Below are 115,343 nucleotides of genomic sequence, written 5' to 3'. Positions count from 1 at the left end.
AAATCCACCAAGCCCAGTAGAACACGGTCCACAGGCCCAGCCAGCGCTCGGACTTGCCGGCTTCGCCTTCATACACATAGAGGTCGAAGGTTTTCAGCACGATGCCGTTCAGGTAGTCGCCGACGTTCTGCACGAAGCCGTTGAGCAGGTGCAGGGTTTCGCCGCCCAGCAGGACGAAGATCAACAGGCCGCTGAACAACATGATGTTCAGGTTGGACAGGCGGCGGATGCCGTTTTCCACGCCCGATACCGCTGCCACGGTGGCCACGCCGGCCATGACCAGGATCACCATCAGCAGATTGGTCTTGCTGTGGTCCATGCCGAACAGGTATTCCAGGCCAGACGACACCTGCATCGCGCCAATGCCCAGGTTGGTCACCAGGCCCAGCAGGGTGACGAACATGCCGAAGATGTCCACGGCATTGCCTGCTGCCCCTTTTACCCAACGCTCACCGACCAATGGGTACAGCGCCGAGCGCAGTGCCAGTGGCTGGTTGTGGCGGTAGGCAAAGTAACCCACCGCGAGGCCCACCAGGGCATAGATCGCCCAGCCGTGCAGGCCCCAGTGCAGGAAGGTCAGCTGCAGGCCCTGGCGCGCGGCCTCGAGGCTGGCAGGGGTGCCCTCCGGGGGGTTGAAGTAGTGGTCCAGCGGCTCGGATGCGCCGAAGTACAGCAGCGAGATACCGATACCCGAGGAGAACAGCATGCCCGCCCATGCGCCGTAGCTGAAGTCTGGCTGGTCGTCCTTGCCACCCAGCTTCAGGCTGCCGTAGTCGGAGAAGGCCAGGTAGACGACGAACAGCAGATAACCGCAGATCACCAGCATGTAGTACCAGCCAAAGGTGCGCGTCAGCCACTTCTGGGCCACGCCCAGCACTTGGCCGGCGGTTTCGGGTACAGCGATAAGCAAGGCAGTCAGAACAAGGATCATCAGCGCCGAGGTGAAGAACACCACGCGGTTGACCCGTACCCTCTCGGCGGGGGGCTTGGTTAGTGAGGCAGAACTCATTGCACGAATGCTCCGGGCAGTGCGGCTGTGGAGGCTAATCAGTCTTTCCCGAGCAATTGGTGGAATATCCCCACTGCGTCAGGTGTTATAAAAGCACCCTGGAAACCGTGATCCCGAATCGATACGTTGCAAAAAAACAGACAGGTGGCCTGTTGAAAATGCCATACCTCAGCTGAGGTGCGCGCATTCGTCACAGATCACCCCGCCCGCTCCAAGGGCCTGTCGCAGGGCCAGAAGCCGCACGGCAGAATCTGCATTTCGCATCGCTCATGCCCGTCAACGCCTTGTATTACGGGGGTTACGCGATTTCCTGGGGTGTCAATCCGTGCATCGATCAACGCTTGAAAGAGTGTCAATGGCACAAATTGTCGCAGAGCTTATTCTTTATTGATTGAACGTTCAATCAAAACAAAATAGACTGGTCTTCGCCGAGTCAGCCGCTTGTCGTCTGCTCGCAGGCCTGAGGAGATAGCAAGATGCCCAAGGTCGGTATGCAACCCATCCGCCGCCAGCAGTTGATCGAAGCCACGTTGCAGGCGGTCGATCAGGTCGGTCTGGGGGACGCCAGCATTGCGCTGATTGCCCGTTTGGCCGGTGTGTCGAACGGCATCATCAGTCATTACTTTCGGGACAAGAACGGCCTGATCGCGGCGACGATGGGTTACATCATGAACATGCTCAACGAAGGTGTTCGAGCACGTCGCCAGGCCCTGACGGACGACAGCCCGCGCGCCCACCTGAAAGTGATCATCGAGGGCAACTTCGATGCCAGCCAGGTGAACGGCCCGGCAATGAAAACCTGGTTGGCCTTCTGGGCTTCCAGCATGCACCAGCCCGATTTGCACAGGTTGCAGCGGATCAACGACCACCGCTTGTACTCCAACCTGTGCTGCCAGTTCCGCCGCGCCCTGCCGCTCTACCATGCGCGCAAGGCAGCCCGCGGCCTGGCAGCCCTGATCGACGGTCTGTGGCTGCGTGGCGCCCTGTCGGGTGATGCATTCGACACCGACCAGGCAATACGGATTGCTTACGAATACATGGATCTACAACTGGCTAAGCAGCACACCCTGGGCACCAACGACCAGGCCGCTGAACAAGCGCGCACGGCACTTGCCAACCCGGCAGGAGCGTGACGCGCAAGCCAAACCACACACTGCACTTGCGAGGACACTATGGCCCGTTTCGGAACGCAAAAACTCTACATTGATGGCGCTTACGTCGACGCTGGCAGCGATGCCACTTTCGAAGCCATCAACCCGGCTACCGGCGAAGTCCTCGCCCACGTGCAACGTGCTACCGAGGCTGACGTCGAGAAAGCCGTCGAAAGCGCCGAGCGTGGCCAGAAAGTCTGGGCGGCGATGACTGCCATGCAGCGTTCGCGCATCCTGCGCCGCGCCGTCGACATCCTGCGCGAGCGCAACGACGAGCTGGCCATGCTGGAAACCCTGGACACTGGCAAGTCGTACTCGGAAACCCGTTACGTCGACATCGTCACCGGCGCCGACGTACTGGAGTACTACGCTGGCCTGGTACCGGCCATCGAGGGTGAACAGATCCCACTGCGCGAATCGTCCTTCGTCTACACCCGCCGCGAGCCGCTGGGCGTGACCGTGGGTATCGGTGCCTGGAACTACCCGATCCAGATCGCCCTGTGGAAGTCCGCCCCGGCCCTGGCCGCTGGCAACGCGATGATCTTCAAGCCATCGGAGGTCACCTCGCTGACCACCCTGAAACTGGCCGAGATCTACACCGAAGCCGGCCTGCCGAATGGCGTGTTCAACGTCCTGACCGGCAGCGGCCGCGAAGTCGGCACCTGGCTGACCGAGCACCCACGCATCGAAAAGGTTTCGTTCACCGGCGGCACCACCACCGGCAAGAAGGTCATGGCCAGCGCCTCGAGCTCGTCGCTCAAGGAAGTCACCATGGAACTGGGCGGCAAGTCGCCACTGATCATCTGCGCCGACGCCGACCTGGACAAGGCCGCCGACATCGCCATGATGGCCAACTTCTACAGCTCGGGCCAGGTCTGCACCAACGGCACCCGCGTGTTCATCCCGGCTGACATGAAGGCTGCCTTCGAAGCCAAGATCGCCGAGCGCGTTGCCCGCATCCGCGTTGGCAACCCGGAAGACGAGAACACCAACTTCGGTCCGCTGGTCAGCTTCCAGCACATGGAAAGCGTGCTGGGCTACATCGCCAAGGGCAAGGAAGAAGGTGCCCGCGCGCTGTGCGGTGGCGAGCGCCTGACTACCGGTGACTTCGCCAAAGGTGCCTTCGTTGCGCCGACCGTGTTCACCGACTGCACCGACGACATGACCATCGTCAAGGAAGAGATCTTCGGCCCGGTGATGAGCATCCTCACCTACGAAACCGAGGAAGAAGTGATCCGCCGTGCCAACGACACCGACTACGGCCTGGCTGCCGGTGTCTGCACCAACGATATCACCCGGGCCCACCGGATCATCCACAAGCTCGAAGCCGGCATCTGCTGGATCAACGCCTGGGGTGAGTCGCCGGCCGAAATGCCGGTAGGTGGCTACAAGCAGTCGGGCGTCGGCCGCGAAAACGGCGTCAGCTCGCTGGCTCAATACACTCGCATCAAGTCGGTCCAGGTCGAGCTGGGCGGCTACAACTCGGTTTTCTAAAACCGGTCTAGCCACGCCCGTGCTGCCTTGCACGGGCGTTTCCGCTCCCTGATCACCGCCAACACGAGGGTACTTTCATGTCCCAAGAATTCGATTACATCATCGTCGGTGCCGGTTCGGCCGGTAACACCCTGGCTACCCGCCTGACCGAAGACGCCGGCGTCACCGTACTGCTGCTGGAGGCCGGTGGCCCCGACTACCGCTTCGACTTCCGTACCCAGATGCCAGCCGCTCTGGCCTTCCCGCTGCAGGGCCGCCGCTACAACTGGGCCTACGAGACCGACCCAGAGCCGCACATGGACGGCCGTCGCATGGAATGTGGCCGCGGCAAGGGCCTGGGTGGCTCGTCGCTGATCAACGGCATGTGCTACATCCGCGGCAACGCCATGGACTTCGACGGCTGGGCAGAACTGCCAGGCCTGGAAGACTGGACCTACCTCGACTGCCTGCCGTACTTCCGTAAAGCCGAAACCCGTGACATCGGCCCTAACGACTACCATGGCGGCGAAGGCCCGGTCAGCGTTGCCACGCCGAAGGCTGGCAACAACCCGCTGTTCCACGCCATGGTCGAGGCCGGCGTTCAAGCCGGTTACCCGCGTACCGAAGACCTCAACGGCTACCAGCAGGAAGGTTTCGGCCCGATGGACCGCTCGGTGACCAAGAACGGTCGCCGCTCCAGCACCGCCCGCGGCTACCTGGACCAGGCCAAGAAGCGCCCGAACCTGACCATCGTCACCCATGCCCTGAGCGACCGCGTGCTGTTCGACGGCAAGCGCGCCGTCGGCGTGACCTACCTGGTCGGCGACAGCGAAGAGCGCGTCGAAGCCCGTGCACGCAAGGAAGTGATCGTCAGCTCCGGCGCCATCGCTTCGCCACAGCTGCTGCAGCGCTCCGGCGTGGGCCCGCGCGCCCTGCTGGAAAGCCTCGACATCCCGGTTGTGCACGACCTGCCGGGCGTGGGTGAAAACCTGCAGGACCACCTGGAACTGTACCTGCAGTACGCCTGCACCCAGCCGGTATCGCTGTACCCATCCCTGCTGTGGTGGAACCAGCCGGCCATCGGTGCGGAGTGGTTGTTCAACGGCACCGGCATCGGCGCCAGCAACCAGTTCGAGGCTGGCGGCTTCATCCGTACCCGCCCTGAATTCAAGTGGCCGAACATTCAGTACCACTTCCTGCCGGTGGCCATTAACTACAACGGCTCCAACGGCGTGAAGGAGCATGGCTTCCAGGCGCACATGGGTTCCATGCGCTCGCCTGCCCGTGGGCGTATCCAGGCCAAGTCGAAAGACCCGCGCCAGCACCCGAGCATCCTGTTCAACTACATGTCCACCGAGCAGGACTGGCAGGAATTCCGTGACGGCATCCGCCTGACTCGCGAAATCATGGCCCAGCCAGCGCTGGACCCGTACCGTGGCCGCGAAATCAGCCCGGGCGCCGACGTGCAAACCGACGAACAGCTGGACAAGTTCATCCGCGAGCACGCCGAAACTGCCTTCCACCCGTCCTGCTCGTGCAAGATGGGCACCGACGACATGGCAGTGGTCGACGGCGAAGGCCGCGTGCACGGCATGAAGGGCCTGCGTGTGGTCGATGCCTCGATCATGCCGCTGATCATCACCGGTAACCTCAATGCCACCACGATCATGATCGCCGAAAAGATTTCGGACAAGATTCGTGGTCGCAAGCCACTGCCGCGCAGCACTGCCAAGTACTACGTGGCGGGCGATGCGCCAGTGAAAGGCAAGCCGCTGCGTGAAGTGAAGCAGGGCTGAGGCCTTGATCAGGGGCCGCTCAGCGGCCCCTTTCACGTGTGCTCAGGAAGGCAGCGCAAAGAATGTGCGCATCAACGAATCATCCTCCTTGCCCAGCCGCATCGCCAGCGCCTGGCGATCGAAAAGCTTGCCTGTACGCATGTCACGCACGGCCGTCCCGCCGGGCGCCTGCGCCAGTGCCTTCAGGCACACCTCGGTAAAGCGATAATCATGCCCTTGAACCGCCGTCACCTTCTGCACTTGCAGGTAGCGCCCGGGCATCATCAAAGACTCAGCCTCATCAGGTCGCCTTGAAAAGGGCCCGATGGGCGTCGCCTGCATGTCCTCGCCCGGCTCCAGCACATAAACCAGCGCGTTCTCATCAAAGGCACTCCGGCCACTGACCTGAGCCTGAGGGTCGTTGAAAACCTCCCAGAGGGCATAGGGGTTTTCCGTGAATGACGTGAAGTCGGTGGTCACCAGCACGTCCCCCACTTCGATGGCACCCTCACCCAATGCCTGAAAACCCGTCCCCCGCAAGCCGGAGGCAGCCCGGTACAGCCTCACTTGATTAGTCACACCGATTTGCCCAAGTGCGTGGGCAAGCGCATGGCTGCGCTGGATATGCGCGGCGCGCGTGCCCTCTAGCGGCATACCCCGCCACAGGTTGTTGTAACGCTCCGGCGAGCTGGTGTACTCGGCAATGGCGGGCGAGCCAAAGCCGTGCTCATCGCGATAGACGGGGTAGGGTTCACTGAAGGCATCCAGGTACTCGCCATTGGGCCCCAAGGCATCGAGATCAGCCCACGGTACCGCACCCAACAGAGCTTCCTGGCGGGCCAGCGCCTGATCCGACACAGCCAGCAATTCATCTGCCGCCGGGGCCATGTAAAGCCCCCAGTCGACCTTGGCGGCAGAGGCTTGCGCCTGACCCGCCACCCGCGGTGGGACGTGGCCATCGGTAAACAGCTCGCTGGCTCGCAGCATGGCTATATCAAGCAGGATGAACAGGATATCCGTCAGTACTGACCACCATGCGGCTGTGCGCCAGCCCTGCTTGCCATTGATTGCCCGGTCCAGATGCAGCACCAGGCTGGCGGTGCCCAGACCGAGCGATGCCAATATCACCGGCCAGCCAAACGGCGCCATCGGTGCTATCACGAAGCTCGCAGCCTGCACGCCCGCCAGCCAATCGGCCTTTCGCAGCTGGGCGTTGGTGGTCAGCCGTTCGTGAGCGTCGCTGGTCAGATCATCCATCACCGCATCGCGTAGACGAACGAACAGGTCCCCTTCAATGGGCTGCCCCAAGATGGCGGTGTCACCTCGCGATTGTGCGAGCAACTTGAAGTAATTGCGTAGTCGCGGGCGTAGCGCCTGCGCCAGTACCCCGTCCCCGACGAACAGCCTGACCAGCCGCTCTCGCCCCACCGTCGTGGCGGCCTGGTCAGCCATCCACTCCTGAAACGCATGGCGAGCGTCGAACACCTGCACCACAGCCTGAACATCGGCAAGATAGAGGCACAACCTGCCAGTCTTCAGCTTGCGCAAGAACATCAGCTTGGCGCTGATACCGCCGATGACAAGAGCGTTCCACCCCGATTGAGTACTCGCTTCCCGGGCCAGTCGCAAAGCGTGTACGGTAGTCGGCAGTGCGGGTGCAGCGAGCGTCACCGCCATTAGCTCGTGGCGCTCAGGTTCGCTCAACCCAGCTTGGCCCACAGCAGCGATGAAGCGGGCGCGGGCCAGCACACAGTAGTCTTCGCCATGCCGTGCCCGAAACGTGCTCAGCATCTCGGTATAGCGCCCCGCAAAATCCAAGCGCCAGAACGCCTTCAGTACATGCTGTGGGTCGAGCCGCACTTCATTGCGCTCGTCATACACTGCGTGGCTGGCATCTACCCGGTAGAAGCCACCGTAGGTACTCAACTCGTCAGCACTGGCCTGCTGCTGTGGGCTGTATCGCTGGATGACCAGTTCGGTAAAGGTCAGAGACCGCCGTGGTGGCCCGCTGTGGCGCCAGCCGGTGAAGCTCAACGAACTGCTGGTCGCCGACTGGAACTCGTGCCAATAAAGCCCGTCCGGATCCAGCCAGTACCCCAGTTGGCGGCGAAGCACATGGCCCGCTGCCTGGCGTGCCAATCCATGCAAGTCGGGAAACTGCCCCAGCAGGCGCTGGGCCACCTGGGCGAGGGAAAGCGTTTCATGATCGTTCATCGTACCGGGCTGCCTGAAAGTGGGCGCATCACTACAACGGCAAGCCGCGGCAGCGATGCGGTATCGCTTTACAGCCCGCATCGGCCTCAGGTTAGAATCGATTGGCACGCGACCTGCTAGCAACATGCTATCGAGTCCTTTTTCCCCCGCGCTGTCCCGGAGTACCTGCCTTTGGATGCAAGCACCATCAACAGCCTGTTCTTGATCGGCGCATTGCTGGTGGGCGCAAGTATCCTGGTCAGTTCGCTATCGTCGCGGCTGGGCATCCCTATTCTGGTCATCATCCTCGCCGTCGGCATGGTCGCCGGTGTCGATGGTGGCGGCATCATCTTCAACAACTACCCGACCGCCTACCTGGTGGGCAACCTGGCATTGGCCGTGATCCTGCTCGACGGTGGCCTGCGCACGCGAGTGGCAAGCTTCCGCGTGGCGTTGTGGCCGGCGCTGTCGCTGGCCACGGTCGGGGTGATGATCACCACTGCCCTCACCGGCCTGGTTGCCGCCTGGCTGTTCAACCTGAGCCTGATCCAGGGCCTGCTGATCGGTGCCATCGTTGGCTCCACCGATGCCGCTGCGGTGTTCTCGCTGCTGGGCGGCAAAGGCCTGAACGAGCGGGTTACCGCCACCCTGGAGATCGAGTCGGGCAGCAACGACCCGATGGCCGTGTTCCTCACAGTCACCCTGATCGACATGATCGCCAGCGGCCAGACCGGCCTGCACTGGAGCCTGCTGGGTCACTTGCTGCGCGAATTCGGCATCGGCGGGCTGATCGGCCTGGGTGGCGGCTGGCTGATGCTGCAATTGGTCAACCGCATCAACCTGGCCGGTGGCCTGTATCCGATTCTGGTGGTGGCCGGCGGCCTGGTGGTGTTCTCGCTGACCAACGCCCTGCACGGCAGTGGCTTCCTCGCCGTGTACCTGTGCGGCCTGGTGCTCGGCAACAAGCCTATCCGCAGCCGCCACGGCATCCTGCACATGCTCGACGGCATGGCCTGGCTGGCGCAGATCGGCATGTTCCTGGTGCTCGGGCTGCTGGTCACACCGCACGATTTGCTGCCCATCGCCCTGCCTGCGCTGGGCCTGGCGCTGTGGATGATTCTGGTGGCGCGGCCGCTGTCGGTGGTTGCCGCCCTGCTGCCGTTCAAGGCCTTCCACGGTCGCGAGAAAGGCTTCATTTCCTGGGTCGGGCTGCGTGGCGCGGTACCGATCATTCTGGCAGTGTTCCCGCTGATGGCCGGCCTGCCAGACGCCCAGCTGTTCTTCAACCTGGCGTTCTTCATCGTGCTGGTGTCACTGCTGGTGCAAGGCACCAGCCTGCCGTGGATGGCCAAGCTGCTGAAAGTGACCGTACCGCCAGACCCGGCGCCAATTTCCCGCTCTGCCCTGGAGGTGCATATCACCAGCGAGTGGGAAATGTTCGTCTACCGCCTGGGCGCCGAAAAGTGGTGCATCGGCGCCGCCCTGCGCGAGCTGAAAATGCCCGAAGGCACGCGGATTGCCGCCCTGTTCCGTGGCGAGCAACTGCTTCACCCGTCTGGCAGCACCGTGCTGGAAGTGGGCGACATGCTCTGCGTGATCGGCCACGAGCACAACCTGCCGGCCCTCGGCAAGTTGTTCAGCCAGGCGCCACAGCGTGGCCTGGACCTGCGTTTCTTCGGCGACTTCGTGCTCGAAGGCGATGCCGAACTGGGTGCTGTGGCAGCGTTGTATGGCCTGAAACTGGATGGTCTGGACGCGAAAATGCCGCTGGCACAGTTCATCCGACAGAAGGTCGGAGGCGCTCCAGTAGTAGGTGACCAGGTCGACTGGCATGGCACGATCTGGACCGTGGCGACCATGGACGGGAACAAGATCCAGAAAGTAGGCGTCAGATTCCCCGAAGGAACGCGACCCGGACCAGGATTGTTCCTCTAAACTTCGTTTCTGCCGGATCCACAAGTAGTCTGCCTATGTCCCTGCGCGTGTACCTTCGCACAGCCCTGCTCGGGCTGTGTCTGTCCCTTCCTTTTGCCGCCAACGCGGCAGAAGCCCCGAGCACCGCCAGCATCCAGAACAGCCTCGACAAGATCGCCGAGCGCAAGCTGCCCGAAGCTGACCAGAAGGCCTTGCAGCAAGTGCTCGAACAAACGTTGAGCCTGCTGGCCAGCAAGGAAGACAACGAGAAGAAGCTTGCCGCGCTGAAGCAGCAACTGGCCGGCGCCCCCAAGGAAACCAGCGACAGCCAGAAAGAACTCGCCAGGCTCAAGGAAAGCAAGGCGCAACCCGTGCCGCAGCGCTACGCCAACCTCAGCGTGCCGCAGCTGGAACAGATGCTCAGCGAGCGCAACACCCAGCAGGGTGAGCTACAGAAAGCGCTGTCCGAAGCCAACAGCCTGATCATCAACTCGCAAACCCGCCCCGAGCGCGCCCAGGCCGAGATCAGCAGCAGCCAGACCCGCACCCAGCAGATCAACAACATCCTCAAGACCGGTAAGGACGGCGGTAAATCGATCAACGCCGACCAGCGCAACCAGCTGAACGCCGAACTGGCCTCGCTCAACGCGCTTACCCTGCTGCGCCGCCAGGAACTGGCCGGCAACAGCCTGCTGCAAGACCTGGGCAATGCCCGTCACGACCTGCTGATCGAGCGTGCCGCGCGCCTGGAGCAGGAAATCCAGGACCTGCAGACGCTGATCAACGACAAACGCCTGGCCCAGTCGCAAGAGGCGGTCACCCAGCAATCGATCGAGGCCCAGAAAGCCGGAGGCAGCAGCCTGCTGGCCAGCGAGAGCGCGGCCAACCTCAAGCTCTCCGACTACCTGCTCAAAAGCACCGACCGCCTTAACGAGCTGACCCAACAGAACTTGCGCACCAAGCAGCAACTCGACAGCCTGACCCAGGCCGATCAGGCGCTGGACGAGCAGATCAGCGTCCTCAAGGGCAGCCTGCTGCTGTCGAAGATCCTCTACAAACAGAAGCAGGCGTTGCCGCACCTCAAGCTCGACCGTGACCTGGCCGATCAGATCGCCGATATCCGCCTGTATCAGTTCGAGATCAACCAGCAACGCGAACAGATGAGCAGCCCGGTCACCTACGTCGACAAACTGCTGGCCAGCCAGCCGCAGGCAGACGTCACCCCAGCCTTGCGCAAAGCCCTGCTGGAGGTGGCGATCACCCGCAGCGATCTGCTCGAGCGCCTGAACCGCGAACTGTCGGCACTGCTCAACGAGTCGATCACCCTGCAACTCAACCAGAAGCAACTGCTTGGCACCGCACAGGGTTTGCGCACCACCCTCGACGAGCAGATGTTCTGGATACCAAGCAACAAGCCGCTGGACTGGGACTGGTTGACCTATGTTCCAGAGCGCTTGGCCAAACAGGTTGCCGACCTGCCATGGGGCTCCGGCCTGAAAGAGCTGGCCGACGGCCTGAGCCAGCGTCCTTTGCTGTTTCTGCCCCTGCTGCTGGTTATCGGCGCGCTGCTGTGGCGCCGCAAATACCTGTATGAGCGGCTAAGCAAGGTACATCAGGATATCGGCCACTTCCGCCGTGACAGCCAGTGGCACACGCCGCAGGCGATCCTCATCAACATCCTGCTGGCCATGCCGGTCAGCCTGGGCCTGGCCTTGTGCAGCTACGCGTTGCAGATCGACGCGCGCGGGCAGAACGCCAACCTGGGCGCCGCGCTCTGGCAACTGGCCCAAGCCTGGCTGGTGTTCTACACCGCCTACCGCATCCTCGCCCCCGGCGGGGTAGCAGAAATCCATTTCCGCTGGCACAAGCCGCAAGTCGAGTTCCTGCGCGGCTGGGTGCGTCGCCTGGGCACCGTGGTGCTGGCATTGGTCGGTGTGGTGGCGGTTGCCGAGCACCAGCCTTCAGCACTGGCCGATGACGTGCTGGGGATCGGCGTGGTGCTGACCTGTTACGCGTTGATGGCCTGGCTGCTCAGCCGCCTGCTGCTGAGCAGCCCGGCGCACCGCGACACCTCGCTGTTCCGCAAGGCCGTAGGCGTGGCCTTCACCGCATTGCCAATCGCCTTGTTCGTGGCGGTGTGCTTCGGCTATTACTACACCGCACTGAAACTCACCGACCGGCTGATCTACACCCTGTATCTGCTGCTGTTCTGGCTGGTAATCGAAGCTGCGTTCGTGCGCGGCCTGTCGGTAGCGGCGCGGCGGCTGGCCTACCAGCGCGCGCTGAGCAAGCGGGCGGCGGCCAAGGAAGGGCTGGACGGCGAGGTCATCACCGAAGAGCCGACCCTGGACATCGAACAGGTCAACCAGCAGTCGCTGCGCCTGATCCGCCTGGCCCTGCTCGGCGGTTTCATTGCCGGCCTGTACTGGGTGTGGTCCGACCTGATATCGGTGTTCGCCTACCTCAACAATTTCGTCCTCTACGAATACACCAGCGGCACCGGCGCCGCCGCCAGCATGGTGCCGATCAGCCTTGGCGACCTGCTGGGCGCGCTGGTGATCGTCGGCATCACCTTCGCCCTCGCCGGCAACTTGCCGGGCCTGCTGGAAGTGCTGGTGCTGTCGCGCCTGAACCTGGCCCAGGGCAGCGCGTACGCCACCACCACGCTGCTTTCGTACACCATCGTCGGCATCGGCATCGTCAGCACCCTGTCGACCCTCGGGGTGAGCTGGGACAAGCTGCAATGGCTGGTGGCCGCGCTGTCGGTGGGCCTGGGCTTCGGCATGCAGGAGATCTTCGCCAACTTCATCTCCGGCATCATGATCCTGTTCGAGCGCCCGGTGCGCATCGGCGACACCATCACCATCGGCAACCTGTCGGGCACGGTAAGCAAGATCCGCATCCGCGCCACCACCATCACCGACTTCGACCGCAAGGACATCATCGTCCCCAACAAGACCTTCATCACCGGCCAGCTGATCAACTGGTCGCTGACCGACACGGTCACGCGGGTGACGCTGAAGCTGGGCATCGACTACGGCTCCGACCTTGACCTGGTGCGTGACCTGCTGCTCAAAGGCGCGCATGAAAACCCACGGGTGCTCAAGGACCCGGAGCCAATCGTGTACTTCCTCAACTTCGGCGAAAGCTCGCTGGACCATGAGCTGCGCATGCATGTACGCGACCTGGGCGACCGCAACCCGACGCTGGACGAGCTCAACCGCTACATCAGCCGTGAATTCAAGGCGCATGACATCAAGATCTCGGTGCGCCAGGTCGAGGTGTTCTTGATAGACCCCAAAGGCGGCAAGCAGCAGTTGATTCCCGTGGAGCAGCCGAAACCCGATGGCACTGCTTCGGCCTGAGTGGGTTCGAATACTTTATTCTGTGCAGACCCCCTGCGAGGGCTTCGCCCTCGTTCGCGTCGGGACGCCGAACCGCCGCGAAGGGCCGCCAAGCGGCCCCAGCCAATCAATCTCAGGAGCCGGCTCGTGAAAACCCTCGACCAACTCACCTTCGACAACCGCTTCGCCCGCCTGGGCGATGTGTTCTCCACCCAGGTGCTGCCCGAACCCATCGCAGACCCGCGCCTGGTGGTAGCGAGCGAATCGGCCATGGCCCTGCTTGACCTCGACCCGGCCCAGGCCGAGCAGCCGGTATTCGCCGAGCTTTTCAGCGGCCATAAGCTGTGGGAAGAAGCCGACCCACGGGCAATGGTGTATTCCGGCCACCAGTTCGGCTCGTACAACCCACGGCTGGGTGATGGCCGCGGCCTGCTGCTGGCCGAAGTGCTGAACGACGCTGGCGAACACTGGGACCTGCACCTCAAGGGCGCCGGCCAGACCCCGTACTCGCGCATGGGCGACGGCCGCGCCGTGCTACGCTCGTCGATCCGCGAATTTCTCGCCTCCGAAGCCCTGCATGCCCTGGGCATCGCTACCAGCCGGGCACTGTGCGTCATCGGCTCAAGCACTCCGGTGTGGCGCGAAACCCGCGAGAGCGCCGCCATGCTCACACGCCTGGCGCAGAGCCACGTGCGCTTCGGCCATTTCGAGTATTTCTACTACACCAAGCAGCCGGAACAGCAACGTGTTCTGATCGACCACGTGCTACAGCAGCACTACCCCGAATGCCGCGATGCCGAACAACCCTACCTGGCCATGTTCCGCACCATCGTCGAGCGCAATGCCGAGCTGATCGCCCGCTGGCAAGCTTATGGCTTCTGCCACGGAGTGATGAACACTGACAACATGTCGATCCTCGGCATCACTTTCGATTTCGGTCCGTACGCCTTCCTCGACGACTTCGACGCCAACTTCATCTGCAACCACTCCGACGACCGTGGCCGTTACAGCTACGCCAACCAGGTGCCCATCGCCCACTGGAACCTCAGCGCGCTGGCCCAGGCACTGACCACGGTGATCGAGGTTGAGCCGCTCAAGGAGGCGCTGGGGCTGTTCCTGCCGCTGTACCAGGCCCATTACCTGGACCTGATGCGCCGGCGTCTGGGCCTGACCACTGCCGAGGATGACGACATGGCGCTGGTCGAGCGCCTGCTGCAGTGCATGCAGCGTGGTGGCGTGGACTACAGCCTGTTCTTCCGCAAGCTGGGTGAGCAGCCGGTGACCGAGGCCCTGAAGGTGGTGCGCGATGACTTCATCGACCTGGCCGGCTTCGATGCCTGGGGCGCAGATTACCTGGCCCGCTGTGAGCGCGAACCCGGCAATGCCGAAGGCCGCCGTGAACGGATGCAGGCGGTGAACCCGCTGTATGTGCTGCGCAACTACCTGGCGCAGAAAGCCATCGAAGCGGCCGAGGCAGGGGATTACAGTGAAGTACGCCGATTGCATCAGGTACTGACCAGCCCCTTCGAGGAACAGCCCGGCATGCAGGCCTACGCCGAGCGACCGCCGGAGTGGGGCAAGCACTTGGAAATCAGTTGCTCTTCCTGAGTAACGCCGCGTCTACAAGAAATTTAGGGGGTACGCGTGACCGGGTTGGGGCGACCACGCGTACGCCTTGAGGGGGGTGCGCCTGTGAGACCGAGCGCCGCCCGCGCGGCGCTCGATCTCATAAGCGAAGAAAATCCCCCGCCAACCGCCCGGGGCTATTCAACCGTTCTCTTCGAGCAACGAATGCAACTCGACGAACTGCTGGGTCAGCTTGTGCTTGGGCTCCAGGTGAATCAGCGGCAGGCTGGCGTGGTGCGATTCGCGCATTTTCACCGAGCTGCCCAAGTACACCGGTAGCACCGGGAGCCCTTCTGCCAGCAGTTCGTCGAGCATCTGCTGCGGCAGGCTGGCACGTGACTGGAACTGGTTGACCACGATGCCCTCGACCAGCAGGTCTTCGTTATGGTCTTCCTTGAGGTCTTCGATCTCGGCCAGCAGGCCATACAGGGCCTGGCGCGAGAAGCTGTCGCAGTCGAAAGGAATCAGCACGCGATCGGCAGCAATCAGCGCCGAAACCGCATAGAAGTTGAGCGCTGGCGGGGTATCAATGTAAATCCGCTCGTAATCCTCATCCAGCTCATCGAGCAACTTACGCAGCTTGTTGATCTTATGCTTGGCCTCGAGCTTGGGTTGCAGGTCGGCCAGCTCTGGGGTGGCGGTAACCACGTGCAGGTTGTCGAACGGGGTTTCGTAGATGTCGACCTTGTTCTTCTTGCTGAATGGCCCGCTGGACAGGCTTTGCTTGAAGAAGTCAGCAATGCCCATGGGGATGTCTTCACCCGTGAGTCCGGTGAGGTACTGGGTTGAGTTGGCCTGGGCATCCAGGTCGATCAACAGGGTCCGATAGCCTTCATTGGCACTGACCGCCGCCAGGTTGCAGGCGATGCTCGACTTGCCTACGCCACCTTTCTGATTGAACACCACGCGCCGCATGATTGACCTCCGTGTTTCAACGAATGCCCGAGTATGTGGCGCTGCCGCAGCAATGGCCAGTGCCATTTGCCGGGTATGGATGGACCTGCTCCTCAGCCATAGGCCTGGCCGATGACCAGCTCGGCAAACGCCTTGGCCATGGCCGAGCCGCCACGCTCGCGTTGCACCAACCATACCGCTGACATCGCCCCCTCATCGAGCAGGGTGCGATACACCACTCCTTCAATGCGCATGCGCTGGAACGAGGCCGGCAGCACCGATACCCCGAGCCCCGCCGATACCAGGCCGATAATGGTCATCGCCTCCCCTGCCTCCTGGGCAAAATGCGGGCTGAAGCCCGCCTGCCGCGCCAGGCTCAGCAACTGCGCATGCAACCCGCTGCCGTAACTGCGCGGGAAGAACACGAACGGCTCATGGGCCAGCGCCGCCATATGCACCCCCTCCTCCGTGCCTTCAGCCAGTGGATGCGAAGCGTTGATTACCGCCACCAGTGGCTCACGGAACAGTTCGGTGGCCAGCAGCCCCTCAGGCAACGGCATCGGCCGCATCAGGCCCACTTCGATGGTTTCGTCAAACACCCCCTCGGCGACATCCCGGCTGCTCATTTCCTGGAGGTTCAGATGCACCGCCGGAAAGCGCTGGCGGAAGGCGTGGATGGCCTTGGGTATCTTCGAGGTGAAAGGTGCCGAAGAAGTAAAACCAATCTTCATTTCGCCCAGCTCGCCCAGCTGTGCACGCCGAGCGACATCCGCGGCCTTCTCGACCTGCGCCAGCACCTGGCGTGCCTCTTCAAGGAACAGCCTGCCCGCCTCGCTCAGTTCGACCCGACGATTGGTACGCTCGAACAGACGTGCGCCCAGTTCCTGCTCCAGCGCCTGGATCTGCTGGCTCAGGGGTGGCTGCGAAATGCCCAGCTGCTGGGCGGCGCGGCCAAAGTGCAATTCTTCGGCAACAGCGATGAAATAACGCAGATGGCGCAGTTCCATGATCGGCTCCAAACAAGTCGCAGTACGTCTTAAATAGGTCGAACAATATATTGGATCTAATCATTAGCTAGCTATATGCTTTTTTCATTGCGCCAGAGGTACCCACCGTGAAAACTGCTGTAGCCCCCCTTCCTGTCGAGCCAGAGCCTGCTCCCCTGAACGAAATGTGGATCGAAAAAGGCACCCCCGCCTTCATGAAGACCGTGCTGGCCCTGTTCAGCGGCGGTTTTGCCACCTTCGCCCTGCTGTATTGCGTGCAGCCGATGATGCCGCTGCTGTCGAAGGAGTTTTCCATCAACGCGGCGCAGAGCAGCCTGGTGTTGTCGGTAGCAACTGCCATGCTGGCGTTCGGCCTGTTGATAACCGGGCCCGTCTCTGACCGCATCGGGCGCAAGCCGGTGATGGTGTTCGCCCTGGTCTGCGCCGCACTGTCCACACTGGCCAGCGCAGTGATGCCGAGCTGGGAGCTGGTGCTGGCCACACGTGCGCTGGTGGGCCTGTCGCTGAGCGGCCTGGCGGCAGTGGCAATGACCTATTTGAGCGAGGAAATCCACCCACAGCACATCGGCCTGGCCATGGGCCTGTACATTGGTGGCAACGCGATTGGCGGCATGAGCGGGCGGCTGATAACCGGCGTATTGATCGACTTCGTGAGCTGGCATACCGCGATGCTGACCATTGGCGGCCTCGCCCTGGTGGCTGCGCTGGTGTTCTGGAAGGTGCTGCCGGAATCACGTAACTTCCGCCCACAGACGATGAACCCGCGCAACCTGCTGAATGGTTTTGTCATGCACTTCAAGGATGCCGGCCTGCCTTGGCTTTTCCTGGAAGCCTTCCTGCTGATGGGCGCTTTCGTCACCCTGTTCAACTACATCGGCTACCGCCTGCTGGCCGAGCCCTACCACATGAACCAGGCGCTCGTCGGTTTGCTGTCGGTAGTGTACCTGTCCGGTATCTACAGCTCGGCGCAAGTCGGTGCCCTGGCGGACAAGCTGGGCCGGCGCAAGGTGTTCTGGGCCAGTATCGTGGTGATGGCGGGTGGCTTGCTGATGACCCTGGCCAGCCCGCTGGCGATCGTGATCGTGGGCATGCTGGTGTTCACCTTTGGCTTCTTTGGCGCGCACTCGGTGGCCAGCAGCTGGATCGGCCGCCGGGCGCTGAAAGCCAAAGGGCAGGCATCGTCGCTGTACCTGTTCAGCTATTACGCAGGGTCCAGCGTGGCCGGTACGGCGGGCGGGGTGTTCTGGCACCAGTGGGGCTGGAACGGCATAGGGCTGTTCATTGGCAGCTTGCTGGCCGTGGCGTTGCTGGTGGCGTTGCACTTGAGCAAGTTACCACCCAAATCGATGTGAGGCGTTCGCGGGCATGCCCGCGAACGGGCCCTTGGATCAGTTGATGATCTCAACCATATCCACATCGACCTCCCGGCTCATCAGATGTTTCTCCACCTCACCGGTCAGCTTGACCTTGGTCTTTTCGTTGAACGGAGTCGGCGGCAAGTCTTCATCATCAATTTCTACGCTGAGGGTGCCGGTGTTGTCCTTGAATTCGTACTTGTCGTCGTTGTTGATCTTCTTGGTCACGAAGCCCTGCAGCACCACCGGGGTGTCATCAGCGGCATCGTTGGCCGCGGCAACGGTGGTAACCGGCTGGGCACCGGGGCCGGTGTAGCCCGCAGCCAAGGCGGCAGTGCTGAACAGCGGGGCAAGGATCAGGGCGAGGTAGCGAGCTTTCATGGTGGCAGGTCCTGTTTCGTTTTCGATGGGAACAGCCTACCCAAGCTGGCTGAAGCGAATCTTAATTGGCTCAGGCTCCGTCCAGCTCCAGTACCAGCTGCGCTTGTAACTGTTCGCCGGTCACCTGCAACTGCAAACTGCGGAACTGCACGCCATCACCTTCCAGCGCGTGCAGCCAAACCAGCAGTTTCGCAGGTTCGCCCTCCAGGCTGACGTCCACCTGAGCGACACGCGTCTGCAGCCCGGTGATTCGCAGTCCAGCAGCCAGCGCTCGCGCGTTCAGCCCGGCGGGCGTCAGTGCCTGCACAGCTTCCAGGGCCATGGCCGGGCCTGCCGCAACCCTCTGCAGGTGCCCGGCCAGCTCCAGGGCTCGCGCATGGTCACGCTCGGCCTGCTGCAAGCGCTGCTTGCCGGGGCTCCAGGCAACTTGCCAGAGAACGACCAAGGCCAGGCTCCAGAGAGTGGCCACTATCACTCCCCGCCGCGCGCCGGGTATCGATTGCCATTGGCGCAGCCAGGCCTGCCCAAACCACCGCATCATAGAGCACCCTGCCACGTCAGGGTCGCCCGCACGCCTTGCCCGGCCTGGCGCGCCTGGTCCATCAGCACCGCAGGCGCCCGCTGACGCAAGCGCTCAAGGTCAGCGAACCCCTGCGCTACCACTTCCATGCGCCACCCTTCGGTGGGGCTGGACACAGCCCGTTCAACGGTGATGTTCCCGGCTTCAACCAACCGCTCGCTGAATGCTGCCAGTTCCTCGACAGTGGTCATTGCCCGGGGGCGGAACTCCAGCGCCCTGACCTGCGCAACCAGGTCGCCAGTGACAGGCTGCCCTGGCGCCCAGCGCTGAAATGCCTGAACGTTCTCGGCATCCAGCTGTGTCGTGCGGTGCGTCAACCACGCGATACGCAGATGATCCGCCAGGCACACCATTGCCAATGCCAGCAGCACCCCTCCCGCCAAGGCGGACCAAGGCAAGGCCGATCCGCGTCGCCGGAATGCCCCCTGGCGCAGGTCCAGGGCCGTGGCTCGCCCTTGCACCAGGGTGTGGACGGCGCTATCGACTGTTTGGTTGCAGAGCGCCTCCCCTGCATGAGCAGGTTCGGCCTGCCATGCCATCGACGGCAACTGCTGCGCCAGGACCTCGGCGGCCTGCGGACTGGCGACCAGACAGGGGCCATTCGTGCCGCCCAGCAGCCAGCGGCCCTCGAACCACAATGCGCAGGGCTGCCCGGCCCCCAGCAGGTCGGCATCGGCGTAGATGCCAAGCGGGTCGATACCCTGTGCTTGCAGCAGGGCCATCAGGTTGGCCATGACCTGAAGCTCTATCACCAACGCGCGGCGATGCCCTTGCGCACAGGGCGGGCCAAACACCAAGTGCAAGGTTTCCAGCGGCGCTGCCAACTGATCCTCGGCGGCGTACGCCAGTGTTTCCGATTTAGGCCGTTTACCCGGTACCGGGCCGATCTCACAGCTGCCCAGCATTTCCATGGGCACCACCACGATCACTGGGCCGGACAGGGTCGAGGCAAGCTCACCCAGGCGCGCCGTGCTCAGGTTGCCGTCCGCCGTACGCAACCACACCGGCCACTGCCCATCAGCGGCCGCAATGCCTTCGGGCAACAGGTACAACCAGTTCTCACTCATCTGCACTTCGCTCCCGCCTTGCCGAAAACACACGCCGCACCACACGAACCTGATGCGTGTTCAAATCGATCTCCAGATCGCTGTACAAGTACATGCGCCGGCCTGCCAGCTCCGCCTGTACCTCCAGGCGAAACCAGCGGCTGCTCACTGCCAGCCCACGCCTGTCCAGGCCCTGGCCCTCCAGCTGGGGCTGGGCAAGAAAGCGCTCCACGGTGGGGTATCCCGCTTCGGGGCGCGCCCTTGCCAGCTCCGCGGCCACCGTCGGTGACAGCTCGGCGAACGCCGCCAGCAAGCGCGGCGGGGCCGTATTGATGTTGAGCCGCGCCTCCTTGGGCAGTACCACCACCCACGGTCGCAACCGCGTCATCACCTCGGCGGTGACCCCAGGCAATGCGCGCAACTGGGTTGGGTCGAGCATTGGCTGGCCAACGAGCCCGTCCAATGCCGGTGGCTCCAGCTGCAATGAATGGCACAGGCGTTCCCAGCGCTCGAGCAGCAACGGGTCGGGCGCCTTTCCGGTAATCAGGGCTCCCAGGTTCAGCCGACCCGAAAGGTCTTCCAACTGCAGGGTTACCTGCCCTTGATCGAGGTTCAACGCCCGGGGCCGGGCCCAGGCTTGCCGATCATGGGTGACCTGCAAGACCTCGCTCAGCTCGCGGCGCAGGCTCACCAGACCCTGCTGCTCGCCTGCATGGGCCAGGCGCAATAAACGCGTACCCTCGATCTGCCGGGTAACCCCGCCAACCAATAGTTGATGGCTGTGCAACATGCCGGCTACCAGCATCGTGAGCAGCGCCATGACCAGCAGCACGGTAACCAACGCGAGCCCCCTTTGCCGTTGCCCCCTCACTGGCTGGCGCCCCCCAGTGGCAGTACCCGCCGAACCTGCTCAAAGCGCTTGGTCGACAGCGTTACCTCCAGCGCCTGTGGGGGCACCGGCCGCCGCTGGGCCATGGGCCAGCTCGCCTGCCAGCCGCTTCCGGGCACATGTACACGCCAATGCAGCTCGCGTACACCTTCGAGCAAGCGCTGCGGCCGAGGCTGGTCTTGCCCCTGCGTGCGCCGTTGACGCCACAGCACGCCTTCCTCGAGCCAATACTCGACAACCCTCAACTCGCTGCGTTTAAGCGCCTGGTTGTCTTGCTCCCTGGCCAACCAATGCGCCCGCGCGCCGTGCAGCAGTACACCGTAACCGCCCTTGCCGAGACTCGCAGGCTGGTAACCCAGCAGGGCATCGCGTTGCATCAGGCTCATGGCCCTGGCCAACGCTCGCAGCTCATTGGCCTGCATCTGCCGTGCGCTTTCGGCACGCATGAACACATCGAGCACGCGCGCGCTGCCCACCGCCAGCGAGGCAAAGATGGCGATCGCCAGCAGCAGCTCGATCAAGGTGAAGCCCCGCTGCCCGGACAACCTGCCTGGCCTAGCGTGGCGCATCGAACAGCCCCAACCACCCCGTGGCCTGGTGCAGTACTTGGCGGTCCGAAGCAAGGCCTACCCGTACGTGTACTTCCAGCAGGGCACTCTCACCCAGACGGCGGCGGGTTTCCTCCAAGGTCCAGCGACGCTGGCCGAACATGACATCCAGGGTGCGCTCGCCAGGACCCGGTGCAGGTTGCAGGCGCATCTCCATCAAGTGGTTGTCAGCGACCCAGCTGGCGAGCAAGCGCTTCTCAAGCCCCTGCGATTGCACCAGCACATGCTGGCTGGCCGAGGTAACCGCCACGGCCAGTACCGCGAAGATCACCAACGCCACCAACACTTCCAACAAGGTGAAGCCGCGTTCAGCGCAGGAAACTGGGGTCATTGATGCCATCGCTCGACACAGAAACAAGGCGTACATCGTTCACCCCGAAATGAAGGGCAAACGGCGTGTGCTCGTCGTTGCCGTACATCACCAGTTGCGGTGCCCTCCCAGGCACACCGGGAGGCACCGGAACCCCATCGATCTCCACGTGCAGGTCCAGGTCGATATCTCGATGCTTGCCCGCAATCTCCCAGCGGTGCCCGGCGGCTTTAAGCAGTTGATAGCCCCGGGCATCAATGCGAATACCCACCGCCAATCCTTCCAGCACCGCCTGTTGCCGCGCGTGCTGCACCAACTGGAAGAAAAGGCTGGCTTCCTGGTTAGCCATACGTTGCGGGTCGCGCCCGAACATGAACCCTGCCATGCTCATCACGATGCCCAGCAGCAGCATGACCAGCAGCAGCTCCAGCAGCGTAAAGCCTTGAGAACAGCGCTGTTTCATTCGGGCCAGTTACCGATATCGGCATCCATCGCCTCACCACCCGGCTGACCATCGGCCCCCAGGGAGTAAAGGTCATAGCCTTGGGCCGAACGGGTGCCCGGGCTTGCGAACTGGTAAGGCGAGCCCCAGGGGTCGATGGGTGTACTCTTGAGATAGCCTTGGGCACTCCATTGACGCGGCAGGGGCGCTACAGTTGATCGCGTCACCAAGGCTTCCAGGCCTTGCGAGGTGGTCGGGTAGCGGCCGTTATCCAGGCGGTAGATTTCCAACGCGGTGGAGATCGACTGGATATCGGTACGGGCTGCGGTCAGCTTGGCATGGTCAGGACGGCTCATCACGTTGGGCAGCACCAGCGCGCCAAGCACCCCCAGGATGATGACCACCACCATGATTTCGATGAGGGTGAAGCCGCGTTGCGCGCGGCGTGCTGAACGTATGGACATATCAGTTGACCAGTTGGTTGAGGTTGAGAATCGGCAGCAAGATGGCAAGCACGATGAACAGCACGATGCCGCCCATCACCAGCAACATCAGTGGCTCGCACAGGCTCACCAGCAACGAGATGCGCCCCGCCAGTTGCCTGGCCTGAAGGTCTGCGGCACGTTCAAGCATGGTGTCCAGCTCACCGGCGCGTTCGCCACTGGCGATCATGTGCAGCATCAGTGGCGGTAAGGTGTCGCTGCGTGCCAGGCAATTGGCCAGCGAGCTGCCCTCGCCCAGTTCGCGAGCGGCCTGCAACAAACGCTCGCGCAGGATCAGGTTGCCGATCACCGCTGCGCCGATGTTCATTGCCTCGACCAGGGCTACCCCGCTGCGCCCCAGGATGGCCAAGGTACCGATGAAGCGTGCCGCTTCACTGGCGCGGACAAACTCGCCATAGCCCGGCAGGCGCAGTGAAAAGCCATGCCATTGCCTGCGCAGTGCCGGTTGGCGAAGTGCCCAGGCAACCAGCGCAGCAGCTACCACCAACAGCGCCAGCGCTGCCAAGCCGTAATGTTGGGTGGCATCGCTCAGGGCGATCAGCACTTGCGTTGCCAGCGGCAGCTGCGCCTGGTCGCGCGAAAAGGCCTGCACCACATCGGGCACCACATAACCGAGCAGAAACCCCACCACCAGTAACGAAACAACCAGCAGGATCACCGGATAAACCATGGCCAATTGTACTTTCTGGCGCAGGGCCTGCTGGTTCTCGCCATGCTCGGCCAAGCGCTCGAGTACGCCCGCCAGGTGGCCGGAGCGTTCGGCGGCGGCCACGGTCGCCCGGTAAACCATGGGGAACGCCTGAGGGTAGTGCGCCAGGGCCTGGGCCAGCGCGAGGCCTTCGGCAACCCGCTCAACCACGCCCCCCAGCACCAGCCTTACCTGGCGCTGGGTGCTCTGGCCGGCAACTGCCTGCAAGGCCTCGGTCAACGGCACCCCGGCATGCAGCAGCGTCGCCAGCTGGCGGGTGAGCAACGAGCGTTGGGCCAGGCTCATGCCTTTACCTGTGCGCCAGGCAGCCATTGGCGATGCCCCTACCGGGGCCAGCTTCAGCACCAGCAAGCCTTGCTCGCGCAAGGTTTGCCGGGCCTGGCGTGCCCCCGGTGCTTCCAGCGTTCCTCGCTGGCGCGCCCCCTGCGCATCCTGAGCCTGGTAGCGGAACACCGGCATGTCAGCCCTGCCCCGTCACACGCAGCAGCTCTGCCACGCTGGTCTGCCCCAGGCAGACTCGCTGGACGCCATGCTGGAACAGGCTCAGTGTGGCCCCGCGGATCACTGCGGACATGTCAGCCAGGGACGCCCGGGCGTGGATCGCCTGGGCCAAGGCAGGCGTCACCACCACCATCTCGTGCAAGGCCAGGCGCCCGCTGTAACCCTGCAGGCATTCGCTACAGCCCTGCGCTTCGTAGAGCTGCGACGGCAACCCGGCGGGGTGGCCCAAAGCGCTGGCGGTGGCCTCGTCCACCTCATAGACGACCTTGCAGTGGTCGCAAAGCCGCCGCACCAGCCGCTGGGCCATCACCCCGGCCAGCGATGAGGCAAGTAAACAGGTATCGATGCCCATGTCGGCAAGGCGCGTGATGGCCCCCAGCGCACTGTTGGTATGCAGGGTGGACAGCACCAGGTGGCCGGTCAGCGAGGCCTGCACCGCGATGTCCGCAGTCTCCCGGTCACGGATTTCGCCCACCATGACCACGTCCGGGTCCTGGCGCAGAATGGCCCGCAGGCCACGGGCGAAGGTCATGTCGACCTTGGTGTTCACCTGGGTCTGGCCGATGCCGGGCAGGTGATACTCGATCGGGTCCTCGACGGTGAGGATATTGCGGGATACCTGGTTTAGGTATGACAGCGCGGTGTACAGCGTCGTGGTCTTGCCGGACCCGGTGGGCCCGGTGACCAGAAAAATGCCGTGCGGTTTTTCCAGCATGTGCATGAAGCCAGCTCGCACCGAGCTGTGCATCTGCATGTGGTCGATGTCCAGGCGTACTGCCTGCTTGTCCAGCAAGCGCAACACCACCCGCTCGCCATGGGCGGCAGGCAAGGTCGACACCCGCACATCCACTTCATGGCCGGCAAGACGCAGGCTGATCCGGCCATCCTGGGGCACGCGCTTTTCGGCGATGTCCAGGCGCGCCATGACCTTGATGCGCGAAACCAGCAGGGCAGACAGTTCCCGGGGCGGCGTCAGTACTTCGCGCATGACGCCGTCGATGCGCATGCGCACGCGCAGCTGCTGCTCGAAGGTTTCCAGGTGGATATCCGAGGCCCGCGATCTCACCGCCTCGCTGAACAAGGCGTTGAGCAGGCGAATGATCGGCGCGTCGTCTTGTTGCTCAAGCAGGTCGCAGGTCTGCGGCAAGGCTTCGGCCAACCGCGACAGGTCGATTTCCTGGTCGAGGCCCTGAACCACCGCCTGCGCGGCATCCTGGCCTGGGCCGTAGCATTGGGCCAGGCGCTCGGCAAAGTGGGCGTCGCTCACGCGACGCAGAGGCCAGGTACTGCCCACTAGCCTGCAGGCCTCGGCCATGGCGGCCAGTGAAGCGCCTTCACGCATCAGCAAAGCAGGCTTGGCTGCCTGGCGGTCGAGCAGGATGCCGTGACGTCGGGCAAAGCTGAACGGCAGGGCGATGCTCATGGGCGCGCCCGGAGCGCGTCGGGCAGACGCCGCGTATCGAACATCCGCCGGGCATCTTCCGGCAAGGTCGAATCATCCGCATGGCGCAACCCTTCGTAGGCACGCCCCCCCGCCTCGACCCGGTCGGCCTGGCTGCGCAAGATGGTCGGGCGCAGGAACACCATAAGGTTGGTTTTTTCCTGGGTGTCGCTGCGCCACCGGAACAAGCCACCCACCCAGGGAATACGGCTGAGCAGCGGCACGCCGCGCTCTACCTGGCGCACGCTGTCCTTGATCAGGCCACCAATCACGATGATCTCGCCATCGGAGGCCAGGATGGTGCTCTTGAGCGTGCGCTTGTTGGTGATCAGGTCATTCTCGGCCGCGCTGGGCGCAATTTCCGAGCTTTCCTGCTCGACCTCGAGGCGCAGGCTGTTGCCTTCGTTGATGTGCGGGCGCACCTTCAGGCTGATACCGATGTCCTTGCGCTCAACCGTGGTGAAGGGGTTTTCCGAACCACTGCCGGGGGTCACGTAAGAGCCTGTCTTGAACGGCACGTTCTGCCCAACCAGGATCTGCGCCTCCTGGTTATCCAGCGTCAGCAGGCTAGGCGTGGACAACAGATTGCTGCGGCTGTTGCTGGCCAAAGCCGATACCAAGGCGGCAAAACGATCAGAGCCGATGGCCAGGGCGGCGCCCCCCGGCAGTTTGGCCTCTTTGCCCAGCAGGTCGGCCAATGTCGCGCCGCTTTCGCTGTAGGTTATGCCACCTTTGAGGCCACCCTTGTCCATGCCCCATTGCACGCCCAGCGCCTCCTCGATGCTGCCGCTGACTTCAACGATTGCCGCATGAATAAGCACCTGCGCCCGCGGCTGGTCCAGTTGCAGGATGATCTGTTCCACACTGGCCAACGTCTGCGGCTCGCCCAGCAGCACCAGCGCGTTCTGGCTGGCATCGGCCTTGACGATGGCTTCGCCGGCGATGCCGACGCCCGGAGTGTTTGTAGCCGGCGTTCCATCCAGGCGTTTGCCCACCTCGCCCAGCACTTCGGCAAGCTGCTCGGCGTTGCTGTGTTGCAGGCGTACCACCCGCCAGTTCTGTGAGGTAGCTGGTGCTGGTACATCCAGCGTGCGTGTCAGTTGCGCCAAACGTTGCCTGGACTTGGCCGGGCCAAGGATCAGCAGGCGGTTACCGCCCGCATCGACCAGCACCCGCACGCCGCTGTCGGGCCCTCCGGCGGCTGCTTCAATCACTGGGAACACCGCATCGGCGCGGGCTTGGCGCAAGCTCACCAGCTCATGGTCATGCCGCTGGCCGCTGTCGAGTTGCAAAACCAGGTGCTCCAGGCGGTCAAGGTTGGCTGCGGAGTCGGTCACCACCAAGGCATTTGCCGAACTGGACGGCCCAATGTAGCCACTGCTGGAAACCAATGGCCGTAACAACCCGGCCAGGTCGGCAGCCACACTGCCCGACAGGTTGAAAACCCGCGTCGTGAACGCTGCCGGTATCGCCTCCACCTGCTGGTTGGCCCAAGCCTTGGCCTCACTGGCCGGCAGCACCAGCAAACGGTCACCGTCGCTCACGGCGGCAAAGCCCTGGGCATTGAGCACCGAGTAGAACAGCCGACGGATCCCTTCGCGGTCCAGTGCTTCGTTGGAAAGGACTGTGATGCGGCCCTGCACGCGCGGGTCGAGGATGATCGTCTGGTCGAGGATCGCGCCCACTTCGCGTACCACCTCGCGTACATCGGCATCGCTCATCGCCAGCTGCCAGGTGGGCGCCTCAGCCAGCGCCAGGGAACAGTTCAGGGTAAGACAGGCGCCGAACGAGGCGGCGCGCAGATATCGCTTGAGAGTCATTGCACCTCCCGCAACAGGCGGGATGAAGGGTCGGGAGTGTGGTGCGGGCGAACGGCCGCACCTGCAGGCAGGAACACGGAGGGAGCGGGCGCGGACATCGACACGACTTCCTCGCGGCCTTCGGACCACAACACGATGGAACGCACATCGATGCGGCGCAGCACGCCGCGGCCCGGTATGCGGTCACCGACGCGGTAGATAGCCTCACCGTCATGGCTTTTCACCAAGGCGCGAGCCTCGCCCTGGCTGGAAACGAAACTGGCTTTGAGGGCGACATCCGCTTGGCCCGACTGCTGCGGGCGCGTTGCCTGGAAGCCGAACGCCAACGCCACGGTGGCCGCCGGCAACGGTTTTGCCGGCAGCTGGGGTGTCTCCACCGGCACTGCCGGAACCGCCGGCGGGGCAGCGACGGGATAAGTCCTTTCCCGCCATGCCAGCCAGGCAAGCGTTGCCACCACGCACGCCAGCCAGATCAAATGCGAAGTGCGCTTCATCCGGGTCAGGGCAGCATCCGCCGCAGCACGCGTCGCCCGCTCAGCTCATGCAACACCACGGCAGCGATATGCAGCGCTACCCCCGTGGCCAGCAGCAGGCAGGCGGCAATGTGAATGTAGAACCAGACGCGGTGCCAGAACGGCTCGCTCAGCAGTGGCGCGATGGAGAACCAGCCGAACACGTCTATAACCCTGTCCATCATCAACAGGCCGGAGACCAATACGATCGCCGTGCTCCAGTACAAGCCCTCGTGCACGACATGCGCAATGCGCTGGCCCTTGGGATCATCGTGCAGGCTACGTGGCTTGAGACGGGTCAGGCGCAACAGCCAGCGCAGCAGGAATACAGGAATGAACAACGTAGTCATGGCGACGTTGATAAAGGCGACCAGGTGAAGCGTGGCGGGGGTGACATCCATGTGCGCCACGTAGAAACCGCTGATCAACGCCCAAAGGATGACCATTGCAGAGACCCAGTGCAGGAGGATCTGCTGCCAGCAATACTTTTGTACTTGCATTTGGAGTACTCGAAGAGCCTGGCCCCCTCAAGGGGCCAGGTTTGATGCCTTATTTCTCGGTCCAGGCCATGTTCCAGTGGGAGCCAGTACCTGGCTCGAACTGGCCAGCGGCTGCGGAATACTGCACGCAGTAACCCGAGGCAGGGAATGGCTGGCACTCGTAGACCTTGCCATTCTTGGGCTGCAGTACCTTGGTACCCGCTTTGTAGTTCGAGAGCGATTCAGGGAAGACAAAGTCGTAAGAGGCATCGCCTGCCGCTTTGAGCTGCAGCGTTTTCTGGTCCTGCAGCAGCACCCGATCGAGCTTGTCCACGCCCACGACCTTGAGGGTGTGCACACCTTCGCCACTCACGACATTCAGCGCGAACGGTTCCGTACCGTTAACGTTCTGGCGCGAGTAAGAGACCTGCTTGTTATTGCTGTCGAACAGCCGCGCCGTCACGGTCAAGGCCTTGTTGGTCATGACGGTGAAGTCCACGCCACCTTTGCCGTCCACGATCGTGTACTCGGGTTTGACATCATGCAGGTGCATCGTGGTCGGATCGCCAGCGGCGGTTTCAAAGTCCAGAATGTAGTTGGTCAGGCCGCTTTCGGCTTTGGCGAAGATGCTGTTGGAGCCCTGCACGGGCTCGATGTTGCCGTCCGTGTCCATCTGCCCGGCACGTACCAGCGTCTGGGTTTCATTGATCTGCCTGGCCAGCTTGTAGGCCCAGTTGGCAGCGATGCCCTCTTCGGCGCTATCGACCGTGATGCTCACATGGTGCGAGGTACGCTCGCCATTGGCATCGAATGCGCGTGCAGTCACTTTATCGCCAACTTCAAGGTCACGATTGGCACTGATTTCAGCCAGGCGCGGCCATTCCGGGGCGGGGCCGCCATCGAGCTGGATATCGACGTCAGCAACGCTATGGAACGCCTTGTCGGTATCGCCAACTTTCCAGACGCCAAGAATCACATGTTGGCCCGTGCGGTCAGTCGGCAATGTGCAGCTGTGCTTCGGGTTGGTACCTGTACCAGCAGCGGGTATCTGATGCTTGCCATCTACCACGCAGAACGGGGTGGCATCGAAAGCGGCACGCGTCAACGCTGCGTTGGGGTTCCAATCCGCCTTGGTAATGAAGTACTCCCACGAGGTAACCGGATGCGGGGCCTCATAATGCCAGTCGAACTGCATGTTACGGTCAGTGACCGGGGTCAGGTGCCAACGGTTGGCCGATTGCTCATCCAGGGCGCCGAAGTCGCCACGCGCACCGCCACTGGCAATTTTTCCGTCAACAGGACCAGCACTTGGAAAACGCCCAATCGCCTCACCGACCGACCACGGTTCGTACTGAGCGCCACCACAGTTGGTGTTGAGGTTTTTCTGGTTAGCATGGCAGAGCGCCGCGCGAGAAGGTGGATCTGCCAGGTTGCCATGCGCATTGGCAAGTTGAGCTTGTAAAGCTGTGCCTGCAATCGCCATCCACACACCTGTGGCGACAACGCTTTGTTGCAGGGTCTTTGTTGTATTCATCACGAACTCCGAACGCATTGCTGGTGAAATGCGCAAGGGCGCATTTACTGGAAGCGAATGCGCCTTCTGCGCAAGGGGAGTCCGGACTTTAGAGAAAAGCAGTTTGCCTTAATGTAGGAATAAACCTGTCTAGCTCCCCGATTCGCAACCTTTGCGCTCGGGGAGCTTCGAATCAGCCGTGGTACTGCGCAGACAGCTCGTGAACGGCATTGATGAATACGCCGGCATGCTCCGGGTCGACTTCCGGGGTAATGCCGTGGCCCAGGTTGAACACATGGCCGGTGCCGTGGCCGTAGCTGGCCAGGATGCGCGCCACTTCCTGGCGGATGGCTTGCGGCTTTGCGTAAAGCACAGTCGGGTCCATGTTGCCTTGCAAGGCTACTTTGTCACCCACGCGGCGGCGGGCATCGCCGATTTCGCAGGTCCAGTCCAGGCCCAGTGCGTCGGCACCTGCGTCGGCGATGCTTTCCAGCCACAAACCACCATTCTTGGTGAACAGGATCACCGGCACCTTGCGCCCTTCGTGCTCGCGGATCAGGCCGCTGACGATCTTGCGCATGTAGGCCAGGGAGAATTCCTGATAGGCCGCCGCAGACAGGTTGCCGCCCCAGGTGTCGAAGATCTGCACAGCCTGGGCGCCGGCAAGGATCTGGCCGTTGAGGTAGCTGGTGACCGACTGGGCCAGTTTGTCCAGCAGCAGGTGCAGGGCTTGCGGGTTGTCGTAGGCCATGGCCTTGGTCTTGCGGAAGTCCTTCGACGAGCCGCCTTCGACCATATAGGTGGCCAAGGTCCACGGGCTGCCCGAGAAGCCGATCAGCGGCACGCGGCCGTTCAGTTCGCGGCGGATGGTGCTGACTGCATCCATGACATAACCAAGGTCTTTCTGCGGATCGGGGATCGGCAACGCTTCGATGTCGGCAGGGGTGCTGATGACCTTCTTGAAACGCGGGCCCTCGCCGGTTTCGAAGTACAGGCCCAGGCCCATGGCGTCGGGGATGGTGAGGATGTCCGAGAACAGGATCGCCGCGTCCAGCGGGTAACGGTCCAGCGGCTGCAGGGTAACTTCGCAGGCGAACTGCGGGTTCATGCACAGGCTCATGAAATCACCCGCCTTGGCCCGGCTGGCGCGGTACTCCGGCAGGTAGCGGCCGGCCTGGCGCATCATCCACACCGGGGTGACGTCTACGGGTTGCTTGAGCAGTGCACGCAGGAAACGATCGTTCTTCAGGGCAGTCATGTCGGCATCCGGAAAAATAGTGCGGGCATTTTCTCAGACGCCAGCGCAAAAGGCACGGCCGTGGCCATGCGTTTTGTCTATTGGGTGCCACAGATCAAACGATTTTGTATACAAAAGCTTCGCGGGCGTGCCTGCCCCCACAGGTTCTGCGTTGAGCCCTGTGGAAGCGGGCACGCCCGCGAGCAGGTCGAAGATCAGACTTCGAGGTAGTCCAGGATACCTTCGGCAGCCGTACGCCCTTCGAAGATCGCCGTCACCACCAGGTCCGAACCACGCACCATGTCGCCACCGGCAAACACTTTCGGGTTGCTGGTCTGGTGCTTGAACTTGCCCTTCTCCGGCGCTACCACGCGGCCCTGGCTGTCCAGCTGGATGCCATGCTGCTCGAACCATGGTGCCGGGCTTGGGCGGAAGCCAAAGGCGATGACCACGGCATCGGCCGGCAGGATCTCTTCGGAGCCTGGAATCGGCTCAGGGCTGCGGCGGCCACGGGCGTCCGGCTCACCCAGACGGGTCTCGACCACCTTCACGCCTTCGACCTTGTCCTCGCCAACAATGGCGATAGGCTGGCGGTTGTAAAGGAACTTCACGCCTTCTTCCTTGGCGTTCTTCACCTCTTTGCGCGAACCCGGCATGTTGGCTTCGTCACGGCGATAGGCACAGGTCACTGCCTTGGCGCCCTGGCGGATCGAGGTGCGGTTGCAGTCCATCGCAGTGTCACCACCGCCCAGTACCACCACCTTCTTGCCCTGCATGTCGACGAAGTCTTCCGGCGACTTCTCAAAGCCCAGGTTGCGGTTGACGTTGGCGATCAGGAAGTCCAGTGCGTCATGCACGCCCGGCAGGTCTTCGCCTGGGAAGCCGCCCTTCATGTAGGTGTAGGTACCCATGCCCATGAACACGGCGTCGTACTCGGCGAGCAGCTGTTCCATGGTCACGTCCTTGCCCACCTCGGTGTTCAGGCGGAACTCGATACCCATACCGGTGAACACTTCACGGCGGTTGCTGAGGACGGTCTTTTCCAGCTTGAACTCAGGGATACCGAAGGTCAGCAGGCCGCCGATCTCAGGGTTTTTATCGAACACCACCGGGGTTACCCCGGCGCGCACCAGCACGTCGGCGCAGCCCAGGCCAGCCGGGCCTGCGCCGATGATGGCGACGCGCTTGCCGGTGGGCTTGACCTTGGACATGTCCGGGCGCCAGCCCATGGCGAAGGCGGTATCGGTGATGTACTTCTCCACCGAGCCGATGGTCACCGCACCGAAGCCGTCATTCAGGGTGCACGCGCCCTCGCACAGGCGGTCCTGTGGGCATACGCGGCCGCATACTTCCGGCAGGGTGTTGGTCTGGTGCGACAGCTCCGCCGCCGCCAGGATGTTGCCTTCGGAAACCAGCTTCAACCAGTTGGGGATGAAGTTGTGCACCGGGCACTTCCACTCGCAATACGGGTTACCGCAGCCCAGGCAGCGGTGCGCCTGCTCCACGGACTGCTGCGGCTTGAACGGTTCGTAGATTTCCACGAACTCCTTCTTGCGCTGGCGCAGCAGCTTTTTCTTCGGGTCCTTGCGACCCACTTCGATGAACTGGAAGTCGTTGTTCAGACGTTCAGCCATTTTTCAAAACCTCTTTACCGCAGTTGCCAGCCTCAGGCTGCAAGCTGCAAGACGATCACTTGAGCACGACAGGCCCCGCGCACGGGGCCGTCACTTGCAGCTGTTGTTACTGCGGGTTGGCACGTGTACTGGACAGCAGTTGCTTCAGGTTGGCCGCCTTTGGCTTGACCAGCCAGAAGCGCCGCACGTAGTCGTCCAGGTTCTCCGAGAGCTCACGCCCCCACTCGCTGCCGGTTTCTTCAACGTACTCGCCCAGGACCCGAGCCAGGTGGCTACGGTAGGCTTCCATCGCTTCACCACTGATACGCTGGATTTCCACCAGCTCGTGGTTCAGCTTGTCGACGAAGCTGTTGTCCATGTCGAGCACGTAGGCGAAGCCGCCAGTCATGCCAGAACCGAAGTTGTAACCGGTCTTGCCCAGAACGCAGACAAAGCCGCCGGTCATGTATTCACAGCAGTGATCGCCAGTGCCCTCGACAACAGCGTGGGCGCCGGAGTTACGCACAGCGAAGCGCTCACCCGCAGTACCCGCGGCAAACAGCTTGCCGCCAGTGGCACCGTACAGGCAGGTGTTGCCGACGATGGCGCTGTTCTGGGTTGCGAACGGGCTGCCGGCAGGCGGCACGATGGTGACCTTGCCACCAGTCATGCCCTTGCCGACGTAGTCATTGGCGTCGCCTTCCAGGTGCAGGTTCAAACCACCGGCGTTCCACACGCCGAAGCTCTGGCCCGCAGTGCCCTTGAAGCGGAAGGTGATCGGCGCCGCGGCCATGCCCTGGTTGCCGTGCAGGCGGGCGATTTCGCCCGACACACGCGCACCGATGGAACGGTCGCAGTTGCAGATGTCCAGGCTGAACTCGCCACCCGCCTGGTCGCGAATGGCCGGCAGGGCCATGTCCACCATCTTCTCGGCCAGATGGCCTTCATCGAACGGCGGGTTCTTGTCGACTTCGCAGAACTGCGGCTTGTCCGCCGGAATGTGCGAGCTGCCCAGCAGCGGCGACAGGTCCAGGTACTGCTGGCGCTCGGTGTCGCCTGGCAGCACGTCGAGCAGGTCGGTACGGCCAATCAGCTCGCCGAGGCTGCGTACGCCCAGTTTGGCCAGCCACTCACGGGTTTCTTCGGCGACGAAGGTGAAGAAGTTGATCACCATGTCGACGGTACCGATGTAGTGGTCCTTGCGCAGCTTGTCATTCTGAGTGGCCACGCCAGTGGCGCAGTTGTTCAGGTGGCAGATGCGCAGGTACTTGCAGCCCAGGGCAATCATGGGTGCGGTGCCGAAGCCGAAGCTTTCGGCGCCGAGGATGGCTGCCTTGATCACGTCCAGGCCGGTTTTCAGGCCGCCGTCGGTTTGTACCCGGACCTTGCCGCGCAGGTCGTTGCCGCGCAGGGTCTGGTGGGTTTCGGCAAGGCCCAGCTCCCACGGGGCGCCGGCATACTTGATCGAGGTCAGCGGCGATGCGCCGGTGCCACCGTCGTAGCCGGAGATGGTGATCAGGTCGGCATAGGCTTTGGCCACGCCAGCAGCAATGGTGCCGACGCCGGCCTCTGCCACCAGCTTGACCGATACCAGCGCTTGCGGGTTGACCTGTTTGAGATCGTAGATCAGCTGGGCCAGGTCTTCGATCGAATAGATATCGTGGTGCGGCGGCGGCGAGATCAGAGTCACACCCGGTACCGCATAGCGCAGCTTGGCGATCAGGCCGTTGACCTTGCCACCTGGCAGCTGGCCGCCCTCTCCCGGCTTGGCGCCCTGGGCAACCTTGATCTGCAGCACTTCGGCGTTGACCAGGTATTCCGGCGTCACGCCAAAGCGGCCAGTGGCCACCTGCTTGATTTTCGAGCTGCGGATGGTGCCGTAGCGCGACGGGTCTTCCCCGCCCTCACCGGAGTTGGAACGCGCGCCCAGGCGGTTCATGGCCTCGGCCAGCGCTTCATGGGCTTCCGGCGACAGTGCGCCCAGCGAGATACCGGCAGAGTCGAAGCGCTTGAGGATGGCCTCCAGCGGCTCGATCTGCTCCAGCGCCAGCGGCTGTTCGGCCACTTTCACCTTCAGCAGGTCGCGGATCATCGACACCGGGCGCTGGTCGACCAGCGTGGTGTATTCCTTGAACTTGGCGTAGTCGCCCTGCTGCACTGCAGCCTGCAGGGTGTTGACCACATCCGGGTTGTAGGCGTGGTATTCGCCACCGTGGACGAACTTCAGCAGGCCACCTTGCTGGATCGGCTTGCGCGCGCTCCAGGCTTCGGCTGCCAGCAGCTTCTGGTCGCTTTCCAAGTCTTCGAAGCGTGCACCCTTGATGCGGCTGGACACGCCCTTGAAGCTCAGGCCGACCACTTCTTCGGACAGGCCGATGGCTTCGAACAGCTGGGCACCACGATACGAAGTGATGGTGGAGATACCCATCTTCGACAGGATCTTCAGCAGGCCCTTGGAAATGCCTTTGCGGTAATACTTGAAGACCTCGTCCAGATCGCCCAGCACTTCGCCGGTACGGATCAGGTCAGCCAGGACTTCATAAGCCAGGTACGGATAGACGGCCGACGCACCGAAGCCCAGCAGCACGGCGAAGTGGTGCGGGTCACGGGCAGTGGCGGTTTCCACCAGGATGTTGCTGTCGCAACGCAGGCCCTGCTCGGTCAGGCGGTGGTGCACTGCACCAACGGCCAGCGAAGCGTGCACCGGCAGCTTGCCCGGGGCGATGTAACGGTCGCTCAGCACCAGCTGGGTTTTGCCCGCACGCACGGCCTCTTCAGCTTGGTCGGCGATGTTACGGATGGCCGCTTCCAGGCCGACACCCTGCTCATAGTTGAGGTCGATCAGCTGGCGGTCGAAGCCTTCACGCTCCAGGTTCATCAGCGAACGCCATTTGGCGGGCGAGATGACCGGCGAGCTGAGGATGACCCGCGAAGCGTGCTCCGGGGACTCCTGGAAGATGTTGCGCTCGGCACCCAGGCAGATTTCCAGCGACATCACGATCGCTTCGCGCAACGGGTCGATTGGCGGGTTGGTGACCTGGGCGAACTGCTGGCGGAAGAAGTCGTACGGCGAACGCACGCGCTGCGACAGCACGGCCATCGGCGTGTCGTCACCCATCGAACCAACGGCTTCCTGGCCCTGCTCACCCAGCGGGCGCAGCACCTGGTCACGTTCTTCGAAGGTGACCTGGAACATCTTCATGTATTGCTTGAGCTGGTCAGCGTCATAGCTGGCCACGCCCTGGTCGTCAGTCAGCGTCGCCTGGATGCGGGTGGCATGCTGACGCAGCCAGCGCTTGTACGGGTGGCGCGACTTCAGACGGTTGTCGATGGCATCGGTGTCGAGAATCTGGCCGGTTTCGGTGTCCACGGCAAGGATCTGACCCGGGCCGACACGGCCCTTGGCCAATACTTCCTCAGGCTGGTAACCCCATACACCGATTTCCGAGGCGATGGTGATGTAGCCATTGGTGGTGGTCACCCAACGCGCCGGGCGCAGGCCGTTGCGGTCGAGCAGGCACACCGCGTGGCGGCCTTCGGTCATGACGATACCGGCCGGGCCATCCCACGGCTCCATGTGCATGGAGTTGTATTCGTAGAAGGCACGCAGGTCGGCGTCCATGGTCTCGACGTTCTGCCAGGCTGGCGGGACCAGCATGCGCACGCCGCGGAACAGGTCGATACCACCTGTGACCATCAGCTCCAGCATGTTGTCCATGCTCGACGAGTCGGAGCCGACGCGGTTGACCAGCGGGCCGAGCTCTTCCAGATCCGGGATCAGGTCGTTGGCGAACTTGGTGCGACGGGCCATGGCCCAGTTGCGGTTGCCGGTGATGGTGTTGATCTCGCCGTTGTGGGCGAGGAAGCGGAACGGCTGCGCCAGCGGCCATTTCGGCAGGGTGTTGGTGGAGAAGCGCTGGTGGAACACGCAGATCGCGGTTTGCAGGCGCTCGTCGCCCAGGTCTGGGTAAAACGCCGCGAGATCGCGCGGCATCATCAGGCCTTTGTAGATGATGGTCTTGTGCGAGAAGCTGCAGATGTAGTGGTCGGCGTCGTGGGCGTTGGCTACCGACGAACGGCGACGGGCACTGAACAGCTTGATGGCGAATTCCTGGTCGCTCAGGCCTTCACCGCCGATGAACACCTGCTCGATCTGCGGCAGGCGCTCCAAGGCCAGGCGGCCAAGCACGCTGGTGTCGATCGGGACCTTGCGCCAGCCGACCAGCTTCAGGCCGGCAGCCTGGATTTCGCGGTCCATGTTGGCGCGGGCAGCTTCGGCTTTGACCGGGTCTTGGTTGAAGAACACCATGCCGACGGCGTACTGCTTGGGCAGCTCAACGGCGAAGTGCTCCTGAGCCACGGCACGCAGGAATTGATCGGGCTTCTGCATGAGCAGACCGCAACCGTCACCGGTCTTGCCGTCGGCGTTGATACCACCGCGGTGGGTCATGCAAGTCAGCGCCTGCATGGCGGTTTGCAGAAGGTGGTGGCTCGGCTCGCCCGTCATATGGGCGATCAGGCCAAAACCACAGTTGTCCTTGAATTCTTCGGGATGGTACAGACCTGTTTTCATAGACACATTCTCACCAGGTTCACCTCTCTACCGGAGGTAAATCTCTTTTTTAACAACCACTTACCATCCACGCCGATCAAATGCCAGCTTTTTTGCGGTGGCCATGGAAAACCATTGTTGCACAGCGACAGCGATGCCCACAAATTTTCATGTCTCACCATTGAAAATTTATGTCGCAATTTTGAATGTTTTTACGCCATGCGCCGTGATATCGGCTTGGCTTGAGTCTGAAGCGTTTCAGCCATGACTGCAACTCGGGGCTTGTGGCCGGCAGCCTGGGACAGAAAAGCCTGCCGCGCTCAGGCGCAGCAGGCTAGTCGAAGTTCAGTAGTCGCTCAGCAACTGGGCGGCGGGGTGGTGCCGCCCGGCAGGTATCAGCGGGCCGAGGCCAGCTCTTGTTGGACGCTGGCGACGGTACGTGGCCAAGGTTTACCAGCCTGGACCTTCGCTGGCAAGTTCTTGATTGCCGCAACCGCTGCATCACGGTTGGCGAAGCTGCCGTAAGTCACTACATACAGTGGCTTGCCCTGCAGGTTTTTCTTGAAGTAGCGATAGTCGCCACCCTGGGCCTTCACGTAGGCCTGGGCCGAAGCCTCGGAGCTTGTGCCGAGGATCTGCACCACATAATTGCCCGGTTTTTGGCCGGCGTACCAGCCACCATTGGCACCCCCAGCGGCGGCTGGTTTTTCAGCAGGCTTGGCGGCCGGCTTGGCCACCGCGACCTGCGTCGGCGCGGGTGCAGGCTTGGCCGGTGCAACCGGCTTGGCAGGCTGGGTTGCAACAGGCTTCGACGCTGGCGCAACCGGCTGCACCGGCTGTGCCGGCGCACTCGCGACTGGCTGGGCCGGTGCAGGTGCAGGGCCAGCCGGCACGCCTTGCGGTGGCGCGATGGTTGTCACGGTGGGTGGCGGGTTGCCTGGCTGCAGGTCGGTTTCACCGGCCGGGCTGCCTTCTTCACCTTCGCCCATGCCTGCTGCCTGGGCCAGCGGCTCGCGCATTACCGGCTGCGACTGGCCAACCAGCGGCAACGGCATTGGCTGGGACGAGCCAGAGAACTCGATGTTGGCGCCCTGCTTGCCATCGCCCAGCGGCAACTGGGCCTGGGCGGCCGGCGCATCGGCAGGGGCCTTCTCGCCTTTCTTGGGCATCAACACCGCGGCCGCAACGGCGACCACGACCACAGCGGACAGCGCGAGCACATGTTTTTTAGGCATCTTGAACCCCATGGTTGGTCGCTTGACCGTCGAGCGGCTGGCGATCATGGCTTCGATCAAAGTGTCACGGGCGACCTGGTTGATGTTGCCAGGCCAGCCGTCGGAGTTTTCATGGATATCGACGATCTGTTCACGGCTGAACACCTCGATGCCCCGGCCAGCCCCTTCCAGGCGCTGCTCCAGGTACTCGCGGGTCTCCTCTTCACTGTAGGGGGCAAGCTCGATGATGTGGAAGCGCTCTTCCTCGACATTGAGCTCGTCCAGCCCGGCAATCAGCGATGGTTCACCGAACAGGAACACGTGCGGGCGCCCTTCCGGTACCCCCGCCGCCAATTCCAGCAACGCTTGGAGTGCCGACTCGTCGAGTTGTTCCGCATCGTCCACCAGCAAATACACTTCCTGACCGGTCAGCGCCAGCTGCACCACCTTGGACAGGATCGCCTGCACCTCAGGCTGGTCCACATCCAGCTCCTGAGCAACCTGGGCCAGCATGGCCGAGGCATCGCTGGCACTGCGGGCAGACACCACCACACTTTTTACAGCTTGCTTGTTGGTGCTGGCCACCAGGGCCTGGCGCAGCAGCGACTTGCCACTGCCCAACGGGCCGCTGACCACCAGCATCAGCTGGCTGTAACGTGCCAGATGGTGCAGCTGGCCGAGCACGGGCTTGCGCTGGGCCGGGAAAAACTTGAAGCCGGGCACGCGGGGCGCGAACGGATCGTGGCTCAACTGGTAATGGTCGAGAAAGGCCTCATCGGCATGCAAACTGGTCATTGCGCTGTCACAACCTCAAAGCTGGGCCACGATCGCGCGGTAATCCGCCGACAGCGTGGCCTGAAGAATCTCTTTCGGATAGTCGTCGGTCACAACGGCCTCGCCCATCTGGCGCAGCAGCACCAGACGCAGACGACCGTCGAGCACCTTCTTGTCGACCGCCATGTGCTCCATGAAATGCGCCGGGGTCATTTCCTGTGGTGGCACCACCGGCAAACCTGCATCCTGCAACAGGCGGATACCGCGATCGCGCTCGGCCTGGTCGATCCAGCCAAGGCGCATGGACATCTCCAGGGCCATCACCGTGCCCGCGGCCACGGCTTCGCCGTGCAACCACACGCCATACCCCATGTGGGTCTCGATGGCATGCCCGAAGGTATGCCCCAGGTTCAGCGTGGCCCGCACACCAGACTCGCGCTCATCAGCCCCCACCACTGCGGCCTTGGCTGCACAGGAGCGGCGGATGGCCTCGGTCAGGGCCGCCGAATCGAGGGCGCGCAGGGCCTGCATATTGTCTTCAAGCCAAGCGAGGAACGGCTTGTCGCAGATCAGGCCGTACTTGATCACTTCGGCCAGGCCTGCCGACAGCTCGCGCGCGGGCAGGGTCTGCAGACTGGTGGTGTCGATCAGCACCGCGTTGGGCTGGTAGAAGGCGCCGACCATATTCTTGCCGAGCGGGTGATTGATGCCGGTCTTGCCACCGACCGAGGAGTCGACCTGGGACAACAGGGTGGTCGGTACCTGGATAAAGTCGACGCCGCGCTGGTAGCAGGCGGCGGCGAAGCCGGCCATGTCACCGATCACGCCGCCACCCAGGGCGACCACCGTGGTACGGCGGTCATGCCGCGCCGTCAGCAGGCCGTCGAAGATCAGCTGCAGGGTTTCCCAGTTCTTGTAGGCTTCGCCATCGGGCAACACCACCGGCAGCACCGCGTAGGCACCCAGGGTCTTGGTCAGGCGTTCGAGATACAGGGGCGCGACGGTCTCGTTGGAAACAATGGCAACCTGCCGCCCGGCAATGTGCGGCGCCAGCAGTTCGGCCTGATCCAGCAGGCCTTCGCCAATGTATATCGGGTAGCTACGCTCGCCCAGGTCGACCTTCAGTGTCTGCATGTATCCCCACAATGTGCTTGGGCGCGGCGCCGTTCGGGCAACCTGCGCGATAACGTTGAGCCTCGACTCGGCGCTGGTCGCCGAGGATAGTCCCGGGTTAACGGGGCGGCAACTGCTGCAAGCGCTCGAGAATATCGATCACCACCATGCGTGGTGGCCGCTCGTCGGTTTCTACCACCACGTCGGCGATCTCCCGGTAGAGCGGGTCGCGGGTTTCCAGCAAGGTCCGCAAGGTGGCCTCGGGATTGGCGGTGCGCAGCAACGGCCGGTTACGGTCGCGCGCGGTGCGGCCAACCTGCTGCTCCACTGAAGCATGCAGGTAGATGACCCGGCCACCCTGGTGCAGCGCCTGGCGGTTGGCTTCACGCATGACTGCACCGCCGCCGGTCGCCAGGACCACGCCGTCGAGGGCGCACAGCTCAGCGATCATCGCCTGCTCGCGATCACGGAAGCCCGGCTCGCCTTCCTTGTCGAAAATCCACGGGATGTTGGCGCCGCATCGCAGTTCGATTTCCTTGTCGGAATCCTTGAACAGCAGGCGCAGCTCTTTGGCCAATAGGCGTCCAATGGTGCTTTTACCAGCGCCCATGGGTCCCACAAGTATCAAATTTCGCACAGAATCAACGACTCACAGCAATCGCCTGGTCACTCATGATACGCGGAGTCAGGAAGACCAGCAGCTCGGATTTTTTCTCTTGTAATGCATCGCGTCGAAACAGCCGCCCAACATACGGCAGATCGCCCAAAAATGGCACCTTGTCGACCACATTGTTTTGCGCAGTCGAGTAGACGCCACCGATCACGATCGTTTCACCGTCTGCCACACGAACCTTGGCATTTACCTCGTTCTTGCGGATCGGCGGCACGTTGTTCAAGGCATTGACGTAATCCGGCTCGTCCTTGGTCACCCTCACCGTCATGATCACCTTATTGTCCGGGGTAATCTGCGGGGTCACCTCCAGCGACAGCGAGGCCTCGCGAAACGACACCGAGGTGGCGCCACTCTGGCTGGTTTCCTGGTACGGCACCTCGGTACCCTTGAGGATCCGCGCGGTCTCCTTGTCGGCCGTGACCACCTTTGGCTGCGAAATGATCTCGCCATTGCCACTCTTTTCCATGGCGCTGAGTTCCAGGTCAAGCAACACGTCCCCGCGCAGCAGCCCAAGCCCGACACTGCTGGCGGCACGCTCCACCCCGAGGTCGACGAACAGCTCTTTGCCGGGGCGCAACCTGTCACCGTAGAGCGGCCCACCCCAGCGCACCCCCAGGCTTTTCTCGTAATCGACATTGGCCTCGACAATACGCGCCTCGATCGCCACCTGGCGGACTGGCACGTCCAGCTGCAGCAGCAGCTGCCGCAGCTCGGCAAGACGGTCAGCTGGCAGGTGCGCCACCAGGGTATTGGTACGCTCATCGGCGCTCAGGCTACCCGTGTGCATGCCGTCGCCCGTCAGGCTCGCCAGCAGCAGCTCTACCAGCTCGGCCGCCTTGGCGTGGTGAATGGGCAACAGTTGTCGATGCAAAGGCTGCAGGTGTGCTTCCAATGCTTGTTCCACCCGGCTGTCGGCTGACTGCGCGGCAAAATCAGCTGCCGGCGCCACCAGCAGCACGTTGCCCTCCTGGCGCCGGGCCAGGCCCTTGCTGCGCAACACCAGATCAAGGGCCTGCTCCCACGGCACATCCTGCAAACGCAAGGTGACATTACCTTGCACCGCGTCGCTGGCAACCAGATTGATGCCCGCGTAATCCGCCAGTACCTGCAACACAGCGCGCACCTCAACATCCTGGAAGTTCAGCGAAAGGGGTTCACCCTGGTGGGGAGTCGCCGACGCCAACGGTATCCACAGCAGGGTTGCCAGCAGGTATTTCATCCACTTCTTCATGCTTGTCCGGGGCCTCCTTGCCCAAGCGCCCGGCGAGGGTGATGAACGCCGCGCGTTCGTGCCACTCTCCCGCCATGAACAACCGTTCACGCACTTCGACCTGTTGTGGGTCGATGTGCCTCACCACACCCTGATCGCGCCCTAAGCGGTCACCGGGGCGCACGCGATAGAGCTTGCCAGCGCCCATCAGCAACGCTTCATGGAACGCTCCACGTGCCAGGCTGCCAACCATTCGCAACTGCGCCAATGGCACACCCACCAGGCCGGAGCCAGACGATCGCGTGGTAGCGGGGGCGAACGGATCTACTGAAGGCGCTGCCATGGCCGCCCGTGCCGGCACGTGGGCGAGCATTGCTGGCGCTGACAGGGGCCCAAGCGAGTGATAGGCATCGAGCCGCAATTGCAGGCGCAAAAGCCCAGCCTCGCGATCAGCCGCTGCCAGGCGCATGTCGCCGCTACGTAGCACCCGCGCCTGGCCCAACCATTCGTCCAGCCACAGCCGCAAGGCCGGGTAATGCCCAACCACCTGCAGTTCGAGCGGTACCCTGTGGAAACCGGTTTGTAGCTCACCTTCCTGGACGTCGAGGCGCTCGACATGCAGGCCATGCGCATGCCCCGAAACCGTCAGGCGCTCAAGCAGGTCGCTCATGCTCTCCCCCGCAGCCAGCTGCCAGCGCGCTGCCTGTAACCGCTGCTCGGCAACCGCCACAGCCGCCTGCAGTCGCTGCAGCTCGGCCAACTGCGATGCGCCGCTCGCCTGCAGCTGATTCAGTTCCGCACGCCTGACGTCCTCCTGCGCTTGTTGCTGCAATAGCGCCGGCAAGCGTAACGCGCAGCCCACACTGAATAGCCCAACAGCCAGCAACACTGGCGCCAGCCGCCGAAAGCGAGCGGAGCGCTCAGCCACACTCAGCCAGGCGAGCAATGCCGCGCTATTCACGACCAGAACGCCGAAACGCGCGCGATCAGCAGAAACTCATCGCCGCCCGGCAGGCTTCTCAGGTGTTTGAGCTCCAGGTCGAGCAATACGCTCGAACGGTTCAAGTCACGCATGAACTGCGCAACCACAGCCCCGGAGGCTGCCAGCCCGGTCATCTGTAAGCGGCCGCTTTCCAGGCTGAGGTCCAGTAACTGCAACCCCTCTGGCAACGCCCCCTCTAGGTCAGCGAACACCCCGGCCAGCACACCCTGGTGTGCACGCAATCCCTCCAGCGCCGCAGCTCGGACGAGCAGCGTGTCATGCTGTGCACGCACATCGGCCAGCGGTTGCAACTGCTCGCCCAGCAAATCGAGGGCTACCTGCTGCCTGGCATTGGCCAGCGCCTGTTGCTGCCCGCGCTGGCGGGCCAGCTGATCCACCAACGTCACCGCGCACAATGCCAATAATGCGCCAGCCACCAGCTGGGCGCGCCAGCGCCGCAAAGCCGCCTGACGCTGCCGTTCACGCCACGGCAGCAGGTTGAGCCGCATCATGGGCGCAACCCTCCGACAGCCAAGGCGCATGCCAGCAGCATCGAGCCGTCGACGTGTTCAAGCCCCGCCAGGCCAGGCAGGTGTCGACAAGGCACGCCCAGCCGGCTGCCGAGGTCTTGCAGCCAGACCGGATCGAGCGACGCGCTGCTTGTAACCCACAGCTCTGCAGGCAGACGTTCTTCAGCTAACAGGGCCTGCAAATGCCCTGATAGTTGCCCAGCCATCTCCCCACCATCCGCCTGCAGCTCATGGCGCTGGAAGGCCCTGCCCGGCTGCCAGCCATAAAGGGTCACGCTGCGGGCCTCGATGCGCAGCAGCGCCACTCCCTCCAGCTCGCCCGGTGGCAACATGCGACACAAGGCAATGCTGTCGACCTCGACGGCTTCAAGCTGCAAGCCCGCCTGTTCAACAACGGACTCAAGTGACGCCAGCGCGCTCTGTCGACAGGCAGCGACCATCACCTCGGAGCAGCCTGGCTGCACGCTGGATGCCCCCATGACCTGGTAATCGAGGGCCAGATCCTCCAGCGGAAACGGAAAAAGCCGCTCGGCGTCAGCCAGTAGCTGCGCTTCAAGCTGCGCCCCATCGTGCGCCGTTGGCAAATGGCACGTTTTACAGATGACCTGGCAGGCCGGCAGTGCCAAGGCCACCTGCCGCTGCCTGAGACCGCTCCGTCGGTAGGCACGCTGCAGCGCCGCTGCTGCTACGCCGGGCTCTGCGATCCAGTTTGCGCCCGCTGTGGCCTGCAAAGGTTCTTGCGCCGAACCCACCACCCGCCAATGGCGATTGCGCCGTTGCAGTTGCACCAGGCGAATGGCCTCGGGGGCAATTTCCACTCCCACCAGTGAACCGGCATCCTTGCCGAAGCGTCCAAGCATCGCGGCTTCCTTGTTGTCTGTTGCAACCCCGCGGCAACACTGGGCCGAGACTGCCCGACGAGGCGACGAGCAGCCTGGCCGGTAACCCGGAGAGGCGAAAAATGCTTATAATGCCCAGCGTTTTTTGGTCCGCTGGACCTGCGTGCAATCCACTCCCAACCTGGACACCGAAAAGCCTTGATACGTCTGCTGAAGTTCTTCTGGTGGTCTTCCGTCGCAGTCATCTGCGCGCTCGTACTCGGTGTGAGCGGTGCGTTTCTGTATCTTAGCCCCAGCCTGCCCTCGGTCGATTCGCTCAGAAGCATCCAGTTGCAGATCCCTCTCAGGGTGTACAGCAGCGATGGCAAGCTGATTGCCGAGTTCGGTGAAATGCGCCGCTCCCCGATCCGCTTCGCGGAAATTCCCCCACAGTTCATTCAGGCGCTGCTGTCAGCCGAGGACGACAATTTCCTCAACCACTACGGTGTCGACCCCAGCAGCCTGATGCGCGCCGCCACCCAGCTGGTGAAGACCGGGCACATTCAGACCGGCGGCAGCACCATCACCATGCAGGTGGCGAAGAACTTCTTCCTCACCAGCGAGCGCAGCTTCTCGCGCAAGACCAACGAAATCCTGCTGGCCCTGCAGATCGAACGTGAGCTGACCAAGGACGAAATCCTTGAGCTGTACGTGAACAAGATCTACCTGGGTAACCGCGCCTACGGTATCGACGCAGCGGCACAGGTGTACTACGGCAAGTCGATCCGTGACGTGAGCCTGGCGCAGATGGCAATGATTGCCGGCCTGCCCAAGGCACCGTCGCGCTTCAACCCGCTGGCCAACCCGGTGCGTGCCAAAGAGCGCCGCGACTGGATCCTCGGCCGCATGTACAAGCTGGGCAAGATCGACCAAGCCAGCTACGAATCTGCCCTGGCCGAGCCGCTCAACGCCAGCTACCACGTGCCGACACCTGAGGTGAATGCGCCGTACATCGCCGAAATGGCTCGCGCGGAGATGGTCGGACGCTACGGCAGCGATGCCTACACCGAAGGCTTCCGGGTCACCACCACCGTTCCGAGCGACATGCAGGAAATGGCCAACAAGGCCATTCTCAACGGCCTTTCCGATTACGACGAACGCCACGGCTACCGTGGCCCTGAAGCACGCTTCCCCGGCCGTACCCAGGCAGCGTGGCTGCAGGAACTGGGCAAGCAGCGCACCCTTGGCAGCCTGGAGCCAGCCATCGTTACCCAGGTGGAAAAAACCGGCCTGACGGTACTGACCCGGGACGGTCAACAGGCCGAGGTTGCCTGGGACACCATGAAATGGGCACGCCCGTTCATCAACAGCAACTCAATGGGCCGCGCACCGCAATCGCCAGCTGACGTAGCGCAGGTGGGCGACTTGGTACGCCTGCAGCGCCTTGAGGATGGCAAGCTGAAGTTCAGCCAGGTGCCCGGCGCGCAGAGTGCACTGGTCACCCTCGACCCCTACAACGGCGCGATTCGCGCCCTGGTCGGCGGTTTCTCGTTCGAGCAGAGCAATTACAACCGCGCCATGCAGGCCAAACGCCAGCCAGGCTCGAGCTTCAAGCCATTCATCTACAGCGCCGCGCTGGACAGCGGTTACACCGCCGCCAGCCTGGTCAACGATGCGCCGATCGTGTTCGTTGACGAATCGGTAGACAAAGTGTGGCGCCCGAAGAACGACACCAACACCTTCCTCGGCCCGATCCGCATGCGTGAAGCGCTGTACAAGTCGCGCAACCTGGTGTCGATCCGCCTGTTGCAGGCCATGGGTGTAGACCGCACCATCGACTACATCGCCAAGTTCGGCTTCAACAAGCAGGACCTGCCGCGCAACCTGTCGCTGGCCCTGGGTACCGCCACCCTGACGCCGATGGAGATCGCCACTGGCTGGAGCACCTTTGCCAACGGTGGCTACAAGATCAACCCGTACCTGATCGACCGCATCGAAAGCCGCAGCGGCGAGACGCTGTTCACCGCCAACCCGCCTCGCGTTCCGCAAGGCGCCCAGGACCAGGCCGGCCTGGCTGCACCTGAACAGCCGATCAGCACCGCAGCCATGCCTGGCGAAGCACCATCGGCCTTCGGCCAAGTGGCACCTGTGCCGCAGACGCCGGCTGTGGCCGAGCAGATCATTGACGGGCGCACCACCTACATCCTTACCAGCATGCTGCAGGATGTGATCAAGCGTGGTACTGGCCGTCGGGCGCTGGCCCTGGGCCGCACTGACCTGGCAGGCAAGACCGGTACCACCAACGAATCCAAGGACGCCTGGTTCTCCGGGTACAACGCCGATTACGTGACCACGGTGTGGGTTGGTTTCGACCAGCCGGAAACCCTCGGCCGCCGCGAGTATGGCGGTACCGCGGCGCTGCCGATCTGGATGAGCTTCATGGGCGCGGCGCTGAAGGACAAGCCGGCGCATACCCCTGCAGAGCCGGAAGGCATACTCAGCCTGCGCGTAGACCCGGTCAGCGGGCGTGCGGCCTCGCCGAGCACACCGAATGCTTACTTCGAGCTGTTCAAGGCCGAAGACTCGCCGCCGTCAGTGGATGAACTGGGCAACGGCGCAGCGCCGGGCAGCCCGCTGCCGGCTGACGAAGCGGCGCCGATGGATCTGTTCTAAGGCAGGGCGCCTTATTCGGGTTTTGCGTGGGCGCGTGAATCGAGCGCCGCCCGCGCGGCGCTTCGCGGGGCAAGCCCGCTCCCACAGCTGTTGCAACGTGCCGAACCTCTCAGGCCATGGTCGCGTTTCAAGACATACACCAAGGCTGGCAACGCCGCTTCCACAGGTACTCCGCAGGCTTGAGGCTGATGCAGTCCCTGGGCAAACAACTGGCTTGCACAGCACCTGAAAACTGGCCCGATCATGGTGCAAGCCACGGGCTTGCGCAATTTCTGGAATCTTGCGCGATCCCTGTGGGAGCGGGCTTGCCCCGCGAAGCGCCGCGCGGGCGGCGCTCGATCTCACAGCCAACGAACATGTCGGGACGAACGCCTCGCAAACCCCACACTTTCCAATGCCCCAACAAAAAGCCCCGGCTCATGCGAGCCGGGGCTTTTTCATGTCGCTACGGGACTAATCAGCCGTTGAACACGTCATCCACGCTGGTCAGCGGGTAGTGCTTCGGATACGGCAGGGTAGCAACGCCGGATTCGATGGCGGCCTTGGCCACCGCGTCGGAAACGACGGTGATCAGGCGTGCGTCCAGGGGCTTCGGAATGATGTACTCACGGCCGAACTCCAGAGCCTGTACGCCGTAGGCATCGCATACTTCCTTCGGCACTGGCAGCTTGGCCAGGTCTTTCAGGGCGACGGCGGCAGCGATCTTCATTTCTTCGTTGATGCGCTTGGCGCGAACGTCCAGGGCACCACGGAAGATGAACGGGAAGCCCAGTACGTTGTTGACCTGGTTCGGGTAGTCGGAACGGCCGGTAGCCATGATCACATCGCTGCGAGTGGCGTGTGCCAGCTCTGGCGAGATTTCCGGGTCCGGGTTCGAGCAAGCGAACACGATCGGGTTGGCAGCCATCGACTTCAGGCCTTCTGGGCTCAGCAGGTTCGGGCCGGACAGGCCTACGAACACGTCGGCGCCGTCGAGCGCGTCAGCCAGGGTGCGCTTGTCGGTCGCGTGAGCGAACTGCGCCTTGTACTGGTTCAGGTCGTCACGACCAGCGTGAATCACGCCGCTACGGTCGATCATGAAGATGTTCTCGACCTTGGCGCCCATGCTCACCAGCAGCTTCATGCAGGAGATGGCGGCAGCACCGGCACCCAGGCAGACGATCTTGGCGTCTTCCAGCTTCTTGCCGGCGATTTCCAGGGCGTTGATCATGCCGGCGGCGGTAACGATGGCGGTACCGTGCTGGTCATCGTGGAACACCGGGATGTCGCACTGTTCGATCAGGGTGCGCTCGATTTCGAAGCACTCTGGCGCCTTGATATCTTCGAGGTTGATGCCACCGAAGGTAATCGAGATGCGGCGAACGGTGTCGATGAACGCTTGCGGGCTTTCCGATTCGACTTCGATGTCGAACACGTCGATACCAGCGAAACGCTTGAACAGAACACCCTTGCCCTCCATGACCGGCTTGGAAGCCAGTGGGCCGAGGTCACCCAGACCGAGGATGGCAGTGCCATCGGAAATCACCGCAACCAGGTTGCCTTTGCCGGTGTATTTGTAAGCCAGCTCTGGATCACGGCCAATTTCACGCACCGGCTCGGCAACACCTGGGCTGTAGGCCAGGGCGAGGTCACGGGCAGTGGCAGTGGGCTTGGAGAGTTCGACGCTCAGTTTCCCCGGACGAGGTTGAGCGTGATATTCGAGAGCGGCGGTTTTCAGGTCTGACATGGTGGGCATTCCGCTATTTACTGTTCTGACGGACCGCCGAGGATACGCAAAGAGCCGGGGAGTCACAAGACTGGTCGGTCACTTGTGTCAAGGCCTTTAGCCTACGACTTTACGCTAAAACCCACGGGGGCATACGCCTCACAGTGTGTACAATCCAATAGCGAAATGTCTACATCTTTCGACCTGAAATGCGCTGCAACATGCTCGGATCGGTCAATGGCAAGACCCAGCGCCGCTGGCCGGGCTTGAGGACGCCCCTGCGGGAACGATCCAGCACCCAGCCACGCGCTTCGACCTGGCGTCCCTTGAGGTTATCGAAGAAGCGGTCAGGGAAGTTACGTCGCAGACGAGCGGGAACCTGCAGCACCATGGCGCTGCCCAGGTTAAGCCAGACCCCGCCACGGTTGCGCTCGATGCTTTCGACACGGCCACTCACAAGCGCAAAACCCGACTGCCTGACATCGCTTGCGGGCACCACGGGCGAGCGCCGCCACAGGCCCACGCCGGCCCGGCGCGCAGCGTGCTCGGCAAGCTGCTGGCAGCCACTGAGGCGCACATTGGGGGCAACCGCCACATGCAAGCCCAAGCCTTCCCTGAGCAGTTGTGCCTCAAGATTGTCGCCATTAGGGCCGTATACATGCGCCAGTGTACGGCCGTATTTGTCTTTGGACTCGACCCCTGGCACAAGCCCGACGCGCCCGTCACTGCCCTTCACCAGGGCTTGCAAGCGCCGCTTGGCGGCTTCGGCATAGGGCTCGCTGGTGCGCCCCTTTCGGCCGATTTCCGGGGCGTTGATACCGATCAGCCGCACTCTGCGGCCATCGACCAGGCGCAAGGTGTCGCCATCGACCACCGCTCTCACCATGACCTGCTGCGGCCGATCCGGCAGCGGGCAAAATGCCAGGGCCGGTAACTGCCAGACGGCGGCCACAAAAAAGGCGCCCACGAGGGGCGCCTTCTTCAGCCGCAATGCGAAGCCCGAAGGATTCGCCATGCGCATGATTACTTCTTGGTACCGAACATACCGAAGCGATCGGCGAACTTCTGTACGCGACCACCGGTGTCCAGGACTTTCTGCTTACCGGTGTAGAACGGGTGGCACAGGTTGCAAACGTCGATCGACAGGGTGTTGCCCAGGGTCGAACGGGTTTCGAACTTGTTGCCGCAGCTGCAGGTGACTGCAACTACTTCGTAGTTCGGGTGGATACCTTCTTTCATGGTCACTTCCTCGAGCTGCGTGCCGCCACCCAACACCAATTGTTGAATACCGCACGTAATTAGGCGGCGAATAATACCAGAGCACAGCGCCAGTGCAAGTTGTCGCTTGCACCGACCGTCGTCTGCTAGGCTCGCCACTTCTTGTAACGCCCTCCGAGACTTTCCGCGTGCCCGACGTCATCCTGCGCCTTGCCCTGCCCTCCCCGCTGCGCCGCCTGTTCGATTACCAGGCCCCGGCGAGCATGGCACGCCAGGCCCTGACCCCGGGCATGCGCATTCGGGTGCCCTTCGGCCGTCGCGAAATGATCGGCGTGCTGGTAGAGGTGTGCGCACAAAGCGATGTGCCCGCCGACAAGCTCAAGCCAGCCAGCGCCCTGCTCGATCCGGTGTCGCCGATCCCGCCGTCGCTGTTCAAGCTGTGCCTGTGGACCGCGCAGTACTATCAGCACAGCCTGGGTGACACCTTGAGCTGGGCCTTGCCGACGCTGCTGCGCCAGGGCGAACCCGCCGAAATGCGCCAGGAACGCTTCTGGCGCATGGCCCCCGATGCCCGCCTGGACGACCCGCGCATCGCCCGTGCGCCGCGCCAGCGCGACGCCCTCAAGACCCTGGCCCAGCACCCGCACGGCGTGGCCCACAGCCTGCTGGCCAAGCTCAACTTGAACAAGGACAGCCTTGACCTGCTGCTGGCCAAGGAGCTGGTGCAGATCGAGGTGCGACGCCACCTTCCAGCGCTGCGCCATGAACATTGGCTGGCACAGCCGGAACTGCCGCTCAATGAAGAACAGCGCGATGCCTTTGACGCCGTGCGCGAGGGCTTTGGCGGTTTCGGTGCGTTCCTGCTGGCCGGTGTCACAGGCAGCGGCAAGACCGAGGTCTACCTGCAACTGATCCGCGAAACCCTGGAAGCCGGCAAGCAGGCGCTGGTGCTGATCCCGGAGATCAACCTCGGCCCGCAAACCCTGGCGCGCTTCGAGCAACGCTTCAACGCGCGCATTGCCCTGGTGCATTCGGCGGTGAACGACCGCGAACGCCTGGATGCCTGGCTGGCAGCGCGGGACGGCGAGGCCGACATCATCATCGGCACCCGTTCGGCATTGTTCACGCCAATGAAAAACCCTGGCCTGATCATCATCGACGAAGAACACGACGGCTCGTATAAACAGCAGGAGGGCCTGCGCTACCACGCCCGCGACCTGGCGCTGGTGCGCGCCCACCAGGAGAACATCCCGATCCTGCTTGGCTCGGCCACGCCGTCGCTGGAAACCCTGCACAATGCCCTCACCGGGCGCTACCGCCTGCTACGCATGAACCAGCGTGCCGGCGGTGCGCGCCCGCCGCGCATGCTGCGCCTGGATGTAAAAAGCCTGCCTCTGGACAGCGGCATCAGCGGCCCGCTGCAGCAAGCGATTCGCCAGACCCTCGAAGCCGGCCAGCAGGTGCTGGTATTCCTCAACCGCCGCGGCTTTGCCCCGACCTTGCTGTGCCACGATTGCGGCTGGCTGTCGGAATGCCCCCGCTGCGATGCGCGGATGACCGTGCACCAGCGGTCTGGCGTGCTGCGCTGCCACCACTGCGGCTATGACGAACGCTTGCCGCACCAGTGCCCGCAATGCAACCACGTAGACCTGCGCCCGGTCGGTGCCGGCACCGAGCGCGCCGAAGAACGCCTGAAAGTGCTGTTCCCGGACTACCCTATCCTGCGTGTGGACCGCGACAGCACGGCTCGCAAAGACGCCATGCATAACCTGTTCAGCACCATCCAGAAGGGCCAGCCGAGCATTCTTGTCGGCACCCAGATGCTCGCCAAGGGCCATCACTTCCCCAGAGTGACGCTGGTGGCCATCCTCGATGCAGACGGCGGGCTGTTTTCCGGCGACTTCCGCGCCAGCGAGCGGATGGCGCAACTGATCGTGCAGGTGGCCGGACGTGCCGGCCGGGCTGAAGAACCCGGCAAGGTCATCATCCAGACCCACCTGGCCGACCACCCGCTGCTGGTTCAGCTGACCGAGCAGGGCTACTTCGCCTTCGCCGAGCAAGCCCTGGACGAACGCCGCGCCGCCGGGCTGCCGCCATACTCGCACCTGGCCCTGCTGCGCGCCGAGGCCCACAAGCCGGGGCAGGCCGAAGGCTTCCTTGACGAAGCCTGCGCCGCCGCCGAGCGCCTGGTGGCCGAACAACGGCTACCGGGCATCGAACTTCTTGGCCCGGTACCGGCTCCCATGGAACGCCGCGCCGGTCGCTTCCGCGCGCAACTGTTGATACAGGCCAATACCCGGGCGCCTTTGCATCGACTGATCAGCGCCTGGTTGCTAGTGTTGGAGCAGCTACCGAGCGGGCGTCAGGTTCGCTGGTCGCTGGATGTCGACCCGGTAGACCTTTATTGATTTCAGGAAGCAAATACCTCCAGTGGGAGCGGCCTCGCGTCGCGAAACGGCCGCAAAGCGGCCCCGGCATTCTTGAGGCTGGCAAGCCCCAAAGGTTGGCAACCCGCTCCCAGCCACGGATAATGCCCAGTTTTTCCACCTGCGCATCCAAGCGCTCCACCGCGCTTGCGGTCGAAAAGAGATCCCCATGAAAGACACCATTCGCCAGCTGATCCAGCAAGCCCTCACCCAACTCGTCACCGACGGTGTGCTGCCTGAAGGGCTGTCGCCGGCGATCCAGGTGGAAAACGCCCGGGACAAGACCCACGGCGACTTCGCCAGCAACATCGCCATGATGCTGGCCAAGCCGGCCGGCATGAAGCCGCGCGACCTGGCCGAAAAACTCATCGACGCCCTGCCGGCCAGCGCCGACATCAGCAAGGTCGAGATTGCCGGTCCAGGCTTCCTCAACTTCTTCCAGAACACCGACGCCCTGGCTAGCCGCCTGGATGCCGCCCTGGCCGACGCCCACCTGGGCGCACGCAAGGCCGGCCCTGCACAAAAGGTGGTGATCGACATGTCGGCACCCAACCTGGCCAAAGAAATGCACGTCGGCCACCTGCGCTCGACCATCATTGGTGACAGCGTGGCGCGGGTGCTGGAGTTCCTTGGCGACGACGTCGTCCGCCAGAACCACGTCGGCGATTGGGGCACCCAGTTCGGCATGCTGATGGCCTACCTGCAGGAAAACCCGATCACCAGCGACGAGCTGTCGGACCTGGAGAACTTCTACCGCGCCGCCAAGAAACGCTTCGACGAATCGGAAGATTTCGCCACCCGCGCCCGCGGGCTGGTGGTCAAGCTGCAGGCCGGCGACCCGGACTGCCTGGCCCTGTGGACACGCTTCAAGGACATCTCGCTGTCGCACTGCCAGAAAACCTACGAGCTGCTCAACGTCAAGCTGACCATGGCCGACGTGATGGGCGAAAGTGCCTACAACGACGACTTGGCCAATGTGGTGGCCGACCTCAAGGCCAAAGGCCTGCTGGTCGAAGACCAGGGCGCCCAGTGCGTGTTCCTCGACGAGTTCAAGAACAGCGACGGTGACCCGCTGCCAGTGATCGTGCAGAAGGCCGACGGCGGCTACCTGTACGCCACCACCGACCTGGCTGCCGTGCGCTACCGCAGCAATGTGCTCAAGGCTGACCGTGCCTTGTACTTCGTCGACCAGCGTCAGGCCCTGCACTTCAACCAAGTGTTCGAAGTGGCCCGCCGCGCAGGCTTCGTCGGCCACCCGATGCAAATGGAACACATGGGCTTCGGCACCATGAACGGCGCCGACGGCCGCCCGTTCAAGACCCGTGACGGCGGCACGGTGAAGCTGATCGACCTGCTGACCGAAGCCAAGGAGCGCGCCTACGCGCTGGTCAAGGAAAAGAACCCTAGCCTGGCCGACGAAGACCTGCGCCACATCGGCGAGGTGGTGGGCATTGGTGCGGTGAAATACGCTGACCTGTCCAAGCACCGCACCAGCGACTACAGCTTCAACTTCGAACTGATGCTCAACTTCGAGGGCAACACCGCGCCCTACCTGCTGTACGCCTACACCCGCGTGGCCGGCGTGTTCCGCAAGTTGGGCAAGGGCTTTGACGAAGTCGAGGGCAACATCGTGCTGCAAGCCGCCCACGAGCAGGACCTGGCCGCACGCCTGGCGCAGTTTGGCGAAATCCTTAACAACGTCGCCGAAAAAGGCACGCCACACGTGCTGTGCAGCTACCTCTACGACCTGGCCGGCCTGTTCTCCAGTTTCTACGAGAACTGCCCGATCCTGGCTGCCGAAACCCCTTCGCAGCAGCAGAGCCGCCTGCGCCTGGCAGCACTGACCGGCCGCACCCTCAAACAAGGTCTGGAACTGCTCGGCCTGGAAACCCTGGAGCGCATGTAAGTTGGCTGCCAAGAAAAAACCTGCCCCAAAACGCGGCGCCAGCCGCCAGACGGCGCCGGCCAAGCAGCCGATTCCCGGCTGGGTATGGCTGGCGGTCGGCCTGACCGTAGGCGCGTTCATCGTATTCCTGATGAAACTTGAACCTGGCGGCGATGACATCAAGCGCGCCAAGCCCGAGCAGCAGAAGGCGGAGAAAGTGGCCGAAGCCGGCAAGCCGGCGCAGGCCACCCCGCAGCAGCCGGTGAAGCCGAAGTACGACTTCTACACCCTACTGCCGGAGTCCGAGGTGATCGTGCCGCCAGAGGCCGTGCCCGAGAAAACGCCACCAGTACCGGCCCAGCCGGTAACCCCGGTGACCCCGGCCGAAGCGGCGAAAATCGATACCGCGCGTGCCCAGGCCGCGCTACTCGGCCAGACCCCGCCACCGGCACCACCGGTCATCAAGCCGGCTGCAACGACCCAGTACTTCCTGCAGGCCGGTTCGTTCCGCAAGCAGGCCGATGCCGACAAGGTACGCGCACAGATCATCCTGCTGGGCCAGTCGGTGAAGGTGGAATCGGGCACGGTCAAGGAAGAAACCTGGTACCGCGTGCTCGTCGGCCCGTTCAGTAACCGTGAACAGCTGACCGGGGCGCAGAAGCAACTGGCCGGGGCTGGTTTCGGCAACCTGCTGCTGCAACAGCGCCAGACCCGCCAGTAACCGCCCGCGGGTAACCTGAGCATCTGCAGGAGCAGCCTTGCGCTGCCCTGCTCCCCCATAAACGCCTCAACCGCGCCCTGCGTTCCGCTCGGAAACCTGGCCGTTCAGCGTCCAGAAGTCGTACAGCACGCCCACCAGGAACAGCCCGCCGGTAAAGAAGTAGATGATCGCGGTCACCCACTTGCCTTGATACAACCGGTGCAGGCCAAAAACCCCTAGGAAGGTCAGTAGTATCCAGGCGATGTTGTAGTCGATGCGCCCCGACTGGAACCTCAGGTCGGCTTCACGGTCCATGGACGGGATCAGAAACAGGTCGATCAGCCAACCGATGCCCAGTAGCCCGAAGGTGAAGAACCAGATGGTCCCCGTTACCGGCTTGCCGTAATAGAAGCGATGCGACCCGGTGAAGCCGAAAATCCACAGCAGGTAGCCAATGGTCTTGCTGTGGGTGTCGTGGAATGGCGTTCCCTGTTGATAACTGTTCATTCATAGCCCTCGTGGGTTATCCGAAAATTTTCTAAAAAAAAATGTGACTTTCTCGTCGCAGGCCGACGTACGGCAGCTAGGCAATCGACCAACGGATCAAAGATTGATCAAAAAGCTGTTATAAAGTTGCGCGCCCAACACATAACTATTCATAAGAGCTTCATCTATGCCGCCTTTATTCAAGACATGGCTGACCCTCTGCCTATTATTGCCCCTGGCCGCCCACGCCACCAATCGTGAGCAACGTCTTCCTAATGGTTTCACCGGCTATACCACCAATGCCTCGGTGAAACACGCACCGGCCAAGCACGCCCCACTGCGCGCTCGTCCGGCCAATGCCGCCAGCAGCCGCAGCGGCATGCCGGTTGCCGCCATGTCGCCCAAACAGAGCAGCGATGTGCTCAGCCGTGCGGTGAATGTGCTTGGCACCCCCTACGTTTGGGGTGGCAGCAGCCCGAAAAAAGGCTTCGATTGCAGCGGGCTGGTCAAATACGCATTCAACGACGTTGCCGACGTCGACCTGCCACGCACCTCGAATGCCATGGCCCAGGGCCACGGCGTGAAGGTGGCCAAAGGTGACCTGAAGCCGGGCGACCTGATCTTCTTCAATATCAAGAGCCGCCGGGTCAATCACGTAGCCATCTACCTGGGTAACGACCGCTTCATCCACGCGCCACGCCGTGGCAAGCGCGTGAGCATCGATACCTTGAGCAAGCCTTACTGGCAGAAGCACTACGTGGTGGCCAAACGGGTGCTGCCGAAAGAGCAGCAACAGCTGAATCTGGCCAAGCGCTAAAAAGGTCAGACCTTTTCCCAGGCAAGCCCGCTGCCACCGCCAGCACAGCCTTTAAACCTGTGCCGTACCTGTGGGAGATTCCATGGTTTCTGGCAATGGCATCAGGGTTGCCAGGTGCTCGCCATGGCATCTTCAGCGTCTGTGAGATCGAGCGCCGCCCGCGCGGCGCTTCGCGGGGCAAGCCCGCTCCCCCATTTGTTTCGGGCCAGTATTACCTGTGCCTGACGCGCCCGACCGCCTGGGTTGTACGACGCGATATCGAGGTGTACGCCAAGGCGTTCGCGCGAAAATCCCACAGAAATAATTGGCCCGAAACAAATGTGGGAGCGGGCTTGCCCGCGAAGGGGCCTCAAGAGGCACTATGCCCTCTGATCAGTCCGCTCTCCTTCAGCCCCCGCATCGCCCCCTCCATCGTCCGCATCCCTTGCGCTGCACCCGCCTGCATCACCGAGCACAACTGCGCCATCCGCCCCTCCCGGACCAGGTTTCGCACTGCCGGCGTAGCCACCAGCACTTCCCGCGCCGCAACCCGGCCACCGCCCACACGCCTGACCAGCACCTGCGCCACCACCATCTGCAACGACTCGGCCAGCATGGCCCGTACCAACCCCTTTTCCTCGGCAGCAAACACCTCTACCAGCCGGTCGATGCTGCTGGCCGCCGAACGCGCATGCACGGTCGCCAGCACCAGGTGCCCAGTCTCGGCTGCACGCAAGGCCAGGCGAATGGTTTCAAGATCGCGCAACTCGCCAATCATGATCACATCCGGATCCTGGCGCAGCGCACTGCGCAGGCCCTGAGCGAAGCCACTGCTATGGCGACCGACCTCACGCTGATTGACCAGGCTCCGCTGGCTGCTGTGGATAACTTCGACAGGGTCTTCCAGGGTGATGATGTGCAGCGCCCGCTCCCGATTGAGCTGGTCGAGCAGTGTCGCCAGCGTGCTGGACTTGCCACTGCCGGTCGGGCCACCCACCAGGATCAAGCCATTCCGATACTGCGCAACAGCTTGAAACACATCCGCCAGGTCAAGCTCCTCCAGCGTAGCGATACGCCCCGCAATCAGGCGGAAGGTGGCCGCGGGCCCATTCAACTGGCGAAACAGGTGGACGCGAAAGCGCCCTAGTACAGGTAACTCCAGCGCCATGTCCAGTTCATCGCCCTGTGCCCACTGCGTGCGCCGCTCATCATCCAGCACGCCAGCCATGGCCTCGATCAAGGTATCTGCACCCAAGGGCGGCGAATTCATGCGCTGCAACTCACCATCCACGCGCTGCATCGGTATCTGGCCCGCCGCCAGGTGCAGGTCCGAAGCCCCCGCCTCCATGGCCCGGGCCAACAGGTCGGTCACTTCCATGAGACTCCCCAAAGGCCTTCAAGCAGGTAGAATGCCGCAAACCCTAAAGCTGCCGGCATCCATCCATGTCCACCCTAGCAGACAACCTTTCCGCGATTTCCGCCCGTATCGCCAGTGCTGCCCAGGCAGCCGGGCGTGAACCGGCCAGCGTTCAGTTGCTGGCCGTGAGCAAAACCAAGCCCGCCGCCGCGATCCGCGAGATGCACGCTGCTGGCGTGCGCGATTTCGGGGAAAACTACCTACAGGAAGCACTGACAAAGCAGCAGGAACTCGGCGACTTGCCCTTGATCTGGCACTTCATCGGCCCCATTCAGTCGAACAAGACCAAAGCCATTGCTGAGCATTTCGACTGGGTACATTCCGTGGACCGCCTGAAAATCGCCCAACGCTTGTCGGAACAGCGCCCTGCCGGGCGGGGGCCGCTGAACATCTGCCTGCAGGTGAATGTCAGTGGCGAGGACAGCAAATCCGGTTGTGCTCCCGCCGACTTGCCAGCCCTGGCCAAGGCTGTGGCGGCACTGCCTAACCTGCGCCTGCGCGGCTTGATGGCCATTCCCGAACCCACCGATGACCGCGCCGCCCAGCAGGCAGCCTTCGCCAGTTTGCGCACCTTGCAAGAGGGCCTGGACCTGGGCCTGGATACCCTGTCCATGGGCATGAGCCACGACCTCGAAGCGGCGATTGCGCAGGGTGCGACCTGGGTACGTATCGGTACCGCCCTGTTCGGTGCCCGCGACTACGGCCCTAACTGATTGCATGCTTAACTCACTCTTCCCCACAAGGACCTGACATGAGCAAGACTCGTATTGCGTTTATCGGCGCCGGCAACATGGCCGCCAGCCTGATCGGTGGTCTGCGTGCCCAAGGCCTGGAAGCTTCGCAGATCCGCGCCAGCGACCCGGGCGCCGAGACCCGCTCGCGCATCCAGGCCGAGCATGGCATCGAAGCCTTCGAGAACAATGCCCAGGCCATCGACGGCGCCGACGTAATCGTGCTGGCGGTCAAGCCGCAGGTCATGAAAGCGGTGTGCCAGGCCCTGCAACCCAACCTCCAGGACGGTCAGCTGATCGTGTCCATTGCCGCCGGCATCACCTGCGCCAGCTTGCAAAGCTGGGTAGGCGCCCGCCCGGTGGTGCGCTGCATGCCAAACACCCCGGCGCTGCTGCGCCAGGGCGTGAGCGGCCTGTATGCCACCGCCGAGGTATCTGGCGAACAGCGCCAGCAAGCCGAGCAACTGCTGTCGGCCGTGGGCACCGCCCTGTGGCTGGAGCAAGAACAGCAACTGGACGCCGTGACTGCGGTGTCCGGCAGCGGCCCGGCGTACTTCTTCCTGCTGATCGAGGCCATGACCGCAGCCGGCGAAAAACTCGGCCTGCCACGCGAGACCGCTTCCCAGCTGACCTTGCAGACCGCCTTGGGCGCGGCGCACATGGCCGTTGCCAGCGATGTCGATGCTGCCGAACTGCGCCGCCGTGTCACCTCGCCCGCCGGCACCACCGAAGCGGCAATCAAGTCGTTCCAGGCCAGCGGCTTCGAAGCCATTGTCGAGCAGGCGCTGCAGGCTGCGGCCACGCGCTCCGCCGAGCTGGCCGAACAACTGGGCAAATAAGGAGTTTTAGATGAATGCACTGTCCGGCGCCGCGATCTTCGTGGTGCAAACCCTGGTCAGCCTGTACCTGGTGATCGTCCTGCTGCGCTTTGTGCTGCAACTGGTCAAGGCCAACTTCTACAACCCGCTGTGCCAGTTCGCCGTCCGCGCCACGCAGCCGCTGCTCAAGCCGATCCGCCGCATCATCCCCAGCATTGGCGGCCTGGACACCTCGTCGCTGCTGCTGTCGGTACTGATCCAGGCGCTGCTGATGGCCTTCGTGCTGATGGTCACCTATGGCACCTTCGGCGACGTCCTGCACCTGCTGATGTGGGCTATCATCGGTATCACCTCGCTGTTCCTCAAGATTTTCTGGGTGGCCATGATCGTCATGGTGATCGTCTCCTGGGTTGCGCCCAACAGCCACAACCCGGCTGCCGAGCTGGCCTACCAGATCAGCGAACCGGTGCTGGCACCGTTCCGCCGCATCGTGCCCAACCTGGGCGGCATGGATATTTCGCCGATCTTCGCCTTCCTCGCGATCCAGGTGATCCAGTCGTTCGTCATGCCACCGCTGGCCGCCTACGCCGGCATGCCGCAAGAGCTGTGGCGGATGATCTGACCCCGCTTGCCCCCAGCCGCAAGCCTTTGCTTGCCGCTGGGGGTAGCGCTCTTTAGACTTACGCCTCCGTCAAGCGTGAGCAGGGTCGATGTCCACTGTCTTTCCCGAAGATTCTGTCGGTCTGGTAGTACCGCAAACCGCCCGGTTCGATGAACCGCTGGCCTTGGCCTGTGGCCGCTCCCTGGCCGGCTACGAGCTGGTCTACGAGACCTACGGCACCCTGAATGCCAGCGCGAGCAATGCCGTGCTGATCTGCCATGCCCTGTCCGGCCACCATCATGCCGCTGGCTACCATGCCGCCACCGACCGTAAGCCGGGCTGGTGGGACAGCTGCATCGGCCCCGGCAAACCGATCGATACCAACCGGTTCTTCGTGGTCAGCCTGAACAACCTCGGCGGCTGCAACGGCAGCACCGGGCCCAGCAGTGTCAACCCGGCCACCGGTAAACCGTATGGCGCCGAGTTCCCGGTATTGACCGTGGAAGACTGGGTGCACAGCCAGGCACGGCTGGCCGACCGCCTGGGCGTCCAGCAGTGGGCAGCTATCGTCGGCGGCAGCCTGGGTGGCATGCAGGCACTGCAATGGACCATGACCTACCCCGACCGCGTACGCCACTGCGTCGACATCGCCTCGGCACCCAAGCTGTCGGCGCAGAACATCGCCTTCAACGAAGTGGCGCGCCAGGCCATCCTCACTGACCCCGAATTCCATGGAGGCTCGTTCCAGGACCAGGGCGTGATTCCCAAGCGTGGCCTGATGCTGGCGCGCATGGTCGGCCACATCACCTACCTGTCCGATGATTCGATGGGTGAAAAATTCGGCCGTGAGCTGAAGAGCGACAAGCTCAACTACGACTTCCATAGCGTCGAGTTCCAGGTCGAGAGCTACCTGCGCTATCAGGGCGAGGAGTTTTCCGGCCGTTTCGATGCCAACACCTACCTGCTGATGACCAAGGCGCTGGACTACTTCGACCCGGCTGCCGCCCAAGGCGGCGACCTGGCAGCCACCCTGGCAGGGGTCAAAGCAGACTACTGCATCATGTCGTTCACCACCGACTGGCGCTTCTCCCCGGCCCGTTCGCGGGAGATCGTCGACGCCCTGATGGCGGCGCGCAAGAACGTCTGCTACCTGGAGATCGACTCGCCTTACGGCCACGATGCCTTCCTGATCCCCACACCTCGCTACATGCAGGGTTTCTCGAACTACATGAACCGCATTGCCATCTGAGGACAGCATGAGAGCCGATCTGGAAATCATCCACGACTGGATCCCCGCCGGCAGCCGGGTACTTGACCTGGGCTGCGGCAGCGGTGAACTGCTGGCCTCGCTGCGTGACCGCAAGCAGGTCACCGGCTATGGCCTGGAGATCGACGCCGACAACATCGCCGCGTGCGTGGCCAAGGGCGTCAACGTCATCGAGCAGGACCTGGACAAGGGCCTGGGCAACTTCGCCAGCAACAGTTTCGACGTAGTGATCATGACCCAGGCCCTGCAGGCCGTGGAGTACCCTGACCGCATCCTCGACGAGATGCTGCGCGTGGGTCGCCAGTGCATCATCACCTTCCCCAACTTCGGTCACTGGCGCTGCCGCTGGTACCTGGCGACCAAAGGCCGCATGCCGGTATCGGACTTCATGCCGTATACCTGGTACAACACGCCGAACATCCACTTCTGCACCTTCGCCGACTTCGAAGAACTGGTGCACGAACGCAGGGCAAAGGTACTCGACCGCCTGGCCGTCGACCACTTGCACCGTAACGGGTGGGGTGGCCGGCTATGGCCTAATCTTCTAGGTGAAATCGGCATCTACCGCGTCAGCAGCCCGGGCCTGCAAGAACACCAGCTCGCCGTCTGACGTCCACTGGAGGAATTGCCCCATGCGTCGCCTAGCCCTGTTCCTGATCAGCCTGTGCCTGGCATTGCCGGTACTGGCTGCCGATGCCGCCCGGCCCGAGCGCAAGGAAGTGTTTGGCGATGTGACGGTGCATTACAGCGCATTCACTTCGAGCATGCTCACACCCGAGGTGGCTGCGGCCACCGGTCTGGTGCGCAGCAAGAACCAGGGCGTGCTCAACATTGCCGTGCTCAAGGCCGGCAAGCCCGCCCCGGCACTGGTCAGCGGCACGGTCAAAGACCTGACCGGGCGCAGCAGCCCGCTGTCGTTCAAGCAGGTTACCGAACAGAGTGCGGTGTACTACATCGCCCAGTTCAAGATCGAACAACCCGAAACCGTCACCTTCGACCTGACCATCGAAACCGGCGGCATCAGCAACTCCCTCAGCTTCAACCAGGAAGTGTTCCCAGGCGAATGATGAATTTCCAGCAACTCGTATTGGCCAGCCATAACGCCGGCAAACTCAAGGAACTCCAGGCCATGCTCGGCCAGTCCGTGCAGCTGCGCTCGATTGGCGAGTTCAGCCAGGTCGAGCCGGAAGAAACCGGCCTGTCGTTCGTCGAGAACGCCATCCTCAAGGCACGCAACGCCGCGCGTATTTCCGGCCTGCCGGCCCTGGCCGACGATTCTGGCCTGACCGTGGACTTCCTCGGTGGTGCGCCGGGCATCTACTCGGCACGGTATGCCGACGGCAAGGGTGACGCGGCGAACAATGCCAAGCTGCTCGAAGCCCTGAAAGACGTGCCCGAAGCCGAGCGCGGCGCGCAGTTCGTCTGCGTCCTGGCACTGGTACGCCATGCCGACGACCCGCTGCCGATCCTGTGCGAAGGCTTGTGGCACGGCAGCATCCTGTTCGAGGCCAGCGGCGAGCACGGTTTCGGCTACGACCCGCTGTTCTGGGTACCGGAGCGCAACTGCTCCAGCGCCGACCTGGCCCCGGCAGATAAAAACCAGCTCAGCCACCGCGCCCGTGCCATGGCCCTGCTGCGCCAACGTCTGGGCCTGGCATGATCGAAATGCTGTCCTCTCCCGGCGCGGCGGGCTTTGCCAGCCTGCCGCCGCTGGCGCTGTACATCCACATTCCGTGGTGCGTACGCAAATGCCCTTACTGCGACTTCAACTCCCACGCTGCCGGGCCTGAACTGCCGGAAGACGCCTACGTCTCGGCCCTGCTGGACGACCTCGACCAGGAAATGGCCGCCGTTCAAGGCCGACCGATCAGCTCGATCTTCTTCGGGGGCGGGACGCCCAGCCTGTTCAGCGCCGATGCCCTTGGCCGCTTGCTGCGCGGTGTTGAGCAACGCATTCCGTTCGCGCCAGACATCGAGATCACCCTGGAAGCCAACCCGGGCACCTTCGAGCAGGACAAGTTCAAGGCTTACCGGCAGACAGGCATCAACCGCCTGTCGATCGGCGTGCAAAGCTTCCAGCCAGCCAAGCTGCAGGCGCTGGGGCGCATCCACAACGGTGACGAGGCGGTGCGAGCCGCCGGTATGGCGCGCGCGGCCGGGTTCGACAACTTCAACATGGACCTGATGCACGGCCTGCCCGACCAGTCGCTGGAAGACGCGCTGGGCGACCTGCGCCAGGCCATCGACCTGGGACCGACGCACCTGTCGTGGTACCAATTGACCGTGGAGCCGAACACGGTGTTCTGGAATCAGCCGCCAGAGCTGCCCGAAGACGACATCCTCTGGGACATCCAGGAGGCCGGCCAGGCACTGATGGCTGACCATGGCTATCGCCAGTACGAGGTATCGGCCTATGCCCAGGCAGGCCGAGCGGCGCAACACAACCTCAACTACTGGCGCTTTGGTGACTTCATCGGCATTGGTGCCGGCGCCCACGGCAAGCTGACCTTCGCCGACGGGCGCATCCTGCGCACCTGGAAAACCCGCCTGCCCAAGGACTACCTGAACCTGGCCAAGCCGTTCAAAGCTGGCGAGAAGCTGCTGCCGGTCGACGAGCTGCCGTTCGAGTTCCTGATGAACGCCCTGCGGCTTACCGATGGCGTGGAGGCCGAACTGTTCACACAGCGCACGGGTTTGCCGCTGGCACAGCTGCGCGAGGCACGCCGCGCCGCCGAACAAAAGGGCCTTTTGCAGGTCGAACCGGATCGACTGGTGGCCACGCCAAGGGGCCAGTTGTTCCTCAATGACCTGCTGCAGTATTTCTTGACCTAAGGATGACCCATGGATCTGGTACTTGATCTGCTCGCGACGGTTTCCCGCTGGAGCCGCGGCAACCTGTCGGAGATTTCACTGGCCTTGGTAGGCTGCCTGCTGGTGCTGTTCGGCAGCGATGTCAAAGCCTGGGCCGAACAACGCCTCGGTGGCCTAGCGGGTGCACTGCGGGTGCCGTTCATAGCCCTGATGGTGATGATCGGCAGCGGTGCGGCACTGATCTACGCCACGCCGTGGGTGGTGAAGGGGCTGGGCCAGTTCAACAACTACGCGCTGGCGCCGGTGTTGCTGGTGGTGCTGGTGTTGATTGGTGTGGTGGCTGATCGCCGAGGGTAAGGGTTGCAAAAAGCTGCCCCGGGAAACCAGGGCAGCCCTACCACCTGACTAGCCCTTAACGGGCATCATCGAAGTGGTCACGCATGAAGTCCCGAACGGTCTTGAGCACAATCAAGATCCGAATGAGCTTCCAGACGCGGCTCAGCGCATCAAGCAAACGCTTCATATGCCTTGGCCTCCGTGTTGGCGGGCCAATCTTCCAGCATCTAACCGGCACTTCGATGCCTTCGAAAACTCTGGGGACGTGTTCGGTGAAGTGGCCAGGTTAATGGCCCTTCGAAGTCAGTTACCGGCACGGTTCTCAGGCCGTGTCGAAGGGGCCGGAAAGCAGAATTCTTCTCCTACCCGACCCATCACCGAATTTTTCCCCACAGGAGCAACACGATGATAATTGGGATGCGCAATCAAAGCTGTTAACCGCGCAGACACACGTGATGCTGGAATTTCTGATCGTTGACGCGCCCTTTTTGGCTGCTTATGATCCCCTGACTGTGGGGACGTTTTCGGTGAAGTCCCAGAGCGAAGGATACTCAGTCCTGTCGCTCACAAAAAAACCGCCTTTCTCAAGGCGGTTTTTTTCGCCCGCATTTCTGCAAGCACCAGCACATCGAAAGGCCAGATCAGCCGATCAATCCGCCTTCTCGAACTTCAAGTCCCACACCCCATGCCCCAGCCGCTCGCCGCGGCGTTCGAACTTGGTGATCGGGCGCTCTTCCGGGCGTGGCACGTAGGTGCCGTCGGCTGCACGGTTGCGATAGCCCGGGGCGGCGCTCATCACTTCCAGCATGTACTCGGCATACGGCTCCCAGTCGGTGGCCATGTGGAACACGCCACCGGGCTTGAGCTTGCGACGTACCAGCTCGGCAAACTCCAGCTGGACGATGCGGCGCTTGTGGTGGCGCGCCTTGTGCCAAGGGTCTGGGAAGAACAGCATCAGGCGGTCGAGGCTGTTGTCCGCCACACAGCGGTTCAGCACTTCGATGGCATCGCAGTCGTACACCCGCAGGTTCTTCAGGCCCTGAGTCAGTACGCCGTTGAGCAGCGCGCCGACACCCGGGCGGTGCACTTCCACACCGATGAAGTCCTGTTCAGGCGCGGCAGCCGCCATTTCCAGCAGGGAATGGCCCATGCCGAAGCCGATCTCCAGGGTGCGCGGCGCCGAACGGCCGAACACCTGGTCATAGTCCACCGGGCTGTCGGCCAGCGGCAGGATGTACAGCGGGCCGCCCTGGTCCAGGCCGCGTTGCTGGCCTTCGGTCATGCGCCCGGCGCGCATCACGAAGCTTTTGATGCGGCGGTGTGGGCGGGCTTCGCCGTCGGGGGTGATCGGCGTATCGTGCGATTCAGTCATCAGGAGCTCTTACTTGATCAGACCATCCAGCGGCGAAGAGGCGCTGGCATAGAGTTTCTTCGGCATACGCCCGGCCAGGTAGGCCATGCGACCGGCGACAATGGCGTGCTTCATGGCTTCGGCCATCAGCACCGGCTGCTGGGCGTGGGCGATGGCCGAGTTCATCAGCACTGCCTCGCAGCCCATTTCCATGGCGATGGTGGCGTCGGAAGCGGTACCCACACCGGCATCGACCAGCACCGGCACCTTGGATTCTTCCAGGATGATCTGCAGGTTGTAGGGGTTGCAGATGCCCAGGCCGGTGCCGATCAGGCCGGCCAGCGGCATGACCGCGATGCAGCCGGCCTCAGCCAGCTGACGGGCGATGATCGGGTCGTCGCTGGTGTACACCATCACGTCGAAACCGTCCTTGACCAGCACTTCGGCGGCCTTGAGGGTTTCGATCACATTGGGGAACAGGGTTTTCTGGTCAGCCAGCACTTCCAGCTTGACCAAGGTCCGCGACTCATGGGACTTGTAGCCATCGAGCAGCTCACGGGCCAGGCGGCAGGTACGAACTGCCTCGACGGCGTCGAAGCAACCTGCGGTATTTGGCAGGATGGTGTACTTGTCGGGCGACAGTACGTCGAGCAGGTTCGGCTCGCCCGCATTCTGGCCAAGGTTGGTCCGGCGCACGGCCACGGTGACGATCTCGGCACCCGAGGCCTCGGTTGCCAGGCGGGTTTCTTCCATGTCACGGTACTTGCCGGTGCCAACCAGCAGGCGCGACTGGAAAGTGCGCCCGGCCAGGATGAAGGGCTTGTCGCTACGAACGTTGCTCATCGTTGTTCCTCGGGAAAAGGTTGCAGGGCTTGCTTGTGAACCGCCAGGCTGCTGTCAGCCGCCACCGATGGCGTGAACTACTTCGACCTGGTCGCCGTCGTTCAGCAGCGTGCTGTCGTGCTGGCTACGCGGCACGATATCCAGGTTCAGTTCCACGGCAATGCGGCGCCCGCTCAGCTCCAGGCGCGTCAGCAGGGCTGCAACGCTCTCGCCGGCAGGCAGTTCGTAAGGTTCACCGTTCAGTTGAATGCGCATGCGCACGGCCACCATTGTTCGTTGGGGCCCGCATTCTAGCGCCGAACCGACCTGCAACCCAAGGGCGGTGCGCGCCATTAGTCGCGATTGTGGACCACTCGGTCAGCCCAGCCGCCAGGCTGCCAGGCCCAGGCACAGCCAGCCGGCAAGGAAGCACAGGCCACCAATCGGGGTGATGATGCCCAGCTTGCCCAGGCCGCTGAGGGTCAGCAGGTACAGGCTGCCGGAGAACAGCACGATGCCTATGACAAACAGCCCCCCGGCCCAACCGACCAGGCGCCCGGGCAGGTGAGCAGAAAGCAGGGCAACACCGAAGATCGCCAGGGCATGTACCAACTGATAGGTCACGCCGGTATGAAAGATCGCCAGGTAGTCGGCCGTCAGACGATTCTTCAGGCCATGGGCAGCGAACGCGCCCAGGGCGACGCCGGTAAAGCCGAAAAAAGCGGCAAGCATCAGGAAGCTGCGAAGCATGGGACGACTCCTTGTATCGGGTCTGTATAATGGCCCCTTCCACCCAAACGGCCAAGCCATCGCCATGCTGCCAACCCTTATCCGCCGCCTCTCCCGCGCCCTGCTTTGGTTCGTTGCCGGCAGCATCGTGCTGGTGCTGGTGTTCCGCTGGGTGCCGCCGCCCGGCACGGCGTTGATGGTCGAGCGCAAGGTACAGTCATGGGTGAATGGCGAGCCGATCGACCTGCAGCGCGACTGGGAGCCATGGGAAAACATCTCCGATGAGCTAAAGGTCGCAGTCATTGCCGGCGAGGACCAGAAGTTCGCCAACCATTGGGGTTTCGACATCCCTGCCATCCAGGCGGCCCTGGCCTACAACGAGCGCGGCGGCAGCATTCGCGGGGCCAGCACCCTGACCCAACAGGTGGCCAAGAACCTGTTCCTGTGGTCCGGGCGCAGCTGGTTCCGCAAAGGGCTGGAAGCCTGGTTCACAGCCTTGATCGAGCTGTTCTGGTCCAAGGAGCGGATTCTTGAGGTTTACCTGAACAGCGCCGAATGGGGCAAGGGAGTGTTTGGGGCCCAAGCCGCGGCGCGCTATCACTTTGGTGTGGATGCCAGCCGGCTCAGCCGCCAGCAGGCCGCGCAACTGGCGGCGGTGCTGCCCAGCCCAATCAAGTGGAGTGCCAGCCGGCCAAGCGCCTACGTGGCCAGCCGGGCCGGCTGGATTCGCCGGCAGATGAGCCAGTTGGGCGGGCCGGGTTACCTGATGCAGCTCGACACCTCACGCAGCAAGCTTTGAATTTCGCGGTGATGCGCAGATCGAGCGCCGCGCACAAAAAAGCCGCTCGCCCCATCGGGGCCAGCGGCTTTCTTTACAATCAAGGCTTGATCAGGCAGCGATCAGCGCCTTGACCTTGTTCATCGCATTTTTCTCCAGCTGGCGAATTCGCTCAGCCGAAACGCTGTACTTGTCAGCCAGCTCATGCAACGTAGCCTTTTCTTCGGCCAACCAGCGCTGGTAGAGAATATCGCGGCTACGCTCGTCCAGCCCTTGCAGCGCTTCGTGAAGGTTGCTGGTGGAGTTGTCGCTCCAGTCGGCATCTTCCAGTTGCACCGCAGGGTCGTAACGATGGTCTTCCAGGTAGTGCGCAGGCGACTGGAAGGCGCTGTCGTCGTCAGCCTCGGCTGCCGGGTCGAAGGCCATGTCCTGGCCGCTGAGGCGGCTTTCCATCTCGCGCACTTCGCGCGGCTCGACACCCAGGCTTTCCGCCACGCGATGCACTTCGTCGTTGTTCAACCAGGCCAGGCGCTTCTTCTGGCTGCGCAGGTTGAAGAACAGCTTGCGCTGGGCCTTGGTGGTGGCCACCTTGACGATGCGCCAGTTGCGCAGGATGAACTCGTGGATCTCTGCCTTGATCCAGTGCACGGCGAACGACACCAGGCGCACGCCCATTTCCGGGTTGAAGCGCTTGACGGCCTTCATCAGGCCGACGTTGCCTTCCTGGATCAGGTCGGCCTGGGCCAACCCGTAGCCGGCGTAGCTACGGGCGATATGTACGACGAACCGCAGGTGGGCCATCACCATTTGACGAGCGGCCTCGACATCCTGCTCATAATAGAGACGCTCGCCCAGATCACGCTCCTGCTCGACCGTCAGCAGCGGGATGCTGTTGACCGTGTGCACGTAGGCTTCCAGGTTTGCACCGGGTACCAGGGCATAGGCAGGTTGCAACGATGTGGTCATTCAAGAACCTCCGACTTTCAAAACTCGCGCCTTGTGGGCGCTGCCAACATTGACCTGGAACGACGGTACAAGTTCCGCAGTGAAGAAAATGTCAATGCTGGCACGTAAAAACTATCGCGGCGCCAGCTCGTTCAGGTGGCGGGCGACTGCAATCCATGCACCGATATACCCCAACAGCACCGCTCCGATCAAGAGCGACAGACCATCGGACGCCGGCACCCCACCCAGGGCGAAGTCACTGCCATACAGCCCGGAAAGCCCTACCACCGCCTCGTTCAGCCAGTTCAGGCCAAACGCCAGGATACCCCACGCCAGCAACCCCGCGCCCAGGCCATACAGGGCGCCCATGTACAGGAAAGGCCGGCGCACGTAGGCGTCGGTGCCACCGACCAGCTTGATCACTTCGATCTCGACGCGGCGGTTTTCAATGTGTAGACGAATTGTGTTACCGATTACTAACAGCAGGGCAGAAATCAGCATCACGGCCAGACCAAAGACGAAGCGGTCACCCAGCTTGAGGATAGCGGCCAGCCGCTCGACCCAGACCAGGTCCAGCTGCGCCACTTCCACCCGTGGCAGCTCCGACAAGCGCTGACGCAAGGCGTCCAGGGCCGGCTTGTCGACCTCGGTCGGAGTGACTACCACCACCCCTGGCAACGGGTTGTCAGGCAGTTCGCGCAGGGCCTCGCCCAAGCCGGACTGTTGCTGGAACTCTTCAAGCGCCTGCTCGCGGCTGACATATTGCGCATCCGCCACGCCAGGCATGCCCTTGATCTCGTCGCGCAGCGCCTCTCCGTCACGGCTGCCGGCATCCAGCTTGAGGTACAGCGAAATCTGCGCTGCGCGCTGCCACGAGCCGCCCAGTTGCTCGACGTTCTTCAGCAGCAACGACAGGCCCATCGGCATACTCAGTGCCACCGCCATCACCAGGCAGGTGAAGAAGCTGCCGATCGGCTGCTTGCCCAGGCGGCGCAGGCTGTCGGCCATGCTGGCACGGTGGCTTTCCAGCCAGGCATGCAGCAGCGTGCGGAAATCCGGGCCGTCATCGTCTTCACCGCGTTTTTTCTTCGCAGGTTGCGGGTCGGCCGGCTTCGGCGCAACCCGCTCGGAAACCTTCGGCGTACGTGTAGTGCTCATTGGCCGGCCTCCCCATCGCCGATCAAGCGGCCGCGCTGCAAGGTGAGCATGCGGTGACGCATGCGCGCAATCAGTGCCAGGTCGTGGCTGGCGATCAATACTGTGGTGCCCAACCGGTTGATGTCCTCGAACACGCCCATGATTTCTGCCGCCAGCCGAGGGTCGAGGTTACCGGTAGGTTCGTCAGCCAGCAGTAGCGCCGGCTGATGGACGATAGCGCGGGCAATGCCGACCCGCTGCTGCTGCCCGGTGGACAGGTCGGCCGGGAACAGCTCGCCCTTGTCGGACAGCGACACGCGCTCCAGGGCCGAGTCCACGCGCTTGGCGATCTCGGCCTTGGACAGGCCGAGAATCTGCAGCGGCAAGGCGATGTTGTTGAACACCGTGCGGTCGAACAACAGCTGGTGGTTCTGGAACACCACGCCGATCTGCCGGCGCAGGAACGGGATTTGTGCGTTGCTGATCTGGCCCAGGTCCTGCCCGGCCAGCATCAGCTTGCCGCTGGTAGGGCGTTCCATGGCCAGCAGCAGGCGCAGCAAGGTGCTCTTGCCGGCACCCGAGTGGCCGGTGACGAACAGGAACTCGCCCCGGCGCGCCCGGAAACTCAGCTCATGCAAACCGACATGACCATTGGGATAGCGCTTGGCAACCTGTTCGAATCGGATCATGGTCAGTCTCGCTCGGCGAACAGAGCCTTGACGAACGGCTCGGCTTCAAAGGTGCGCAGGTCGTCGATGCCTTCACCGACGCCGATGAAACGGATCGGGATGTTGAACTGCTTGGCCAGGGCGAAGATCACCCCGCCCTTGGCAGTGCCGTCCAGCTTGGTCAGGGCCAGGCCGGTCAGCTCGACGCTCTGGTTGAAATACTTGGCCTGACTGATGGCGTTCTGGCCGGTGCCGGCGTCAAGCACCAGCAGCACCTCGTGCGGCGCCTCAACGTCAAGCTTGCCGATGACCCGGCGGACCTTCTTCAGTTCTTCCATCAGGTTGTCTTTGGTGTGCAAGCGGCCGGCAGTGTCGGCGATCAGCACGTCAACGCCACGGGCCTTGGCGGCCTGCACGGCGTCGAAGATCACCGAGGCAGAATCGGCACCGGTGTGCTGGGCGATGACCGGGATCTGGTTCCGCTCGCCCCACACCTGCAGTTGCTCGACCGCCGCGGCACGGAACGTATCACCCGCGGCCAGCATGACTTTCTTGCCTTCCAGCTGCAGTTTTTTCGCCAGTTTGCCGATGGTGGTGGTCTTGCCGGCGCCATTCACGCCCACAACCAGGATCACGTAGGGCTTGTTCTGCGCCTGCACTTTCAGCGGCTGCTCGACCGGGCGCAGCAATGCTGCCAGTTCTTCCTGCAGTGACTTGTACAGGGCGTCGGCGTCGGCCAGTTGCTTGCGGGCGACCTTCTGGGTCAGGTTCTGGACGATGGCCGAGGTGGCTTCCACACCCACGTCGGCGGTCAGCAGGCGCGTCTCGATCTCGTCGAGCAGGTCGTCGTCGATGACCTTCTTGCCGAGGAACAGGCTGGCCATGCCCTCGCCGATGCTGGCGCTGGTCTTGGACAGGCCCTGCTTCAGGCGGGCGAAGAAGCCGGGTTTGGCTGGTTCGGTAACGGTTGCGGCCGCCACAGGCTCGGCCTCGGACTGCACGGGCTCTGCTACCGGGCGCTCAGGGATCGCTGGCGGAGCCTTCGGCTCCAAGTCAGGGACGAGAGCGACGGGCTCCTCGGCAACGGGCAAGACCAGGTTGCTGACCGGGGGTTCAACGGCTTGAACGACCTGTGCTGCTATTGGCGCAGGGGTTTCGACCTGTGGGGCGACAGGCTCGGCATTCGCGGGCACGCCCATGCCCACAGGGGTAGGCTCAGGCACCGGAGTAACCACAGGGGCCGGCGCAAGCTCAGGAGCCGGGGCAGCCACTGGGACAGGTGCAGGCTGAGGGACCGGCGCAACCACCGGGGCAGGTGCAGGCTCAGGGGCCAATGCTGGCTCGGTAGCCCGAGGGGCCTCAGGTGCAGGTACGGGGGCTTCTGCAACCGTCGGTGCCACCGGAGCAGCTTCAAGCTGCTCGACGGCGGACGCCGGTGCTACAGGCTCTACAGCCTGGGGTTCAGGGGCTTGTGGCTGTTCGGCGACAGGTTGCTGCGGCTTCTTTCGAAACCAGCTGAACAGGCCTTTCTTCTCGCCAGCCTCGGCCGGCGCTTTCTTGTCGTCGTTGGAACCAAACATGGAGGACGGCTATCTCAGGGTAGCGATGAGCCAGCAATGGCTCATCGGGAATTCTCTCTACGCAGAACAGACTATCTTGAAGCCGGCTGGTTCATGCGCAACGTTTTGTCTTAGTGTCCTGCGGGCCAGAACGGCGACAGGCATGGTCGCCAGGCAACCGGATCAGTATCCTAGCACCTCCTGGCCCGCCGACGCTAAACCCAGCGGGCCGTCGAACAGGTTGAACACCTTATGAATGCTCTAGCCCGCCGCGCCGCAGGCCTGTTGCTCGGCACGCTCTGCCTGCCGCTCGCAGCCTTCGCCGCCGATGTGCAACCCACCCACGAATTCATCCTCGACAACGGCCTGAAGGTGGTCGTGCGCGAAGACCACCGCGCCCCGGTGGTGGTCTCGCAGATCTGGTACAAGGTCGGCTCCAGCTACGAAACGCCGGGCCAGACCGGGCTGTCGCACGCGCTGGAACACATGATGTTCAAGGGCAGCGCCAAACTTGGCCCCGGCGAGGCCTCGCGGGTACTGCGTGACCTGGGCGCTGAAGAGAACGCCTTCACCAGCGACGACTACACCGCCTATTACCAGGTGCTGGCACGCGACCGCCTGCCGGTAGCGCTGGAGCTGGAGGCCGACCGCCTGGCCAGCCTGCGCCTGCCGGCCGACGAGTTCAGCAAGGAAATCGAGGTGATCAAGGAAGAACGCCGCCTGCGTACCGACGATCAGCCCAACGCCAAGGCTTTTGAGCTGTTCCGCGCCATGGCCTACCCGGCCAGCGGTTACCACACCCCGACCATCGGCTGGATGGCCGACCTGGAACGGATGAAGGTAGAGGAACTGCGCCACTGGTACGAATCCTGGTACGCGCCCAACAACGCCACGCTGGTGGTAGTTGGGGACGTCACACCCGACGAGGTGAAGGGCCTGGCGCAGAAGTACTTCGGCAGCATCCCCAAGCGCGCCGTGCCGCCGGCCAAGCTGCCACTGGAGCTGGCCGAGCCTGGCCTGCGTCAGCTGACCCTGCATGTACGCACCCAGCTCCCAAGCCTGATCTATGGCTTCAACGTGCCCGGTCTGCCGACTGCCAAGGACCCGCGTACCGTGCATGCCCTGCGCCTGATCTCGGCACTGCTCGACGGTGGCTACAGCGCCCGCATGCCAGCCCGACTGGAACGTGGCCAGGAGCTGGTGGCCGGCGCATCTTCCAGCTACAACGCCTTCACCCGAGGCGACAGCCTGTTCCTGATTTCGGCCACACCGAACGTACAGAAACAGAAAACCATGGCCGACGTCGAGAAAGGCGTGTGGCAATTACTGGACGAACTCAAGACCACCCCGCCCAGCGCCGAAGAGCTGGAGCGGGTACGTGCACAGGTCATCGCCGGTTTGGTCTACGACCGCGACTCCATCAGCAGCCAGGCCACCACCATTGGCCAGCTGGAAACCGTCGGCCTGTCCTGGAAACTGATCGACAGCGAACTGGATGAGCTAAAGCGCGTCACCCCGCAGGACATCCAGAACGCCGCGCGCACCTACTTCACCCGCGAACGCCTGAGCGTTGCCCATGTTTTGCCTGAGGAGCCCGCTCATGAGTGATCGTCGCGCACCACGCCCAACCCTGCTGGCCACCGGCATCCGCGCCCTGGCGCTGGCGGCAGTGCTGGCTGCCCCGGCCATGGCCGACAACGCCGCCAAGGCCGACAGCAACGCGGCTCGCCCGGCCAATACCTTGCAGTCGCTGGCCGAGCTGGATGGCAAAGCGCCCAGCCGGCGCCAGCTGAACATCCAGCACTGGAACACCGCCGAGGGTGCCCGGGTACTGTTTGTCGAGGCCCGCGAACTGCCGATGTTCGACCTGCGTGTCACTTTCGCTGCCGGCAGCAGCCAGGACGGCGGCACGCCAGGCCTGGCTGCGCTGACCAACGCCATGCTCAACGAAGGTGTGGCCGGCAAGGACGTGACCGCTATCGCGGAAGGTTTCGAAGGACTAGGCGCAGACTTTGGCAACGGTTCCTACCGCGACATGGCCGTGGCCTCGCTGCGTAGCCTCAGCGCCAAGGACAAGCGCGAGCCGGCGCTCAAGCTGTTCACCGAGGTGGCCGGCAAGCCTAGCTTCCCTGAGGACGCCCTCAAGCGCATCAAGAACCAGATGCTGGCGGGTTTCGAGTACGAGAAGCAGAACCCCGGCAAGATTGCCGGCAAGGCGCTGTTCGCCAACCTCTACGGCGACCACCCCTACGCTCACCCAAGCGACGGCACCGCCGAAAGCATAAACGGCATTAGCCTCGCACAGCTGCGGGCCTTCCACGCCAAGGCCTATACCGGCGGCAACGCAGTGATCGCCCTGGTCGGCGACCTCAGCCGCGCCGAGGCTGAAGCCATCGCCGCGCAGGTGTCTGCCGGCCTGCCCAAGGGCCCGGCGCTTGCCGCACCGGCTCAGCCCGCCGATGCCAAGGCAGGCCTTACCCATATCGACTTCCCGTCCAAGCAGACCCACCTGATGCTGGCTGAACTGGGCATCGACCGCCAGGACCCGGACTGGCCAGCGCTGTCGCTGGGCAACCAGATCCTCGGCGGCGGTGCGTTCGGTACCCGGCTGATGAGTGAAGTGCGAGAAAAACGCGGCCTGACCTACGGTGTGTACTCGGTGTTCAGCCCGATGCAGGTCCGCGGCCCGTTCATGATCAACCTGCAAACCCGTGCCGAGCTCAGCGAAGGCACGCTCAAGCTGGTGCAGGGCATTCTCGCCGACTACCTGAAGACAGGGCCCAGCCAACAGGAACTGGACGACGCCAAGCGTGAGCTGGCCGGCAGTTTCCCGCTGTCCAATGCCAGCAATGCCAGCATCGTCGGCCAACTCGGCGCCATCGGTTTCTACAACCTGCCTCTGACCTGGCTGGAGGACTTCATGCAGCAGTCCCAGGCGCTTACCGTCGAGCAGGTCAAGGCAGCCATGAACAAACACCTGTCAGCCGATAAACTGGTGATCGTCACCGTTGGCCCGAAAGTGCCACAGAAAGCGCTGCCAGCACCCACTGACAAGCCCTCCGAGCAGCCGCTCGGGGTACCGGAGCACTAATGCCAAGATCCACCCCTCCCGCCCGCCCGCAAACAGGCCAAAGCAAGGGCCAGGGCCACCTGCGCATCATCGCTGGCGAGTGGCGCAGCCGCCGCCTGGCGGTGCCTGAAGGCGAAGGCCTGCGGCCAACGCCCGACCGCGTGCGCGAAACCGTCTTCAACTGGCTGGCCCCCTACATCGAGGGCGCCCGGGTGCTGGACGCCTTCACCGGCAGCGGTGCCCTGGTGCTCGAAGCCCTGTCCCGCGGGGCGGAAGATGCGGTGGCGCTGGACAGCAACCCGGCGGCCATCGCCAACCTCAAGAACAACCTCGAGATCCTGCGCTGCCCGCGCGGGCAGATCCTGCAGACCGATGCCTTGCGCTACCTGCAAGGCCCGGCCAAGCAGCAGTTCGACGTGGTGTTCCTCGACCCTCCGTTCAACCAGGATCTGCTGGCCAATACGTGCAACCTGCTAGAGCAACACCAGTGGTTGAGTGAACAGGCGTGGGTCTACACCGAAAGCGAGGCGGCGCCGTCGAGCTTGCAGCTGCCAGGCAACTGGCGCCTGCACCGTGAAAAAAAGACTGGCCAGGTGCACTACGCACTTTGGCAGCGGGCCTGACCACGTAACCCGGGGCTGGTGTATTTAGTTACCGCCAACCGGCCTGGGGCATGGCTGAAGCTTCTCCTTCGATTCTTGCAGGAGCGCGTCAACCATGCCCCAAAACCCTTCCCCGCCTGCGCCCACCAGCGCAGTAAGCGCTTTTACACTGGCCAATGGCTTGCGTGTGTACCTTCGTGAAGACAGGCGCGCGCCGCTGGTCAGTGCGCAACTGTGGTATCACGTCGGCTCCAGCTATGAGCCTGAAGGCCACACTGGCCTTTCTCACGCACTGGAGCATCTGCTGTTCGAAGGCAGCAGCAAATTGGCCGGCGGCCAGTACTCCGCGCTCATGGCCCGCCTGGGTGGCAATCCGAATGCATTCACTGCCCAAGAAGCCACAATCTTCCCGCTTACTTTGCCCAGCAATCGCCTGGAGATTGCGTTGGAAGCCATGGCCGACGTGATGGCGAGCGCAACCCTCGACAGCGCACCCTTCGCTCGCGAACTGGCGGTGGTCATGGCCGAGCGACGTGAAAATATCGATAACACCCCTCTCGCGCTGGCCTTGGAGCATCACCAGCTACTGGCCTATGGCAACAGCGGCTACGGCACGCCAGTGATCGGTCACAAAGCGGACCTTGGCCACATGACGCTGGCTGCAGCACGTACCTGGTACCAAAGCTGGTATCACCCTAACAACGCCACGCTTGCAGTAGCCGGCGACATTGCCTTGCCACAGCTGCAAACCCTGGTAACCCGGCACTTTTCAGCGATCCCCGCCAATCGCCTGCCGCTGCGACAAACCCACAAAGCCCCGCCCGCTCTTGTACGGCGCGACCAGACCCTGCGCTTGCAAGGCCTGTACACGGGCGTGATCCTCAGTTTCAACCTCCCCAGCCAATGTACCGCCGAGTCTGATGAGCAAGCTTATGCACTGAGGCTGCTACCCGACATCCTGGCCGACGGTCAAGCCAGCACCTTGCAACGCAGGTTGGTGTTGGAGGAACCGCTACTACGGGGGATCCGGTCAGATTATGAGCCCTGGCAACGGGGCGACAGCCTGCTGACCCTCTACGCCTTCTGCAGCCCACAGGTTACGCCAGAAGCAGCAGCCGAAAGGCTGATGCTGGAAATCAATGCGTTCCGCCACTCAGCCCCCTCCAAGGAAGGCCTTCAACGCGCCAAAGCGCGGCTGCTGGCCAGGCGAATGTTCGAAATGGACGATATCGGCAAACAGGCAGAAACCATCGGCAAGCAGGCCAGCTGCGGCCTGGACCCCGTGACGCTGGACGATGAACGGCAGGCCATCAACGCCGTGACAGCCGAACACGTTGGCCAGGCTGCCCTGGACTTCCTCACCGAAGACCGAGCCGCTATTACTTTCATGCACACCAAGGAGAGCGCTGATGAGTGACACTATTGCGCAGCCCCAGCAGACGGCCGATGGCGATGATATTTTTGGCGGCCTGATCTCTGCCCAGGGGCTGGACCTGAACCAGCTCACCCCCCATCAGACACATGTGCAAGCCTGGACAACAGCAACAGGCGCAGGTGTGAAGTTCGTCGAAGCACGTGGGTTACCTATCGTCGATGTGGTATTGCGGTTCAAGGCCGGCACAAGCCAAGACACCCTGCAATCCGGCCTGGCAGCCCTGACGCTGTATATGCTCGACGAGGGCAGCCAGCTTTACACCGCCGCCCAGCAAGCCGAGCGCATGGAGCGGCTGGGCGCGATCATGGACAAACAGGTCCGCCTGGAGCACGCGACATTGAGCCTGCGCAGCCTGAGCAGCAAAGCCCTGCTTGATCCTGCCTTGGCGCTTTTCATCGATCTTGCCGCACGCCCTGCCTTTCCAGCCCTTGCATTGGAGACGGTGAAGCGCCAGCTGTTGCAGTCCAATGCATCACGAGAACGGCGCCCCGACATCAGGGCCCGGAGCGAAGTTTTCCGCCATTTGTTCAAGGGGCACCCCTACGGCAACCCGTGGGGCAGCACAGCCGAGGGTATGGCAACTGTCACCCCTGAGGACTTGCGGGCATTCCACCAGCGTGCTTACTCCGCCAGCAACCTGGAAATGGTGTTGGTCGGGGACCTCTCGCTTGCTGATGCACAAGACATTGCCCAGCAAATAAGTCAGGCCCTGCCCCAGGGCTGGTCCGCCGTGGAACTGCCTGCCGTGCCGGCAGCAGCCAGTGCAACTGTGAACATCGAGCAGGAGGGTGCCAGCAGTGCATTGGTATTGGCAGTGCCCATGAACGTACCCGCCAATGACCCGGAGTATCCAGCGCTGGTGTTGGCTAGCGAGGTATTGGGGGCAGACCTCGAATCCCGCCTGATGGTGGAAATGCGCCAACGCCGTGGGCTGACCTACGGTATCTACAGTCGAGTGTCGCCCATGAGTGCCGGTGGCCTGTTGAGCATCTCGTGGGAAATCGCCCCTGCGTACGTGCAAGGCTCGCAGGCTTTGGTAGAGGAGCTGCTGCGCGACTTCATCGACCAAGGCCCGACCCAGGCCGAGCTGGACCTGGCGCGCAATCGTCTGGCCGGGCAACAGCTACGCGGGATAGCGCAAAACAAGAGCCTGGCAGCGTTGCTCGCGCAGATCACCCATCAAAACCAGCCCGCGGACCATTTGAACACCTACATCGAGCGCATCGGCAGGCTGACCCCAGCGGACCTTCGCGCTGTCATGCAGCGCCGGCTCGACCTGGACCAGAAGGTGCTGGTCAGTGTCGGCCCTCAAGCCGAGCAGCAAGCGTTGCCGGCCCTCTACCAATAGCGCAGGTACTGTGGCGCTGTTTCATGGCACTCTAGGCAGGCACAACATGAGTCGCCCAGCATGCCCACTACCAGCGCCACGTTCCACCCAGCCTTCGGCCTGTCCAACCCCCATCTGCAAACGCTGTGGGGGCCATTGTGGCGCAAGCTGCCGGACCTGCCACGTAGCCGCGAACGCTTGTGGCTGGCCGACGGTGACTTCATCGACCTGGACTGGCACGGCCCGCACCAGCCGCATGTGCCGTTGGTGCTGGTGCTGCACGGGCTGACCGGTTCGTCCCATTCGCCGTACGTCAAAGGCCTGCAGCAAAGTTTGCACGCACGCGGCTGGGCCAGTGTGGCAGCGAACTGGCGCGGCTGCTCGGGCGAGCCCAATCTCCTGCCCCGCAGCTACCATTCCGGCGCCAGCGAGGACCTGGCCGAAATTGTCAGCCACCTGCGCGCCCAGCGCCCACTGGCGCCGCTGTATGCGGTGGGTTACTCGCTGGGGGGCAACGTTCTGCTGAAATACCTGGGCGAGAGCGGGGTCGCCAGCCAGCTGGAGGCGGCGGTCGCAGTATCGGTGCCGTTTCGCCTGGACCACTGTGCCGACCGCATTGGCCAAGGTTTCTCCAAGGTTTACCAAGCGCACTTCATGCGCGAAATGCTGGCGTATGTACAGCTCAAGCAGCAGCACTTTCACGCCAACGGCCAACATGACCGGCTGGCGACGCTGCAGCGCTTGGGGCCACTGACCAAGTTGCGCACATTCTGGGACTTCGACGGCAGGGTTACCGCCCCCCTGAACGGGTTTCGCGACGTGCACGACTACTATCGTCGCTCATCGAGCCATTTCTTCCTGGGCCAGAACCGCACGCCGACGCTGATCATCCATTCCAGCGATGACCCGTTCGTGTCCTGCCACAGCTTGCCCACAGCCCGTGAACTGGCATCGCAAACCCGCTTCGAACTGCATAGCCGTGGTGGGCATGTGGGCTTTGTGGACGGCAGCCTGCGCAATCCGGGGTATTACCTGGAGCGCCGGATTCCGCAGTGGCTGGTCGAAGGTACCTAGCCCGAGCGGAATCTATTCGCCCGTAGCCACGCCGTGCGCGGGATTGTTGATCCACTCACTCCACGACCCGGCATACAGCTTGCCTAGCGGGTAGCCCGCCAGCGCCAAGGCAAACAGGTTATGGCAAGCCGTCACCCCAGATCCGCAGTAAGACACCAACTGCTCCGGCGCCCGCCCGGCAAGCATTTCGGCAAAGCGCTGCCTGAGCTGGTCCGCCGGCAAGAAGCACCCATCAGCGCCCAGATTGTCGGTAAACGCTGCGCATCGGGCACCTGGAATATGCCCTGCCACCGGGTCGATCGGTTCTACTTCACCGCGGAAACGCGGCAAGGCACGTGCATCGATCAACGTCAGGTCAGCACTGCCCAGGCGCTTGCCCAGATGCTCGGCATCGATCAGCAGCCTGGCGTCAGGCTCACCGCTGAAGGTGCCTTCGCGTCTGGGCGGTGGGTCCAGGCTCAGCGGCAGATGCGCCGCGTGCCAGGCCTTGAGGCCGCCATCGAGAATCGCCACGCCGCTGCGCTTGCCCAGCCAGGCCAGCAGCCACCAGGCGCGGGCGGCAAAGGCGCCAGGGCCATCGTCGTACAGCACCACCTCGCTGTCGTTATCCAGGCCCCACTCACGCAGGCGCGCAACCAGCCGCTGCGCATCGGGCAACGGGTGGCGCCCGGTGCGGCCCTTGCTCACCGGCCCGCTGAGGTCACGGTCCAGGTCGGCAAAATGCGCGCCGGCAATATGCCCCTGGGCATAACTGCGTTGGCCATAGTCCACATCCTCGAGGGCAAAGCGGCAGTCGAGGATCACCAACTTGGGCGAGTCCAGGCGCTCGGCCAACTGCTGCGGGGTGATCAATTGCGCAAGCGGCATGACAATCTCCTGATCGATGGCACAAAGGCCCCGGGCTAGAGCTCCAGGGCCTGGTTGAACGGAACGTGAAATTCCTGGCACAGCGCGTCCACGGCATTGCGTGCGTTATCGGTGACAAAGCCGAGTTCCAGCACCAGCACCTGATAGACGCCGCGCTTGAAGGCTTCTTCACCCAGGTGCGCGGAATGTTCACGCGTGGTGCTGAGAAAACGTACCCATGAGGTCAGCACGATCCAGGCATTGATGGTCAGCGACTCGATCTGCGCCGGCGCCATGACCAGGATGCCAGCCTCGACGAAGCCACGGTAGATCGCCTGGCCCTGGTGCAGGCAGCGCTCGGAAAAGCGCCGGTAACGGCCGGCCAGCTCCGCGTCGCTATCCAGCAGGTGCTCAAGGTCGCGGTGCAGGAAACGGTAGTTCCACATCGCCGCGAGCAAGGCCTTGAGGTAGAAGCGCTTGTCCTCCACCGTGGCTGTTCGTCCTTGTGGAGGGCGCAGGAAGCTGTCCACCAGCGCTTCGTACTGGCTGAACAACACGGCGATGATCGCCTGCTTGTTGGGGAAGTGGTAATACAGGTTGCCGGGCGAGATTTCCATGTGCGCGGCAATGTGATTGGTACTGACACTACGTTCGCCCTGCTGATTGAACAGTTCCAGGCTGTTCTGCACGATGCGCTCTCGAGTCTTCATGCGCGGGGCCATGCTCAGCTCCCAATCTGCGGGCTTTCGACAAAGGGTCATCTTACGGCGATTCACCCCGCTGATGCACCGTTGCCTTGCATGAAAATAGTCGCACTATGGTACCAATCAAAGTATAGGCTCCAGAGACCTCAAGCCCAGCCGGGAGACCGCCGTGAACTCGACCATTGCCTCGCCTCCTGTGCATTCCGACAGCGAACTTGAAGCCTCGTTCGCCGCCCAGCGCCAGGCGTTTGCCGGCAACCCCATGCCCCCTGCAGCCCAGCGCCGGCAGTGGCTTGAAAGCCTGCGCGAGGCTCTGCTGGCAGACCAGCAGCAACTGATCGCGGCCATTGATGCCGACTTCAGCGGGCGCAGCGCCGATGAGACTTTGCTGGCCGAGTTGCTGCCGTCAGTGCAAGGCATCCGCCATGCCGAACGCCACGTGCAGCGCTGGATGCGCCCGGCCAGACGGACCGTGGGCATGGCGTTCCAGCCGGCCAGCGCACGGGTCCTGTACCAGCCATTGGGCGTGGTCGGTATCATCGTGCCGTGGAATTACCCGCTGTTCCTCGCCATCGGCCCGTTGACCGGCGCACTGGCCGCCGGCAACCGGGTGATGCTCAAGCTCAGCGAGGCGACCCCCGCCTGTGGGCTGGCCCTGAAGTCACTGCTGCAGCGGGTATTCCCCGAAGACCTGGTCAGCGTCGTGCTTGGCGAGGTCGAGGTTGGCCAGGCGTTCGCCCGCCTGCCCTTCGACCACCTGCTGTTCACTGGTGCCACCAGCATCGGCCGTCAGGTCATGCTGGCAGCCGCACAAAACCTGACCCCGGTGACCCTGGAACTGGGCGGCAAGTCCCCGGCCATCGTCTCGGCCAGCGTGCCGCTGGATGCCGCCGCTGAGCGCATCGCCTTCGGCAAGACGCTCAACGCCGGCCAGACCTGCGTCGCACCCGACTACGTACTGGTGCCACGCGAGCGCCTCAACGACTTTGCCGATGCCTATCGCAATGCCGTGCAGCGCATGTACCCACACATCGCCGACAACCCCGACTACAGCGCCATCATCAACCCTCACCAGCTCAAGCGCCTGGAGCACATGCTGGAGGACGCCCGCAGCAAGGGCGCGCAAGTGATCGACCTGTACACCCACGAAGCGCGCCAAGGCCGGCGCCTGCCCCCGCACCTGCTGACAAAGGTGAACGACAGCATGCAGGTGATGCAGGATGAAATCTTCGGCCCGCTGCTGCCGCTGGTGCCTTACGACACCCTCGATGACGCGCTGGCGTACATCAACCAGCGCCCGAGGCCGTTGGCGCTGTACTACTTCGGCTACGACCGCAGCGAACAGCAACATGTCCTGCAATACAGCCATTCCGGCGGGGTGTGCCTGAACGACACCTTGCTGCACGTGGCCCAGGACGACCTGCCATTCGGCGGCATCGGGCCTTCCGGCATGGGGCACTACCACGGCCATGAAGGCTTCCTGACCTTCAGCAAGGCCAAGGCGGTATTGGCCAAGCAACGCATCAACGCCGCCCGGCTGATCTACCCGCCTTATGGCAAAGCCCTGCAGCGCCTGGTCTACAGGGTGTTCATCCGTTGACAGCAAAGCGCTGGTCGCCCGCCAGCACACAGCGCATGACAACGAATACGCCCACTGTCTATAGTGCCATCAGCCGGCCGCACGACTTGGCCGGGGCGCCGTCGCTGCGCTACCATCCGACTCCCCAACGCACTCCAGCCAGGATGACGCGATGAACCGAGTGTTGTACCCGGGTACTTTCGACCCCATTACCAAAGGCCATGGCGACCTGGTCGAGCGCGCTTCGCGCCTGTTCGACCACGTGATTATCGCGGTGGCTGCCAGCCCCAAGAAAAACCCACTGTTCCCGCTGGAACAACGGGTAGCGCTGGCCCGTGAGGTCACCAAGCACCTGCCCAATGTCGAAGTCATCGGCTTCTCTTCGCTGTTGGCGCATTTCGCCAAGGAACAGGGCGCCAATGTGTTTCTACGCGGCCTGCGTGCGGTGTCCGACTTCGAGTACGAGTTCCAGCTGGCGAACATGAACCGGCAACTCGCTCCTGATGTCGAGAGCCTGTTCCTCACGCCGTCGGAGCGTTATTCGTTCATTTCCTCGACCTTGGTCCGGGAAATAGCCGCATTGGGTGGTGATATCAGCAAGTTCGTCCACCCGGTGGTGGCCGAGGCGCTGACCGAACGCTTCAAGAAGTAATCTTTAGCGCCTGATCATCGCGCCCACGTGCACTGCGGGCGCGAATGCGGCACAATTGTGCCCATTGCGTTGAATATGCCCGGGCAACGCGCCCCGGCCGGAGTCCCCATGTCCCTGATCATCACCGACGATTGCATCAACTGCGACGTCTGCGAACCCGAGTGCCCGAACGAGGCCATCTCCCAAGGCGAAGAGATCTACGTGATCGACCCTAACCTGTGCACCCAGTGCGTGGGTCACTACGATGAGCCGCAGTGCCAGCAGGTCTGCCCGGTCGACTGCATCCCGCTGGATGAAGCGCACCCAGAGACCGAAGAACAGCTGATGGCCAAGTACCGCCGGATCACTGGCAAGGGCTGATCACCTGCCCCTCTCTGCATGGCTCCCATAGAACAAAACATGACTTATTGATTTGGCAGGGACTCTGTGGGAGCGGGCTTGCCCCGCGAACACCGGCAAAGCCGGTGCCATACACCGCGCGGCCCCCTTCGCGGGACAAGCCCGCTCCCACAATGACCGGCGTTCTCTGCGTGACAGCACATTTACTTCAATAGGCTTGCAGCGAACGTTTCATCGTTGGCAGCGCGGGCAGTACACGCTCGCCCGCTGCCCCAGCTTCACTTCGCGCAACGTCGTGCCGCATACCTTGCACGGCTGTCCACCGCGCCCGTAGACGAACAATTCCTGCTTGAAATACCCCGGCTGCCCGTCGCCACCGATGAAGTCGCGCAGGGTGGTGCCGCCCTGCTCGATCGCCGCCGCCAGCACTCGCTTGATCTCGATCGCAAGCTTCAGGTAACGCGCCCGGGAAATCCCGCCCGCCTCGCGCCGTGGGTCGATACCCGCGGCGAACAGCGCCTCGGTGGCGTAGATGTTGCCTACCCCCACCACCACCGCGTTATCCATGATGAACGGCTTGACCGCCATCGACCGCCCACGCGAGAGCTGGAACAACCGCTCACCGTCGAACAGGTCGGTCAGCGGCTCTGGCCCCAGGCGCAACAGCAACTCGTGGTTCAGTGGGTCCAGGCTCCAAAGCATGGCACCAAAGCGGCGCGGATCGGTGTAGCGCAGCATCAGCCCCGACTCCAGCTCGATATCCACATGCTCATGCTTGGCCGCCGGTAAGCCCAGCTCGACCACGCGCAGGTTGCCCGACATGCCCAGGTGGCTGATCAACGTACCGACCTCCGCATTGATCAGCAGGTACTTGGCGCGCCGCTCGACACTCACAATACGTTGCCCCGAAAGCCGCACATCGAGGTCTTCGGGGACCGGCCAGCGCAGGCGCCGGTCGCGCACTACCACACGGCTGACGCGCTGGCCTTCCAGGTGCGGCGCAATACCGCGCCGGGTGGTTTCTACTTCAGGTAATTCCGGCATGTGTCAGTGCCCGCCCAGCTCGCGAATGTTCTGCTTGAGGTTTTCGAAATCGTATTCCGACAAACCAATGTAATCGAGCACCAACGGGCCGACCACGTTCCATTCGTGGTCCACCACCTGGTTGCCCAGTACCCGGTAGGAGGCGCAGATGTGCTCGGCCATCTTCAGCACCGCCAACAGGTTCTTCAGCTGGTTCTGGGTATTGCGGCAGCTCTCGTCGCGGAACACCGCCAGGGCATTGTGGTGGTTGGCGATGGCCGCACTGAGGTGCTCGGGCAAGCGCCAGGACTTGGCGGTGAAATAGCCGACCACCGAATGGTTGGTGTTGAACGCGCGGTTTTCGGTGTCGACCACCCGCGTTTCCCCGTCGGCCTTGGCGTAGGCCTCTTCCAGCACATCCATGTAGTTGGGGAAGCGCTTGAGCATCAGCGGCACGCCACAGTCATGGAACAGGCCGAGGGTATAGGCCTCGTCCGCGGCCTGGATGCCGGTGCGCTTGGCCAGGGTCAGGCAGGTCATCGCCACGTCCTGGGCGGTATCCCAGAAGCGGTTGAGGGTGACGATGGTCTCGTCGCTCATCTCGCCCTTGATCGACTGGGCGTTGATCAGGTTGATGATCGACCGGCTACCCAGCAGGTTTACCGCGCGCTGGATCGAGCCAATCTTGTTGGACAGGCCGAATTGCGGCGAATTGACCAGCTTGAGCAAGGCGCCCGAGAGGCCCGGGTCCTGGGAAATCAGCTTGGCGATGGTTTCCAGGTCCGGGTCAGGCATGTACTGCTCGAACTGCAGGTCGACCATGATCTGCGGTTGCGGCGGGATGGTGATGCCTTGCAAGGCTTGCTGGATCTGTTCGGCGCTGAGTTCTTGGGACATACGTGCATACTCGGTTAGGACCGGCGATTTTACCCCCCTGGGGCTCGCCTTGACAGGCACTACACCTCTGAAGGCGAAGACCAGGCAGACACGCTATAATCCCGCTCTTTTTCCCGGAGCGACGTCATGTCCCTGCCCAGCCTTCGCCTCAAAGCCAATGCCGACCGCCGCCTGCGCGCCGGCCACCTGTGGGTCTACAGCAACGAAGTCGATGTAAGCGCGACCCCACTGCAAGGCTTCCAGGCCGGCCAGCAGGCCATTCTCGAGGCAGCCAACGGCAAGCCACTGGGCATCGTCGCCCTTAGCCCGAACAACCTGATCTGCGCCCGGCTGCTGTCGCGCGATATCAAGCTGCCACTGGACAAGTCGCTGCTGGTACACCGCCTGAACGTCGCCCTTTCGCTGCGCGAGCGCCTGTTCGACCAGCCTTGCTACCGCCTGGTCTACGGCGATTCCGACCTGCTGCCTGGGCTGGTGGTCGATCGATTCTTCGACATTCTCGTGGTACAGCTGGCATCGGCCACCATGGAAGCGCACAAGGACGACGTGATCGCTGCCCTGGTGCAAGTGCTCAAGCCAAGCGGCATCCTGTTCAAGAACGACTCCGCCGCCCGTGACGCCGAGGGCCTGCAGCGCTATGTCGAGACCGTCTACGGCGAAGTGCCAGACTGGGTGCCGCTGGAAGAAAACGGTGTCAAGTTCGAAGCCCCGGTTCGTGAAGGCCAGAAGACTGGCTGGTTCTACGACCACCGCATGAACCGTGCGCGCCTGGCCCCCTACGTGAAGGGCAAGCGTGTACTCGACCTGTTCAGCTACATCGGTGGCTGGGGCGTGCAGGCCGGCGCATTCGGCGCCAGCGAAGTATTCTGCGTCGATGCTTCGGGCTTTGCCCTGGATGGTGTGGAGCGTAACGCCGCGCTGAACGGCATCAGCGAGAAGCTCACCTGCATCGAAGGCGATGTATTCGAGGCCCTGCGCGAGCTCAAGGCTGCCGAAGAGCGCTTCGACGTGATCATTGCCGACCCACCCGCCTTCATCAAGCGCAAAAAAGACCTGAAAAACGGCGAAGCGGCCTACCGCCGCCTGAACGAACAGGCCATGCGCATGCTGAGCAAGGATGGCATCCTGGTCAGCGCCTCGTGCTCGATGCACCTGCCCGAGGACGACCTGCACAACATTCTGCTGACCAGCGCCCGTCACCTGGACCGCAACATGCAGTTGCTCGAGCGCGGCGGTCAGGGCCCTGACCACCCGGTTCACCCGGCCATCGCCGAGACCCGCTACATCAAGAGCATCACCTGCCGCTTGCTGCCAAACAGCTGATACAGCGATGTACGGGCTTCACCGCCCCCAATGGCCGGTGAAGCCCGTTCAGAACCGCATCAGATATCCAGCACCTGCGTCGCAATGCCGAAGTACACCAGCACCCCTGCCGCATCAGCAATCGACGTGATCAGCGGCCCGCTGGCGGTGGCAGGGTCCAGCTTGAAACGGCTTAGCAGGAACGGCAGGCTCATGCCGATCAGGCTGCCGACCAGCACGATCACGACCATGCTGCTGGCGACGATCAGGGCAATTTGCGGGCCTCCGCGGAGTACTCCCAGAAACGCTACCGCCAATGCCATGGTGCAGCCCAGCGCCAGGGCCACCCCGAATTCGCGACCCAGCATGCGACACCAGTCGCGCATGAACACCTCGCCTGTCGCCAGCCCGCGCACCATCAGCGTTGCCGACTGGGCACCGGCATTGCCGCCGCTGTCCACCAGCAACGGCAGGAAGAACACCAGGGCAATGTGTGCGGCGATGGTTTCTTCGAAGGCGGCAATACCCGCCCCCGAAAACAGGTTGCCGAACACCAGCAACACCAGCCATAGCACTCGCTTGCGGTACAGCAGCCCCAGTGTCGCATCCCGCAGGTTGCCAACGTGGTTCGTGATCGACGCGCCTTTGTGGAAGTCCTCGGTCACCTCGCGCCGCTGGGTTTCGAGGGCTGCCAGGGTGTCCGGCTGAAGGATGTTTTTATCGATTTGATGTTGCATGAAGTTCTCCAGGCGCCAACGCAGGCGCCTACAGACTTCAGCCTTGCGGGCTCAAGCCTTCGGCAGCCCTGGCGGCGGCGCGCTCAGTGCCAGATTGCAGGTTCGGGTAGAACCGGTAACTGGGAAGGTCCATTGAGGATGTGTCTCGTGATACCGCACATGCGGCGGCCGGATAATAGGCGTTCGGAGTGGGCTGGTCAGCCCCTTGCACCCCGTTTCGGAAGCGTCCTACAAGTACCGGCCAACAGGCCAAAGTCACCGCCCAGGCACATCTTCATTCCCTCGCCGCGCCAGCGGTGTAGAATCGGCCTATTCATCGCCAGTCATCCCCGGCGGGTTTATGAGCTCTGGCCAAGCACGCGGCGATCCCGCGCGGTCTTCGGCCCCATCCGTGCCAGTGGCAACCGGCCTGCGGCACAAAGGACAAGAGAAGCTCACTCCCCTTTTTGTGACCTGATTAAGCCGCCAGGAGTGTTTCATGCCTGATTATCGTTCCAAGACTTCCACCCAAGGCCGCAACATGGCCGGCGCCCGTGCCCTGTGGCGCGCAACCGGGATGAAGGACGAAGACTTCAAGAAACCGATCATCGCCATCGCCAACTCGTTCACCCAGTTCGTTCCGGGCCACGTGCACCTGAAGGACTTGGGCCAGCTGGTCGCCCGCGAAATCGAACGCGCCGGTGGCGTGGCCAAGGAATTCAACACCATCGCGGTCGACGACGGTATCGCCATGGGCCACGACGGCATGCTGTACTCGCTGCCAAGCCGCGAGATCATTGCCGACGCCGTGGAATACATGGTCAACGCCCACTGCGCCGACGCCATCGTCTGTATCTCGAACTGCGACAAGATCACCCCCGGCATGCTGATGGCCGCCTTGCGCCTGAACATCCCGGTGATCTTCGTTTCTGGCGGCCCGATGGAAGCCGGCAAGACCAAACTGGCCAGCCACGGCCTGGACCTGGTCGATGCCATGGTCATCGCGGCCGACTCCACGGCCTCCGACGAGAAGGTCGCTGAATACGAGCGCAGTGCCTGCCCGACCTGCGGTTCGTGCTCCGGCATGTTCACCGCCAACTCGATGAACTGCCTGACCGAAGCCCTGGGCCTGGCCCTGCCGGGCAACGGTTCGACCCTGGCCACCCACGCCGACCGCGAGCAGCTGTTCCTCACGGCCGGCCGCACCATCGTCGAGCTGTGCAAGCGCTACTACGGCGAGAACGACGAGTCGGTCCTGCCACGCAGCATCGCCAACTTCAAGGCGTTCGAGAACGCCATGATGCTCGACATCGCCATGGGCGGTTCGACCAACACCATCCTGCACCTGCTGGCAGCGGCACAGGAAGGTGAAGTGGCGTTCGACCTGCGCGATATCGACCGCCTGTCGCGCAAAGTGCCGCAGCTGTGCAAAGTGGCGCCGAACATCCAGAAGTACCACATGGAAGACGTGCACCGCGCCGGCGGCATCTTCAGCATCCTCGGTTCTCTGGCCCGCGGCGGCCTGCTGCACACCGACCTGCCGACCGTGCACAGCCGCAGCATGGAAGAAGCCATCGCCAAATGGGATATCACCCAGACCGATGACGAAGCCGTGCACACCTTCTTCAAGGCCGGCCCTGCCGGTATCCCGACCCAGACCGCATTCAGCCAGTCGACCCGTTGGGAGACCCTGGATGACGACCGTGAAAACGGCTGCATCCGCAGCTTTGAGCACGCCTACTCGCAAGAAGGCGGGCTGGCCGTGCTGTACGGCAACATCGCCCTGGATGGCTGCGTCGTGAAAACCGCCGGTGTCGACGAGTCGATTCACGTGTTCGAAGGCACCGCAAAGATCTTCGAGAGCCAGGACAGCGCCGTGCGTGGCATCCTCGCTGATGAAGTGAAGGCCGGCGACATCGTGATCATCCGCTACGAAGGCCCGAAAGGTGGCCCGGGCATGCAGGAAATGCTCTACCCGACCTCGTACCTGAAGTCCAAGGGACTGGGCAAGGCTTGTGCCCTGCTCACCGACGGCCGCTTCTCGGGCGGTACCTCGGGCCTGTCGATCGGCCACGCCTCGCCAGAAGCTGCTGCAGGCGGCGCGATCGGCCTGGTACGTGACGGCGACAAGGTGCTGATCGACATTCCGAACCGTTCGATCAACCTGCTGGTCAGCGACGAAGAGCTTGCCGAACGTCGCGTCGAGCAGGACAAGAAAGGCTGGAAACCGGCAGAAGTACGCCCACGCAAGGTGACTACCGCACTGAAGGCTTATGCCCTGCTGGCGACCAGTGCCGACAAGGGTGCAGTACGTAACAAGGCGATGCTTGAAGGGCTGTAAAGCACGTTAGGCCTGCCTGAAACAAGAACCGGCGCCTTGAGCGCCGGTTTTTTTATGCCCGTGTCCCCGCAGAAGTCAGCACAGGAACACATCAACTACTGTATCTGCTCCGGCGTCACGATCACCCAGTTCTTGTCCGCAGTCACCGGCAATCCTTCCTTGGCCTGTGCCGCCGCGTTTTTGGCAATCATCCCGTTCAACTGGTCCATGTACTTGGCCTTGCGGTTTATCCACAGGTGGATGCCGCCTTTGCCCACATCCACGCCATGAAACTGCATATAGCCATCGCTGGTCGGGGTGTCGCCGCCCACCAGCACCGGTTTCTTCCATTCATCGATGTAGGTAAGGATCGCCGCCTGCTTGCCCGCCATCCAGGTGGCCGGGGTCCACAGGTAAGGGGTCAGCTCCAGGCCCTCGTTAGCCTTGGCATCGTAGTGCCCAGCGCCGATCTGCTTGCGCGCAGTGGTCAGCTGGCCGCTGGCGCGGTCCTTGAGTAGCAGACTCACGCCAATCACGTTCTGCGGCTTCACGTTGTAGCCGTACCTGGGATCTGACGCGACCATGCGCACCAACTCTTCGGAGGCAGCAGAGATCACGTAGACCTCGATGCCGTTCTCCATCAGCTTGTTGTAGAGCTCGGCCTGGCCCTTGAAGACCTTGGGCGGCTGGACCTCGATAGCCTTGATCTGGTCGCCTTCGTAATAGGTGCTGGGGATCGGCTTGGTCAAAGCCATCAGTTCATCCACTTGCACCTTGAGCTCCTTGAGGGTAAAGCCGGAAAACACCTGGGCCACCCACGGGTAGCAAACCATGTCGTCGATCTCGCACAACCGGTAGTAGTAACTGAACAGGCTTTCCTTGTGCTCGGCAGTGTCCTTGAACGGCATCAGCTTCAACGAAGGGTCGAGCTTGTCGCGGCTCAGCAGGCCCTTGTTTTCCATGAACGGAAGCAAGGCTTCTTCCAGGTCATAGCGGTAACTGGTGTTGTCCATGTCGAACACCGCGTAGTTACCTTTATGGGCGTTGGCGGCAATCATGCTGTCTAGCTGCTTGGCGGCCTCGGCCGGCCAATGCTTCAGCTCGGTGGCGAAGGTTTCGATACTGAACAGCAGGGACAGGCCGATGGCGGCGGCTTTCACAGCGACTTTCATGTGCGAATCTCCTGAAATGACCCAGAAACGCTAGTGCAACAATCTCTATCGACAACCCTTGATAACGACCTCCATGCACCAGCAAACGCCGTGTTTATTGCAATCTGCGACACATCGTTATTCCATAAACGACTATGCAAATTCCATTTGGGTATAAATTCGTTTGTTTTCAGGCTGTTAGCATTTCCGTTCGGAATCGCTCGCAGAGGCGATGCCATTTCTGCTTTTTTCTGCTGGAGCTTCAATGAACCTGCCGCTGTCACTTAACCTGCTGGCGTTCCTGGCCCTGTTGCTAGGCCTGGCACAAACCCGCCACACAGACTGGAGCCTGGCCAAGAAGGTGCTGCTTGGCCTGCTGCTGGGCGTGGTCTTTGGCCTGGTCCTGCATACCCTCTATGGCGCTGGGCACCCGGTGCTCAAGGCCACCATCGGTTGGCTCGACCTGGTGGGCAACGGCTACGTCGGCCTGTTGCAGATGATCGTCATGCCGCTGATCTTCGCCTCGATCCTCAGTGCCGTGGCACGCCTGCACAACGCTTCGTCGCTGGGCCGCATCAGCGTGCTGAGCATCGGTACGCTGCTGCTGACCACCGCCATTGCCGCACTGATCGGCATCGTGCTGACCAACCTGTTCGGCCTCAGCGCCGAGGGGCTGGTAGCCGGCGCCCAGGAAAGCGCACGCATGCAAGTTATCCACAGCGACTACGCAGGCAAGGTCGCCGACCTCAACATCCCGCAACTGCTGCTGTCGTTCATCCCCAGCAACCCGGTAGGCGACTTGGCCAGGGCCAAACCGACCTCGATCATCAGCGTGGTGATCTTCGCCGTGTTCATCGGCCTGGCTGCACTGCAGCTGATCAAGGACGATGCCGAGAAAGGCGAGCGTGCGCTGGCGGCCATCGACACCCTGCAGGCCTGGGTGATGCGCCTGGTGCGGGTAGTGATGAAGCTGACCCCGTATGGCGTTCTGGCGCTGATGACCAAGGTGGTGGCCAGCTCGAACATGGAAGACATTCTCAAGCTTGGCAGCTTCGTGGTGGTGTCATACCTGGGCCTGGCGCTGATGTTCGTGGTACATGCCCTAATCCTCGCCGCTACCGGCGTGAGCCCACTGCGCTTCTTCCGCAAGGTGTGGCCGGTGCTGACCTTTGCCTTCACCAGCCGCTCCAGCGCTGCCAGCATCCCGCTGAACATCGAAGCCCAAACCCGTCGCCTCGGTGTGCCGCAGTCGATCGCCAGCTTCAGCGCCTCGTTCGGCACCACCATCGGCCAAAACGGCTGCGCCGGTCTCTATCCTGCCATGTTGGCGGTGATGGTCGCGCCAGCGGTGGGCATCGATACCTTCGACCCACTGTGGATCGCCACCCTGGTGGCCATCGTCACGCTGAGTTCGGCAGGGGTTGCCGGGGTCGGCGGCGGCGCCACCTTCGCCGCGCTGATCGTGCTGCCGGCCATGGGCCTGCCGGTGGAGTTGGTGGCGTTGCTGATTTCGGTGGAGCCGCTGATCGACATGGGCCGTACGGCGCTGAACGTCAACGGTTCGATGACGGCGGGCGTGGTGACCAGCCAACTGCTGAAAGAAACTGACAAGGCAGTGCTGGCCGGCGATGAGCATGCCGAGCTGAGCCATACCTGACAGCTCGCCAGGGGCGCGTTGCGCCCCTTACGCGACAAGGCACTTCGGGTCTTGCTCAAAATTTGAACAGCCAGCAGTCGTCTGTTATAGCGGGTTTACCCGCGCAGGGCTGCAAAGCTGGCCCCGACAACCTCAAACCTTGTCCCAAACCTCGAAGTGATAAGCCGGCTTACCTGCCTCAGCCTGTGCCTCGCTAGAAGTCAGCCTCCACTGCCCTTCATCAAACGCCGGGAACCACGCATCCCCCTCTGGCGCCAATTCCACCCGCGTCAGGTACATGCGGCTGACCAGGCCCTGCTCCAGCGCCTGCCCATACAGCTGCGCGCCGCCTATCAGCATCAGCTCGTCGACGCCTTTCTCACGCGCCCACTGCTCAGCGCGCACCAGCGCGTCTTCCAACGAGCCGAACACCTCGGCACCCTCGAGCTGCAGCCCTACCTGGCGGCTGACCACGATGTTCAACCGCCCGGGCAGCGGCCGCCCCAGCGAGTCCCAGGTCTTGCGCCCCATGATGATCGGCTTGCCCAGGGTGGTCGCCTTGAAGTACTTGAAGTCCCCCGGCAGGTGCCAGGGCATGGAATTGTCGATGCCGATCACGCGGTTCTCGGCGTGAGCCGCGATCAGGCTGAGGGGGAGTGATGTATTCATGCCAGCGAGGATAGCACCGGCCGTGTGGGTTATGCTTCTGCCCTGACCTGTGCAATGGAAGACCTTGTGACTGCACCGACATCACTGGACAAGCGCTGGCTCACCGAAGCGGTCCGCCTGCGCGAGGAACATGCCGGCCTGCTGGAAGACCAGGAAGCCAACCGCCATGCGCGCCAGCTCGGCGGCGACTTGGCGACACGCATCGAAAGCCGGGCGCTGTTCCTGGCAGAGCGGGACGGCATCACCACCGCCCTGCGCCACTGGAAGCAGGGCGCACGCCTGGCGCTGCTGGCTTTGCTGCTGCTCGCCGTGCTCAGCGGCGCCGGCCTGGCACTGGCCGCCCTCGGCGACGGCCAGCGCCCGGTCAACGTATTCTGGGCACTGGGCAGCCTGCTCGGGCTGAACCTGCTGACACTGCTGGGCTGGTCCATCGGCTTTGCCCTGAGCGGCGAGCATGGCGCGGGGCTGGGCCGCCTGTGGCTGTGGCTGAGCGAGCGCTTTGCCCGCGATGCCAAGGCTGCGCACTTGGCACCAGCGCTGTTGGTGCTGTTGCAACGCCAGCGCCTGAACCGCTGGCTGCTCGGCCTGCTGGTGCATGCCCTGTGGCTGCTGGCGATGCTGTGCGCGCTGGGCATGCTGCTGGCCCTGCTGGCCACTCGGCGCTATGGCTTTGTCTGGGAAACCACCCTGCTCGCTGCCGACCCGTTCATTCACCTGACCCAGGTGCTGGGGGCCGTGCCCTCGCTGCTGGGCTTTGCAGTGCCCGATGTAGCCATGATTCGCGCCAGCGGCGACAGCATGCCGGCCCTCGACCTGGCGCGTCAGGCCTGGGCCAGCTGGCTGCTAGGCGTGGTGCTGGTGTACGGCCTGCTGCCACGCCTGCTGCTGGCCGGGCTGTGCTGTTGGCGTTGGCGCCAAGGCCGTCAGCGCCTCACGCTGGACCTGAGCCTGCCCGGTTACGCACAACTGCGCGAAGCGCTGATGCCGCGCAGCGAGCGCATCGGGGTGCAGGACGCCGCCCCGCAAGCCTTGCCGCAGTTTGCCGCAGGCCAGCTGGAAGGTGGTAGCAGCGGTGCCCTGCTGGTCGGCCTGGAGCTGGACGACCAACGTCCATGGCCGCCCGCCTTGCCCAAAAGCGTGACCGATGCCGGCGTGCTCGACAGCCGCGAATCACGCAACCGGCTGTTGGAGCAGCTCAGTCGCTTCCCGCCGGCACGCCTGGCCATCGCCTGCGACCCACGCCGCTCGCCCGACCGCGGCAGCCTGGCGCTGCTCGCCGAGCTGGCACGTAATGCCGGGGCTACCCGTATCTGGCTGCTGCAGGCAGCACCTGGCCAGGCGCTCGATGCCCAGCGCCTTGGTGACTGGCACGAAGCCCTCGACCGGCTTGGTCTGCAGCATGCCGACACCTCACCGTTGACCTGGCTGGAGCATGGCCATGACTGAGCCACTGAAACTGGCCGTGGTCGGCCACACCAACGTCGGCAAGACCTCGCTGCTGCGCACCCTGACCCGTGACGTCGGCTTTGGCGAAGTATCCCACCGCCCCAGTACCACTCGCCATGTCGAAGGCGCGCGGCTTTCGGTGGACGGCGAACCCTTGCTGGAGCTTTACGACACGCCGGGCCTGGAGGACGCCATTGCCCTGCTCGACTACCTCGAACGCCTGGAGCGCCCGGGCGAGCGCCTGGACGGTCCGGCCCGTCTCGAGCGTTTTTTGCAGGGCAGCGAAGCGCGCCAGCGATTCGAACAGGAGGCCAAAGTGCTGCGCCAGTTGCTGGCCAGCGATGCCGGCTTGTATGTGATCGATGCGCGCGAGCCGGTGCTGGCCAAGTATCGTGACGAACTGGAAGTGCTGGCCAGTTGCGGCAAGCCATTGTTACCGGTGCTCAACTTCGTCGCCAGCCACCAGCACCGCGAGCCGCAATGGCGTGAAGCCCTTGCCCGGCTTGGGCTTCACGCATTGGTGCGGTTCGACAGCGTGGCCCCGCCAGAGGATGGCGAGCGCCGCTTGTACGAAAGCCTGGCCCTGCTGCTGGAAAACGCCCGCCCGGCGCTGCAGCGGCTGATCGACGACCAGCAGGCGCAGCGCCTGGCCCGCCAGCACAGCGGCAAGCGCCTGATTGCCGAGCTGTTGCTGGACTGCGCCGCCTGCCGGCGTAGCGTCGAGGCCGAGCCAGTTGCCGAAGCCCGGGCCATCGAAGCGTTGCGCCAGGACATTCGCCAACGTGAACAGCGTTGCGTCGAAGCCTTGCTCAAGCTGTATGCCTTCCGCCGCGAGGATGCTCATGCCAACGACCTGCCATTGCTGGATGGCCGCTGGGGCGACGACCTGTTCAATCCCGAGACCTTGAAACTGCTGGGCGTGCGCCTGGGCAGCGGCGTGGCAGCGGGGGCTGCGGCCGGGGCCGGGGTCGATCTGCTGGTTGGGGGGCTTACCTTGGGTGCGGCAGCGCTGGCGGGGGCAATAGCCGGTGGCGCGCTGCAAACAGCACGCAATTATGGCGCGCGGTTGATGGGCAAGCTCAAGGGCAAGCGGGAACTGACCGTTGACGACACCGTATTGCGCTTGCTGGCGTTGCGTCAGCAGCAGTTGATGGTGGCGCTGGATAGCCGTGGGCATGCGGCGCAGGACAGCATCAGGCTGGGTGAGCTGGATGAAAAGACCTGGCGCGAGGGCAAGTTGCCAGAGGCGCTGGTCAAGGCGCGGGCGCATCCGCAGTGGTCCACCCTGAATCCTGGGGCGAAGCTGAATCAGGCTGAGCGGCAGGAACAGCTGGAGGCACTGGTTGCGCAGATTTGAGGGGGATGCGAGGTGCATGCCTTGAAGGAGGTGTCACCTGTGAGATCGAGCGCCGCACGGGCGGCGCTCGATCTCACAGGCGACAAAAACCTCAAGGCCGACACATACCAGCCCTCACCCTATCACTGCGCTGCCACCTTCTCCGACTTGCCGTCATAGCGCTTGCGCCACTCGGCCAGAATCTGGTCACGGTTCTTCGAGGCCCAGGCAAAGTCATTCTTGATCAACCGCTGCTCATAGTCCGCCGGCAACTCGGTCTGTGGCTTGGCAACCCCCGGCGCAGCCAATACCGCGAAGTTTTCCTTGTACAACTCCATGGCCGCCGGGCTGGCCGAGAAATCCGCCAGGCGCTTGGCCGCATCCGCCTTGGGCGACCCTTTGATCACGGCAGTCGCCTCGATCTCCCAACCCAGGCCTTCCTTGGGGAGCACGATATCCAGCGGCGCAGCCTGGCGCTTGAGCTGCACGGCCGGGTATTCGAACGAAATACCGATCGGGAACTCGCCCGCCGCCGCCAGCTTGCACGGCTTGGAACCCGAGTGTACGTACTGGCCGATGTTCTGGTGCAGCGCATCCATGTACGCCCAACCCTGCGGCTCGCCAAAGGTCTGCAACCAGGCACTTACATCCAGGAAGCCGGTACCCGATGAGGCCGGGTTGGGCATGACGATCTTGCCCTTGTACTCGGGCTTGGTCAGGTCCTGCCAGCTCACCGGCTTGCTCAAGCCCTGCTTTTCGGCCTCGATGGTGTTGAAGCAGATGGTCGCGGCCCAGACGTCCATACCGACCCAGGCCGGCGGGTTGGCAGCATCGCGGTAATTGGGCGCGATCTTGCCCAAGTCCTTGGGTGCATAGGCTTCGAGCATGCCGCCCTGGTCAAGGATGGCCAGGCTGGATGCCGCCAGGCCCCACACCGCATCGGCCTGCGGGCGCTCTTTTTCTGCCAGTAGCTTGGCGGTGATGATACCGGTGGAATCACGTACCCACTTGATCTCGATATCCGGGTTGGCCTTCTCGAAGGCCTGCTTGTAGGTCTTCAGCTGTTCGGCTTCCAGCGCGGTGTAGACCGTCAGCTGGGTATCGGCGGCCGACGCCTGCAGGCTGAACACGGCGGAAACGGCAGCGGCAAGTGCAAGGTGCTTGTACATGGGTAGATTCCTTACAGGTCAGACGGTCGCGGCGCGTTGGCGCCAGGCTTGGGAGCGGCGCAACAGGCCGCGTGAGGCTGCGGCCAGCAGCAGTGAAGCGCCGGCACTGGTCAGCAGGATCAAGGTGGACATGGCTGCGGCCCCCCCAACGTTGCCGGCGTCGTCCATGTTCAGCACGGCAACGGCAGCCAGGAGGGTGTCGGGGCTATACAGGAAAATCGCTGCCGACACGGTGGTCATCGCCGAGACGAACAGGTAGCGGATGATGTCCAGCAGGGCCGGCAGGCAGATCGGCACGGTCACCCGCAAAAAATGCTTGTACAACGGCGCCTTCAGCGACAGGGCGGCGGCCTCGAACTCGCCGTCGAGCTGGCGCAGCGCGGTGGTTGCGGTCATCTGCGCGGTTGTCAGGTAGTGGGCGACGGTGCACACCACCAAAAGCCCCATGCCGCCGTACAGCACATGCAACGGATTACCGTTGAGGTTGAAGAAGAAAACGTAACCCAGCCCCAGCACCAGCCCAGGCACGGCCATGGGGATGAAGCTGAGCAGGCGCAATGCCTGGTTGAGCAGCCGCTGGCCTTGGGTCTTCTCCATCAGGTAGGCACCGGTGAAGATCAGGATACTGCCGATCAGCGCGGTGCAGATTGCCATGGTCACGCTGTTGCGATAAGCCAGCCAGCCGCCGTCTGCGGTGTCCTCGAACAGGTAATGGCGCAGCGACAATGACAGGTTGTAGGGCCAGAAGGTGACCAGCGAGGAATACACGGCCATGCCAATCACCAGCAGCAGCGCCGCACACACCAGCAGCACAATCGCCAGGAAGCAGGCATCGCGGCCGCGCGACGGCTTGGGCTCGAACACCTGGGCGCGTCCGCTCATGGCCTCGCCCTGGCGCCGACGCAGCCAGGCATCGACGCTGAAGCTGAACAGTGCCGGGATCAACAGCACCATGCCGATCAGCGCACCACGCCCGAACTGTTGCTGGCCGACCACCGCCTTGTAGGCTTCCAGTGCCAGCACCTGATAGTCGCCACCGACCACAACCGGGACCCCGAAATCGGTGATGGTCAGGGTGAAGACCAGGCAGAATGCGGCGAACACCGCCTGGCGTGTGGCTGGCCAGGTAATGCTGGTGAACGCCCGGCCTGGCCCGGCACCCATGCTGGAAGCTGCATCGAACAGCCGGGCATCCGCTAGCGACAGCGCCGACAGCAGGATCATCAGCGCATGCGGGAAGGTGTAGATGGCCTCGCCCAGCACGATGCCCCAGAAGCCGTAGATGTTGTCGCTGAACAAACCACGCAACAGCCCCTGGTTGCCGAACAAATAGACCAGGGCAATGGCCGGCAGCATCGACGGTGCCAGCAGCGGCAGCAGCGATATCCCCCGCCACAGGCCTTTGGCCGGGATCAGCGTACGTTGCAGGGCATAGGCAAACAGGTAGGCCAGCGGCACCACGATGGCCGCGACGGTGAGTGCCACCGACAGGCTGTTGCCGAGCAACCAGTGGAAGGTGTCGCTGGCGAACAATTCACGGGCCGCCAGCAGGCCACCGCCCTGCCCTGCTTCAGCACTTAAGCCTCGCCAGAAGATCGCCAACAGCGGCAGCAACACCGCCAGCACCAGAAGAATCAGCAGCAGACTCTTGCCGCCGACGACGAACAACTGGTCACCCAGGGCGACGCCAGCACGCGGCGTGGCTTTGGCCTGGCTCAGCGGCAGGGACATTGGCGCGGCCATCTCAGGCAAACACCTGCAGGCTCTGCGGCGGCAGCGCCACCCAGATATCCTGCGAGCCCAGGCGCGGCATTGCCTCGGGGGACAGCTCGGCCATCAGGGAGTGGCCTGGCAGGGCCTTGAGCTCGAAGCTCATGCGGCAGCGGTTACCCAGGAAGGTAATCTCGCGGACCTTGGCCGGGAACAGGTTTTCTTCGTGCACCGCCGGGTTGACCGTGATTGCCTCAGGGCGGCAGAACAGCCTCCCGCTGCTGGCCTGGGCCGAGTCCGGGGCCAGGCGCATGTTCATGCCGCCGACCAGGGCATGGCTGTCACCGCTGCGCTGGAACGGCAGCCAGTTGCCTTGGCCGACGAACTCGGCAACGAACGGCGTGGCTGGCTGGTCGTAGATTTCCTGCGGGGTGGCGTACTGCTCGACCTGGCCGTTGTTCATCACCGCAATGCGGTCGGCCATCAGCATGGCCTCGTCCTGGTTGTGGGTCACCATCAGCGTGGTAATGCCCAACTGGCGTTGCAACTGACGCAGTTCGCTGCACAAATGCTCACGCACCCGGGCGTCAAGCGCCGACATCGGCTCGTCGAGCAGCAGCAGCGAAGGTGCCGGCGCCAATGCCCGGGCCAGGGCCACGCGCTGCTGCTGGCCGCCGGAAAGCTGGCCCGGGTATTTCTTTTCGCTGCCGGAAAGGCCTACCAGTTCGAGCATTTCCGCCACCCGCTGGCGGGCCTGCTCGCGGCCACTGCCGGTCAAGCCGTAGGCGATGTTGGCCTCGACCGTCAGGTTGGGAAACAGCGCATAGGACTGGAAAAGGATGCCGTAGTCACGCGCCTGGGGCGGCAGCTCGGAGATATCGCGCTCACCGATATACAGCGTGCCGCGGTCCTGACGCTCCAGGCCGGCGATGCAGCGCAGCAGCGTGGTCTTGCCACAGCCGGATGGGCCGAGCAGGCACACCAGTTCGCCGGCGGCGATGTCCAGCGAGACATCGTTGAGCGCAGTGAAAGCACCGAAGCGCTTGTGGATATTGCGCACTTTCATCGGTGCGCCGGAGGTGGTGGAGTGCATGGCAAGGCCTCATCGAAGAGATGGGCCCATGCTAGGAAGGCTGTGCGAACGTTCTGTGGCGTAAAGGCAAAAGCGGGTGATAGTGGTATAGGCAGATTTTGTATTGGCATTGGTGGGCACGATCGCCGGCAGTCACGCCGGGGCTTTCAGAGATGCGAACCTGCAACTTCCTGCGCCACCCCCAGAAATGCCGCCGGTAACCGGGCTTGGCGTCGTTCTTTCAGGCAATACAGGTACTCGTGCATCACCGGTGCATTCTCCAGCGCCAACACCCGCAGCTCCGGGTTGTGCGGCACTTCATGCCGGGCTATCACGCTGATGCCAATGTTGCGCAGTACCGCCTCGCGGATCGACTCGCGGCTGCCAATTTCCAGCACAGTCCCTGCCTCGACCCCGGCCGCCTGCAACATCTGCTCAGTCAGCTTGCGCGTGGTCGAGCCTTTCTCGCGCATCAGCAGGCAATGCCCGGCCACCACCTCGATCGACACCGCTTGCCGACGCGCCAGCGGATGATTGCGGTGCACAGCCACCACCAACGGGTCAGTGCCCAGCACCCGCCGCACCAGCCGGGCGTCTTCCAGCAATTGCGACGAGGCGGCGATATCCACCCGGTAGTCCTCGAGCATCTCCAGCACTTGCTGCGAGTTGCCGATCTCTACCGCCACTTCCACCTGCGGCAGGCGTTCGCGGTAGATCTTCACCAGGTCAAGAATGTAGTAAGGCGCCGTGGCCGCAATACGCAGGCTGCCCTGAGCCTGGCCGCTGTTACGCAGTTCAAACTCGATGTCGGCCTCCTGCTGCAACAATGCCTTGACCATCGGCAGCAGGCGCACGCCCTCCTCGCTCAGCACCAGGCGCCGCCCGCCGCGGTAAAACAGCTCCACGGCGTACTGGCTCTCCAGGTTGCGAATCTGCGTGGTCACTGTGGGCTGGCTGAGGCCAAGCTTCTTCGCCGCCAGGGTGATACTGCCCAGACGGGCCACCATGTAGAAGGCTTTCAGCTCAGCACTCAGCATGCACGTCCCCTATTTGCGCAACAGGCGCAAGCCGTTGAACACCACCAGCAGGCTTACGCCCATGTCGGCGAACACCGCCATCCACATGGTGGCCATGCCGGCAAAGGTGATCGCCAGGAATATCGCCTTGATGCCCAACGCCAGAACGATGTTCTGCATGAGGATCGCCGCGCTTTGGCGCGACAGCCTGACGAAGGCAGGGATTTTCCGCAAGTCGTCGTCCATCAGCGCCACGTCGGCAGTTTCGATGGCTGTATCGGTACCGGCCGCCGCCATGGCAAAGCCGATCTCGGCACGGGCCAGCGCCGGTGCGTCGTTGATGCCGTCACCGACCATGCCCACCCGATGGCCCCGGGCATACAAAGCCTCAATGCTTGTCAGCTTGTCAGCAGGCAGCAGGTTGCCTTCGGCGCGATCGATACCCACCACGGCAGCGATGGCCTGGGCGGTATGCGGATTGTCGCCGGTCAACATGACCGTCTTGATACCCAGCTCATGCAGCTCGGCGATGGCCTGCCGGCTGCTGTCCTTGACCGTGTCGGCCACGGCGAACAGCGCCAACGGGCCAGAACGGTCGAGCAGCAGCACGACGGTCTTGCCCTGACGCTCCAGCGCATCCAGGCGGGCCTCCAGCTCAGGTGAGCACAGCCCCAGCTCCTCGACCAGGCGATGATTGCCCAGGTGGTAGACCTCTCCGTCGATGGTGCCGCGCACGCCACGCCCGGCCAAGGCCGCAAAGTCGTCAACCTCGCTAAAGGCCAGGCCCTGCGCCTTGCCGAACTGAGCAATGGCGCGGGATACCGGGTGATCCGAGCGCTCGCCCAGGCTGGCGGCCAAGGCCTGCGCCCGATCTTCGAACAGCGGCTGCAGAACCTTGGCATCCGTCTGTACCGGTTTGCCATGGGTGATGGTGCCGGTCTTGTCGAGGGCCAGGTAATCCAGGTGACGGCCGCCTTCCAGGTACACGCCGCCCTTGATCAGGATGCCTTTGCGCGCGGCAGCAGCCAGGCCGCTGACGATGGTCACCGGGGTCGAAATCACCAGGGCGCATGGGCAAGCCACCACCAGCAGCACCAATGCGCGGTAAACCCAGTCGAACCAGGCGCCGGCCATGAACAGCGGAGGGATGACCGCAACCGCCAAGGCTACGGCAAACACCGCCGGGGTATAGATGCGCGAGAAACGATCGACAAAGCGCTGGGTAGGCGCTCGCGCACCTTGCGCCTGCTCGACGGCCTTGATGATCCGCGCCAGGGTCGATTGCCCGGCAGCGGCGGTCACGCGAAATTCCAGCGCCCCCGCCTGGTTGATGGTGCCCGCGAACAGCTTGTCGCCCACCCCCTTCTCTACAGGCAGGCTTTCGCCGGTGATCGGTGCCTGATCGACGCTCGATTGCCCACTGGTCACTTCACCGTCAAGGCCAATGCGCTCGCCAGGGCGCACTCGCACCAACGCGTCGACGGCCACTTCACGCACCTCCACTTCGCGCCATTGGCCATCACCCTGCTGCACCGTGGCCATGTCCGGGGTCAATTGCATCAGCCCACTGATGGCATTGCGCGCGCGGTCCAGTGAACGTGCCTCTATCAGTTCGGCAACGGTAAACAGCACCATCACCATGGCCGCCTCCGGCCACTGGCCGATCAGTACCGCACCCGTCACGGCGATGCTCATCAGCGCGTTGATGTTGAGGTTGCGGTTTTTCAGGGCAATCCAGCCCTTCTTGTAGGTGCCAAGGCCGCAACCGAGGATCGCCACCAGCGCCAGGGCCGCCACCATCCACTCCGGTGCGAGTGCAGAAAAGTGCACGATTTCGGCGGTGATCGCGGCAATACCTGACAATGCCAGCGGCCACCAGCGGGTTCTGCCAGGTTGCGGCGCATTGGCACTGCCGTCGTCCTCGGCGCCAATAGGCTCGGCCTTCATGCCCAAGCTGTCGATGGCACGTTCGATATCGGCAGTGCCATTCAAGGTATGGCGCACGCCCAGCACGCGGTTGATCAGGTTGAATTCCAGCTGTTCGATACCCGCCAGCTTGCCCAGCTTGTCCTGGATCAAGGTCTGTTCGGTGGGGCAGTCCATGGCCTCGATGCGGAAACGGCTGAGCCGGGCATGGCTGCTGGAGTTTTCGCGAAGCTGCACGGTGGCGGACGCAGCGGCAGCGCCACAGCAACCGTGGGCGTGGTGGTCGTGCTTGTGTTCGTGGCTGACAGGCTGGTTCATGAGGTCATCCTTAAATTGAGCCTGTTGCCAAGTGAACACCCTGTAGCCACTATAGGGTCAAGCCACTTGTTGGAGATTGGGTGATGAAGATCGGAGAGCTGGCCAAAGCCACCGATTGCGCGGTGGAGACCATTCGCTACTACGAGCGGGAAAACCTGCTGCCAGAGCCGGCGCGCAGCGAGGGCAACTACCGGTTGTACACCCAGGCGCATGTGGAGCGGCTGACCTTCATCCGCAACTGCCGCACGCTGGACATGACCCTGGACGAAATTCGCAGCCTGCTACGCCTGCGCGACAGCCCCGACGACGCGTGCGGCAGCGTCAATGCGCTGATCGACGAGCATATCGAGCATGTTCAGGCGCGGATCGATGGCTTGGTGGCATTGCAGGAGCAGCTGGTGGAGCTGCGGCGGCGCTGCAACGCGCAGGGAAGTGAGTGCGCGATCTTGCAGCAACTGGAGACGAACGGGGCGGTATCGGTACCGGATACCGAACATTCGCATGTGGGGCGAAGTCACGGGCACTGAACCAGAAGCTTCGCGGGTGAACCCGCTCCCACAGGGCACTGCACATAACTAAGTCGTGCGCGGTGCCTGTGGGGTTCACCCGCGAAGAGGCCAGTTCAAACAATACAGACCTATCAGACCGCCATCGGCGCTGTCATCGGCGCATGGTGCTCATAGCCTTCCAGCCAGAAATCAGTCGGTTCGATCTTCTCCAGCCACTCCGGCTCATACTTGCCAGTCTCGGCAAATGCCGGAACACGGTCGCTGATCACCAGCTTCGGCGCTTCCAACGGCTCGCGCTTGAGCTGCTCGTTCAGCATGTCCAGGTGGTTTTCATACACATGGGCATCGCCTATGAAATAGGTGAACCAGCGTGGGGTATAACCGGTGAGGCGGCCGAACAGCGAGAGCAGCGCCGCGCCTTCAGTGAGGTTGAACGGCGTGCCCAGGCCCAGGTCGTTGGAGCGGATGTAGAGGGTCAGGGAAATCTCTTTCGTCTCTACATTCGGGTGGAACTGATACAGCAAGTGACACGGCGGCAGGGCCATTTCGTCCAGTTGCGCGCAGTTCCAGCCGTGGAACAGGATGCGGCGGCTGCCCGGGTCGTTGGCGATGGTGTCCAGGCACTGGCGCACCTGGTCGATGGCCTTGTACAGAATGACGAACGCGACGCCGTCCTCTTCGTCCTGTGCGATACGGCGGAAGCCTGCCTTCTCGGCCATTTCGATGGCGGCTGGGTTGCTCAACGGAATACGCTTGTAGCCCGGCCACTGGCGCCATTGCACGCCGTAGATCTCGCCCAGGTCGTCATGACCCTGGCGGAACGGGTTGGCCAGCCACTGGGCGTTTTCGTTGGCGTTCTGGTCCCAGACCTTGCAGCCCAGCTCGCGGAACTCACCAGCGTTCTTCACGCCACGCAGGAAACCGACCATTTCGCCGATTGCCGACTTGAACGCCAGCTTGCGCGTGGTAATGGCCGGAAAGCCCTTCTGCAGGTCGAAACGCAGCATGGCGCCCGGCAGGCTGATGGTGCGAATGCCGGTGCGGTTGCCCTGCAGCGTGCCGTTTTCGATAACGTCGCGGACCAGGTCCAGATACTGTTTCATGGCTTACCTGTAGCAAAAACGGCAGGGGATCGCCCTGCCGTGGGAATAATCAGGCGGGTTTCGCCGTGGGCTTGCGATTATAAGCCCACCAGATCAGGCCGAGGCCAGCCAGGATCATCGGCACGCACAGAATCTGACCCATGGTCAGCCAGCCCCAGGCGATGTAACCGAGCTGGGCATCCGGTACCCGAACGAATTCGACGATGAAACGGAAGATGCCGTAGAACAGCGCGAACATGCCCGACACCGCCATGGTCGGCCGCGGCTTGCGCGAATACAGCCACAGGATGACGAACAGTGCTACGCCCTCAAGGGCAAACTGGTACAGCTGCGACGGATGGCGCGGCAACTGCGCTGGGTCGCTGAACGGCGGGAAGATCATTGCCCATGGCACGTCGGTGGGCTTGCCCCACAGCTCGGCGTTGATGAAGTTGCCGATACGCCCGGCACCCAGGCCGATCGGCACCAGCGGGGCGACAAAGTCCATCAGTTCGAAGAACGACTTGTTGTTGCGCTTGCCAAACCACAGGGCCGCCAGCATCACGCCGATGAAGCCGCCGTGGAACGACATACCCCCTTTCCACACCTCGAAGATCAGCGTCGGGTTGGCCAGGTAGGCGTGCAGGTCGTAGAACAGCACGTAACCCAGGCGCCCGCCGACAATCACCCCCATCGACAGCCAGAACACCAGGTCGGACAGCTTCTCGCGGCTCCAGGTGGGGTCGAAGCGGTTCAGCCGGCGTGAGGCCAGCAGCCAGGCACCGCCGATGCCGATCAGGTACATCAGGCCGTACCAATGGATTTTCAGCGGCCCGATGGCAACGGCCACGGGGTCTATCTGCGGGTAAGGCAGCATGGAACTTCCTCTCGATTCAAATCAAAAAGCTGAGACCGACACAGAACAGCAGGGCTGCGAACAGGCGTTTCAACAAACGTGGCGACAGCTTGTGCGCCAGGCGCGCGCCGAAGCGGGCAAAAAACATGCTGGTCACGGCAATGCCGACCAGCGCCGGCAGGTACACGTAACCCAGGCTGTGGGGCGGCAGGTGCTCCTCATGCCAGCCCAGCAGCATGAAGCTGAGGGCACTGGCCACGGCAATCGGCAGGCCACAGGCAGAGGACGTGGCCACCGCCTGCTGCATGGGCAGGCTGCGCCAGGTCAGGAATGGCACAGTCAGTGAACCGCCGCCGATGCCGAAAATGGCCGAGGCCCAACCGATCACGCCGCCTGCGCCGACCAACGCGGGCTTGCCGGGGACGCCACGGCTGGCCTTGGGTTTGAGGTCCAGTGCCATCTGCGCGGCGATGACCAAGGCGAATACGCCAATGATCTTTTGCAGCAGCGGGCCCTGGATCAGCGAGGCGGTCTTGGCGCCGACACCCGCCCCGAGGAGGATGCCAAGGGTCATCCAGGCGAAGATCGGCCATTGCACGGCACCCTTGCGGTGGTGTTCACGCACGGCGTTGATCGAAGTGAAAACGATGGTTGCCAGTGACGTGCCGACTGCCAGATGGGTCAACACCGAAGCGTCGAAGCCCTGCAAGGTGAAGCTGAACACCAGCACTGGGACGATGATGATGCCACCGCCCACGCCGAACAGCCCGGCCAGCACACCGGCGCAGGCGCCCAACAGCAGATAGAGCACGAATTCCATTCGGCTTCCCCGAAAAATCAATCCGGCATGGTAACGGAACCCGGGCTCGGGGCTCTAGTGAACTCTGTGTCAGGATGGATCCGCCAAGCTGCTGTGGGTACAGTGACAAAAAACACAGAGGCCCGACCGATGTGCCTGATCGTATTTGCCTGGCGGCCGGGGCACACCCTGCCGCTGATCGTGGCGGCCAACCGCGACGAATTCTATGCCCGCCCTACCCAGCCCCTGGCGGCCTGGGAGGAGACGCCTGGGGTGCATGCCGGGCGCGACCTGGAGGCCGGTGGTACCTGGCTGGGGGTAGGTCCCCAGGGGCGCTTCGCCGCGCTGACCAACATTCGTGACCCGGGCCAGCCACCGGGGCCCCGCTCGCGGGGTGAACTGGTGGCAGCATACCTGCAGGGAGCGCTTGGGGTCGACGCGTACCTGGACCAGGTGGCCAGCCGCAGTGGCCAGTATTCGGGGTTCAACCTGTTGGTAGGTGACGAGCGGCAGCTGGGTTACCTGAATGCCCGGGACGCGGCGCCGCGCCTGCTTCAGGCTGGGGTGTACGGGCTGTCCAACGCAGGGCTGGATACGCCGTGGCCGAAGCTGGTGAAGGCGCGTAGCGGGCTTGAGGGCCTGCTGGAAACGCCGGACCCGGATCGGTTGCTGGCATTGCTGGCGGATAACGAGCCGGCAGCTGATGGTGACCTGCCCGAGACCGGCGTGGGGGTGGCGACCGAGAAATTGCTGTCGAGCGTATTCATCGCCAGCCAGAACTACGGGACCCGGGCGAGTACGGTGCTGATCGTGGATGATCTGGGACGAAGGCGGCTTATAGAGCGAAGTTTCGGGCCCTTTGGGGGGCATTTGGGCGAGGTAGAGTTAAAGGTTTGAGGGCCATGGGGCTGCTGCGCAGCCCATCGCGGCACAAGGCCGCTCCCACAGGGGTACGCGATCTCCTGTAGGAGCGGCCTCGCGCCGCGAAAGGGCCGCAAGCGGCTCCGAAAAATCAGAGGGTTTTATTGGCCCCTGGCCCGATCATCCGCGCCAACCCGAGGTTTTTCAGGGCCAGCTGCAGCGAGCTGTGGATAACCTGCGGGTTGTCATGGCTCAAGGCTTCGACCAGCAACTCCTTGGCCTTGCTCATGTTCACCTGCCGCAACATCCACTTCACCTTCGGCAGGTTGGTGGCGTTCATCGACAAGCTATCGAAGCCCATCGCCATCAGCAGGATTGCCGCCGCCGGGTCACCCGCCATCTCGCCGCAGATACTGACCGGCTTGCCTTCGCCATGGGCGTCGCGCACTACCGTGTTCAACGCCTGCAGCACCGCCGGGTGCAGGTAGTCGTACAGGTCGGCGACCCGCGGGTTGTTGCGGTCCACCGCCAACAAGTACTGGGTCAGGTCGTTGGAGCCGACCGAGAGGAAGTCCACTTGCCGCGCCAGCTCCTTGGTCTGGTACACCGCCGCAGGGATTTCGACCATCACGCCCACCGGTGGCATCGGCACATCGGTACCTTCGTCGCGCACCTCGCCCCAGGCGCGGTGAATCAGGTGCAGCGCCTCTTCCAGCTCATGAATACCTGAAATCATCGGCAGCAGAATGCGCAGGTTGTTCAAGCCTTCGCTGGCCTTGAGCATGGCACGGGTCTGCACCAGGAAGATTTCCGGGTGGTCGAGGGTGACGCGAATGCCGCGCCAGCCGAGGAACGGGTTTTCTTCCTTGATCGGGAAGTACGACAGCGCCTTGTCACCGCCAATGTCGAGGGTCCGCATGGTCACCGGCAATGGGTGGAAAGCCGCCAGTTGCTCGCGGTAGATGGCCAGCTGCTCTTTCTCGCTGGGGAAGCGCTGGTTGATCATGAACGGCACTTCGGTGCGGTACAGGCCGACCCCTTCGGCGCCGCGCTGCTGCGCACGGGCCACGTCGGCGAGCAGGCCGGTGTTGACCCACAGCGGCATGCGGTGGCCGTCCGGGGTGACGCACGGCAGTTCGCGCAGGGCATCCAGGCCCTGGGCCAGCTGGCGTTCTTCCTCGACCACGTCGCTGTACTGCTTGCGCAGCACTTCGCTCGGGTTGGTGAACACTTCGCCCTTGTAGCCGTCGACGATCAGTTCGATGCCGTCGACCTTGGAGTATGGCAGGTCGACCAGGCCCATCACCGTGGGGATGCCCATGGCGCGGGCAAGAATAGCGACGTGGGAGTTGCCCGAGCCCAGGACCGAGACCAGGCCGACCAGCTTGCCTTCCGGCACTTCGCCCAGCATGGCCGGGGTCAGTTCTTCACTGACCAGGATGGTGTTGTCGGCATACACCAGCGACTGCGAGCGGGCTTCCTGCAGGTAGGCCAGCAAACGCCGGCCCAGGTCCTTCACGTCGGAAGCACGCTCACGCAGGTAGTCGTCGTCCATCAGTTCGAAGCGGTTGACGTGCTCGCCGACCACCTGGCGCAGGGCACCCTGGGCCCATTGGCCGGTCTTGATGACCTCGGTCACCTCGCCACCCAGCGCTGCATCTTCAAGCATCATCAGGTAGACATCGAACAGCGCCCGCTCTTCCGGGCGCAGCTGGGTGGCCAGCTTGGCCGACAGCTTGCGCATGTCTTCGCGCACGCCTTCAAGGGCGTTTTCGAACAGTTTCAGTTCGGCGTCGATATCATCGACGGTCTTGTCCGGCACCACCTCCAGGTCGGCCGGCGGCAGCATCACCACCGCACGCCCCACGGCAGCACCTGGCGAACCCGGCACACCGACGAAGCGCGCTTCCTGGATGCCCTTGCCCTGACGGCCCAGGCCCCGGATCGAGCCGGTGGCCTCGGCGTGGGCGATAACCCCGGCGAGCTGGGCGCTCATGGTGACCAGGAAGGCTTCTTCGCCCTCGTCGAACTGGCGGCGCTCCTTCTGCTGGATGACCAGCACCCCGACCACGCGGCGGTGGTGAATGATCGGTGCACCCAGGAAGGAGGCGAATTTTTCTTCGCCGGTTTCGGCAAAATAGCGGTAACGCGGGTGGTCGGCGGCGTTTTCCAGGTTCAGCGGCTCTTCCCGGGTACCGACAAGGCCCACAAGGCCTTCGTTGGGGGCCATGCTGACCTTGCCGATGGAACGCTTGTTCAGGCCTTCGCTGGCCATGAGTACGAAGCGGTTGGTTTCCGGGTCGAGGAGGTAGACCGAGCAGACCTGGCTGCCCATGGCCTCCTTGACGCGCAAGACAATGATCCCCAACGCCGACTTGAGATCTTTGGCGGAGTTTACTTCCTGGACGATCTTGCGCAGCGTATTGAGCATGGCTCGGGGTCGAACTCCGTCGTCAGTCGCGCGTCAGCAGACGCGGTGCTAGCTCTTTCAGGGCGCGCCGGTACACCTCGCGCTTGAATGTCACAACCTGGCCCAGCGGGTACCAATAGCTCACCCAGCGCCAGCCGTCGAATTCCGGCTTGCCGGTCAGGTCCATCCGCACCCGTTGTTCGTTGCTCACCAGGCGCAGCAGGAACCACTTCTGCTTCTGGCCGATGCACAGCGGCTGGCTGTGGGTACGAACCAGGCGCTGCGGTAAACGATAACGCAACCAGCCACGGGTGCAGGCAAGAATTTCCACATCATCGCGTTCAAGGCCAACTTCTTCGTTCAGCTCGCGGTACAGGGCATCTTCCGGCGTCTCGTCAGGGTTGATACCACCCTGGGGAAATTGCCAGGCATCCTGGTTGATCCGTCGAGCCCATAGCACCTGCCCGGAATCATTCGTGAGAATGATCCCGACATTGGGGCGAAAACCATCCGGGTCGATCACGGCAGCAACCTCGCAAACGCATGTCACCGCATTGTTCCACAAAGCTTGCGAGCGCAGCAACGCGCCCGCCAAGCTTATGTGCAGCTGCGTGAAAACTCCGTATTCTGCGGGCCTACCTTGTGGCTGATGCGAGTGACCGCGATGCGCCTGGCTTTATTCGACCTGGACAATACCCTCCTCGGTGGCGACAGCGACCATGCCTGGGGTGACTACCTATGCGAGCGTGGCATCCTTGACCCGGTCGCCTACAAGCAGCGCAATGATGACTTTTACCAGGAGTACCTCAATGGCACCCTGGACCTGCAGGCCTACTTGGCCTTTTCCATGGAGATCCTGGCCGCGACGCCTGTGGCCAGACTCGACGAATGGCACCGCGACTTCATGCGCGACTGCATCGAGCCGATCATCCTGCCCAAAGCCCTGGCCTTGCTGCAGCAGCACCGCGAGGCCGGCGACCAGCTGGTTATCATTACCGCCACAAACCGCTTCGTCACCGCGCCGATCGCCAAGCGCCTGGGTGTACGCGTGCTGCTGGCGACCGAATGCGAGATGCGCGATGGCCGCTATACCGGGCGTAGTACCGATATAGCGTGTTTCCGTGAAGGCAAGGTGACGCGGCTGGAGCGCTGGATGATGGAGAACGGCTTCGATCTTGAGGACAGCTACTTTTATAGCGACTCGATGAATGACTTGCCGCTGCTGGAGCGGGTTACGCATGCGGTGGCCGTTGACCCGGACCCAAACTTGCGGGCCGAGGCTGATAAGCGTGGGTGGCCGGTGGTTTCGCTCAGGGACTGAGATTCTCCTGCGCCGGCCTCTTCGCGAGTAAACCCGCTCCCACAGGATGCCGCACAAGGCCTGAAGGCAGCGCAATACCTGTGGGAGCGGGTTTACCCGCGAAGAGGCAGGTGCCGGCAAGCCAGGACGCTCAGACCGGCTTGGCCCCCATCAGCCCGGCAATGGACAGGAAGCAGACCCCACTGAACACCGCCAGGGCCAGGGTAAACCGTAGCCCCACCACTTCTGCCTTGCGCAGCCGGTTCAACCGCACCAGCAGCCACCAGACGGCAAACGCGCCGAGTGTATAGATGACGCTGGAAGCCAGCACCCAGGTCTGCCCCAGCGGCCAACCGACAAGGTGCACCAGCCACCAGCCGGTGAACGGCATGCTCACCAGGCACAGCCCCATTAGCACCCAGACGAACACCAGCGGCCGCCGCAGCAGCTTGGCATAGGCCTCGGCATCGCCCTGGCGGCGGGCGCGCACGGTCCAGATCGCCAGGCCCAGAGCGCCCAGCAGCAGCAGGGCGGTGGCGATGATATGCAGGGTCTTGAGCGTGGTCAGGTGTTCCATGACGTCACATCCTTGAGCGATAAGCCAAGCGTAGACGCTCAGCCCAGGAACAGCTTGTAAGCCGGGTTCTCGGTTTCGTCCCAATAGGGGTAACCAATTTTGGCCAGCGCCGCCGGCACCAGGTGGCGCTCCTCCTCCGGCACCTGCAGCCCGGCCACCACGCGCCCGTCGGCCGCGCCATGGTTGCGGTAATGGAACATCGAGATATTCCAGCGCCCGCCCAGCTTGTTGAGGAAGTTGAACAACGCGCCCGGCCGCTCAGGGAATTCGAAGCGCAGCACCATCTCGTCACTGGCGCCGGCCGAATGGCCGCCGACCATATGGCGAATGTGCAGCTTGGCCAACTCGTTGTCGGTCAGGTCGGTCACCGGGAAGCCCTGATCGATCAGTTGCTGCACCAGCGCTGCACGCGGGTCGTTTTCGGGGTGGGTCTGCACACCGACAAAAATGTGCGCTTCGTCCGAAGTGTGCTTGCGGTAGTTGAATTCGGTGATCTGGCGCTTGCCGATGGCCTCGCAGAAGGCCTTGAAGCTGCCCGGGCGCTCGGGGATGGTCACAGCGATGATCGCTTCGCGCTTTTCACCCAGTTCGGCACGCTCGGCCACATGGCGCAGGCGGTCGAAGTTAACGTTGGCGCCAGAATCGATGGCCACCAGGGTCTGGCCGGCCACGCCGTACAGCTCGACATACTTCTTGATGCCAGCCACACCCAATGCGCCAGCAGGTTCGGTGATCGAGCGGGTATCGTCGTAGATATCCTTGATGGCTGCGCAGATTTCGTCTGTGCTGACGGTAACGACCTCATCCACGTGATGGCGGCAGATATCAAAGGTATGCTGGCCGATCTGCGCCACCGCCACGCCGTCGGCAAACAGCCCGACCTGCGGCAGTACCACGCGCTCACCGGCAGCCATCGCTGCCTGCAAGCAGTTCGAGTCATCCGGCTCTACGCCGATGACCTTGATTTCCGGGCGCAGGTACTTCACGTAGGCGGCAATACCGGCGATCAGGCCGCCGCCGCCCACGGGCACGAAGATCGCGTCCAGTTGGCCAGGGTGCTGGCGCAGGATTTCCATGGCCACGGTGCCCTGCCCGGCGATGGTGTGCGGATCGTCATAGGGATGGACGTAGACGAAGCCTTTTTCATCGACCAGTTTCAGCGAGTAGGCCAGCGCCTCGGGGAAAGAGTCGCCATGCAGCACCACCTTGCCGCCGCGGGAACGCACGCCTTCGACCTTGATCTCCGGGGTGGTCTTGGGCATCACGATGGTGGCCTTGATGCCCATTTCACGGGCCGCCAGGGCCAAGCCCTGGGCGTGGTTGCCGGCCGAGGCGGTGACCACGCCGCGGGCAAGTTCTTCCGAGCTCAGCTGGGCCAGCTTGTTGTACGCCCCGCGGATCTTGAACGAGAACACCGGCTGCAGGTCTTCGCGCTTTAGCAGGATCTGGTTGCCGAGGCGCTTGCTCAGCTGCCCGGCGCTCTGCAACGGGGTTTCGACGGCAACGTCATAGACGCGCGAGGTGAGGATCTTCTTGACGTACTGTTCGAGCATCGGGAAAGCATCACTGGGCCGCGGGACAAGGGCTGGGAGTCTACCCCAGCGCTACGTCGGGCGACCACAGCAAAGCCCTGCGAGCCGTTATACTAGGCAACTTTGAAACCGCCCCTGCCCCTTTCGGAGCCCGCATGACCCAGGACCAACTCAAACAGGCCGTCGCCCAGGCCGCTGTCGACTTCATTCTGCCCAAGCTGGATGAAAAGAGCGTTGTCGGCGTCGGTACCGGTTCGACTGCCAATTTCTTCATCGATGCCCTGGCTCAGCACAAGACCGCCTTCGATGGCGCCGTCGCCAGCTCCGAAGCCACTGCCCAGCGCCTGAAGGGCCACGGCATCCCGGTCTATGAGCTGAACAGCGTCAGCGAACTGGAGTTCTACGTGGACGGTGCCGACGAGAGCGACGCGCACCTGAACCTGATCAAGGGCGGCGGCGCGGCCCTGACCCGCGAGAAAATCGTCGCCGCGGTGGCCAAGACCTTCATCTGCATCGCCGACGCCAGCAAGCTGGTACCGGTACTGGGTTCCTTCCCGCTGCCGGTCGAAGTGATCCCGATGGCCCGCAGCCACGTGGCACGCCAGCTGGTCAAGCTGGGAGGCGACCCGGTGTACCGTGAGGGCGTGGTCACCGACAACGGCAACGTGATCCTCGACGTGTTCAACCTGCAGATCACCAACCCGGTGGAGCTGGAAGCGCAAATCAACGCCATCGTTGGCGTGGTGACCAACGGCCTGTTCGCGGCGCGGCCGGCGGATCTGCTGCTGCTGGGTACCGCTGAAGGCGTGAAGAGCCTGAAGGCCGAGTAAAACCCTTCGCGGGTAAACCCGCTTGTATGGTTAGACTTGAAGGGGTGGTGGGACTAAATGCCCGATTCTGACTGTTACGAGCAGTACAGACCGTGGGAGACATCGCCCCACCCCTTCCACCAAAGCGCCGATAAAGAATGCATCGTTTGCAAGCGACGATAGAAGCAAGCCAGCGCCTCTTGGTGAAAGCCCTTCAAGCCGAAAAACCATAACGTGGAGAGCCGCCGATGGCAATGCAGGTAGTGAAGTCGATCATTGGAGCGGACGTTGCAAAAGCTGAATTGGTGATCCATCACGAGGAGCGTGATGAGATCATCAAGCTGAAAAACTCCAAATCTGAAATCAATAAGTGGCTCAAGCAGCAGCCACTGAACACGGCTATCGCCGTTGAAGCGACCAACATCTATCACTTGGATCTGGTCGAGCTAGCCCACGGCATGGGCTTTGATGTTTATGTCATTGATGGATTTCAACTGAGTAACTATCGCAAGAGTGTTGGCGGCCGAGTCAAAACTGACCCGTCCGATGCGCGGTTGCTGTCCCGTTTTCTGAAAAACGAGGGTGAGGATCTTCGCCCTTGGACCCCGCCTCCCGCCGTCTACGGCAAGCTGCAGAGCCTTCTGCGGCGCAGGGCTGCGCTGGTATCGGCCCGTACTGCAATGACGCAGAGCTGGGCTAACGAGGGCCTGTTGAAAGCAGCCTTCGAAACCTTCGTCAAGTCGATAGAACGGCTGGACTTGCTGATACAAAAGAAGATCAAAGAAGTATTGCGAGAGGCAGGGCTGCTTGAACAGGTTATTCGCTGCCAGGCCGTGGAAGGTATTGGTTTTCTCACAGCGTCAGCACTGGTAATGGCGTTTATCAGAGGCGAATTCAAAAGCAGTGACGCTTACATCGCCTTCTTGGGGATGGACCTGCGAGTGAATGACTCCGGGCAAAAGAATGGACGCCGCCGCCTTACAAAGCGAGGCTGTTCGGAGATTCGTCGTTTGTTGCATAACGCAGCGATGTCGGCCAGTAGGTCAACTACCTGGAAGGACGTGTATGAGCAGTATCGGAGCAACGGTAAAGCAACGACCCAGGCACTAGTGATCTTGGCTCGCAAGCTCGCTCGCGTCGCATTCGCCCTGATGCGAGATCAGGGCGAATACGTCACCAAAAGCCGGAAATTGGCTTGCTGAAAACCATAGAATCTCCCACAG

101 protein-coding genes (1 of these 101 running past the window's edge) are annotated in these 115,343 nt (G+C 63.1%); 41 read left to right on the top strand and 60 right to left on the bottom strand.

Features of this window, described 5'->3' with window-relative positions; all coding sequences use genetic code 11:
* Positions 1-952: the 5' portion of a BCCT family transporter gene (locus tag E8E68_RS06850; protein ID WP_266029120.1), read on the bottom strand. The gene continues 995 nt to the left of window position 1, outside the view; the window shows 952 of its 1,947 coding nt (coding positions 1-952); the start codon lies at positions 950-952; its stop codon lies beyond the left edge, outside the window.
* Positions 953-1,485: 533 nt separating this feature from the next.
* Here E8E68_RS06850 and betI point away from each other — a divergent pair.
* The 3 genes from betI (at position 1,486) to betA (ending at position 5,429) form a co-directional block, all read left to right on the top strand.
* The gene (gene betI / locus E8E68_RS06845) at positions 1,486-2,142 is read left to right on the top strand and encodes a transcriptional regulator BetI (protein ID WP_266029080.1); all 657 of its coding nucleotides are present in this window, start codon (positions 1,486-1,488) and stop codon (positions 2,140-2,142) included.
* Positions 2,143-2,181: 39 nt separating this feature from the next.
* On the top strand, positions 2,182-3,654 hold the full coding sequence (betB, locus tag E8E68_RS06840; RefSeq protein WP_280340338.1) for a betaine-aldehyde dehydrogenase: 1,473 nt from the start codon (positions 2,182-2,184) through the stop codon (positions 3,652-3,654).
* A gap of 77 nt (positions 3,655-3,731) precedes the next feature.
* Positions 3,732-5,429 (top strand): choline dehydrogenase, encoded by a 1,698-nt coding sequence (gene betA / locus E8E68_RS06835; RefSeq protein ID WP_280340337.1) that lies wholly within the window; start codon positions 3,732-3,734, stop codon positions 5,427-5,429.
* Positions 5,430-5,471: 42 nt separating this feature from the next.
* Here betA and E8E68_RS06830 read toward each other — a convergent pair whose 3' ends face one another.
* Positions 5,472-7,622: a DUF6543 domain-containing protein gene (locus E8E68_RS06830; RefSeq protein ID WP_280340335.1), complete on the bottom strand. Its 2,151-nt coding sequence runs from the start codon at positions 7,620-7,622 to the stop codon at positions 5,472-5,474.
* 171 nt (positions 7,623-7,793) lie between these two features.
* Here E8E68_RS06830 and E8E68_RS06825 point away from each other — a divergent pair, with 171 nt between their 5' ends.
* From E8E68_RS06825 to selO, 3 genes are all read left to right on the top strand, one after another.
* Positions 7,794-9,536: a potassium/proton antiporter gene (locus tag E8E68_RS06825; RefSeq protein WP_266029078.1), complete on the top strand. Its 1,743-nt coding sequence runs from the start codon at positions 7,794-7,796 to the stop codon at positions 9,534-9,536.
* A gap of 35 nt (positions 9,537-9,571) precedes the next feature.
* Complete coding sequence (gene mscK, locus E8E68_RS06820; RefSeq protein WP_110745141.1) at positions 9,572-12,880, top strand: mechanosensitive channel MscK; 3,309 nt, start codon at positions 9,572-9,574, stop codon at positions 12,878-12,880.
* Between the two features lie 126 nt (positions 12,881-13,006).
* Positions 13,007-14,467 carry a protein adenylyltransferase SelO gene (gene selO / locus E8E68_RS06815; RefSeq protein WP_280340332.1) on the top strand — a complete coding sequence of 487 codons (1,461 nt, stop codon included), beginning with the start codon at positions 13,007-13,009 and terminating at the stop codon, positions 14,465-14,467.
* Between the two features lie 159 nt (positions 14,468-14,626).
* Here the strand turns inward: selO and E8E68_RS06810 are convergent, their stop codons facing one another.
* Complete coding sequence (locus E8E68_RS06810; protein WP_110745143.1) at positions 14,627-15,400, bottom strand: ParA family protein; 774 nt, start codon at positions 15,398-15,400, stop codon at positions 14,627-14,629.
* Between the two features lie 92 nt (positions 15,401-15,492).
* Positions 15,493-16,386, bottom strand: a complete 894-nt coding sequence (locus E8E68_RS06805) for a LysR family transcriptional regulator (protein WP_266029075.1) — start codon at positions 16,384-16,386, stop codon at positions 15,493-15,495.
* Positions 16,387-16,550: 164 nt separating this feature from the next.
* Here E8E68_RS06805 and E8E68_RS06800 point away from each other — a divergent pair, with 164 nt between their 5' ends.
* Positions 16,551-17,738 (top strand): MFS transporter, encoded by a 1,188-nt coding sequence (locus tag E8E68_RS06800; protein WP_280340424.1) that lies wholly within the window; start codon positions 16,551-16,553, stop codon positions 17,736-17,738.
* A 36-nt stretch (positions 17,739-17,774) separates the two neighbouring features.
* On the opposite strand, the gene E8E68_RS06795 is transcribed toward E8E68_RS06800, so the two are convergent.
* From E8E68_RS06795 to pilM, 24 genes are all read right to left on the bottom strand, one after another.
* Positions 17,775-18,122, bottom strand: a complete 348-nt coding sequence (locus E8E68_RS06795; protein WP_110745146.1) for a NirD/YgiW/YdeI family stress tolerance protein — start codon at positions 18,120-18,122, stop codon at positions 17,775-17,777.
* 70 nt (positions 18,123-18,192) lie between these two features.
* The gene (gspM, locus tag E8E68_RS06790; RefSeq protein WP_266029118.1) at positions 18,193-18,660 is read right to left on the bottom strand and encodes a type II secretion system protein GspM; all 468 of its coding nucleotides are present in this window, start codon (positions 18,658-18,660) and stop codon (positions 18,193-18,195) included.
* The gene (gspL, locus tag E8E68_RS06785; protein WP_280340328.1) at positions 18,660-19,769 is read right to left on the bottom strand and encodes a type II secretion system protein GspL; all 1,110 of its coding nucleotides are present in this window, start codon (positions 19,767-19,769) and stop codon (positions 18,660-18,662) included. Before gspL ends, gspM begins: the two co-directional genes overlap by 1 nt.
* A complete protein-coding gene (locus tag E8E68_RS06780; RefSeq protein ID WP_266029117.1) occupies positions 19,762-20,580 on the bottom strand; it encodes a type II secretion system protein GspK in 819 nt (272 codons plus the stop codon). The genes gspL and E8E68_RS06780 overlap by 8 nt, the downstream gene beginning before the upstream one ends.
* 35 nt (positions 20,581-20,615) lie before the next feature.
* Entirely contained in the window at positions 20,616-21,206 is a 591-nt protein-coding gene (locus tag E8E68_RS06775) for a type II secretion system protein GspJ (protein ID WP_280340326.1), read from the bottom strand.
* A complete protein-coding gene (gene gspI / locus E8E68_RS06770; protein WP_266029072.1) occupies positions 21,193-21,576 on the bottom strand; it encodes a type II secretion system minor pseudopilin GspI in 384 nt (127 codons plus the stop codon). The genes E8E68_RS06775 and gspI overlap by 14 nt, the downstream gene beginning before the upstream one ends.
* The gene (locus E8E68_RS06765; RefSeq protein ID WP_280340324.1) at positions 21,554-22,018 is read right to left on the bottom strand and encodes a prepilin-type N-terminal cleavage/methylation domain-containing protein; all 465 of its coding nucleotides are present in this window, start codon (positions 22,016-22,018) and stop codon (positions 21,554-21,556) included. Before E8E68_RS06765 ends, gspI begins: the two co-directional genes overlap by 23 nt.
* Positions 22,015-22,461, bottom strand: a complete 447-nt coding sequence (gspG, locus tag E8E68_RS06760) for a type II secretion system major pseudopilin GspG (protein ID WP_280340322.1) — start codon at positions 22,459-22,461, stop codon at positions 22,015-22,017. The genes E8E68_RS06765 and gspG overlap by 4 nt, the downstream gene beginning before the upstream one ends.
* 1 nt (position 22,462) lies before the next feature.
* The gene (gspF, locus tag E8E68_RS06755; RefSeq protein WP_266029069.1) at positions 22,463-23,668 is read right to left on the bottom strand and encodes a type II secretion system inner membrane protein GspF; all 1,206 of its coding nucleotides are present in this window, start codon (positions 23,666-23,668) and stop codon (positions 22,463-22,465) included.
* A gap of 1 nt (position 23,669) precedes the next feature.
* Entirely contained in the window at positions 23,670-25,133 is a 1,464-nt protein-coding gene (gene gspE / locus E8E68_RS06750) for a type II secretion system ATPase GspE (protein WP_280340321.1), read from the bottom strand.
* Positions 25,130-26,971 (bottom strand): type II secretion system secretin GspD, encoded by a 1,842-nt coding sequence (gene gspD / locus E8E68_RS06745; protein ID WP_280340319.1) that lies wholly within the window; start codon positions 26,969-26,971, stop codon positions 25,130-25,132. Before gspD ends, gspE begins: the two co-directional genes overlap by 4 nt.
* Complete coding sequence (locus E8E68_RS06740) at positions 26,968-27,465, bottom strand: protein XcpP (RefSeq protein ID WP_280340317.1); 498 nt, start codon at positions 27,463-27,465, stop codon at positions 26,968-26,970. The genes gspD and E8E68_RS06740 overlap by 4 nt, the downstream gene beginning before the upstream one ends.
* 5 nt (positions 27,466-27,470) lie before the next feature.
* Positions 27,471-27,983 carry a cytochrome b/b6 domain-containing protein gene (locus E8E68_RS06735; RefSeq protein WP_280340316.1) on the bottom strand — a complete coding sequence of 171 codons (513 nt, stop codon included), beginning with the start codon at positions 27,981-27,983 and terminating at the stop codon, positions 27,471-27,473.
* Positions 27,984-28,032: 49 nt separating this feature from the next.
* Positions 28,033-29,496 carry an N-acetylglucosamine-binding protein GbpA gene (gene gbpA / locus E8E68_RS06730; protein WP_280340314.1) on the bottom strand — a complete coding sequence of 488 codons (1,464 nt, stop codon included), beginning with the start codon at positions 29,494-29,496 and terminating at the stop codon, positions 28,033-28,035.
* Positions 29,497-29,668: 172 nt separating this feature from the next.
* Positions 29,669-30,733 (bottom strand): uroporphyrinogen decarboxylase, encoded by a 1,065-nt coding sequence (gene hemE, locus E8E68_RS06725; RefSeq protein ID WP_110745159.1) that lies wholly within the window; start codon positions 30,731-30,733, stop codon positions 29,669-29,671.
* A 194-nt stretch (positions 30,734-30,927) separates the two neighbouring features.
* Positions 30,928-32,346 carry an FAD-dependent oxidoreductase gene (locus tag E8E68_RS06720; protein WP_003249156.1) on the bottom strand — a complete coding sequence of 473 codons (1,419 nt, stop codon included), beginning with the start codon at positions 32,344-32,346 and terminating at the stop codon, positions 30,928-30,930.
* A 106-nt stretch (positions 32,347-32,452) separates the two neighbouring features.
* Positions 32,453-36,898 (bottom strand): glutamate synthase large subunit, encoded by a 4,446-nt coding sequence (gltB, locus tag E8E68_RS06715; RefSeq protein ID WP_266029063.1) that lies wholly within the window; start codon positions 36,896-36,898, stop codon positions 32,453-32,455.
* 374 nt (positions 36,899-37,272) lie between these two features.
* Positions 37,273-38,886 (bottom strand): AAA family ATPase, encoded by a 1,614-nt coding sequence (locus E8E68_RS06710; protein WP_266029062.1) that lies wholly within the window; start codon positions 38,884-38,886, stop codon positions 37,273-37,275.
* Between the two features lie 15 nt (positions 38,887-38,901).
* Complete coding sequence (gene aroB, locus E8E68_RS06705; protein WP_110745162.1) at positions 38,902-39,999, bottom strand: 3-dehydroquinate synthase; 1,098 nt, start codon at positions 39,997-39,999, stop codon at positions 38,902-38,904.
* Positions 40,000-40,096: 97 nt separating this feature from the next.
* Positions 40,097-40,615: a shikimate kinase AroK gene (gene aroK, locus E8E68_RS06700; RefSeq protein ID WP_003249147.1), complete on the bottom strand. Its 519-nt coding sequence runs from the start codon at positions 40,613-40,615 to the stop codon at positions 40,097-40,099.
* A gap of 4 nt (positions 40,616-40,619) precedes the next feature.
* The gene (locus tag E8E68_RS06695; protein ID WP_280340309.1) at positions 40,620-41,882 is read right to left on the bottom strand and encodes a secretin N-terminal domain-containing protein; all 1,263 of its coding nucleotides are present in this window, start codon (positions 41,880-41,882) and stop codon (positions 40,620-40,622) included.
* The gene (locus E8E68_RS06690; RefSeq protein ID WP_280340421.1) at positions 41,806-42,807 is read right to left on the bottom strand and encodes a pilus assembly protein PilP; all 1,002 of its coding nucleotides are present in this window, start codon (positions 42,805-42,807) and stop codon (positions 41,806-41,808) included. The genes E8E68_RS06695 and E8E68_RS06690 overlap by 77 nt, the downstream gene beginning before the upstream one ends.
* A gap of 11 nt (positions 42,808-42,818) precedes the next feature.
* Positions 42,819-43,355, bottom strand: a complete 537-nt coding sequence (locus tag E8E68_RS06685) for a PilN domain-containing protein (RefSeq protein ID WP_280340307.1) — start codon at positions 43,353-43,355, stop codon at positions 42,819-42,821.
* Positions 43,352-44,233 (bottom strand): pilus assembly protein PilM, encoded by an 882-nt coding sequence (pilM, locus tag E8E68_RS06680; protein WP_266029059.1) that lies wholly within the window; start codon positions 44,231-44,233, stop codon positions 43,352-43,354. The genes E8E68_RS06685 and pilM overlap by 4 nt, the downstream gene beginning before the upstream one ends.
* Positions 44,234-44,410: 177 nt before the next feature.
* On the opposite strand from pilM, the gene E8E68_RS06675 reads away from it, so the two are divergent.
* Entirely contained in the window at positions 44,411-46,864 is a 2,454-nt protein-coding gene (locus E8E68_RS06675) for a penicillin-binding protein 1A (protein ID WP_110745167.1), read from the top strand.
* A gap of 457 nt (positions 46,865-47,321) precedes the next feature.
* On the opposite strand, the gene E8E68_RS06670 is transcribed toward E8E68_RS06675, so the two are convergent.
* The 3 genes from E8E68_RS06670 to rpmE form a co-directional block, all read right to left on the bottom strand.
* Entirely contained in the window at positions 47,322-48,590 is a 1,269-nt protein-coding gene (locus tag E8E68_RS06670; protein WP_266029058.1) for a malic enzyme-like NAD(P)-binding protein, read from the bottom strand.
* Between the two features lie 169 nt (positions 48,591-48,759).
* Entirely contained in the window at positions 48,760-49,590 is an 831-nt protein-coding gene (locus E8E68_RS06665) for a thermonuclease family protein (protein ID WP_266029057.1), read from the bottom strand.
* A gap of 2 nt (positions 49,591-49,592) precedes the next feature.
* Positions 49,593-49,808 carry a 50S ribosomal protein L31 gene (gene rpmE, locus E8E68_RS06660; RefSeq protein WP_056794359.1) on the bottom strand — a complete coding sequence of 72 codons (216 nt, stop codon included), beginning with the start codon at positions 49,806-49,808 and terminating at the stop codon, positions 49,593-49,595.
* A 167-nt stretch (positions 49,809-49,975) separates the two neighbouring features.
* Between rpmE and E8E68_RS06655 the strand changes: the two genes are divergently transcribed.
* The 3 genes from E8E68_RS06655 to E8E68_RS06645 all read left to right on the top strand — a co-directional run bounded on the left by E8E68_RS06655 (position 49,976) and on the right by E8E68_RS06645 (position 54,819).
* Entirely contained in the window at positions 49,976-52,195 is a 2,220-nt protein-coding gene (locus E8E68_RS06655; protein ID WP_110745170.1) for a primosomal protein N', read from the top strand.
* Positions 52,196-52,382: 187 nt separating this feature from the next.
* A complete protein-coding gene (argS, locus tag E8E68_RS06650; protein WP_266029056.1) occupies positions 52,383-54,119 on the top strand; it encodes an arginine--tRNA ligase in 1,737 nt (578 codons plus the stop codon).
* 1 nt (position 54,120) lies between these two features.
* Positions 54,121-54,819, top strand: coding sequence for an SPOR domain-containing protein (locus E8E68_RS06645; RefSeq protein ID WP_110745172.1), 699 nt, complete (start codon positions 54,121-54,123; stop codon positions 54,817-54,819).
* Between the two features lie 66 nt (positions 54,820-54,885).
* Here E8E68_RS06645 and E8E68_RS06640 read toward each other — a convergent pair whose 3' ends face one another.
* Complete coding sequence (locus tag E8E68_RS06640; protein ID WP_110745173.1) at positions 54,886-55,305, bottom strand: TM2 domain-containing protein; 420 nt, start codon at positions 55,303-55,305, stop codon at positions 54,886-54,888.
* A 166-nt stretch (positions 55,306-55,471) separates the two neighbouring features.
* Here E8E68_RS06640 and E8E68_RS06635 point away from each other — a divergent pair, with 166 nt between their 5' ends.
* Entirely contained in the window at positions 55,472-56,101 is a 630-nt protein-coding gene (locus E8E68_RS06635; protein WP_110745174.1) for a C40 family peptidase, read from the top strand.
* A gap of 349 nt (positions 56,102-56,450) precedes the next feature.
* Here E8E68_RS06635 and E8E68_RS06630 read toward each other — a convergent pair whose 3' ends face one another.
* Positions 56,451-57,458 carry a PilT/PilU family type 4a pilus ATPase gene (locus tag E8E68_RS06630; protein WP_266029055.1) on the bottom strand — a complete coding sequence of 336 codons (1,008 nt, stop codon included), beginning with the start codon at positions 57,456-57,458 and terminating at the stop codon, positions 56,451-56,453.
* A 65-nt stretch (positions 57,459-57,523) separates the two neighbouring features.
* Here E8E68_RS06630 and E8E68_RS06625 point away from each other — a divergent pair, with 65 nt between their 5' ends.
* The 9 genes from E8E68_RS06625 (at position 57,524) to E8E68_RS06585 (ending at position 64,082) form a co-directional block, all read left to right on the top strand.
* Positions 57,524-58,210, top strand: coding sequence for a YggS family pyridoxal phosphate-dependent enzyme (locus E8E68_RS06625; RefSeq protein ID WP_266029054.1), 687 nt, complete (start codon positions 57,524-57,526; stop codon positions 58,208-58,210).
* 38 nt (positions 58,211-58,248) lie between these two features.
* The gene (proC, locus tag E8E68_RS06620) at positions 58,249-59,067 is read left to right on the top strand and encodes a pyrroline-5-carboxylate reductase (protein WP_110745177.1); all 819 of its coding nucleotides are present in this window, start codon (positions 58,249-58,251) and stop codon (positions 59,065-59,067) included.
* A 10-nt stretch (positions 59,068-59,077) separates the two neighbouring features.
* On the top strand, positions 59,078-59,668 hold the full coding sequence (locus tag E8E68_RS06615) for a YggT family protein (RefSeq protein ID WP_110745178.1): 591 nt from the start codon (positions 59,078-59,080) through the stop codon (positions 59,666-59,668).
* 88 nt (positions 59,669-59,756) lie between these two features.
* Positions 59,757-60,896, top strand: a complete 1,140-nt coding sequence (locus E8E68_RS06610; RefSeq protein WP_266029053.1) for a homoserine O-acetyltransferase — start codon at positions 59,757-59,759, stop codon at positions 60,894-60,896.
* A gap of 7 nt (positions 60,897-60,903) precedes the next feature.
* Complete coding sequence (metW, locus tag E8E68_RS06605) at positions 60,904-61,524, top strand: methionine biosynthesis protein MetW (RefSeq protein WP_003249106.1); 621 nt, start codon at positions 60,904-60,906, stop codon at positions 61,522-61,524.
* Between the two features lie 22 nt (positions 61,525-61,546).
* Positions 61,547-61,981 carry a DUF4426 domain-containing protein gene (locus E8E68_RS06600; RefSeq protein WP_266029052.1) on the top strand — a complete coding sequence of 145 codons (435 nt, stop codon included), beginning with the start codon at positions 61,547-61,549 and terminating at the stop codon, positions 61,979-61,981.
* Positions 61,978-62,574 (top strand): RdgB/HAM1 family non-canonical purine NTP pyrophosphatase, encoded by a 597-nt coding sequence (gene rdgB / locus E8E68_RS06595; RefSeq protein WP_280340300.1) that lies wholly within the window; start codon positions 61,978-61,980, stop codon positions 62,572-62,574. Before E8E68_RS06600 ends, rdgB begins: the two co-directional genes overlap by 4 nt.
* The gene (gene hemW, locus E8E68_RS06590; RefSeq protein ID WP_266029051.1) at positions 62,571-63,746 is read left to right on the top strand and encodes a radical SAM family heme chaperone HemW; all 1,176 of its coding nucleotides are present in this window, start codon (positions 62,571-62,573) and stop codon (positions 63,744-63,746) included. The genes rdgB and hemW overlap by 4 nt, the downstream gene beginning before the upstream one ends.
* Positions 63,747-63,755: 9 nt before the next feature.
* Entirely contained in the window at positions 63,756-64,082 is a 327-nt protein-coding gene (locus tag E8E68_RS06585) for a DUF3392 family protein (protein WP_280340297.1), read from the top strand.
* A 628-nt stretch (positions 64,083-64,710) separates the two neighbouring features.
* Here the strand turns inward: E8E68_RS06585 and trmB are convergent.
* The 4 genes from trmB to E8E68_RS06565 form a co-directional block, all read right to left on the bottom strand.
* Positions 64,711-65,433 (bottom strand): tRNA (guanosine(46)-N7)-methyltransferase TrmB, encoded by a 723-nt coding sequence (gene trmB, locus E8E68_RS06580; protein WP_060516925.1) that lies wholly within the window; start codon positions 65,431-65,433, stop codon positions 64,711-64,713.
* A 9-nt stretch (positions 65,434-65,442) separates the two neighbouring features.
* Positions 65,443-66,255: a thiazole synthase gene (locus E8E68_RS06575; protein WP_110745184.1), complete on the bottom strand. Its 813-nt coding sequence runs from the start codon at positions 66,253-66,255 to the stop codon at positions 65,443-65,445.
* Positions 66,256-66,309: 54 nt separating this feature from the next.
* Positions 66,310-66,510, bottom strand: a complete 201-nt coding sequence (gene thiS / locus E8E68_RS06570) for a sulfur carrier protein ThiS (protein ID WP_110745194.1) — start codon at positions 66,508-66,510, stop codon at positions 66,310-66,312.
* Positions 66,511-66,612: 102 nt separating this feature from the next.
* Positions 66,613-66,984: a DUF423 domain-containing protein gene (locus E8E68_RS06565; RefSeq protein ID WP_110745185.1), complete on the bottom strand. Its 372-nt coding sequence runs from the start codon at positions 66,982-66,984 to the stop codon at positions 66,613-66,615.
* Between the two features lie 64 nt (positions 66,985-67,048).
* On the opposite strand from E8E68_RS06565, the gene mtgA reads away from it, so the two are divergent.
* Complete coding sequence (mtgA, locus tag E8E68_RS06560) at positions 67,049-67,762, top strand: monofunctional biosynthetic peptidoglycan transglycosylase (RefSeq protein ID WP_280340419.1); 714 nt, start codon at positions 67,049-67,051, stop codon at positions 67,760-67,762.
* Positions 67,763-67,852: 90 nt separating this feature from the next.
* On the opposite strand, the gene rpoH is transcribed toward mtgA, so the two are convergent.
* The 4 genes from rpoH to ftsY all read right to left on the bottom strand — a co-directional run bounded on the left by rpoH (position 67,853) and on the right by ftsY (position 72,071).
* Positions 67,853-68,707, bottom strand: coding sequence for an RNA polymerase sigma factor RpoH (gene rpoH, locus E8E68_RS06555; protein WP_003249083.1), 855 nt, complete (start codon positions 68,705-68,707; stop codon positions 67,853-67,855).
* Positions 68,708-68,818: 111 nt separating this feature from the next.
* Positions 68,819-69,844 carry a permease-like cell division protein FtsX gene (gene ftsX / locus E8E68_RS06550; protein ID WP_110745186.1) on the bottom strand — a complete coding sequence of 342 codons (1,026 nt, stop codon included), beginning with the start codon at positions 69,842-69,844 and terminating at the stop codon, positions 68,819-68,821.
* Entirely contained in the window at positions 69,841-70,512 is a 672-nt protein-coding gene (ftsE, locus tag E8E68_RS06545; RefSeq protein ID WP_012274659.1) for a cell division ATP-binding protein FtsE, read from the bottom strand. The genes ftsX and ftsE overlap by 4 nt, the downstream gene beginning before the upstream one ends.
* Positions 70,513-70,514: 2 nt before the next feature.
* Positions 70,515-72,071, bottom strand: coding sequence for a signal recognition particle-docking protein FtsY (gene ftsY / locus E8E68_RS06540; RefSeq protein ID WP_280340293.1), 1,557 nt, complete (start codon positions 72,069-72,071; stop codon positions 70,515-70,517).
* 231 nt (positions 72,072-72,302) lie between these two features.
* On the opposite strand from ftsY, the gene E8E68_RS06535 reads away from it, so the two are divergent.
* The 6 genes from E8E68_RS06535 to E8E68_RS06510 all read left to right on the top strand — a co-directional run bounded on the left by E8E68_RS06535 (position 72,303) and on the right by E8E68_RS06510 (position 79,558).
* Positions 72,303-73,658 (top strand): pitrilysin family protein, encoded by a 1,356-nt coding sequence (locus E8E68_RS06535; protein ID WP_280340291.1) that lies wholly within the window; start codon positions 72,303-72,305, stop codon positions 73,656-73,658.
* The gene (locus tag E8E68_RS06530) at positions 73,651-75,141 is read left to right on the top strand and encodes a pitrilysin family protein (RefSeq protein ID WP_110745190.1); all 1,491 of its coding nucleotides are present in this window, start codon (positions 73,651-73,653) and stop codon (positions 75,139-75,141) included. Before E8E68_RS06535 ends, E8E68_RS06530 begins: the two co-directional genes overlap by 8 nt.
* The gene (gene rsmD / locus E8E68_RS06525; protein ID WP_266029046.1) at positions 75,141-75,743 is read left to right on the top strand and encodes a 16S rRNA (guanine(966)-N(2))-methyltransferase RsmD; all 603 of its coding nucleotides are present in this window, start codon (positions 75,141-75,143) and stop codon (positions 75,741-75,743) included. Before E8E68_RS06530 ends, rsmD begins: the two co-directional genes overlap by 1 nt.
* A 94-nt stretch (positions 75,744-75,837) precedes the next feature.
* Positions 75,838-77,139, top strand: a complete 1,302-nt coding sequence (locus E8E68_RS06520) for a pitrilysin family protein (protein ID WP_280340288.1) — start codon at positions 75,838-75,840, stop codon at positions 77,137-77,139.
* A complete protein-coding gene (locus tag E8E68_RS06515; RefSeq protein ID WP_280340286.1) occupies positions 77,132-78,505 on the top strand; it encodes a pitrilysin family protein in 1,374 nt (457 codons plus the stop codon). The genes E8E68_RS06520 and E8E68_RS06515 overlap by 8 nt, the downstream gene beginning before the upstream one ends.
* Before the next feature lie 60 nt (positions 78,506-78,565).
* Positions 78,566-79,558 carry a hydrolase gene (locus E8E68_RS06510; protein WP_110747154.1) on the top strand — a complete coding sequence of 331 codons (993 nt, stop codon included), beginning with the start codon at positions 78,566-78,568 and terminating at the stop codon, positions 79,556-79,558.
* Positions 79,559-79,570: 12 nt separating this feature from the next.
* Here E8E68_RS06510 and E8E68_RS06505 read toward each other — a convergent pair whose 3' ends face one another.
* Positions 79,571-80,425: a sulfurtransferase gene (locus E8E68_RS06505; protein ID WP_266029043.1), complete on the bottom strand. Its 855-nt coding sequence runs from the start codon at positions 80,423-80,425 to the stop codon at positions 79,571-79,573.
* A gap of 35 nt (positions 80,426-80,460) precedes the next feature.
* Complete coding sequence (locus E8E68_RS06500) at positions 80,461-81,126, bottom strand: TetR/AcrR family transcriptional regulator (RefSeq protein WP_266029042.1); 666 nt, start codon at positions 81,124-81,126, stop codon at positions 80,461-80,463.
* Positions 81,127-81,277: 151 nt separating this feature from the next.
* Here E8E68_RS06500 and E8E68_RS06495 point away from each other — a divergent pair, with 151 nt between their 5' ends.
* The 3 genes from E8E68_RS06495 to E8E68_RS06485 all read left to right on the top strand — a co-directional run bounded on the left by E8E68_RS06495 (position 81,278) and on the right by E8E68_RS06485 (position 83,699).
* The gene (locus tag E8E68_RS06495; RefSeq protein WP_280340283.1) at positions 81,278-82,708 is read left to right on the top strand and encodes a coniferyl aldehyde dehydrogenase; all 1,431 of its coding nucleotides are present in this window, start codon (positions 81,278-81,280) and stop codon (positions 82,706-82,708) included.
* Between the two features lie 151 nt (positions 82,709-82,859).
* The gene (gene coaD, locus E8E68_RS06490) at positions 82,860-83,339 is read left to right on the top strand and encodes a pantetheine-phosphate adenylyltransferase (RefSeq protein WP_016489662.1); all 480 of its coding nucleotides are present in this window, start codon (positions 82,860-82,862) and stop codon (positions 83,337-83,339) included.
* A 108-nt stretch (positions 83,340-83,447) separates the two neighbouring features.
* Positions 83,448-83,699, top strand: coding sequence for a YfhL family 4Fe-4S dicluster ferredoxin (locus E8E68_RS06485; protein WP_003249063.1), 252 nt, complete (start codon positions 83,448-83,450; stop codon positions 83,697-83,699).
* 210 nt (positions 83,700-83,909) lie between these two features.
* Here E8E68_RS06485 and mutM read toward each other — a convergent pair whose 3' ends face one another.
* Together mutM and E8E68_RS06475 are read right to left on the bottom strand one after the other, a co-directional pair.
* Positions 83,910-84,722: a bifunctional DNA-formamidopyrimidine glycosylase/DNA-(apurinic or apyrimidinic site) lyase gene (gene mutM, locus E8E68_RS06480; RefSeq protein WP_266029040.1), complete on the bottom strand. Its 813-nt coding sequence runs from the start codon at positions 84,720-84,722 to the stop codon at positions 83,910-83,912.
* Positions 84,723-84,725: 3 nt separating this feature from the next.
* A complete protein-coding gene (locus tag E8E68_RS06475) occupies positions 84,726-85,544 on the bottom strand; it encodes an HDOD domain-containing protein (RefSeq protein ID WP_177410781.1) in 819 nt (272 codons plus the stop codon).
* Positions 85,545-85,724: 180 nt separating this feature from the next.
* Here E8E68_RS06475 and E8E68_RS06470 point away from each other — a divergent pair, with 180 nt between their 5' ends.
* Positions 85,725-86,921, top strand: coding sequence for a class I SAM-dependent rRNA methyltransferase (locus tag E8E68_RS06470; protein ID WP_110747141.1), 1,197 nt, complete (start codon positions 85,725-85,727; stop codon positions 86,919-86,921).
* 59 nt (positions 86,922-86,980) lie between these two features.
* On the opposite strand, the gene E8E68_RS06465 is transcribed toward E8E68_RS06470, so the two are convergent.
* Positions 86,981-87,637: a magnesium transporter gene (locus E8E68_RS06465; protein WP_110747139.1), complete on the bottom strand. Its 657-nt coding sequence runs from the start codon at positions 87,635-87,637 to the stop codon at positions 86,981-86,983.
* A gap of 478 nt (positions 87,638-88,115) precedes the next feature.
* Between E8E68_RS06465 and ilvD the strand changes: the two genes are divergently transcribed.
* Positions 88,116-89,957 carry a dihydroxy-acid dehydratase gene (gene ilvD / locus E8E68_RS06460; protein ID WP_060544907.1) on the top strand — a complete coding sequence of 614 codons (1,842 nt, stop codon included), beginning with the start codon at positions 88,116-88,118 and terminating at the stop codon, positions 89,955-89,957.
* Between the two features lie 95 nt (positions 89,958-90,052).
* Here the strand turns inward: ilvD and E8E68_RS06455 are convergent, their stop codons facing one another.
* A complete protein-coding gene (locus E8E68_RS06455; protein WP_280340279.1) occupies positions 90,053-91,108 on the bottom strand; it encodes a haloacid dehalogenase-like hydrolase in 1,056 nt (351 codons plus the stop codon).
* Between the two features lie 244 nt (positions 91,109-91,352).
* Here E8E68_RS06455 and E8E68_RS06450 point away from each other — a divergent pair, with 244 nt between their 5' ends.
* Positions 91,353-92,744 (top strand): L-cystine transporter, encoded by a 1,392-nt coding sequence (locus E8E68_RS06450; RefSeq protein ID WP_266029038.1) that lies wholly within the window; start codon positions 91,353-91,355, stop codon positions 92,742-92,744.
* Positions 92,745-92,876: 132 nt separating this feature from the next.
* Here E8E68_RS06450 and E8E68_RS06445 read toward each other — a convergent pair whose 3' ends face one another.
* Positions 92,877-93,392, bottom strand: a complete 516-nt coding sequence (locus E8E68_RS06445) for a dihydrofolate reductase (RefSeq protein ID WP_266029037.1) — start codon at positions 93,390-93,392, stop codon at positions 92,877-92,879.
* A 54-nt stretch (positions 93,393-93,446) separates the two neighbouring features.
* On the opposite strand from E8E68_RS06445, the gene E8E68_RS06440 reads away from it, so the two are divergent.
* Together E8E68_RS06440 and E8E68_RS06435 are read left to right on the top strand one after the other, a co-directional pair.
* Positions 93,447-94,838: a DUF2868 domain-containing protein gene (locus E8E68_RS06440; RefSeq protein ID WP_280340276.1), complete on the top strand. Its 1,392-nt coding sequence runs from the start codon at positions 93,447-93,449 to the stop codon at positions 94,836-94,838.
* Positions 94,831-96,195 carry a GTPase/DUF3482 domain-containing protein gene (locus E8E68_RS06435; RefSeq protein WP_266029035.1) on the top strand — a complete coding sequence of 455 codons (1,365 nt, stop codon included), beginning with the start codon at positions 94,831-94,833 and terminating at the stop codon, positions 96,193-96,195. The genes E8E68_RS06440 and E8E68_RS06435 overlap by 8 nt, the downstream gene beginning before the upstream one ends.
* Before the next feature lie 122 nt (positions 96,196-96,317).
* Here E8E68_RS06435 and E8E68_RS06430 read toward each other — a convergent pair whose 3' ends face one another.
* The 5 genes from E8E68_RS06430 to E8E68_RS06410 all read right to left on the bottom strand — a co-directional run bounded on the left by E8E68_RS06430 (position 96,318) and on the right by E8E68_RS06410 (position 103,385).
* Entirely contained in the window at positions 96,318-97,343 is a 1,026-nt protein-coding gene (locus E8E68_RS06430; protein WP_280340274.1) for a putative 2-aminoethylphosphonate ABC transporter substrate-binding protein, read from the bottom strand.
* Between the two features lie 18 nt (positions 97,344-97,361).
* The gene (locus E8E68_RS06425) at positions 97,362-99,086 is read right to left on the bottom strand and encodes a putative 2-aminoethylphosphonate ABC transporter permease subunit (RefSeq protein ID WP_266029033.1); all 1,725 of its coding nucleotides are present in this window, start codon (positions 99,084-99,086) and stop codon (positions 97,362-97,364) included.
* Position 99,087: 1 nt separating this feature from the next.
* On the bottom strand, positions 99,088-100,146 hold the full coding sequence (locus tag E8E68_RS06420) for a putative 2-aminoethylphosphonate ABC transporter ATP-binding protein (protein ID WP_280340271.1): 1,059 nt from the start codon (positions 100,144-100,146) through the stop codon (positions 99,088-99,090).
* A gap of 146 nt (positions 100,147-100,292) precedes the next feature.
* Positions 100,293-101,162, bottom strand: a complete 870-nt coding sequence (locus tag E8E68_RS06415; RefSeq protein WP_266029031.1) for a LysR family transcriptional regulator — start codon at positions 101,160-101,162, stop codon at positions 100,293-100,295.
* 9 nt (positions 101,163-101,171) lie between these two features.
* On the bottom strand, positions 101,172-103,385 hold the full coding sequence (locus E8E68_RS06410; RefSeq protein ID WP_266029030.1) for a heavy metal translocating P-type ATPase: 2,214 nt from the start codon (positions 103,383-103,385) through the stop codon (positions 101,172-101,174).
* An 83-nt stretch (positions 103,386-103,468) separates the two neighbouring features.
* On the opposite strand from E8E68_RS06410, the gene cadR reads away from it, so the two are divergent.
* Entirely contained in the window at positions 103,469-103,912 is a 444-nt protein-coding gene (gene cadR / locus E8E68_RS06405) for a cadmium resistance transcriptional regulator CadR (protein ID WP_010955676.1), read from the top strand.
* A gap of 113 nt (positions 103,913-104,025) precedes the next feature.
* Here cadR and E8E68_RS06400 read toward each other — a convergent pair whose 3' ends face one another.
* The 3 genes from E8E68_RS06400 to E8E68_RS06390 are packed head-to-tail and all read right to left on the bottom strand — an operon-like array spanning position 104,026 to position 106,652.
* Complete coding sequence (locus E8E68_RS06400) at positions 104,026-104,997, bottom strand: thymidylate synthase (RefSeq protein WP_266029029.1); 972 nt, start codon at positions 104,995-104,997, stop codon at positions 104,026-104,028.
* Positions 104,998-105,046: 49 nt separating this feature from the next.
* Positions 105,047-105,853, bottom strand: a complete 807-nt coding sequence (lgt, locus tag E8E68_RS06395; protein ID WP_110747109.1) for a prolipoprotein diacylglyceryl transferase — start codon at positions 105,851-105,853, stop codon at positions 105,047-105,049.
* Between the two features lie 16 nt (positions 105,854-105,869).
* Positions 105,870-106,652 (bottom strand): sulfite exporter TauE/SafE family protein, encoded by a 783-nt coding sequence (locus E8E68_RS06390; protein ID WP_266029028.1) that lies wholly within the window; start codon positions 106,650-106,652, stop codon positions 105,870-105,872.
* Between the two features lie 129 nt (positions 106,653-106,781).
* On the opposite strand from E8E68_RS06390, the gene E8E68_RS06385 reads away from it, so the two are divergent.
* Positions 106,782-107,528 (top strand): NRDE family protein, encoded by a 747-nt coding sequence (locus E8E68_RS06385; RefSeq protein WP_266029027.1) that lies wholly within the window; start codon positions 106,782-106,784, stop codon positions 107,526-107,528.
* Positions 107,529-107,643: 115 nt separating this feature from the next.
* On the opposite strand, the gene ptsP is transcribed toward E8E68_RS06385, so the two are convergent.
* Both ptsP and E8E68_RS06375 read right to left on the bottom strand, forming a co-directional pair.
* Complete coding sequence (ptsP, locus tag E8E68_RS06380) at positions 107,644-109,923, bottom strand: phosphoenolpyruvate--protein phosphotransferase (RefSeq protein ID WP_110747102.1); 2,280 nt, start codon at positions 109,921-109,923, stop codon at positions 107,644-107,646.
* Between the two features lie 22 nt (positions 109,924-109,945).
* On the bottom strand, positions 109,946-110,425 hold the full coding sequence (locus tag E8E68_RS06375) for an RNA pyrophosphohydrolase (protein WP_110747162.1): 480 nt from the start codon (positions 110,423-110,425) through the stop codon (positions 109,946-109,948).
* 141 nt (positions 110,426-110,566) lie between these two features.
* On the opposite strand from E8E68_RS06375, the gene E8E68_RS06370 reads away from it, so the two are divergent.
* Complete coding sequence (locus E8E68_RS06370) at positions 110,567-111,223, top strand: HAD family hydrolase (RefSeq protein ID WP_266029026.1); 657 nt, start codon at positions 110,567-110,569, stop codon at positions 111,221-111,223.
* Between the two features lie 130 nt (positions 111,224-111,353).
* Here the strand turns inward: E8E68_RS06370 and E8E68_RS06365 are convergent, their stop codons facing one another.
* Both E8E68_RS06365 and ilvA read right to left on the bottom strand, forming a co-directional pair.
* Positions 111,354-111,779 (bottom strand): DUF2269 domain-containing protein, encoded by a 426-nt coding sequence (locus E8E68_RS06365; RefSeq protein ID WP_266029025.1) that lies wholly within the window; start codon positions 111,777-111,779, stop codon positions 111,354-111,356.
* A gap of 38 nt (positions 111,780-111,817) precedes the next feature.
* The gene (ilvA, locus tag E8E68_RS06360; RefSeq protein WP_266029024.1) at positions 111,818-113,332 is read right to left on the bottom strand and encodes a threonine ammonia-lyase, biosynthetic; all 1,515 of its coding nucleotides are present in this window, start codon (positions 113,330-113,332) and stop codon (positions 111,818-111,820) included.
* Positions 113,333-113,466: 134 nt separating this feature from the next.
* Here ilvA and rpiA point away from each other — a divergent pair, with 134 nt between their 5' ends.
* A complete protein-coding gene (rpiA, locus tag E8E68_RS06355; RefSeq protein ID WP_110747094.1) occupies positions 113,467-114,141 on the top strand; it encodes a ribose-5-phosphate isomerase RpiA in 675 nt (224 codons plus the stop codon).
* A gap of 227 nt (positions 114,142-114,368) precedes the next feature.
* Positions 114,369-115,322, top strand: coding sequence for an IS110 family transposase (locus E8E68_RS06350; RefSeq protein ID WP_280340090.1), 954 nt, complete (start codon positions 114,369-114,371; stop codon positions 115,320-115,322).
* Positions 115,323-115,343: the final 21 nt, after the last annotated feature.

Origin of the sequence: Pseudomonas sp. BN607 (assembly GCF_029871175.1) — a bacterium.
Classification (GTDB): Bacteria; Pseudomonadota; Gammaproteobacteria; order Pseudomonadales; family Pseudomonadaceae; genus Aquipseudomonas.
Note: the sequence above shows the minus strand (reverse complement) of the source record. Positions and strands in the feature narration are given on the sequence as shown.

Bases quoted from the DNA above. Each gene is read 5' to 3' on its own strand.
- E8E68_RS06535 (WP_280340291.1), top strand. From the start codon at position 72,303: ATGAATGCTCTAGCCCGCCGCGCCGCAGGCCTGTTGCTCGGCACGCTC.
- ftsY (WP_280340293.1), bottom strand. From the start codon at position 72,071: ATGTTTGGTTCCAACGACGACAAGAAAGCGCCGGCCGAGGCTGGCGAG.
- E8E68_RS06575 (WP_110745184.1), bottom strand. From the start codon at position 66,255: ATGAGCAACGTTCGTAGCGACAAGCCCTTCATCCTGGCCGGGCGCACT.
- E8E68_RS06635 (WP_110745174.1), top strand. From the start codon at position 55,472: ATGCCGCCTTTATTCAAGACATGGCTGACCCTCTGCCTATTATTGCCC.
- mscK (WP_110745141.1), top strand. From the start codon at position 9,572: ATGTCCCTGCGCGTGTACCTTCGCACAGCCCTGCTCGGGCTGTGTCTG.
- hemW (WP_266029051.1), top strand. From the start codon at position 62,571: ATGATCGAAATGCTGTCCTCTCCCGGCGCGGCGGGCTTTGCCAGCCTG.
- E8E68_RS06735 (WP_280340316.1), bottom strand. From the start codon at position 27,983: ATGCAAGTACAAAAGTATTGCTGGCAGCAGATCCTCCTGCACTGGGTC.
- E8E68_RS06410 (WP_266029030.1), bottom strand. From the start codon at position 103,385: ATGAACCAGCCTGTCAGCCACGAACACAAGCACGACCACCACGCCCAC.
- E8E68_RS06420 (WP_280340271.1), bottom strand. From the start codon at position 100,146: ATGCACTCCACCACCTCCGGCGCACCGATGAAAGTGCGCAATATCCAC.
- E8E68_RS06450 (WP_266029038.1), top strand. From the start codon at position 91,353: ATGAACCTGCCGCTGTCACTTAACCTGCTGGCGTTCCTGGCCCTGTTG.
- E8E68_RS06765 (WP_280340324.1), bottom strand. From the start codon at position 22,018: ATGAAACAGCGCTGTTCTCAAGGCTTTACGCTGCTGGAGCTGCTGCTG.
- proC (WP_110745177.1), top strand. From the start codon at position 58,249: ATGAGCAAGACTCGTATTGCGTTTATCGGCGCCGGCAACATGGCCGCC.
- E8E68_RS06465 (WP_110747139.1), bottom strand. From the start codon at position 87,637: ATGCAACATCAAATCGATAAAAACATCCTTCAGCCGGACACCCTGGCA.
- E8E68_RS06800 (WP_280340424.1), top strand. From the start codon at position 16,551: ATGTGGATCGAAAAAGGCACCCCCGCCTTCATGAAGACCGTGCTGGCC.
- E8E68_RS06400 (WP_266029029.1), bottom strand. From the start codon at position 104,997: ATGAAACAGTATCTGGACCTGGTCCGCGACGTTATCGAAAACGGCACG.
- ptsP (WP_110747102.1), bottom strand. From the start codon at position 109,923: ATGCTCAATACGCTGCGCAAGATCGTCCAGGAAGTAAACTCCGCCAAA.
- gspE (WP_280340321.1), bottom strand. From the start codon at position 25,133: ATGAGCATCGCCCTGCCGTTCAGCTTTGCCCGACGTCACGGCATCCTG.
- E8E68_RS06390 (WP_266029028.1), bottom strand. From the start codon at position 106,652: ATGGAATTCGTGCTCTATCTGCTGTTGGGCGCCTGCGCCGGTGTGCTG.
- rpoH (WP_003249083.1), bottom strand. From the start codon at position 68,707: ATGACCACATCGTTGCAACCTGCCTATGCCCTGGTACCCGGTGCAAAC.
- E8E68_RS06720 (WP_003249156.1), bottom strand. From the start codon at position 32,346: ATGGCTGAACGTCTGAACAACGACTTCCAGTTCATCGAAGTGGGTCGC.
- E8E68_RS06615 (WP_110745178.1), top strand. From the start codon at position 59,078: ATGAATGCACTGTCCGGCGCCGCGATCTTCGTGGTGCAAACCCTGGTC.
- gltB (WP_266029063.1), bottom strand. From the start codon at position 36,898: ATGAAAACAGGTCTGTACCATCCCGAAGAATTCAAGGACAACTGTGGT.
- E8E68_RS06455 (WP_280340279.1), bottom strand. From the start codon at position 91,108: ATGAAAGTCGCTGTGAAAGCCGCCGCCATCGGCCTGTCCCTGCTGTTC.
- E8E68_RS06810 (WP_110745143.1), bottom strand. From the start codon at position 15,400: ATGCGGCGCGTGGTGTTCAATCAGAAAGGTGGCGTAGGCAAGTCGAGC.
- E8E68_RS06365 (WP_266029025.1), bottom strand. From the start codon at position 111,779: ATGGAACACCTGACCACGCTCAAGACCCTGCATATCATCGCCACCGCC.
- E8E68_RS06775 (WP_280340326.1), bottom strand. From the start codon at position 21,206: ATGCGCCACGCTAGGCCAGGCAGGTTGTCCGGGCAGCGGGGCTTCACC.
- metW (WP_003249106.1), top strand. From the start codon at position 60,904: ATGAGAGCCGATCTGGAAATCATCCACGACTGGATCCCCGCCGGCAGC.
- E8E68_RS06415 (WP_266029031.1), bottom strand. From the start codon at position 101,162: ATGCTGAGTGCTGAGCTGAAAGCCTTCTACATGGTGGCCCGTCTGGGC.
- betB (WP_280340338.1), top strand. From the start codon at position 2,182: ATGGCCCGTTTCGGAACGCAAAAACTCTACATTGATGGCGCTTACGTC.
- E8E68_RS06425 (WP_266029033.1), bottom strand. From the start codon at position 99,086: ATGGCCGCGCCAATGTCCCTGCCGCTGAGCCAGGCCAAAGCCACGCCG.
- mtgA (WP_280340419.1), top strand. From the start codon at position 67,049: ATGCTGCCAACCCTTATCCGCCGCCTCTCCCGCGCCCTGCTTTGGTTC.
- E8E68_RS06830 (WP_280340335.1), bottom strand. From the start codon at position 7,622: ATGAACGATCATGAAACGCTTTCCCTCGCCCAGGTGGCCCAGCGCCTG.
- E8E68_RS06370 (WP_266029026.1), top strand. From the start codon at position 110,567: ATGCGCCTGGCTTTATTCGACCTGGACAATACCCTCCTCGGTGGCGAC.
- lgt (WP_110747109.1), bottom strand. From the start codon at position 105,853: ATGCTGCCTTACCCGCAGATAGACCCCGTGGCCGTTGCCATCGGGCCG.
- pilM (WP_266029059.1), bottom strand. From the start codon at position 44,233: ATGCTTGGACGCTTCGGCAAGGATGCCGGTTCACTGGTGGGAGTGGAA.
- E8E68_RS06515 (WP_280340286.1), top strand. From the start codon at position 77,132: ATGAGTGACACTATTGCGCAGCCCCAGCAGACGGCCGATGGCGATGAT.
- gspF (WP_266029069.1), bottom strand. From the start codon at position 23,668: ATGCCGGTGTTCCGCTACCAGGCTCAGGATGCGCAGGGGGCGCGCCAG.
- E8E68_RS06740 (WP_280340317.1), bottom strand. From the start codon at position 27,465: ATGAAGCGCACTTCGCATTTGATCTGGCTGGCGTGCGTGGTGGCAACG.
- ilvA (WP_266029024.1), bottom strand. From the start codon at position 113,332: ATGCTCGAACAGTACGTCAAGAAGATCCTCACCTCGCGCGTCTATGAC.
- E8E68_RS06385 (WP_266029027.1), top strand. From the start codon at position 106,782: ATGTGCCTGATCGTATTTGCCTGGCGGCCGGGGCACACCCTGCCGCTG.
- trmB (WP_060516925.1), bottom strand. From the start codon at position 65,433: ATGACTGAATCGCACGATACGCCGATCACCCCCGACGGCGAAGCCCGC.
- E8E68_RS06565 (WP_110745185.1), bottom strand. From the start codon at position 66,984: ATGCTTCGCAGCTTCCTGATGCTTGCCGCTTTTTTCGGCTTTACCGGC.
- hemE (WP_110745159.1), bottom strand. From the start codon at position 30,733: ATGACTGCCCTGAAGAACGATCGTTTCCTGCGTGCACTGCTCAAGCAA.
- argS (WP_266029056.1), top strand. From the start codon at position 52,383: ATGAAAGACACCATTCGCCAGCTGATCCAGCAAGCCCTCACCCAACTC.
- E8E68_RS06505 (WP_266029043.1), bottom strand. From the start codon at position 80,425: ATGCCGCTTGCGCAATTGATCACCCCGCAGCAGTTGGCCGAGCGCCTG.
- rpmE (WP_056794359.1), bottom strand. From the start codon at position 49,808: ATGAAAGAAGGTATCCACCCGAACTACGAAGTAGTTGCAGTCACCTGC.
- E8E68_RS06530 (WP_110745190.1), top strand. From the start codon at position 73,651: ATGAGTGATCGTCGCGCACCACGCCCAACCCTGCTGGCCACCGGCATC.
- E8E68_RS06630 (WP_266029055.1), bottom strand. From the start codon at position 57,458: ATGGAAGTGACCGACCTGTTGGCCCGGGCCATGGAGGCGGGGGCTTCG.
- gspI (WP_266029072.1), bottom strand. From the start codon at position 21,576: ATGACCCCAGTTTCCTGCGCTGAACGCGGCTTCACCTTGTTGGAAGTG.
- thiS (WP_110745194.1), bottom strand. From the start codon at position 66,510: ATGCGCATTCAACTGAACGGTGAACCTTACGAACTGCCTGCCGGCGAG.
- rdgB (WP_280340300.1), top strand. From the start codon at position 61,978: ATGATGAATTTCCAGCAACTCGTATTGGCCAGCCATAACGCCGGCAAA.
- gspD (WP_280340319.1), bottom strand. From the start codon at position 26,971: ATGACTCTCAAGCGATATCTGCGCGCCGCCTCGTTCGGCGCCTGTCTT.
- E8E68_RS06445 (WP_266029037.1), bottom strand. From the start codon at position 93,392: ATGAATACATCACTCCCCCTCAGCCTGATCGCGGCTCACGCCGAGAAC.
- E8E68_RS06435 (WP_266029035.1), top strand. From the start codon at position 94,831: ATGACTGAGCCACTGAAACTGGCCGTGGTCGGCCACACCAACGTCGGC.
- E8E68_RS06610 (WP_266029053.1), top strand. From the start codon at position 59,757: ATGTCCACTGTCTTTCCCGAAGATTCTGTCGGTCTGGTAGTACCGCAA.
- E8E68_RS06520 (WP_280340288.1), top strand. From the start codon at position 75,838: ATGCCCCAAAACCCTTCCCCGCCTGCGCCCACCAGCGCAGTAAGCGCT.
- E8E68_RS06350 (WP_280340090.1), top strand. From the start codon at position 114,369: ATGGCAATGCAGGTAGTGAAGTCGATCATTGGAGCGGACGTTGCAAAA.
- betA (WP_280340337.1), top strand. From the start codon at position 3,732: ATGTCCCAAGAATTCGATTACATCATCGTCGGTGCCGGTTCGGCCGGT.
- E8E68_RS06500 (WP_266029042.1), bottom strand. From the start codon at position 81,126: ATGGCCCCGCGCATGAAGACTCGAGAGCGCATCGTGCAGAACAGCCTG.
- aroB (WP_110745162.1), bottom strand. From the start codon at position 39,999: ATGCAGACACTGAAGGTCGACCTGGGCGAGCGTAGCTACCCGATATAC.
- E8E68_RS06710 (WP_266029062.1), bottom strand. From the start codon at position 38,886: ATGACCAGTTTGCATGCCGATGAGGCCTTTCTCGACCATTACCAGTTG.
- E8E68_RS06670 (WP_266029058.1), bottom strand. From the start codon at position 48,590: ATGTCAGACCTGAAAACCGCCGCTCTCGAATATCACGCTCAACCTCGT.
- gspM (WP_266029118.1), bottom strand. From the start codon at position 18,660: ATGCGGTGGTTTGGGCAGGCCTGGCTGCGCCAATGGCAATCGATACCC.
- rsmD (WP_266029046.1), top strand. From the start codon at position 75,141: ATGCCAAGATCCACCCCTCCCGCCCGCCCGCAAACAGGCCAAAGCAAG.
- E8E68_RS06485 (WP_003249063.1), top strand. From the start codon at position 83,448: ATGTCCCTGATCATCACCGACGATTGCATCAACTGCGACGTCTGCGAA.
- E8E68_RS06640 (WP_110745173.1), bottom strand. From the start codon at position 55,305: ATGAACAGTTATCAACAGGGAACGCCATTCCACGACACCCACAGCAAG.
- E8E68_RS06695 (WP_280340309.1), bottom strand. From the start codon at position 41,882: ATGAAGAAGTGGATGAAATACCTGCTGGCAACCCTGCTGTGGATACCG.
- ilvD (WP_060544907.1), top strand. From the start codon at position 88,116: ATGCCTGATTATCGTTCCAAGACTTCCACCCAAGGCCGCAACATGGCC.
- cadR (WP_010955676.1), top strand. From the start codon at position 103,469: ATGAAGATCGGAGAGCTGGCCAAAGCCACCGATTGCGCGGTGGAGACC.
- E8E68_RS06440 (WP_280340276.1), top strand. From the start codon at position 93,447: ATGGAAGACCTTGTGACTGCACCGACATCACTGGACAAGCGCTGGCTC.
- ftsE (WP_012274659.1), bottom strand. From the start codon at position 70,512: ATGATCCGATTCGAACAGGTTGCCAAGCGCTATCCCAATGGTCATGTC.
- rpiA (WP_110747094.1), top strand. From the start codon at position 113,467: ATGACCCAGGACCAACTCAAACAGGCCGTCGCCCAGGCCGCTGTCGAC.
- E8E68_RS06430 (WP_280340274.1), bottom strand. From the start codon at position 97,343: ATGTACAAGCACCTTGCACTTGCCGCTGCCGTTTCCGCCGTGTTCAGC.
- coaD (WP_016489662.1), top strand. From the start codon at position 82,860: ATGAACCGAGTGTTGTACCCGGGTACTTTCGACCCCATTACCAAAGGC.
- E8E68_RS06805 (WP_266029075.1), bottom strand. From the start codon at position 16,386: ATGGAACTGCGCCATCTGCGTTATTTCATCGCTGTTGCCGAAGAATTG.
- E8E68_RS06510 (WP_110747154.1), top strand. From the start codon at position 78,566: ATGCCCACTACCAGCGCCACGTTCCACCCAGCCTTCGGCCTGTCCAAC.
- E8E68_RS06685 (WP_280340307.1), bottom strand. From the start codon at position 43,355: ATGATGCGGCTCAACCTGCTGCCGTGGCGTGAACGGCAGCGTCAGGCG.
- E8E68_RS06585 (WP_280340297.1), top strand. From the start codon at position 63,756: ATGGATCTGGTACTTGATCTGCTCGCGACGGTTTCCCGCTGGAGCCGC.
- E8E68_RS06600 (WP_266029052.1), top strand. From the start codon at position 61,547: ATGCGTCGCCTAGCCCTGTTCCTGATCAGCCTGTGCCTGGCATTGCCG.
- betI (WP_266029080.1), top strand. From the start codon at position 1,486: ATGCCCAAGGTCGGTATGCAACCCATCCGCCGCCAGCAGTTGATCGAA.
- E8E68_RS06665 (WP_266029057.1), bottom strand. From the start codon at position 49,590: ATGCGCATGGCGAATCCTTCGGGCTTCGCATTGCGGCTGAAGAAGGCG.
- gspL (WP_280340328.1), bottom strand. From the start codon at position 19,769: ATGAGTGAGAACTGGTTGTACCTGTTGCCCGAAGGCATTGCGGCCGCT.
- ftsX (WP_110745186.1), bottom strand. From the start codon at position 69,844: ATGAGCACTACACGTACGCCGAAGGTTTCCGAGCGGGTTGCGCCGAAG.
- E8E68_RS06795 (WP_110745146.1), bottom strand. From the start codon at position 18,122: ATGAAAGCTCGCTACCTCGCCCTGATCCTTGCCCCGCTGTTCAGCACT.
- gspG (WP_280340322.1), bottom strand. From the start codon at position 22,461: ATGTCCATACGTTCAGCACGCCGCGCGCAACGCGGCTTCACCCTCATC.
- E8E68_RS06470 (WP_110747141.1), top strand. From the start codon at position 85,725: ATGTCCCTGCCCAGCCTTCGCCTCAAAGCCAATGCCGACCGCCGCCTG.
- mutM (WP_266029040.1), bottom strand. From the start codon at position 84,722: ATGCCGGAATTACCTGAAGTAGAAACCACCCGGCGCGGTATTGCGCCG.
- gbpA (WP_280340314.1), bottom strand. From the start codon at position 29,496: ATGAATACAACAAAGACCCTGCAACAAAGCGTTGTCGCCACAGGTGTG.
- E8E68_RS06625 (WP_266029054.1), top strand. From the start codon at position 57,524: ATGTCCACCCTAGCAGACAACCTTTCCGCGATTTCCGCCCGTATCGCC.